Raw genomic sequence first — 115,343 nt, forward strand, 5'->3', positions numbered from 1 at the left:
AAGTACAAACTGCACGCAGGCGCGGCCACTCAATATGATGGCCGAACGCAGTCTTTGCATGCCAGACAGCATCGCCAGTTCGGTACGGATAAATAATTGCCCGGTACGATAAGAGCGCTGTAGCAACCACTTCGCCGTTGCCCGGTCTGGCGGAATATATTCACTGGCCGGTGCTTCATCACACCACACCATGACTGCCCCCATTGCATCGAGCCGCCGGAACAGCATGGTATCTTCACCACCGGTGGTACCAAAAGCAGGATCAAACGGGCCGACACCTCCCTGCTGGCTTGCTGTCAATCGTTGCAGCAAGACATGCCTTATCAGCACATTGCCGCTACGCGCATCACGATGGTCAATGCGGGTGCCGGTAGGCAAGCGCCGGCGGTCAAAATAGCCACCCCGGCGTATCCAGTCTGGCGTGGTTTCGGCATAGTCTGGCAATACCGGTGCAAACACCACATCGGCATTGTGTGCGAGCTGTGCGGCCAGTAATTGCTGCAACCAGGTGGATACCGGTACTTCATCATCATCGATCATGACAATCCAGTCCCCCTTTGCAGCGGCAATGGCCGCATTGCGTGCCAGAGAAATATTGGGATTGGCGAGATTGACTGTGGTCAGGCTGCCAGCAAACAGTTGGCCCATTTCTGCCAACACGGCAGAGGCAGATTGCGCGGGGTCATTGTCGACGACGATAACTTCGACACTGTGCTCTGTCGCCTGATCCCAGACGGCCTGCAATAAACGACGCAGCAGGACTGGCCGCTTGTAGGTGCAGATGCAAATACTCAGATCAGTCATGAGACTTAATGTTTACGCCGGAACATGCGGGACAACAGACGATACATCCATGAAAACGGAGCCAAACCAGATGCGCCGTCATCCTCGTGCTGATTGTAGATCGTGCCCAATACCTCAACGCCAGCAGCCAGCATATCAGCCTTGGTCTGGCGCAGTTCGTCAATATAGGTATGATCTGTGCGAGCCAGCAGCAACACACTGCCCGTCTGATGCGCGACCATCTGTGCATCAGACGCTTTCGACGCCGCATGAGTATCAATCACAAAGGCATCAAACTGATCACTGCAAGATTCCAGCAATTCACGGATGCGTGGTGCACGTAAAATTTCCAGCGGATTCGGTGGTTGCGGCCCGGCAGGCAGCAAATGCAGGTTGGGCATGAGTTGAATCAAAGCATCGGGCAGGCTGATGCGCCCCGCCAGCACAGACGAAAGACCATCTGGCTTGCCGAGTGAAAAATACTCATGCAGGCTGCCACCGCGTAAATCTGCGTCGATCAATAAGGTGCGTTTACCCACCTGCGACAAGGCGATGGCCAGGCTGGCAGCCATATAGCTTTTACCATCACCGCTGGCGGCGCTGACCATGGCGAGTTTAATTTTTTCCTGAGCACTGAATTTCAACAGTAGTTCACTGCGCAGGCGCCGGATTTCTTCCGCTTCTTTGCTAAAGGGGAAATAAAAGAATTTCAGCGAAGGGTCGGCACTGCCATTGATCAGGCTTTTGGTCGAATAACCAAATTGTTCGCCCAGGGCCTGATCCAGTTGCGCCTGGGTCAGGTAACCCAGCGCCAAGGCGGAATCGCCAAAGCGCAGTTTTTTTTCTTTTTGTAGTTGGGCAACCTGATCGATTTGCTCAGGTGTGAGTAAGCCTTTTTGCAAAAACAGTTCGCCCAGTCGCCCTATCTTGGAGACATTCTGCACTTGAGTTTCAGCTTCACGCATGCATACCTCGCTCAAGCTGTTGTGGGGCATCGCTACCACTCAATTTCTCGTCAAATCCTATTTTTGCCATCACAGGCTCATCAAATTCACGTTCCAGATCTTCCAGGCAGCGCACCCGTCGGTTCATCAATTCCAGCAAAAATGCCAGACCAAAGCCGAATACCACGCCCGCCAGCAAACCAAACACCAGATTGTTGCGCAGTAAAGGTTTGGAGTGTTTTTCCGGAAGCTCGGCCCATTGCATCACCGATGCATTGGAAATAGATACATTACTGGTCATCAGCAATTCGTCAAATTTTTGTATCGCGGCATTGTAAATTTTTTGTACGCTATCAAGCTGTCGTTGATATGAACTGATGACATCCCTGTGTTTTTTATTCTCAAAGGTCTTTTTCTGGTAGTTGGCGATATCTGCTTCGATGACTTTTTCTTGCTGCAACAGACGCCCTTCTGCGGCACCGAGCATCTCGAATGCGGTTGCAGATTCTCTTTGCAGCTTATCCATCAGCGCCTGACGCTCATCCTGGATGGCGATATATTTCGGATGACGCACACCCAGCGTGATCTTGGCATTTGCCATTTGCGTATCCAGAGAAATCAGCGCCGCCTTGAGGCCGGAAATATGTCCTATACCGGCAATTTCAGGGATATCTGACTCAGGATTACCCTGCTTCACCAGTTTTTCCAGTGATTGTCGCTTGGCCTGCGCCTCGACCCGCTGCAACTGCACGTCAACCAGACGCACGCTGAGGGCATTCATCTGTTTCGATTCAAGGTCGGCTCTTTCGTCGACATCCACGATCTGATATTGCTGCTGATACGCTGTAAGTTTCGTTTGCAACTCATCAATCTGCCGGCTCATGGATTCCAGTTGCGCATTGTACTGATCACGCCTGGCCCTGGCGGGTGCGTTCATCATTTCCAGCGACAAATCGATGTAGGCCTTGACCACTGCATTGGCAACGTCTTTGGCATGTCTGGGGTCGCTGGATGAATACTGGATTTCGATCACACGGCTATTCTTATGCGGGGCAACATCGGTATTCCTGACGATGGATTCCGCCAATGCCCGCAGGCCGCGCTGTTCACCATAGCGCAGGATAAATTTCTTGCCTTCGGGCGTTGCCTGCAAACCCAGTACCTGTATCACTCTTTCAGCAACCTGCACGCTTTTGATGACATCGAACTGGGTCTGCAAATAACTTTCGTCCTGCATGGGATGAAACTGGCGACCACTGATCGGGTCATTCATACGGTAATCGATGAAGATTTCTGCGCTCGCCACATAGGTCTTGGGTAGCAACAGGCTGGCAACAACCGCACCAGCTACTGCCACCACCATCACAAACGCAATCAATAACTGACGCGCACGCAGCATTGCCCCGATCTGGGCAAAGGACAATACCAACTCACTGGGGGATGTTCTCATTTTACGCTTCAGAATATCCGTTCGTTGATAAACACGACATCGCCTGGCAACACGCCATCCATAATGCTGGCCGCCACCTCGCGCACTTCACCACCGGGCATTTTTCGATAAATGATGATGCGGCGCACTGAGCCCCTGTCGGTCACACCGCCACCGATAGACAGTACACGCATGACGTTCAAGTCTTCTTCCATCGGGTACATACCGGGCTTGCGCACTTCGCCATACACGTAAAAGTTTTTGATCTGCGGCACGAAGAGCACATCATTCGGCTGGATTTTTTGTGCCAGCTCAGGCGCAAGCCTCACTGCATCCAGTTCCAGCTTGATGGATGAGTATTCACGCAATTCCGACGCTGGCTTGCCAGGTTCACGACGCAATATACGCAGGTTTTTTTCGGCTTTTTGCGAGACGCCACCAGCCAGGCTCAATGCCTCAAGTATGCTGATTTGTCCCTGCAAAGGGTAACGACCGGGACGCAAGACTTCGCCCAACACAGAAAAAGTTCTGCTGAGCTGCTGTATCACTTTGATGGAAACCTTGGGATTTTTGATGTACTGTCCCTGTTCCAGCTTTTTCGAAAACACGGCAGCAATTTCCGTTGCTGTACGTCCTTTCACCTCTACCGTTCCCACCAGGGGCAAGGTAATCACACCACTTTCGCCCACCGTCACATCGGCAGTCAGGTCGGGCTGACCAAATACGGTGATCAATAACTGGTCGCCCTCGCCGATGACGTCACTGGCGGCTTCTGGTGGCAAGTCTGCGGCAGAAATAACCACTGAAGGTTTTGGGTCTGCCTGCGGCACTTGCAATAAACGATTTTCCAGCTTCAAACCTGTTGCTGATTCAGGAACATTTTCCTGCGCCATTGCCGGTGCCGCAATGGCAACTGCCAATACAGCTACGGCTGTGGCAACTCGACAGACTGTTATTTGCCGAAAATCAGAAAAAATGGACCAGATTGGCATCATGCATTCAAGCTTTTACATAAAGAACTTCATTTTATATTGCAATAGTAAGAATAGATGCAAATTTTTGTCAGGACAACAAAACTCAAACCAGGACTGGCATATCGGCTATATTGATATTGTCATTTAATAACAAAAATTAACCTTTATTGAATTGTGAGCAACTCAAAGCTAAGTTAACATTCGACAATAGCCCGAAAGATATCTATGCACACACCAAGTCCTCCATCATCAAGCAATGCCGACAGGGTGGTCCCTCTGGTCATCATTGCGCCCGTTCGTGATGAGGCAGACCTGATCAGACTGACGCTGGATTCCATGGTAGCGCAGACCGTCAAGCCGGTGGAGTGGATCATTGTAGACGATGGCTCGCAGGACGGCACCGCAGACATCGTGCGTGAATATGCAGAAAAATACAGCTTTATCCGCCTGGTGCAACGTCCTGACCGGGGTTTTCGCAAGGTGGGCGGTGGTGTCGTAGCCGCCTTTAAATTTGGTATCACGCAAATCCAGCATCAGGACTATGAATATATCGCCAAACTGGATGGCGACATGTCATTTGGCCCACGCTACCTGGAACTGATGTTCCGGCAATTTGCACAAGACCCCAAACTGGCGGCTGTATCCGGCAAAGTCTTCCGCGAAGAAAACGGGCAAAAAATCGAAGAGCACATCATAGACGAGCATGTGGCCGGGCAATTCAAACTCTACCGCCGGGTCGCTTTTGAAGAAATCGGTGGTTTTGTCGAAGAAGTGCTGTGGGATGGCATTGATGTCCACACGGCACGCATGAAGGGCTGGACAACCCTGAGCTTTTTCGACAGCGATGCCATACTCATGCATCACCGCCTGATGGGTTCATCAGACAAGAATGTGTATCGTGGTCGCCTGCGCTGGGGGCGCGGTATCTGGTTCATGGGTTACCACCCCCTGTATGCATTGGCATCCGGCATATTTCGCATGCGTGAAAAACCCTTTGTGATCGGCGGCCTGCTGATCATCGCCGGTTACATAGGCGCTGCCATCAAGGGCGCACCGCGCTACGACAACATGGAATTCCGACAGCATCTGCACAGGTGGCAGCTTGGGCAGATCAAGAATCTGTTTGTCAGGCGTAAGAGTTGATCCGATATTTATCTGTACCATCCGTACTATCCGCAATTTTAACCGGCCCCTGATATTGTGACTTCATCTGCGTCGGCTTCAAAGCATCGGATAAATGGCTAAATTATGGCTCGATTAAATACTACCGATAACACTGGCATCCATGGTTAATGCGTCATCAGCTTCAAATCCCTCACAGCCCGCGCAAGTTCTGACTGCGCTGACCGGCGTCGCCTTCGCCGCGACCATTTATCTGACGCTGTTTGGCATCATCATCTATTCCGAGCATGCCGATCCAGACATCTTTGGCGTACGCATGCTGATCGCGACACTGGCCAGTATCATCTTGTTTTCCAGTCATCAGATGCTCAATACCCTGCAAGAAAAACGTCTGCTGACGGTTTTCCCCAGTATTGCCGCACGCTGGTTCGTGGTGTTCATGATCGTCGTGCTGAGTGCCTATGTCGACAAGACGTCGGAACAACTGTCACGTGCGGTAATGCTGACCTGGCTGTTGGTTACCCCTTTCAGCCTCACCTGCACCGCCCTGTTCATGCGCAGCATCGCGGTGATTTACTACTCCAACCCGTCCAGGCGCCGCAAGGCGGTCCTGATCTGGTCTAATTCCGCCTGCGCAGACCTGGTTGAATCGCTACGCAGGACTCCTTTGGCAGCGATTGATGTGGTCGGTTTTTTTGATAACCGGAATGAATCCCGCCCTCCCAGTAATTTGAGACGCCTGGGAGATTTGAGTGAAGCCACGGACTGGATCGTCGACCAGGAAACCGGCCATGCGAATGTGGACGTCGTTTTCATAGGCATGAATACCAAAGAACCACCGGAGCTGGCGGAAATTATCGCGGTTCTGGAAGACAGCACGGTATCCACTTATTTTGTGCCGGAATCGCTGATCTTTGGCATGCCCGGCATACAATTGCGTGAGCTGGCAGGTCGGCCAGTACTGGCATCAACCGAAACTCCCTTCATCGGACTGGCTGCACTTCCGAAACGCCTGCTGGATTTATTTGGCTCTTTGTTTGGACTGATCGTGCTTTCACCGGTATTGCTGATGATCGCCATAGGGGTAAAACTGGGGTCCCCTGGTCCGGCGCTGTTCAAACAAAAACGCTATGGCATAGCCGGACGCCCCATCAATGTATATAAATTCCGCAGTATGCGCCAAACATCGCCCGATGCGCCGGTGATACAGGCGAAAGCAGGCGATCCGCGTGTCACGCCATTTGGACGTTTCTTGCGCCGCACATCACTGGATGAACTGCCGCAGTTATTCAATGTCTTGCGTGGTGAAATGAGTCTGGTAGGGCCGCGCCCGCACGCCATTGAACACAATGAACTGTACCGCAAACTGGTGAGTGGCTATATGTTCCGTCACAAAATCAAACCCGGCATCACCGGCTGGGCGCAGGTTAACGGCTTGCGTGGCGAAACAGAAACGCTGGAAAAAATGGAAGAACGCATAGACTATGACCTGTACTATATACAGCACTGGTCAATCTGGCTGGATATCGTAATTATCTGGCGCACAATGAAAGTCGTACTTGGCGATAAAAACGCATATTGAAAACGGCATCAGGCTTTGGTCTGACGCCATTTGCGTAATTGCTGCCCCAGGCTGGATTGTTTCAAAAACTGCTTGCTGCGATACACACCGGCCTGCGCCATGGCTATCACGGCTGGCGAGCTGATCGCCCCTTCACACAAGGCATTTGCCCCGGTGGCAAAACGCAATTTATACGCCTGATCACCTCTACCCAGGTCAATCGACGTCAAGCCCAGTTGCGCCGCATGTTTTGCGCATTGCGCCAGGATGACAAGGCCAGGTGAAAATTCTGCGTAGGTCGTGTCATACCAGGGGAACCAGTAATGCAGTACTTTCTCTGAACGCATGCCGAAATGTGCGGCAATCAGTTTGTCCCCAGCATGAAGGGTAGATAGCATACCGGCAAACCCAGGTTCATTGGCGAGCCGGATTTCTTCCAGCACTTGGCATACCCAATCCACCCGGAAGATGTCATGCGCCGCACCGACAGTACGCTCAAACTGCTGGCTTTTACCCTTTAGCAAAGTCTGGTAATCACCCAGATCGCTGCTTTGCATTTCAAAGCGCAATTCACCATATTTTTTAGTCAGTTTTCGTTCATTGGTCGCTACCTTCTTCATCAGCGACGCATCTCTTTTTTCTGACAGGCGCTGCACATAGGCATCATAGCCACCCGTCAAATCCAGGGTATGAGACTGGCTTTCTATCCACGCATGGTGTTTAAAATCGGTAAATTCAACCGGCATGTGGTTAAAACCAAAGTGCCTGCACTGCATGGCCTTCAATACATCCGTCATTTTCCAGTTTTGCGAGAGCAGGCGCACCGGCCCCTGATAATCGGATAAAAAGTCACCTATGGATACTGCACGCGATGCAGTTACTGCATGAAAAGGCCAGATGCCGGTAAGGCGATGATCTTCTTCACACAACAAAACCCTGGCATCTGCGCGGGCATGGCCGGCGATAGCGGCAAAGGCGGGGTGATAATACGGGCTGTCGTACATCTGACTACTGTGGCGCAGCGCCATCCATTGCCGCAGCACTTCCGGATCCAGTTCGCTGGTCTGAATCAGGCTGAATTTCATTGCGCAGACTCCGCCACTGCAAAGTAGTCGTGCAGCGTCGTGCGCAAACCGTTTTCTATACTCTGATCTACCAGGCTGGACAAGCTGCTGCGCCGCGCCGCATCAAACACGAACAGGCGGTATACGTCAGACAGATGCAGGCTGGCAGGATTGAGCAGCAAGATCCACAACTCGGCACCGGCTTCATTCTTGCGCAACCAGAAACGACTTCTTGATGTCGTGGTATTTGCATTCACCCGTGCCACCCAACCGGCTTCAGACATGCGTTCCAGCAAGCCTTCAATTTCATCGATACCAAGGCGGGTTTCGGTACGAATGGCATTCACATTGACGGCGGCACCCGCATCTGCCGTGCGTGCGTCAACCAGCACTTTCAAGATGCAGACAGCATCTTCAAATGCGCTACCCGGCGTAGGCACATGCCACCAGCGTTCAAACTTCACGACAGGCAAGGCAGCGGCAATCACCGCACCGATCAGAATAATCAGCCAGGACACATAAATCCAGACCAGAAAGATAGGTACGGCAGCCAACGCCCCATACACGACGGTATAGGTGGGAAATTGAATCACAAAACTGGCAAAGATGCGCTTGGCAATTTCGAAGGCGATACCGGCAAACAGGCCTCCCCAGACCGCATCACGCCATTCTACCGAGCGATTTGGCACGATCAGGTATAACAGGGCAAAAGCACCAGTGGTAAATGAAATCGACGTAATGGTATACAAGACACCGCCGATAAAAGGCACGGAGCCCACTACCCCTGTGGTTGCGGTGAAGATGTAAGACGTGGATGTCAGTGAAACGCCAACCAGCAAAGGCCCCAGCGTTACAATGGCCCAATACACCAGCAATCTTTGCAAAAATGGTCGCGAACGCTTGACCTGCCAGATCTGGTTAAAGGACTTGTCTATCATTGCCATGGTGGTAAGGGCAGTCACCATCAGGGCCACGCCACTGATGGCAGAAACACGGGTTGCCTTGGTGGCAAATTGTGTCAGATAACCAAGAATGGTGTTGGAAATCCCCTTAGGCATCAGACTTTGAATAAAATACGCTTCCAGCGATGTACGGAAAGTATTAAACAAGGGAAAAGCAGTAAAAATAGCAAGTGCGACGGTCAGAATCGGTACCAGTGCAAGCACGGTGGTAAAGGTCAGACTACCGGCAACTTGCGGCAAGCGCCCTTCTTGCAGGCGTTGCAGGGCGAATTTGAACAGATTGAGTATTTGTTTCCACGACAGACCACGCATAGTTTTTGCTGCTTGAAATAAAAGTGCCCTCTATTTTATTGAGGGTCAAAGAATAAAGACTCATATAATACAAGCATGACTACACAAGAACTCACGATTTTGGTTTTATTTTATTCCCGGCACGGCAATACCAGGAAAATGGCCGAGCTGATAGCCCAGGGTATAGAAAGCGTACCTGGCTGCAATGCCCGCCTGCGCACCGTGCCTGCGGTCTCCACGGTTGCTGAAGCCACAGCACCTGATGTGCCGGCAGAAGGCGCACCCTATGTCGAATTGTCAGACTTAAAAGAATGTGTAGGCCTGGCACTTGGCTCGCCTACCCGCTTCGGCAACATGGCCGCTGCCATGAAATACTTTCTTGACGGCACTGCCGCCGACTGGTTGTCTGGGACACTCAGCGGCAAACCGGCCTGCGTATTCACCTCTACCGGCAGTCTGCATGGCGGCCAGGAATCTACCCTGCTCAGCATGATGCTGCCATTGATGCACCATGGCATGCTACTGCTTGGCCTGCCTTACAGCCATCCGGAGTTAATGACCACCTCGACTGGCGGCAGCCCTTACGGCGCAACGCACTGGTCCGGCAAGGATGGCACACTGCCGCTGTCGGAAGATAGCCGCAAGCTGGCCATTGCATTGGGTAAGCGTCTGGCCGAAACCAGCCGCAAATTGCAGGCCGCGACATGAGCACGACACGCGCCGCACCTTACTACCTGCTAGCATCTGCAAGCCTGATTGCCCTGTTCATACTCTGCCTGCTATGGGAATGGATCATTGCACCCTTGCGTCCCGGTGGCTCGTGGATGGTGATGAAGGCATTTTTTCTGCTGATCCCACTACGCGGCGTACTGAAAAAAGACAACTACACCATGCAATGGTCATCCATGCTGATATGGTTGTATTTTACTGAAGGTATCGTCAGGGCCACCAGTGACAAGCTTGCACTGTCTGCCATGCTGGCCTGGGGTGAAGTGGCACTGTCGTTGATTTTCTTCTTTAGCACGATTTTTTATTTGCGCCCTCTGAAAAAAGCGGCGAAAGCACTGGCAAAAACCAAGGCCGCCGAACAGTGATGCAATCTGATATACATCTACAACCCGCTACCTGCGATGACGGACAGCCATGAACTCCGGATTTCTTGCTTCCTGCGCACAGATCATAGGTCAGAACCATGTGCTGACCAGCGCATCTGATCAGCAAGCCTACCTGACCGACTGGCGCCACCGTTATACCGGCAAGGCGATGGCGGTCTTGCTACCCGCAACTACGGAAGAAGTGGCAGCACTGATGGCCTTGTGCGCGCAACACCGCATTCCCTGTGTGCCTCAAGGCGGCAATACCGGCCTGGTGTTGGGCAGCGTGCCAGACCAGACCGGTCAGTCGGTTATTCTTTCACTCAAACGCATGAACCGTGTGCTGGCAGTGGATGTCAACAACAATACCATGACAGTGCAAGCAGGCTGCCTGTTGGCAGATGTGCAGGCAGCAGCAGAAGCGCATCAGCGCTTATTTCCCTTATCACTCGCGTCCGAAGGCAGTTGCACCATAGGCGGCAACCTGGCAACCAATGCCGGCGGCACCGCAGTGCTACGCTACGGTAATAGCAGGGAATTATGCCTGGGGCTGGAAGTCGTCACGGCAAAAGGCGAAGTCTGGAATGGCTTGCGCAGTCTGCGCAAAGACAATACCGGCTATGACTTGCGGGACTTGTACATTGGCGCCGAAGGCACCCTTGGCATCATCACCGCCGCAGTATTGAAACTTTTTCCGCAACCACGTGCCAGCCTGACAGCACTGGCTGCAGTACCCTCGGCTGACGCTGCATTGCAATTGCTGAATCTGGCACGCAGTGACCTGGGGCCGACACTGACAGGTTTCGAATTAATTTCCGATTTCAGTTTGCAACTGGTGCTGAAACATTTTCCACTGCTGAAAAAACCGCTGGACAGTAACAGCCCGTATTACACTCTGCTTGAAATTTCTGATCATGAATCGGAAGAACATGCAAATGGCCTGCTGGAGAGCGTGCTGGCAAAAGCACTGGAACAGTGTCATGCAAGCGATGCCGTCTGTGCCACTTCCATCAGTCAGTCAAAAACCTTGTGGCAATTGCGTGAAAACATCTCTGCTGCACAGGCGATGGAAGGCAAGAATATCAAGCACGATATTTCGCTCCCCATTTCAGATATACCCGCCTTTATCGGTATGACCGATGCCGCCCTGCACGCGGCCTTCCCCGGATGTCAGATAGTTTGCTTTGGCCATCTGGGCGACGGTAATCTGCATTACAACGTATCAGCACCCGCAGCCATGCGCGATGTGGACTTCATTCAACAGCAACAGGCGATCAACCGTATTGTGCATGACAGAGTGCATGGCCTGAACGGTTCAATTTCAGCCGAACACGGCCTGGGTATGCTTAAACGGGAAGAAATTACCCTGTATAAATCGGCACTGGAATTATCTTTGATGCGCAACATCAAAGCAGCATTGGACCCGGATAATTTAATGAATCCGGGCAAACTGATTTAAGCAGATTTAGCATCAGCAAATCAAATTGCAGCCAATAAAAAACGGGGCTAATGCCCCGCTACGAAACGCTTACTGATGCCCCAGTCGCCGCATGTTTTGTGAACGCAGACCATTGCCTGGCAAGGAAGCCGCACTTTCTATTTTTAGCTCTCGTGGCAACTGAAAGACGCTGACTGCTTTTGTCAATTCTCCTGCCTGCTCTTCCATGCTTTCTGCCGCCGCTGCAGCCTGTTCTACCAGGGCCGCATTCTGTTGCGTCATTTCATCCATTTGCGTAATCGCCAGGTTCACCTGTTCTATACCTGAACTCTGTTCCTGGCTCGCCGCCGTGATCTCGCTCATGATGTCTGCCACATGCTGAACGCTGGTGACAATTTCATCCATGGTCTTGCCTGCTTCATCCACCAGCTTGCTACCCTGGTCTACCTTATCCACCGAATCACTGATGAGCGACTTGATTTCTTTGGCGGCACTGGCACTGCGTTGCGCCAGGTTGCGTACTTCGGCCGCTACCACGGCAAAACCACGGCCCTGCTCACCTGCCCTGGCGGCCTCTACCGCTGCATTCAGGGCCAGAATATTGGTCTGGAAGGCAATCCCGTCAATGACGCCAATGATGTCTACGATCTTGCGTGAACTTTCCTTGATGGAACCCATGGTACTGACCACCTGCCCCACCACCGCACCACCTTTAACCGCCACACCTGATGCCGATACCACCAGTTGATTGGCCTGCCGCGCATTATCGGCATTTTGCCGGACGGTGCTGGTCAGTTCTTCCATGGAACTGGCAGTTTCTTCCAGCGAGCTGGCTTGCGACTCGGTACGGCTGGACAGGTCTGCATTACCCGATGCAATTTCTTGCGAGGCAACGGTAATGGTTTCAGTGCCAACCTTGATTTTAGAGATGGTCGTGAGCAGGTTTTCCTGCATTTTGCTCAGTGACCGCAGCAAATCACCTATTTCATCCGTGCCTGTTATGGTCACTACATTAGTCAAATCGCCATGCGCAATCTGATCGGCAATCACGACTGATGATTTGATAGGACCGGAAATAGTTCTGGCAATCAACCAGGCAGCGATAGAACCTATCACAATAATTAAAATACCGATAATTAACATACCAGCTCTGGCGCTTTTGTAATTATCTACAGACTCATCATAGGCGGATTTCATGGCCTTATGCTGTTGCAGGGCCAAATCTCCCAGTGACACCATCCATTTTTCGTTAGGAGCATTGAATTCTGTCTGCAAGACCGACGCTGCATCAAAATAATTACCTTCACCAACCAGACCTTTGATCTTGTTGGCAATGGCCATCACCTGGCGCTTTTGCTCAACCGAATTTTGCAGCGTACTTTTGCCTTCGTTGTCATCTATCAGTTTTCTGGCAGCATTTTCCAACAGATCATAATCTTGCAGTATCTTCGTCAGTCGTTTGGTTTCCCGTTCTGCTTCGGCCAAGTCGCTCGGAGAGGTCATTTTTCGCAACACCAATGCCAGTGCCCTGCCCTGTTCACGCATATCGGTTGCAGCATCCAGGCTGGCGACCTTGGTATTAAAAATATAGTTGGTTGAGCCTTGCAATTGACTCATGCGGAACAAGCCCAGCACCAGCAAGCCTGAAGCAAAAAAAATCACCAGACCAAAACCCAGGGCAAGACGACCACTAATTTTTAAGCGTAATAATTGATTCATACATTTCCCTGAATATCCAACACTGGAACGGAGGTTGAAAATCAGTACACCATGAACAAGCCATGTCAACTGACCCGGCCTTAACAGAGGCTACATGTGCACTAATTCCTAGCCTGCCCTGATAACGACAAGAACAAAATATTGCAGAAAAAATATCTTCAAAAAGCCATGAGTAACAGCATTTGACCGAGCCAACAAAGGGAGGAAGGCATGACAGAAAAGCGACACGCAGTTTGATAGGCCGGGCCTGCTGTTCAATGCAAGGTGGCAGGAAAACTGGTTCTGCGTACCCATAAAATCAAACGGCCCCGCACGGACCAATCTATGCCGACATGAATCATGTCCCCTGAAATTATTATGTAATTCCCTGCGCAGCAAGCAACAGCGCTTTCATAAAGTATAGCTGAAACCTTACAGACGCAAATGAAGAGAACATGACGAATTGCAACATGAGGGACATAAACAACAGCCGGAATAAAATGTCGCTGCACCTCAGATCAAAAACATGCAAACAGAACAAACAGATCAGACATCCGATGACCACCTGTTACTGATGTATTGAAGCCGATAGAAGACGTACACTATGTCCCTGAATGGACTGTGCGTCTGCACCATAAACTACTTACCATGCACCTATTTATGAAATGAATTCTAAATAATCGAGACCCGGCCAGCTCAAGCCAGGCAAGTGAAGGTGTCCAAGCGCAAGCAGAAACTGGAACAAAGCATGTTCCAGCGGTTAACTCAGATTGATCTTTGATTGACACGCCGGGACAATTCTTCCGCAGTCTCCTTGCGCTCGCTGTAGCGATCAACAAGATAAGGGGCAATATCTCGCGTCAGAAGTGTGAATTTCATCAATTCTTCCATCACATCAACCACACGGTCATAATAGGCGGATGGCTTCATGCGGCCTGCATCATCAAATTCCATGAAGGCTTTTGCGACAGACGACTGGTTGGGGATGGTGATCATACGCATCCAGCGACCCAGTATACGCAACTGATTGACCGCATTGAAAGATTGCGAGCCGCCAGACACTTCCATTACCGCCAGCGTCTTGCCCTGAGTTGGCCGCACAGCCCCGACTGAAAGAGGAATCCAGTCTATCTGTGCCTTCATGATACCCGTCATCGCACCGTGGCGCTCGGGTGAAGTCCAGACCATACCTTCAGCCCATTGCGCCAGTTCACGCAATTCGACAACCTTGGGATGGCTATCTGGCGCGCCATCCGGTAGTGGCAAACCATGTGGATCAAATACCCTTACCTCACCGCCCATGGCTTCCAGCAGGCGTGCCGCTTCCAGCGTCAACAACTTGCTGTAGGAGCGTTCACGCAAAGAGCCGTACAGCAGCAGAAAACGTGGTGCATGCGTCGATGCGTCAGTTGCTCTGAGTTTTTCTGGTTTTGGCAACTTAAACAGTTCAGCATTCAGTGCAGGCAAATCAGGCAGGCTTGTGGACACGTTGGCCCTCCTTATCTATGACTTTCTCACCATCTTCCTTGGTAAATTCACCCAATTGCGGCAGCGGCAGGATATCCAGTACCTCCTCCGATGGACGGCAGAGTCGCGTTCCCATGGAAGTCGCAACAATAGGACGATTGATCAGGATGGGATGCGCCATCATGAAATCAATCAACTCATCATCGGTCCATTTGATGTCATCAAGATTAAGCTCTTCGTAAGGCGTGCCTTTTTTGCGCAATAGCGCCCGTACTGGCGTACCCATGGCGGCGATCAGCTCCACCAGTTTGTCTCTGCTGGGTGGATTGATCAGGTATTCGATGACTTCAGGCTCTGTACCAGTATTGCGTATCAGTGCCAGGGTATTGCGCGAGGTGCCACATTTGGGGTTGTGGTAAATGGTAATGGTCATAGGTGTCTGTCAAAAATAATTATTTGCCTGCAAAATCGCCAGGAGCAACCGTACCGGCAACTTTGGCATCTTTGGTTGCTGCCGGATACAGCCAGCAAAATACCAGCGTTGCAGCAGCCGCACCTAGCAACTGGGCAATAATGAAACCCGGCGCATCTGCCGGGCGGATACCGGCAAAGGTGTTGGTCGCCGCCCTGGCCAGTGTAACTGCCGGGTTGGCAAATGAGGTCGAAGAAGTGAACCAGTAAGCCGCCGTGATATAGGCCGCCACCGCAAACGGCGTTGCCGCCGGACGACTACGAGAACAGCCTATGATCACAGCGATCAGGCCGAAGGTCGCAACAAACTCACTCCACCATTGCGACATGCCAGTGCGCGCGTGCTCAGATGCAAAGAACAGCGGGTTTTCAAACATGCCATGCGCGGCAGCCACACCGGCAAAGGCCCCCAGCACTTGTACCAGGATATAGGGCAGCACTTCCTTGCCAGGCATATTCTTCTGAAAAGCTTCTGATAGCGTAACAACAGGATTGAAATGTGCACCCGATACCGTACCGAACATCAAAATCAGGGCAATAAGGCCAGCACCAGTGGCAATCGCATTCGCCAGCAAGGCGATAGCGACATTGCCGCCCGCCAGGCGTTCAGCCATGATGCCAGAACCCACCACCACCGCCAGCAGAAATGCCGTACCCAGACCTTCAGCAACCAGACGTCGTGCAATAGTCATTTCAGGTCGCGCCTATGTGCTCAAGCGCCTGCTTGAACTGCTGCCTGTCGCCCATTAACAAGTACAGCGGCAGTGCCAGGAAAGCCTCAATACGGGCGCGCAACATGCGGTAAGCGGTCATGAAAACGGCATCAATTTTTTTGCCAAGGATGGAGCAGCAAGAGTTGCCAGTGCACAGAAATAAAACGTTCATAAGTCGTTTAAGTAATTTAAAAAAGGATGTGTACCAGGGCGTGTTGCCTATTCAGCAATGCCACATTTTTGCAACTGCAAAGGTGTGCATGGATTACCGCCACAGCAGTTTTCTGTCAAAAAGCCCAGCATCTGGTTCATCGTGGCAATATTCGCTGAATAGATCACAAAACGCCCCGCCTGACGCGACTCAACCAGATCGGCATGCGACAGTTCCTTCAGATGAAAAGAAAGCGACGATGGCGGTATGCCCAATTGCTCACTGATCTTGCTGGCAGCCATGCCTTCGGGGCCCACCTGCACCAGCAAACGAAAAAGTGCCAGACGTGATTCTTGCGCGAGGGCAGCCAATGCCAACAATACGTTTTTTGTTTCCATAGGTTCCAAGAAGATATTTTAATTCTACATTTCCATAATAATGGAAACATCAAACAAAAGTAAAGTAATTTGTGGTCATGGAAACGGCACCAACTGGTCACGCCCTGCTCTTGCCAGATGCAAGCGGCACCTATCAAAATTGAAGCACCTGATACATCAATCTGACTGAAAACAATGGCGTGCATTTAGCCGGGGTCAAAAACTCAGAGGCGAAAATAACACTCGACCAAGGTAAAACGGCTACTTATTGAACAGAGAATGAGCAGCGAAATAATAATGTTTTGCCAAATCGCCGATGCGATTTCATTTATACTTGCAATCCATTCACCAATGTATGTGAATCAGGCTATTTGTCAGTCGATATAGTTCCTAACCCACCAAAACGACGCAATAAGAAGTTACCATGTGCAATATGTAAAAATCTATATTGGCACGCAAAACGCCGTCTTCCAGACCTTAAAATTGTGAAAAAAATCGAATTTATATTAAGTAATTATTTCCAGCTATTTATTTTTGCGTGCAGTTGCTTTGGAATGGGTATTTGGGTGCTTCGTCGTGCGATTGATTTAGTAAAATTTGACGCACTATTTTCTACTGCTTTAACAATTTCGGTAGGAATTGGTGTTCATATTGTCGTGTTGCAGCTGCTCGGATTTTTGGGTTTTTTGACCAAAGCGAACCTGATTGGCCTTATTTCGATAGGCATATTCGGCCTGATATCTCACTACCTATTTTCGCCTGCAAAATTAGCTGCAACCGGTAAAAACTTTAGCGCTGAGCCCATTCAGCCAAAAACACATTGGTTTTTTTATTCGATACTAATCGTATTATTTTTTGAGCTTTTCCTCAGGCCACTTCATCCTCCCACCGCCTGGGACGAAGTGATGTATCACCTTCCCCACGCCAAAGAATGGGCATTAAACGAGAAAATAACGGTTAATCAATGGCTGAGATATCCCTTATTTCCTTTCAATTTCAATCTACTTTATGCCGAAAGCATACTGTTTGATAACGATGTCTTGCCGCATTTGCTTCATGCCTTTTCTGGGCTACTGATTACTATCGGAATACATAGAATCGGGAAAAAATATTTTGATGGCGTAATTGCGAATTTATCCGTTTTTCTGTTCGTAATTTTGGCTTTAGGGCAGTTCAGCAATGCTTACGTTGATCTTGGTCTGAGTTTATTTATTTTTTACGGATTTGTTTGCGTCTTCTTATGGTTTGAAGGAAAAGACGAACACTTAATTTTTATAGGCACTTTTCTTATTGGCGTTGCCGCCGGAATCAAATATCAAGGACTGATGTTTGCGCCATTATTGGCAATAATCGTTTTACTGAAAGAACGACGCCTCTCACGTTTGGCCTTGTTAACTGTTTTTTTCTTGATCCCGTGTTTTTTCTGGTATTTGCGGAGTTATCTGGTTTCAGGAAATCCTGTACATCCACTTGCCGGCCAACTATTCGGATATTGGCAGTGGAATGAACAGGATATGCAACTTCAACTTGCAGATATCAAGCGAGTTGCTGACTGGCCAAACTGGGCCATCTGGCCTTCTGTTGGCGCATTATTTTTTCGTTCAAAATTTTCTTACCCGCCATTTCGTGCGGCGATTCTGATTTCACTTTATACGTTTATTCTCTGGCTTGTCACATCACATTATTCAAGGTATCTGCTGCCAGTGTATCCATTCATGGCGCTACTGACTGCGGTAGTGATTCGTGAGCTCTTTCTTGGCCTTAGAAAACGTATCTACGGCGACAATGCAAAAAATCCATCCAAACGCTCAGAAATAGTAAAAAACAGTCTTTCCATATTTATATTGACAGTACTTTTCGTCGCACTTGTGCCATCTGTCAAAAAACATTGGGAAGAGATTCAGACAACAAATGAAGAGCGCGATAGTTTTTTAAGGAAAGAAATACCTTCTTACGAGATTGCCGAATTTCTTAAGCAACATCCAGAATATCGCTTAGTCCAATTTGGTCTGGAGTCCGATATGTATTACCTTCCAAGAGGGACAATAGGTGATGTTTTTGGGCCTGGCAGATATACAAATTTCAGAGGAATCTCAGGACAAGAGCTGGATAAAAGGATACGGCAATTTGGTGCAAATGCGCTGCTCTTGTCTGATAGCGATGATTCCAGGAAAATCAAAAATACGGATGGCTTTAATGACTATTTCATCCAGATTAAAAGCACACCCAAAGCAGAGTTATATTCACTAAAAAAATAAACTCTTCTAAGGTAGCCTCGTAATGAAGCCAATTACGAGTAAGCTAGAAAATTATGGCACAAGCATATTTATGACATCTCAAGAAAAACAAGTACCAAGTACTCCGCCAATGGCTGACTATTCACATTTGGTAGCAGTACTCATTCCGTGCAAAAACGAAGAATTGGCAATCTCTGAAGTGATCGTTCAGTTCAGGAAAGAGCTCCCAGATGCGGAAATAATTGTCTGTGACAATAACTCAACAGACCGCACAGCCGAAGTCGCCAGAACGGCCGGAGCAAAAGTTTTATTTGAGAGCAGAGCAGGAAAAGGCAATGCCATCCGTAAATTGTTTGGAGCAACAAACAGGGACATTTGCGTCATGGTCGATGGAGATGCAACTTACACCAGTGCAGACATTCATAAATTGATACAACCCGTGATATCCGGGGATGCCGATATGGTCGTAGGACGTCGCGTTACGCCAGAACAGAATCTCAACAAAGCCTATAGAATCGGGCACCAATTAGGTAACCTGTCTTTTAGCTGGGCGATGAGCACTATGTTCAAGTACCCACTGGTTGACGTGTTTTCAGGCTACCGGGTAATGTCAAAACGCTTCGTAAAGTCTTTCCCCTGCCTCTCCTCCGGCTTTGAAATAGAAACCGAACTCACTGTCCATGCTCTCGATTTAGGTTTATCACTTGTAGAAATTGACAGCATCTATGGCTCAAGAACAGATGGATCAGTTAGCAAGCTCAACACATTAAGGGATGGCTCAAGAATTGCCCTGATTCTTTTACATCTGTTTGCACAAGTCAAACCAATGCGGTTTTATGGTTTGATATCGATAGTGTTAGCAGTTGCCTCACTTATACTGGGAATTCCCGTCATACTCGATTTCGTAAAATCTGGACTGGTCCCAAGATTTCCGACGGCCATACTGGCTTCAGCGGTCATGCTACTTTCTGCGCTAACCCTGGGTGCTGGACTAATTCTTGATAGTGTAAGCAGGGGTCGAAAAGAAACAAAACGGCTATTTTATCTTTCATTGAATTAAGGTCTCTGAAGAATGCGACTTAAGACCTTCTTTTCATTCGCCTTGGTTGGCGGAGTGGGATTCATTGTAGATGCTGGTGTGCTATGGCTTCTTAATGCAAAATTTGGAATGAATCCGCTATTAGCGAGAGGCCCATCATTTTTATTAGCAGTCACCGCAACCTGGATACTGAATAGCGCCTTGACGTTTAAATCGCCAGTATATTCATTTTCACGCTGGCTAAATTACACCTTAGCGAATGGTTTGGGATTTTTCGTTAACTTCAGCGTATATGCCGTACTGACCGCAAGTTTCCTTATTCATCCATTGATTTCGTTGGCCATTTCATCCATTACAGCGCTTGCGATTAATTTTATTTTGTCATTGAAATGGGTGTTCCGACGGTAAATCCACAATGACTTCATACCCGTTTGCAATGAACGAATACTGTCTTGGCATATTACGCTAATCAAACGCAAGTCAAAAACAAAAAACCGGACCATCAAGTCCGGTTTTTTTAAGAATCTTTTGGCCTGTCCAGCACGAATCGAACGTGCGACCCCGAGCTTAGAAGGCTCGTGCTCTATCCAACTGAGCTATGGACAGTCTGTGAATTGACCTGTGCTTGCTACTGCACATAAGCGACATGACTACTGCCGTCTATGCTGATTTTACATCACCCAGCAGTTGCAACCAACTGGTCAAAAACTGAAGGCTGAATAGTACATGGTATCGCAGTCAGATTCAAGAATGAATACCTGTCGCGGCCTGTATTTCTCTGCATTTTGTACTGAATTCCTCAGATGGCGGCCGAAATACAATCAGCCAGGCGGCGGGCGGTGCTTGCGGCCACATCGCCATCAGCTGCCTCCACCATGACGCGCACTAGCGGCTCAGTACCGGAGGCACGTATCAGCACGCGGCCGGTGTTACCCAATTCGGCTTCGACTTTCTGTTTTTCGGCCATCAGTCTGTCATTCTTTTGCCAGTCAAAACCTGCGGGCACCTTGATGTTCAGTAATGTCTGCGGGAACAGGGTCAACTGGTCAAAACACTGGTCCAGGCTTTGACCATTGCGTCTTAATGCAGACAGCACTTGCAATGCCGAAACAATACCGTCACCGGTGGTATGTTTGTCCAGACACAGGAGATGGCCAGAACCTTCACCACCCAACAGCCAGCCACGTTCCTGCATTTGTTCCAGCACGTAACGGTCACCGACTTTGGCTCGTACAAATCCCACACCCATTTTCTGGAAGGCGACTTCTACTGCCATATTGGTCATCAGCGTGCCTACCACGCCTTGCACGCTGCCTATGGCCATGCGATCCAGCACCATCAGGTACAGCAACTGATCACCATTGTAGATTTTGCCATGGCGGTCCACCATCAACAGGCGGTCGGCATCGCCATCCAGCGCAATGCCCAGGTCTGCATGGTTGGCACGTACGGCCAGTGCCAGCGCATCTGGTGCCGTGGCGCCAACACCGTCGTTGATATTCAAACCATTGGGTTGATTGCCGATAGCTATCACTTCGGCTCCCAGTTCATGAAACACGTGCGGGGCGATGTCATAGGCCGCACCATGGGCGCAATCGACGACGATTTTCAGGCCGCGCAAATCCAGCTCATTCGGGAAAGTACTCTTGCAAAATTCAATATACCGGCCATTTGCATCGCTCAGGCGGCGCGCCTTGCCCAGTCGTTCTGAACTGACACATTGCATGGGACGTTCCAGCTCTTGTTCTATCGCCAGTTCCACCTCATCCGGCAACTTGTTGCCAGTACCAGAAAAAAACTTGATGCCATTGTCATCATACGGATTGTGCGAGGCAGAAATGACTACACCAGCAGATAAGCGCAAGGCACGCGTCAGATAGGCGACAGCCGGCGTCGGTGCCGGGCCGGACAGCATGACATCCACCCCGGCAGCCGCAAAACCAGCCTCCAGCGAAGCTTCCAGCAAATAGCCGGAAATGCGCGTGTCCTTGCCTATCAGTACGGTGGGGCGGGTATCACCGCTGGCATCTGCCTGGGCCAGCACCTTGCCGGCAGCAAAACCCAGGCGCATGACGAAGTCTGGCGTAATCGGTGCCTGCCCTACTTTGCCGCGTATGCCATCGGTACCAAAATATTTTCTGCTCATTGTATTTTTCTTTTTTAATTGGACAAAGCGTCCCAGACTTTGAACGCATCAACGGTTTCTGCCACGTCATGCACCCTTACTATACAAGCACCACGCTGCTTCGCAGCCAGGGCTGCGGCCAGGCTACCCGCCAGCCTGTTGGGCGCTTCGCGCCCGGTCAGCGCACCAAGCATGGACTTACGCGACACACCAACCAGCAAAGGCAAATCCATGGCTGTCTGCAAGGCCTGAATATGCGTGAACATGGATACATTATGATCCAAAGTTTTACCAAAACCAAAACCCTGGTCAAGGCAGATGCGTTGCCGTTGCACCTGAGCATTAAGCAGCGCCTCTACCCTGGCAGTCAGGAAATGCAGAACCTCCTGATTGACATCTTCATAGTCGGGCTTCAACTGCATGTCGGCCGGCTGATTCTGCATATGCATAACGCATAAACCGGCATCACTTTCAGCCACGGCGGCGACCGCTTCTGCGCTACGAAATCCCCGTATGTCGTTGATCATGTCCGCACCTGCCAGCAAGGCTTCGCGCATGACTTCCGGCTTATAGGTGTCAATGGACAAGGGCTTGCCACAATCACGCAGGGCATAAATGACAGGCATGACACGGCTTAGTTCTTCATCCAGTGATAATGGCACCGAGCCGGGACGGCTGGATTCTCCGCCGATATCGATGATATCTACACCGTCTTGTATCATCTGTTCGGCACGAATGATCGCGCTTTCCAGATTCATGTATTTACCACCGTCAGAAAATGAATCTGGCGTGATATTGAGGATGCCCATTACCAGGGTTCTGGATTGCGCACCTGCTAAAGGGAAGCGGTAACGCCCGCATTGGAAATATTTCATTTTTTAAAAAACTAAGGGTGAGGATTTACCCCACCCTTACTTAATTTATTGATTCAAAACCTGCTCTATTGATTCAAATCCATATAGCGCATGCTGATAACCGCGCAGGCTGACTTACGCCAGCCCGGCTTCATCAGGCTGGTGCGGTTGCATTTGGTGAAATGCCACCAGATGAGTTATCGGACGATGAACGTACATTCGTCTGCCCTTGTTTTGGAGGGCGTGGATCAACACCGTTCATGATGTCATTGACCTGGTCTGCATCGATGGTTTCCCAATCCAGCAAGGCCTTGGTCATGGCTTCGACTTTGTCACGATTTTCTTCCAGCATCTTGCGTGCCAGCGCATATTGCGTATCCAGAATATTACGGATTTCAGCATCCACTTTTTGCTGTGTTACTTCAGAAATCGTTTTGGATGGGCCGCCAAAATAACCTTCGCTCTGACTGTCCTCATACACCATCACGCCCATGCTGTCAGACATACCGAAGCGTGTCACCATGGACCGTGCCAGTTTGGTCGCACGGGAAAAGTCATTCGATGCACCAGTAGACATTTGGCCGACAAAGATTTCTTCCGCAATACGGCCACCGAACAGGATGGAAATTTCTTCCAGCATCTTGTCTTTATAGCCACTGATATTATCATGTTCCGGCAACTGCCAGGTCAGGCCCAGAGCAAAGCCACGTGGCATGATGGTGACTTTATGCACAGGGTCAGCCTTGGGCAACAACTTGGCCACTACCGCATGACCAGATTCATGGTAGGCCGTATTCCTGCGCTCTTCTTCACGCATGACCATGGATTTGCGTTCTGGGCCCATGTAGATTTTGTCTTTGGCATCTTCAAAATCGATCATTTCGACCAGACGCTTGTTGCGTCTTGCGGCAAACAAAGCTGACTCATTGACCAGATTGGCCAGATCGGCACCAGAGAAGCCAGGCGTACCGCGCGCCAGGATATCTGCCTTGACGTCAGCAGAAATAGGCACTTTGCGCATATGCACGTTCAAGATCTGTTCGCGACCACGGATATCCGGCAAGCCGACAGATACCTGACGATCAAAACGGCCTGGGCGCAACAGCGCTTTATCCAGCACGTCTGCACGGTTAGTTGCAGCGATGACGATGACACCTGAATTCGCTTCAAAACCATCCATCTCAACCAGCATCTGGTTCAGTGTCTGTTCACGTTCATCATTACCACCACCCATACCGGCACCGCGATGACGACCAACAGCGTCGATCTCATCAATGAAGATAATGCAAGGCGAATGTTTTTTGGCGTTTTCAAACATGTCGCGAACGCGGGAAGCACCCACACCGACAAACATTTCAACGAAATCAGAACCAGAAATAGTGAAAAACGGTACCTTGGCTTCACCGGCAATCGCACGTGCCAGCAAGGTTTTACCAGTACCTGGAGGACCAACCATCAATACACCACGCGGGATACGGCCACCCAGTTTCTGAAACTTGGTAGGATCGCGCAGAAAATCAACGATTTCTGAGACTTCTTCCTTGGCTTCATCGCAACCAGCAACATCACCGAAAGTGACATTGTTATTGGTATCGTCCAGCATTCTTGCCTTGGATTTGCCAAAAGAGAAAGCGCCGCCTTTGCCGCCGCCCTGCATCTGGCGCATGAAGAATATCCAGATACCGATCAACAACAGCATCGGGAACCAGGAAATGAAAATCTGTTGCAGGAAAGATTGCTCTTCCGGCGGTTTGATGTCAAATTTAATACCATTATTAATCAGATCACCAACCAGACCCCGATCAAACAAGGTCAGCTGTGACTTGATTTTCTTACCGTCATTGGTGGTTGCCACCACGGTACGGTTGGCATCATCAATCGTCGCTTCTTTAATGTGCTTGGATTTAACTTCGTCCAAGAACTCAGAATACGGTATCGAGGTCACACCGGCACCCATACTTTTTCCATCAAACTGCTTGAAAAGCGTGAAAAGCACCAGGGCAACCACAACCCATATAGCAGCTTTTGAAAACATATTATTCACGAGAACTCCTTGAACGCAGGTGCGCTATTTGACACTGTAAACAGTCATTCTACCCGCAATGGATAGAGCTTGCTAGCCAACATATGTTGGCGGTATTGAGGATTATCAAGAGGTAAATTCATTAATCCGGGTTCTTCAGACCCCGTCCGAGCAAAAATATCTCGGAAGATTTGTCTTTACTGGCTTTCGGTTTCTTGTTAACGACAGTTTTAAACTCATCTTTAAACATTGTGACGATGTTGTTATAGCTGGGTCCATGAAAGCATTTCACCAGCAAAGCCCCACCCGGCTTGAGGTGGGCCTTGGCAAAAGTGACTGCCAATTCGATAATATATTCGACACGCGCAGAATCCACGGTCGAGTTACCAGACAGATTTGGGGCCATATCTGACAATACCAAGTCCACTTTACGACCGATCAGCTTTGATTCCAGCAAATTTAACACTTCATCTTCACGAAAATCGCCTTGCATGAATTGCACGTCAGCGATAGGCTCCATGGGGAGCAGGTCCAGGGCAAAAATTTCACCGACGATGCCGCCACCCTCTTTGCCGGCCAGTTTGTTACGTGCATACTGTGACCAGCTGCCAGGTGTTGCGCCCAGATCGACAATAATCTGGCCTGGACGTATCAATTTTTCTGATTCATCTATTTCTTTTAGCTTATAAACTGCGCGCGCGCGGTAGCCTTCCTTCTGTGCAAGTTTCACATAAGGATCGTTAATATGGTCGTGAACCCAATTTTGATTGAATTTATTCTTTGCCATTCGCGTAAAATACTGCTTTTAAAGGAATTACTATGTTAAAACTTACGCCCGCCGAAAGAAGCGAACTCCGGTCTGAAGCACACGCACTGAAACCTATCGTTATCATAGGTGAAGCTGGACTGACCCCTGCAGTCATCAAAGAAATCGATTCCAGCCTGAATTCTCATGGCTTGATCAAGGTACGCGTGTTTGGCGATGATCGTGAAGCACGTATAGGTATGTACGATACCATCTGCACCGAGCTGAAAGCCGCTCCAGTACAGCATATCGGAAAACTTTTGGTGATTTACCGTCCAAAACTGGAAGGTACGAAAGAAACCAAATTAGTCAAAAAAGGCAAAGGCATGCGCGAAGTCACTATCGTCAAACCTAGCCCCAGCGGTACGAAAAAGCCTACCGTATCAAAAGTGATGGTCAAGGGTAACGAACGCGTCACCCAGGGCGGCAATGTCAAACGTGCAAAACCACGTCAATCCAGTGCCAAAAAAGCATCTCTTGGAAACAGCTAAATTTCCACTGGCTGCCGTATACATCATAGCCATGTAGAGGTTTTCAACCCGGCCATGTCAGCAGTCAGGCCGGGTGATGTCCGCAGTGCCATCAGTGCCATTAATAAGCTGCATCGACAGTCTGCACCACAATCCACTTCAAAAACCACATCAAAACAGCTGCACCAACTTTTCCGGCACAGCCATTCTGACTTGCATTATACGTACATTACATCCAGCACTTCATATTCACGCACACCAGCGGGCGCCTGCACGCCGACGACATCGCCAGCATATTTGCCGATCAGCGCGCGCGCTATCGGCGAAGTGATGGATACTTTGCTCAGTTTCAGATCGGCTTCATCTTCACCAACGATCTGGTAACTCACCTTTTGCGAGGTTTCCAGGTCTTCCAGATGTACGGTAGAGCCAAACACGACACGGCCTTCTGCATCCAGTGTGCTGGGGTCGATGACCTGGGCAGAACCCAGTTTGCCTTCGAGTTCAGCAATACGTCCTTCGATGAAAGCCTGGCGCTCTTTGGCAGCGTCGTATTCAGCATTTTCAGACAAATCGCCCTGGGCACGTGCTTCAGCAATCGCATTGATCACTTCCGGACGTTCTTTGGTTTTCAGATTATGCAATTCTTTCTTCAGCAATTCTGCGCCGAACTTGGTGATAGGTACTGTACTCATGGCATTCACACTCATAAAAGTAAAATACAGAGGCCACATCAGACACCAGCACTGCCGATGCCATTTGTGACCTCTGTATCGAAGTTCAAGCATTCCTGGCACCAGGCCAGGAACACTGTAGTTTCTATCAGTTTAAGGTTTTATGCAGGCCTTGTAAATCATAAACATGCAATTCATTGAGATGACGCATACCCTCAACCGCAGCTTCTGCACCAGCAATAGTCGTGAATGTTGTTGCACGGGCAATCAATGCCGAAGTACGAATCGCACGCGAATCCGTAATGGCATTGCGCTTTTCTTCCACAGTATTGATCACCAGGGCGATTTCATTGTTTTTGATCATGTCCACAACGTGGGGGCGACCTTCAACAACCTTGTTCACGATCGACACTGGAATGCCTTCAGCCGCAATCGCCGTAGCCGTGCCACGGGTAGCAACGATGGAGAAGCCCATTTCCACCAGATCACGGGCCACTTTCACACCACGTGGTTTGTCGCTGTTCTTGATACTCAGGAAAACCTTACCAGACGTCGGCAATTTGACGCCAGCACCCAGTTGCGATTTCACGAAAGCTTCACCAAAGGTTTTACCCACACCCATGACTTCGCCGGTCGACTTCATCTCTGGGCCAAGAATGGTATCAACGCCTGGGAACTTCACGAACGGGAATACAGCTTCCTTGACGCTGAAATAAGGTGGCACGACTTCTGCGCCTATACCTTGTGAATCCAGGGATTGACCGACCATGCAACGGGCAGCAATTTTCGCCAGTTGCAAGCCAGTGGCCTTCGATACATAAGGTACGGTACGCGATGCACGCGGGTTCACTTCCAGTACAAATACCACGTCCTTGCCATCTTGCTGCTGAATCGCAAACTGTACGTTCATCAGGCCAACGACATTCAAACCTTTTGCCATCAATGCAGTCTGGCGCTTGAGTTCAGCAATGGTTTCTTGCGACAAAGAATATGGTGGCAAAGAACATGCAGAGTCACCCGAGTGCACGCCAGCCTGTTCGATATGCTCCATGACGCCACCGATGAAGGTACGCTCGCCATCAGACAGGCAATCGACGTCAACTTCAATCGCGTCATTCAGGAAGCGATCCAGCAAGACTGGCGAATCATGCGACACCTTGACGGCTTCACGCATGTAACGCTCAAGATCACGTTGCTCATGCACGATTTCCATCGCACGGCCACCCAGAACATAAGATGGACGCACCACCAGTGGGTAACCAATCTCTTGCGCCAGTGCCAGCGCATCAGTTTCAGTACGCGCAGTGCGGTTAGGCGGCTGACGCAAGCCCAGGTCTTGCAGCATTTTCTGGAAGCGTTCGCGATCTTCCGCGGCATCAATCATGTCTGGCGAGGTACCAACGATAGGCACGCCATTGGCTTCCAGATCCAGCGCCAGTTTCAAAGGTGTCTGACCACCGTATTGCACGATGACGCCAACTGGTTTTTCTTTATCGACGATTTCCAGCACATCTTCCAGCGTCAGCGGTTCAAAGTACAGACGGTCGGATGTATCGTAGTCGGTAGAAACGGTTTCAGGGTTGCAGTTGACCATGATGGTTTCATAGCCATCTTCGCGCATCGCAAATGCCGCGTGTACGCAGCAATAATCAAACTCAATACCCTGGCCGATACGGTTAGGGCCACCACCCAATACCATGATTTTTTTCTTGTCAGTCGGATTCGATTCGCACTCTTCTTCGTACGTTGAATACATGTAAGCTGTATTCGTCGCGAATTCACCGGCGCAGGTATCCACTCGTTTGTAGACCGGGCGCACGTTCAAAGCTTTACGCTTTTCACGAATCGCTGTGTCTGTAGTCTTCAACAGTTTTGCCAGGCGGCGATCAGAGAAACCTTTTTGCTTCAGTTGTAGCATCAGGGCTTTATCGACGCTGTCGAGTGACTGTTCATCCAGCCACAATTCGATATCCACGATGTCCTTGATCTGCACCAGGAACCATGGGTCGATATGCGTCAGTTGATGCACTTCTTCCAGCGTAAAGCCTTGGGCAAAAGCATCGCCGACATACCAGATACGGTCTGGGCCAGGCTCACCGAGTTCTTTTTCCAGAGTCTCGCGGTCCTGGGTTTTTTCATTCATGCCATCGACGCCAACTTCGAGGCCACGCAGGGCTTTCTGGAAAGATTCCTGGAAGGTACGGCCTATCGCCATCACTTCACCAACAGATTTCATCTGTGTCGTCAGACGGTTATCTGCCTGCGGGAATTTTTCGAATGCAAAACGCGGGATCTTGGTGACGACGTAATCGATAGAAGGCTCGAAAGAAGCAGGTGTAGCACCGCCTGTAATTTCATTACGCAATTCATCCAGCGTGAAACCAACTGCCAGCTTGGCAGCGATCTTGGCGATAGGGAAACCAGTTGCCTTGGATGCCAGCGCAGATGAACGTGACACACGCGGATTCATCTCGATGACGATCATGCGGCCATCAGCAGGATTGATGGAAAACTGCACGTTGGAACCGCCGGTATCCACACCAATTTCACGCAGCACTGCCAGCGAGGCATTACGCATGATCTGGTATTCTTTATCGGTCAAGGTCTGCGCTGGTGCAACCGTGATGGAGTCGCCGGTATGCACACCCATAGGATCCAGATTTTCGATAGAGCAGACGATGATGCAGTTGTCGGCCTTGTCGCGCACGACTTCCATCTCATATTCTTTCCAGCCTATCAGCGATTCTTCGATCAGCAATTCATTGGTAGGCGATGCTTCCAGACCGCGTTTGCAAATCGTCTCGAATTCTTCCGGGTTGTAGGCAATACCACCACCTGTACCACCCATAGTGAACGATGGGCGAATGATGACTGGGAAGCCGACATCCTTTTGCACTACCCAGGCTTCGTCCATGGAATGTGCAACGCCGGAACGTGCAGAACCCAGGCCGATCTTGGTCATGGCATTCTTGAATTTCAGGCGGTCTTCCGCCTTGTCGATGGCTTCTGGTGAAGCGCCGATCAGTTCGCAATTGTATTTGGTCAGCACGCCATTGCGATGCAGATCCAATGCGCAGTTCAGTGCAGTCTGGCCACCCATGGTAGGCAGGATCGCATCCGGTTTTTCTTTATCGATGATGCGCTCTACGACCTGCCAGGTGATAGGTTCGATGTAAGTCACATCGGCCATTTCTGGATCAGTCATGATGGTTGCCGGATTGCTGTTGACCAGAATCACGCGGTAACCTTCTTCACGCAAGGCCTTGCAAGCCTGTGCGCCGGAATAATCGAATTCGCAAGCCTGGCCGATGATGATGGGGCCAGCGCCGATAATTAAAATACTTTTTATGTCGTTACGTTTTGGCATTCTCTTATTCTCCTGTCTTTGCCTTGGCCATCATCGCAGTGAAGCGATCAAACAGGTAGGCAATATCATGCGGACCTGGTGAGGCTTCAGGGTGACCCTGGAAGCAGAAAGCTGGTTTATCAGTACGGGCAAAGCCTTGCAGCGAGCCATCAAACAAAGACACGTGGGTCACACGGCAGTTGGCTGGCAAAGTTGCCGCATCCACTGCGAAACCGTGGTTTTGGGATGTAATCAATACCTGTTTGGTATCCAGATCCTGCACCGGATGATTGGCACCGTGGTGACCAAATTTCATCTTCAATGTTTTTGCACCGGATGCCAGCGCCATGATTTGATGGCCAAGGCAGATACCAAAGGTAGGAACACCCTTCTCTATCAATTCCTTCGCAGCAGCAATCGCGTAATCGCAAGGCTCAGGATCGCCAGGACCATTCGACAAAAACACGCCATCAGGGTTCAGCGCCAGTACATCAGCAGCGCTGGATTGCGCAGGCAATACCGTCACCTTGCAGCCACGCTCTGCCAGCATGCGCAGAATATTGCGCTTAACGCCAAAGTCGAACGCAACGACATGGAATTTTGGATTTTGCAACTGACCATAACCCTGGCCCAGCACCCATTCAGCTTCGGTCCAGTCATATGCCTGTTTCACAGACACGACCTTGGCCAGATCCATGCCAGACAGGCCGGGGAAAGACTTGGCCAGCGCAATGGCTTTTTCAGCATCAGCACCTACCAGTATGGCACCGCCCTGCGCACCTTTTTCACGCAAGATACGTGTCAGCTTGCGGGTATCAATACCGGCAATAGCAACGATGTTTTGGGATTTGAGGTAATCAGAAAGGCTTTGTTCAGAGCGGAAATTCGATACCAGCAAAGGCAGGTCTTTAATAATCAAACCGGCTGCATGGATTTTGTCAGACTCTACGTCTTCGGCATTAATGCCGGTATTACCAATATGCGGATACGTCAGGGTAACGATCTGGGAACTATAACTGGGGTCAGTCAGAATTTCCTGATAACCGGTCATTGAGGTATTGAAAACGACTTCACCTATGGTCTGACCGGCAGCGCCAATCGAATATCCAGTGAAAATGCTTCCATCGGCGAGGGCAAGTATAGCGGTGTCCTGGCCGGAACGAAGAAGGGACTGCGGAATGGGCAGCAAGGGCAACTCCTGTATTGTTACCGCCGCTGCGACGCACCAAGCTGTCGTTTCCCTGACCGCGCAAGAATTACCGTGCGGCCTGGAAAGATGATGGAGCGATGTGAATTTGGGTAGGCGCTACGGCGAGATTTCGGATTAGTTAAACCCTCGAATTATAGCGCGAAACGGCCCATCAGGCAAATGCGATATGCCTGATGGGCCGTTAAGTTATCTGCAAACTCAATAGTGTACGGGCGTTCGCTAATTAATTTCTTGAAGCCGTCCTGCTGACATTCCGCAAAAAGAATGCGTCAGTTGATATAAATTACAGACCCAGCGCAGCAATACCAGCCTTGGCAATTTGCGCATCTTCCGCCGATTTCACACCAGAAACACCGACTGCACCTATGCAATGTCCATCAGCAAAAATAGGCACGCCACCTTCCAGCATGCCATCCAGATTCGGTGCGCGCATGAAAGAAAAACGTCCATTGTTGATAATATCTTCATAAATTTTAGATTCACGCTTGCCCAGGGCTGCAGTAGTCGCCTTGGCTGGTGCAATGTGTGAAGAGATAGGTGCCACGCCATCCAGACGTTGCAACCACATCAAGTGGCCGCCATCATCCACAATTGCAATGACCACTGCCCAGTTATTCGCCTTGGCTTCCGCTTCTGCTGCTGCCGCGATTTTTTTAACATCATCCAATGTCAACACAGGTTTTGTTTGCATAATTGCCTCTCGAATAAAGTCAGCGGATTGTACGCCAAGCAATTGCGCTTAGGTATACAAACAGTTTTAACCAATTTCCAGATATCAAATCAACAAATAAATCAGCAGTAATTACATTTGGTAATGATTGCGGACCAGAAATCTTCCCGAATAGTTTACATTTTTTAAGAGTTCGCTTAAAGTTGAGCGATTTTTCCAACCAGGTGCAAAGATGCTAATAAACGTTTCCAGTCAAAAAAGGAAAGCCAAATTAGTGCTTATCTCGACATTGCTGCTCACAGCAGCGGTCACCCCTGCCTGGAGCGCCGACAATCCCTTCCCTGAATCTTCAACCGCTTATCTGAAACTGCAAGAAATCAAGCAACGCGCTTCTGATCTGACTGTCAAAGCGATGGATTTGATGGGCATACGCTATAAACGCGGTGGCAACACCCCGGAAAACGGTCTGGATTGCAGTGGCTTTGTACGCTACGTTTTCAAGGATGTACTGGGTGCCAATCTACCCCGCACCTCAGCAGAAATCAGCCGTGTTGGTGAACAGATAGAGCAAAAAGATTTACAGCCGGGTGATCTGGTTTTTTATAACACACTCAAACGCGGCTTTTCACATGTAGGCATTTATCTGGGTGACAACAAGTTCATCCACTCCCCTTCCGCTGGTGGCCAGGTTCGCGTAGAAAGCATGGACATAGCCTACTGGAAAAAACGTTTCAACGGTGCCCGTCGCATCAACGAAAACGAAACGAAGTAATTCACAGCCCCTCCCACAATTCCCAGCCATATTTATCGCGCGTCATCAAGCGTGCTATAGCCACGCTCAAAAACGCACGACATAAATAATAAGGGCAGAGCATTCGCTCCGCCCTATCAGCAAGAATCATAAAAATCGCAAACCCTAGCCTGCAATCAACGTTCCTGCATCGCTTTAATTTTTTGCTTAATTTCCGGCATCATCGCCATGGCGGCTTTTTCACCTGCCAGTATCGCCAAGTTCCTGCCGGCAAAATCATTTCCCTTCATACCTGGCAACTCTGGCCGGATGACAATTTCTGCCTGCTTCAATTCAAACTGATTGATGCTTTGGCCCATGATGGCTACGGTTTGCAGCAGCACATCCAGCGTGCCGTTGGATACCAGCGCTTCTGGTTGCGCAGAAATATTCACGGCAATCACGATATCTGCCCCCATTTCACGGGCAAAACGCACCGGCACCGGCGATACCAGGCCTCCATCCACATACAGGCGATCATTGATTTTTACCGGCTGAAAGACGCCAGGTACAGCCGACGACGCGCGCACCGCAGCACCGGTATTACCACGCTGGAATAGCACTGCATGGCCCGTCGCCAGGTCGGTTGCCACAGCACCAAACGGCTTGCGCAACTTTTCTATCGGCGCCTGCACGACGAGACGATTAACGTAGGTCTGCAAGGCATCCCCCTTCAAGACCCCACTGGATTTGGAAAACAGAGGCAAAGACCAGTCAGAAATCGTCGCCTCATCCATATCCAGTGCCATTTTTTGCAGAGTAAAGCCGTTATTGCCAGCCGCATACATGGCACCAACCACGCTGCCTGCACTGGTACCGACGATCACGTCAGCAAAGATACCCTGCGATTCCAGCGCTTTGATCACGCCAATATGGGCAAAACCACGTGCCGCACCACCGCCCAGCGCCAGGCCTATACGTATAGGTTTAAGCGTCTTGGCAACGGGAATCGCCGGTGCCACCACAGCAGGCTGTTGTGGCGTCGTGTTACAGGCACTGATGCCTGCCACCAGCAGCAGGGGCAAAAACAAACGCCTCCATACGGACGTACTTGCAGGTTTGACAAGCGTGGTTGCAGATAGCAAAGTAAAGGGTGAAGAAAAAAATGAAAGCGACATGAGTTTGCTTAGTAAATGAAATCCGGAAACACGGAATTGAAAATGCATGACAGGTGCGAGATTATATTTGTAAAAGGCGTATGCCCACATGCAAGTTTCGGCAGAAATTGGTAAGGAAATAATTCAGTAATCACCTTCCCTCCAATTCAGCTACTTACCAGATACATTTTCATACTTACTTTCAGTGCATATAGACAAAAGAAAAACGAATTCATTCTCACTGAATATCACTATTTCATCACCATTTTATGATACTCAGTATTACGTTAACAGTATGTCATGCCATAGACATAATTTGTCATGATAATCGCGCAGTTGTCGTGCATGGCTTGCCTGCCTTGCTTTTACCAAATTAAGCCAGCAGCTTCAGCGACGCCCTTATTGCTCATTCAATGCAATGCCTATTCAATGCGATGCTTATTCAGAAAGAATGTATGAAAAAATTTGCCTGGCTGCCACCCGTTGCAGCAATAGCACTGGCCGGTTGCAGCAGCAGCAATCCTGTGGTTGACCCGAATGCCGTACCGGAAGGAACCATACTCAAGGTCGCCCTGCTGGAAACCACCGATATCCACCAGAACATACTCAGCTACGACTACTATGGCCTGAAGGCAGATACCAGCCTTGGCCTGGAAAGAACCGCAACACTGATCAGTGGCGCACGGGCCGAAAACCCGAATAACGTCTTGCTGGACGATGGCGATGTCATTCAGGGTACTTTGCTGGGCGACTACCAGGCATTGGCAGCACCGGTGACCTGTAGCGGCACGCTGGCCGTGTACAAGGTTATGAATGCACTGAAATATGATGGCGCCAGCATGGGTAATCATGAATTCAATTATGGCTTGAATTTCCTGAGCCAGATTACCAATACGGATTTCGGCCTGCCCGATGTCAGCAAAGCCGGCACCTGCGGCTCACCCAGCTTTCCATTGGTATTGTCCAATGTAGTTGGTGCCGTCAACCAGAAACCCATCTTCAATCCCTACTCCATCGTCGGCAAGCAATTCACCGCCACCAAACCGGATGGCAGCAGCATGAGCGTCAAGCTCAATGTCGGCATCATCGGCTTTGCCCCGCCACAAATCATGGATTGGGATCAGAAATACCTGGCAGGCAAGGTCATGGTGAATGGCTTGCAGGAATCTGCCAACAAGTACATACCTGAAATGCGCAGCAAAGGGGCTGACCTGGTCGTTGCGCTGTCACATGGCGGCCTGGATGCTTCGCCGTATAGCCCAAAAATGGAAAACGGCAGCCTGTACCTGACATCTACCGGCATCGATGCCCTGATGCTGGGTCACTCCCATTTGATTTTCCCCAAAGGCAAGGAAGTTGGCGCACCCGCTATTGACGCTTCGCTGGCTGCATTGCCAACCGCGCAGGTTGATTCCGTCAAGGGTCTGGTCAACGGCGTGCCGGCAGTCATGGCACAAAGCTGGGGCCGTCGCCTGGGTATCATACAACTGGTACTCAAATACCAGGGCGGCAAATGGGTCGTGCAAAAAGACCTGACCAATGTCGAAGCACGCGGCTTTAAATACAAGGATGGCACCACCCTCGTTGATGCAGATGCGTCGATTGCACCACTGGTGGATACTGAACACAAAGCCACCATCAACTATGCCACCCAGCCACTGGGCACGACGACCGACTTCCAGATGTCTGCCTATTTCTCTCTGGTTGGTGATGTAACAGCCATCCAGATCGTCAACCAGGCACAAATCGATTATGTGAAAAACTTTATCGCCAATTCGACCGATGCCACGATAGCCAGCTACAAATCCATCCCTGTCATTTCTTGCAGCGCGCCGTTCAAAGCGGGCCGCAATGGCCCTACCGACTTCACGGATGTCGCCCCCAATGCCACACCAGCTGCACCATTTGGTCTGCAAGTACGCAATCCGGGCGACCTTTACCTGTACGGCAACAACAACTTGCAGGCAGTCAAAATCAAGGGGCTGGATTTGAAAAACTGGCTGGAAACAGCTGCAAAACAATTTGCCCAGATTGACCCGACGCTGACCACCGAGCAAGACCTGGTGCCATCGTATTCAACCATCTTCAACTACGATGTCTTCTACGCTGACAACAATGCACTGAAGTATCAGATCGATGTGACACAAGCAGGTGGCAAGCGCATCGTCAACCTGACGTATGCAGGCAAGGCAGTGGCTGATACTGACGACTTCATCGTCGCAACGAATGATTATCGTGCTGGCGGTGGCGGTAATTTCCCTGGTATCGATGGCAGCAAAACCATCATCAAATCGCCGGATGCCAATCAGGCTGTGGTCAGCGATTTCCTGAAAAAACAGGGCAAAGTCACCAGCACCGGCAATGGCCTGGGCCAAAGCTGGAGCTTTGTCAAAGTCGATACCAAAGGTCCGGTGATCTTGCGTTCTGCCCCTGGTAAACTGACAGTTGCACAAAACCTGGGCCTGAGCCGCGTCAAGGCAGAAGGTGGACTGGATGCCAGCGGCTTTGCCAAATACGCGATAGATTTGAGTAAATAAAATAGGCTTTTTATTTTTTACGCTTAGTTCGCTCTACGTACCTCCCTCACGGGAGGTACTGTTTTCATCAAGCACTACCTTTTTTGCAATCGATAATGCACTCCACCATGCACAAGCTGAATAAAACCGGATATGTAAAAGTCGCGCTGACAGCCTCAGTTCTGGTTCTTTTAAATGCCTGCACGCCAACTGCCACCATCCCAAGCAATGCAGAAATCGAATCTGCCGGCATACAGGCGCTGCATGCGCAATCTCCATCGGCGCTGCAAGCCCTGAACCAATGGGCGCAAGCGGGCAACCCGGTCGCCCAGCGTGAACTGGGCCTGGCCTATTCCATCGCACCAGCACATTACGCCGATGCCCTGCTGTGGCTGGAAAAAGCGGCGCAAGGCGGCGATGACCATGCGCAGTTTCAGCTGGCAGAAGCCCACTACAAAGAACGCCTGGGTTTGAAACAGAATTATGCGCAGGCATGGAAATGGTATGAAGCCGCAGCAAAAAACAAAAATGGCAAAGCCAGCTTCATGCTGGCACGCATGGCCAAATACGGGCAAGGTGTAAGACAAGATGTCGCCAGTTCGGTCCAGTGGTTAACAATAGCCAGCCAGCAAGGTAATGCCCAGGCCATGTTTTTGCTGTCGAATGCCTATGCTGCCGGTGAAGGCGTGCAACAGGACATGCTACAGGCCAGAAAGTGGCTGGAAGAATCTGCCGAGCTGGAATACCCGGTCGCCATCCAGGCACTGGCCATGGAACTGGAAACCGGTAGCCAGCATGTGGAAAAAGACAGCCTGAAGGCCAGACACCTGATCAAAGAAGCATCTGACGAACGCCTGATGCGCTGGAACAGGTATCAGTAGACCAGTGCCAACTCAGTCGCTGACACCAAGCCTATAAAGTAGCAAACATGGCGATCACTGCAATCGCCATCATCATAGTGGCGAGCCAGCCCAATATCTTCAACCTGTGGGAAATCACAAACTGGCCCATGATGTCGGACCTTGCCGCCATCAGCATCATCACTACCATGATAGGGACAGAGATAACGCCATTGATGACTGCACTCCAGTACAAGGCCTTGATAGGGTCGATGGCGGTAAAGCCCAGTGCAATACCAATCACCGTTGACAAGGCAATGATGGCGTAAAACTGTTTCGCATTCATGGGCGAACGTTCGAGACTATTCTTCCATTTGAACGCCCCCGCCATCGCATATGCCGATGATCCTGCCAGCACCGGTATGGCCAGCAAGCCTGTACCTATAATGCCTGCGCTGAACAGCATGAAGGCAAATTCGCCTGCGATAGGACGTAAGGCCATGGCAGCCTGGGCAGAGGTCTGTATGTCGCTGATGCCGTGCATGTTGAGTGTCACTGCCGTCGTCAGAATAATAAAGAAAGCCACCAGATTGGAAAATGCCATGCCGATATAGGTATCGATTTTGATGCGTTTCATATTCGCGGCTGCTTGTTCCGGTGCTTCTAATAATGGTCGCGCTGCGGGATCACCTTCCATCTCTTCCACTTCCTGCGAGGCTTGCCAGAAAAAAAGATAGGGACTAATGGTGGTACCAAACAGGGCCACCACGGTGGTTACATATTCCGGCTTCCACGACAATTGTGGAAAAAGTGCTTTCTGTATGACCTGGGACCAATGTATCTGCACCACAAACACCGTGGCCACATAGGCCAGCAAAGCCAGGGTCAGCCATTTCAACAACCGCACATAGCGCTGGTAAGGCACAAACACCTGTAGCAGCAAAGAGATGACGCCAAAACCCACCGCATACCAGTGCGCCCGGCCACCAATCAAGAGCTTCAACGCTTCACCCATGGCAGAAACATCCGCTGCGATATTAATGGTGTTGGCAACCAGCAGCAAACTGACAATGGCGTATAACAGCCAGGCAGGATAATGGCGACGGATATTGGTTGCCAGCCCATGGCCGCTGACCCGGCCAATACGGGCACTGACTACCTGTATGCCCACCATCAATGGGTAGGTAAACAGCACAGTCCACAACATATTGAAGCCAAACTGCGCGCCAGCCTGGGAGTACGTGGCGATACCGCTTGGGTCATCGTCTGCGGCGCCGGTAATCAGGCCTGGTCCCAGTTTTTTCAGCCAGGATGGTTCTGCTACCTGCGCTGCCTTGATAGGAGTTGAGTCAGTCATGAACAGAAATGGGGATAACGACAGAAAAATGAAATGAGAAAAATTACAACAGCAAATCGCTGGCAAAATTATTTCCGGACATAGCCTGACACACCTGATAGTGCAATATGCTCAACTGCCCTGGCTTAACCCATATCAACGCTGTTTCAGCGTAATATCAACGCCGATTCCACGGTAGCCATTAAAACGGCTGGCCGAATCGAATATGGGCTCACCACTGACCTGTAGGTATTGCATGCTGCCGTCTTCCCTTTTGCGGCTGTAAATGAAATCCAGAAAAGGGCGGCGATTTTTGATGTTGGCATCCAGTTGTGCATGTTCTTCCACATTCCAGCCTGGCAAGCCGGCGGGCGATATACCCTGCATCTGGTCGTCTACAATGCCCAGCATCTCAAATACGGGGCCTGACACACTGGTGAAATTACCCTGAGCATCCTGCTCCCAATAACAGTCGGTAGACAATTGGGTAAAGCTTTTGAACCTGGCTTCGCTTGCGCGCAATTCTGCAGTGCGCTCCAGCACCAATTCTTCCAGACGCAGATTATGGGCTTCCAATTTTTGATACAGCAATCTGACTTCCAGCATATTGCGTATGCGCGTCTGCACCACAATCAAATCAAAAGGCACGCTGACAAAATCCCTGACACCAGCGAGCAAGGCCTGCATTTGCTGGCTGGTATCAGCAGTGACCACCAATACAGGCAAATAGGGTTCCTGTTCCAGCTCTCTTAGCAAATCAATGACTTCAAAACCATCCATGGATGGCATTTGCAGATTCAGTAAAATCAGATCATACCGGTGTGCCGCATGCAAAACGGCGACACCCTGCGGGTCCAGGGTCGAACTGACGTCGGTATATCCGGCCTTGAGCAGCATCTGCTCCAGTAGCACCACGTTAGCGTCCTGGTCATCTACAATCAGGATCTTTGCACTCAGTATTTCAACCGCATCCAGCATACATTCTTTCGAAAAATTTCATTTATAAGACTTGACTCATTCATAGCCATGAGATGCGTCCCATGATTCTTCTGAAAGAAAACAGCAGCGTCGCTATTATGGATTCCGGTAAAAATCAAAACACCATCTCATAAACCTATACGGTTCACCAATACACCCAACTTGCGTACCTGCGGCAAAGACAGTGCCGTATCCAGCGCGGATGGCTCGCCCTGACGTTGCCTGACATCGCATAAAAGGCGGGCAAATTCTTTCTTCACCACGTCATAACATTCACAAACATTTTCTTCCAGGCCACCCCGGTCCACTACCGTAATATGACCCCGACGGTAGCGGATGTAGCCATAACTCTGCAACTTGCCGGCAGCTTCAGTTACACCCTCGCGCCTTACACCAAGCATATTGGCAATCAATTCTTGCGTGATTGTCAGTTCATTGGTGGGTACACGATCCAGTGTCAGCAATAGCCAGCGACACAACTGCTGCACTACTGAATGATGGCGGTTGCACACCGCCGTCTGCGACATTTGCGTAATTAATGCCTGCGTATAACGCAGCAACAAGCGCAATACGGGGCCGGCACGATTAAATTCTTCCATCAATATCTGTGACTTGAGGCGATACCCATATCCTCCGGTCTGTACCACCGCCCGGCTGGGCGTGGAATCCCCGCCCATAAAAAGCGAAATACCCACCACGCCTTCATTGCCGACACCGGCAATTTCAGATGAACCGCCGTTTTCCAGCAAATAATGCAGGGAAACAATGGACGTCGTTGGGAAATACACATACTGCAACTTGCCCCCCGATTCATACAAGACATCCCCCAAGGGCATGGGGATCAGCTCAAGGTAAGGCGACAAGCGGTTAAATTCAGCATCCAGCAAGGCTGCCAACAGGTAATTCTGGTTCGGATCATTGGTGACGACCATATCAAGCTCCTGCTTTTCGTGATGAATAAGAGGAGGAACAAGCACACGTTCAAACTGCGCACAATATTCCGCTTGATTAACTGTAAAACAATTACAATTTCCGTGTCTGTTCGATATCACACATATAGAAAAATAAATACACAAACGTTGCCCTGCACCATCAGCGCAAGGCAAAGAGCAATACATGATTGGCAGCATTACTACAATGCCGTCATTAATTCGCTTCGAAACAAACTATCGCAGCTTTAAAAGAATTTCTTTGTGTGCTAGCGCACAGACCAAGCTGATTTAATGTCAAAGCCGTTTGAACCTGACCTTAAATCAACCTTAAATCAAGCTTAAACTGATCTTATTTAGTTACCAGTATGATTAAGTATCCACATGGCCATTGGCTGAAGAGTGAGCTACAGCAGGTGTATCTGATGATCCGAGCACACGTAAAGGATCGCCAGGTGGAATGTCCGACAGCAAACGATCAAACTCATGTTTGACGACGGCATAACACTCACAAACCACTTTCTCAAGTCCGGGGCGATCAATCACATCTATCCTGCCACGACTATAATTAATCAGGCCCATTCTTTGTATGTTACCGGCAGCAGCAGTAACACCTTCACGTCTCACGCCCAGCATATTGGCGATCAGTTCCTGTGTCATGGAGACTGAATCTGTCGGCAAACGGTCCAGACTCAACAATAACCAGCGACACAGTTGTTGTTCTATCGAGTGATGGCGGTTGCAGACGGCAGTCTGGGTCATCTGCGCGATCAGGGCCTGGGTATAGCGCAACAGCAAACGCAGGAAAGGACCGGCACGATTGAATTCCTCTTTGAGATGCTGAGACTTCAAACGATAACCATATCCACCGGACTGCACCACTGCACGGCTAGGCGTCGTCTCACCGCCCATGAACAGCGAAATGCCGAGTATGCCCTCGTTACCGACAATGGCAATTTCAGCTGAGGCACCATTTTCAAGCACATATAACAGTGAAACGATGGAAGTCGTCGGAAAATACACATAACTCAGCGTGGCACCGGCCTCATACAAGGCCTCTCCCAATGGCATGATTACCAGTTCAAGATGGACAGCAATACGCTCGAATTCTGCCTGCGGCAAAGCTGCCAGCAAATGATTTTGCAAAGGGTTGTGTGGGATGATCATGGAATGGGCTTGTAGCTGCCATCCCGATTTGGAACGACATAGATTAGACTGAGGAATAAGTTCTAATCACAGAGTAGCAGGATTAACGCCTGTGTATGTGCGTTATCGCTCACAGCGCACTTCTTATATGTGAGCGTTGCCACCCTGTTGACATTGCCTGGCCTGGGCAAATACACAATCAGCAAAAAATTACTGAAAAGGAATGTCTGAAAGCAGGCGATCAAACTCTTTCCTGATCACCAGATAACATTCACAGGCTACTTCTTCCAGCCCGGGCCGGTTCAGCACAACGATAGCGCCACGACTGTAGCTAATCAAACCTGCACGTTGCAGGCGCCCGGCAGCTTCGGCCACCCTTTCACGCCTCACCCCCAGGGAATTAGCGATGCGTTGCTGGGTAATATGAACGCTATCAGATGACAAATGGTCGAGACTTAACAAAAGCCAGCGACACAATTGTTGCTCCACCGTATGGTGCAGATTGCAAATGGCGGTCTGCGTCATTTGCGTAATCAGGGCCTGGGTATAACGCAGTAACACTCGCAAGAGCGGGCCAGCACGGTCAAATTCGATTTTCAGGATGGGGCCTCGCAAGCGATAGGCATGACCTTCCCTTTGAACCACGGCACGGCTAGGTGTGGTATCGCCCCCCATGAACAGGGAAATACCTACCACACCCTCTTTACCGACAGCGGCAATGTCGGCTGACACACCCTCTTCCAGCACGTACAACAAAGATACGATGGCCGTCGTCGGAAAATAAACAAATTGCTGCTTCACCCCGGATTCATACAGCACATCGCCAGCGGCCATCAATACCAATTCCAACCCGGCTGCCAGGGCACTAAACTCGGCAGCAGGTAAAGCAGCAAGCAGATGATTTTGCAAAGGGCTGTGAGATTGAAGCATTCGCGTTTTTAAGCCCTTGGTTCCATTGACATTTTTACCTTGCCTTAGTGCAAGCAGTTTCTGCATAGAGGCTATCACGTCATGTAATTTTTCTGTGCGCGCTTGCGCACACAAGTCACCCCATAAACCTAATTTAATTGAAATAAATCGCAGCAACATGCAACGAGCTTTGGAACTGGCTTTGGAACTGGATTTAAGAACAGCTTGGATAAACGTGTGATTCACTGCCCTACCCCAAAAGCTGGACTGAAAGGTAAAAATCCCCGCGCAGGTTACAATAGCGGATTGTGAATCGCTGTTTCGTTTTATCGTGAATAAACCTGTCATACCTTCGCGCCGCGTCTCTGTTGCCCCCATGCTGGACTGGACAGACAGACATTGCCGCCAGTTCCATCGTCATATCACCCGCCATACCTGGCTCTACACCGAGATGGTCACCACCGGAGCCCTGCTGCGCGGTGATGCACAACGCCATCTGGAGTTCAATCCGGACGAACATCCTGTTGCCTTGCAACTGGGCGGCAGTGAAACTGCTGACCTGGCACAATGCGCCAAAATGGCTGAGGAATGGGGCTACGACGAAGTTAATCTGAATTGCGGCTGCCCTTCTGAACACGTGCAAAAAGGCGCCTTTGGTGCCTGCCTGATGTCTGAACCACAGTTGGTGGCAGATTGCGTCAAGGCCATGAAAGATGCCGTATCCATCGATGTAACCGTGAAACACAGGATAGGCGTCAATGATGTCGATTCCTACGAATTCATGCGTGACTTCGTCGGCACGGTGGCAGAAGCTGGCTGCCATACATTTATCGTACATGCCAGAAATGCCATCCTCAAGGGCCTGAGCCCCAAAGAAAATCGCGAAATTCCGCCGCTGAAATACGATTACGCCTATCGCCTGAAACAGGAATTTCCGCAGTTGGAAATCATCCTCAACGGCGGCATCAAAACGACCGCAGACATGGACCTGCATCTGCAACATGTGGATGGCGTCATGATAGGCCGCGAGGCTTATCAAAACCCGTATTTCATGGCCAATTTTGACGCCCGCTTTTATGGCGACAACAGTCCGGTAAAAAGCCGTGAAGAAATCCTCGCCTGCATGGTGCCCTACATACAGCGCCAGCTGGAACTGTATGGCAACGACGGCAAAGGTCTGCGCCTGAACACCGTCGTGCGCCACATGCTGGGCCTGATGACAGGTCTGACAGGCGCACGCAGCTTCAGGCAAATTCTGTCTGACAGCAAAAAACTGGCGCTCGGCAATCCAGAATTATTGCTGGAAGCAGCCGCACGCATGCAGCAAGTTGCCTTGCAGGAAAAAACCCGCGAAGAGCAGTTCTCCGAATAAAAACATTCCCCGCTGTCCATCTTCAATCCTGATCCAAAAGATTCAGTATGGACGCGCATTTTGTCTGTATCAAACTGTAGAGAAACGTATAGATTGTAAAGATTCATGTAACGCTAATGATCTGTTTTATGTCCTTATCAGTACATACGTAAGAATTTGTAATAGCTTGTCGGCACCGGCAAACGCAGGCATATATTGACCCTGTTTTCTCGCACGATCCTTCAACTCACTGCGACAGTGAGGTTGCCTACGCAATCACTTGCGTAGGCTTTTTTATTTCAACATGTCGATACACAGGAATCTACATATGCTGCACAAAGCCTCCATTAAATTTGTTTTTGCTTTGGGTATGGTTTGTTCACCTTTACTGGCTCAACTCGCACATGCCAACCCCGTCATGGACTTGCGCTTTGATGGCTTGCTGGCAAAAGCCAATGAACTGAAGAAAGAACTGAACCTGAACGCCAATCAGCAAGTGCTGTGGCAACAGACAGAAAACAAACTCCAAGCCATGCGTCGCCAGCGCGATATACGCCGTGAACGCATGCAGGTAGAGCTGGAACAACGTCTGGAACAGAACAACGTTGAACTGCGTGAACTGACACCGCAAATCGAACAGGAAGAACAAACCACAGAGCAAGAAAATAAACAGATGCGTGAGCTGGTGCTGACCATCAATGACGCCCTGGACGACAAACAGCGACAAATGCTGCAAATGTTCCTGTTATCGTCGTTAAGAGCGACACAGGATCCAGACAAAATGAAACGCCCTGAATCCGGCGGCGACAGCAAACAAAAAGGCGGCATGGGACGCCAGCGTGGCGGTAGCATGGGTGGCGGAATGGGTGGTGGTGGCATGGGCGGCGGTATGGGCGGTGGCGGCTAAAGCAAGTCCCTGGCAGACTGCCAATAAAGAAAGTATTGCCAGAAAGCCCGTTTCCTCGTATAATGCGTAGCTCTCTTGCGCTACAAATGCAAGGGCGTAACACAGTGGTGGTCGTAGCTCAGTTGGTAGAGTCCAGGATTGTGATTCCTGTTGTCGTGGGTTCGAACCCCATCGATCACCCCAAGAATTTGCTAATGAAATCAATTAGTTAGCGCAAAAAGCCCAGTTTAAAAACTGGGCTTTTTTGTTTTTCTGGAATTTGATGTTCCATTTTTTGGAATTTGATTTGCGCGATGTTTTCTATTCTGTTGAATGTGACTTCCTGATTCCATGTCGATAACACCTCAAAGTCACCACTGATACTCCTACAGCGCGACCACTGGGCAGCAAGCCAACCCTTAACAAACCCAGGAACCGTAGAGCATGACTAGTGCAGTCATGGATGCAAAACTTCTCGACAATAGATTCTCTGCATTGAATGCAAAAAGAACTTTGCTCGTCGATTGTGCTCGACCAACTCCGGTAGCCGCATAAAATGCTAGGTACTTAAGTGTTTTACATGAAGGAAAAAATAAGTGTATTCACTCACCAATCTTCACGAGCGCCACGCTAGCCTCCTCTTTCCCAAAATTTATATGCCACGCCGGAAAGTAGGATATAAGAAATTCCTGAAGCAAGTAATATTAAAAAAATGCCTTCCTTGCGAGATGAAAAGTACGTAATACGGGCCAAAAAATGCCATATAGCATGTAACGCGCCATTAGCTCGTTGATTCATCAGTGCAAGATAATAAACAGAACGCAATGTTGCCGCCATTCCAGCCACAATACCAAGAAAGACACCAATAATTTGAAATAACAACCACATTCGATGTTCATTTTTTAGTGCATTAAGATAAAAATCTAGAAAACTATGCTTCTGAGCAACCTCCCGGGCATTTGGAATAATTCCCAATTGAGCAAGATGAAGGAGATAGAATCCAAAGCCAACTGCAATGACCGGCACAAAAATATACCAAACCCATTCAGGGTTGCTGTACTGGTGACGTATTGCAGAAGCAATGCCAGCCGAAAGAATGAACGTCGTACAGGAAAACAAACCACTCAACCAATAACCAAGTATTTCATCAAAATACCGACTGTAGCCCCAAGTGACTCCAACGACGATCAAAGCAAATCCAAAGAAATAAGCCCAAACATCATTTGATGAACTGGAGGACTGCCCATTTTGGTGTACGACGATGGTTTGCTTAAAAACGATGATTGTTTGCTGCACCGTTACCGGTGCATTGGATGGTGGAACATTATTTAGTCCTGCGAACAAAATACCAAGAACAGCCCCAACAAAAGGTGATATGACGACACTTTGAACAAGTGGATCGTTAAACCAGGTTATCAATGCTTGCAAAATGATGATGACTCCTTAAAGTTGGCTAGATGCCATTGAATAGTATCAACGTTATTTATGGGTAGGTAATCGCGTCAAATATTTAACGTTGTCTCATGCGGCTTTCGGGATTCCCTTGCCTTAATCAGCATCTTGCCATCCGGAAAAGCATAAATTCGCCTGCTGGTCATAATTAGAATCGAGTCAAACGCAGTACGATAAAAGCATTTTTCAAATGAATTACACTCACTTCTGCTCCCCCTTAGTGTCCAGCAAAACTTCCGGCCTCACATCCCCGGCAGGTACAGCCTTCGGCACAGCAGTGCTTTGACTCCCCGTTCCGGTCGACATGCGCTCATCCTTCAAATTAAATTCGCCTTTAAAATACAGCGAAGCGATGATAATGAGGGAGCCGAAAACAATGGCGATCACCCCGGGTGAATTGGTTTTTAGGTCGGCCAGGTTTTTCTCGTTAGCGGTGGCAGCGACGCCGATGGTTTGATTGATCGTCAGAAAAGATACCAGCAAGCCGCCCGCGGCCAGGGCAATGCCTGTCAGTGCGGCAATGTCGCGCAAAATGCTGTTATAAATCAAGCCTATCGATGTGACGATGAACATATTTCCAAGGTCTTTGGTATCGCGCAACCAGGCCAGCGTTTGCCAGACGCTCAGTCCGATGATGAACAAAATCCCCAGGATGGAAGCCATCAAGAGTATGGCGGCGGTTGTCCAGGCCTTATTGATGATTGCCGGGGACAAGGGCGTACCCGGAGTATGCTCAGTCGGTGGTGGCGTGGCAGCCTGCACCTCCAGTGGTACTGACGTCCGTGTTGCCAATGATGTTGGCGCAAGCTGAAGCGTAGATAAGCTAGCTTCTGCTTTTTTCTCGATTTGTTCGTTATCGCTAGTCATACTGAACCTTGCAATGAGTTGGTTTCAATAATCTGTTTTTGGCGATCAGAATACCGGCATATGGTCAGTCCCCTAGGTTGGATCTATTTGCATAGCCACTCTCTGAAGATTCTATGACGCATACCGAGCATTCAAATGCATTTATATCAATAATACAGTAACAGTTTATGATATGACAATAACGGCAATGAGTAGCACCAGATTAAGGATGATCGTGGCAAAAAAGGCACGTCGGAAAGAGGTCTTCTGTGTCTTATGGCGGAAAATACTTTGTGCCACGACGGCACCCGGCCAGCCGCCTGCCAGGCCGCATAGAAGCAAGGTCCGCTCGGAAATTCTTGGCCCGCGCTTGCCCGCGGCAGATTTGTCGATGGCATACATGCATAGTGTGACCAGGCTCATGATGGCATACACCATGAGCAGCAAGCCGGGTATAAGTAAACGGGGATCAATAGCGGACATAAGGAATCTACATTGCAGCAATTCGCCACATCAAAATGCGGCGTGGAAACTGTAGATTATTGCATGCCAAACATGTCAGCCATCACAACATTCTGGCCAGCAGTGCTTTTTCATATTTGGCATCCAGCGGAATACGTACCTTATGCCCCGCCCCACCGATGATGCTCAGGGATTGATTGTCGGTATTACGCATTTCTGCCAGTTTAACGATTTCATTGCCATTTGGAGAAATGATTTCTATCTCATCACCGATGGCAAAGCGGTTTTTGACTTCGACTTCAGCCCAGCCATCTGCCACCCGCAAAACCTGGCCCACATACTGGCTGCGGTGCGCCTGCGATACGCCTTCCATATAGTTTTGATGTTCTTGCGTATGGTGACGCTGATAAAAACCATCGGTATAACCACGATTGGCAAGACCATTCAACTGCCCCAGCAGGTCGGTATTAAATGGACGACCGGCCACCGCATCATCAATCGCACGTCTATAGGTTTGAGCAGTACGGGCGACATAGTACAAAGACTTGGTGCGACCTTCGACCTTCAGTGAATCGATGCCGATTTTAGCCAGTCGCTCCACATGCTCAACGGCACGCAAATCTTTAGAATTCATGATGTAGGTGCCATGTTCATCTTCAAGTATGGGCATGAACTGACCTGGCTTACCACCCTCTTCTATCAGGTAAGGCCTATCTGCCAATGGATGGCGCGGCATGTCGCCCATGGCAGAAAAAGATTGATTGGCTTCTTCCAGCGCTTGCTGGTAATTGAATTTGATACTTTCAACCGGGATGCGTGCCAGATCACCGGTTTCATTCTCGGTAGCGTTTTCCACCTTGTAATCCCAGCGGCAGGAATTGGTGCAGGTGCCCTGATTGGGGTCGCGATGATTGAAATAACCGGACAATAAACAACGGCCAGAATAGGCGATGCACAAGGCACCGTGGACAAACACTTCCAGTTCCATATCGGGGCATTGCTGGCGGATTTCTTCTATTTCATCAAGCGACAATTCACGCGAGAGGATCACGCGGGTCAGGCCTATCTTTTTCCAGAATTTCACATCGGCCCAGTTGACGGCATTGGCCTGCACGGACAGATGCACCGGCACTTCTGGCCACTTTTCCCGCACCATCATGATCAGGCCAGGGTCAGCCATGATGAGGGCATCTGGCTTCATGTTGATGACGGGTTCCATATCGCGCAGATAGGTTTTCAGCTTGCTATTGTGCGGGAAGATATTGCTGGCGACGAAAAAGAGTTTGCCGCGCGCATGGGCATCGTCTATGCCCTGCTGCAATACATCAAGAGTAGAAAATTCATTATTGCGGGCGCGCAGGCTATAACGTGGCTGGCCTGCATAGACTGCATCGGCACCAAAGTCGAAAGCGGCGTGCATTTTTTCCAGCGAACCGGCGGGCAAAAGAAGTTCTGGGGCTTTGAGCATGGCAAAAAAATCCGAAAAGAAAAATGTTCGCGATTTTAGTGCCATTCCGCCAGTAAGACAAAATTTACCCTGCCATTAGTTGATCTGCATCAACCTGGCCTATTCAGGCATGTTCAGGCATAGTCAAGCATCATTGGTACGCATGGCAGTCAACTCATTGAACACCAGCGCAACCAGCACAACGATACCGCCATAGATACTGGCTGTAGCTGGCACCTCACCCGCACCAAGCCAGGCCCAGATCGGTGCCAGCAAGACCTCAAGCAGGGACAATAAAGCGATTTCCGGTGCAGTCAGACTATTCGACGCCCTGACCATCAGCATGCAGGGCAAACCCAATTGAAAGAAACCGAGTATCGCGAGTATGCCAATATCATGCAGCGAGGCTTGAAAAGGCCAGGCAAATGGCAGCATCATCAGCGCAGAGATAGTGCCACCCAAAAACACTGCGGGCACCAGATCAACCGCATGACCACCTTTTTTAAGAATGATGACATTTGTCGACGCCGCCAGAGGTATGCCAAAGGCGATCAACATACCAATCAGGCCGCGCTCATCTACTTCAGAAATGCTGCCAACAAACATCCAGCCCATGCCTATGCAAGCTGCTGCAATCGCCCACCAGGTACGCGCCGGTATGCGCTGCTGCAATATCAGCCACGCCAGAAATGCAGTGAACAAAGGTGTCAGGCTTTCCATGATGGAGGTATTGGCAACCGTGGTCATGGTCAGTGCGATCATGAAGCAGCTATACATGGTGGCCCACATGCAGCCAGACAGAAATCCTATCTTGCCCAGCAATTTAAGGCGCGGGATGAAGGCCCATTTATATTGTCGCAGCATGACGCCGGCAATAAACACGGCGGCAAAAAAACTGCGCCAGAAAGTCACTTCAAAATTACGTGCCACTTCAAGATGACGGGTAAATACACCGGCAATACTCCACAGGGTAGCAGCGCAAATCATCAGCATCACCGCTTTGCGGTGAGTCATTTTATTTTGCATGTTGATCCAAATAAAAAACCCGTTTGACTCTGGCCAAACTGGCTAGAGCAAAACGGGTTGATCTAGATGCGGCAGAATTGCCAGCCGCATCAGTCAAAAGAAATCAGCTTATTCGCGTGATGCCTTTTTACGTTCGTGCTCTTTCAGGAAGCGCTTGCGCAGACGGATGCTCTTAGGTGTGACTTCAACCAGTTCATCGTCGTCAATAAACTCAACCGCGTATTCCAGGTTCATCTGGATAGGTGGAACCAGGCGTACCGCCTCATCTGTACCGGAAGAACGAACGTTGGTCAATTGCTTGCCTTTGATCGGGTTCACCACCAGGTCATTGTCACGGGAATGGATACCGATGATCATGCCTTCATACACTGGGTCATTGTGGCTGACGAACATACGACCGCGGTCTTGCAATTTCCAGATAGCGTAGGCAACTGCTGCGCCATCATCTTGCGAGATCAGTACGCCATTGCGACGGCCACCGAGTTCGCCTTTGGAATTGTCGACTGGTGCGTATTCATCAAACACGTGGCTCATCAAGCCTGTACCGCGTGTCAGTGTCATGAATTCACCTTGGAAGCCGATCAGGCCACGTGCAGGAATACGGTATTCCAGACGAACACGACCTTTACCGTCCGGTTCCATGTTTTGCAGGTCGCCACGACGACGACCCAGCTCTTCCATGACGCCACCCTGGTTGGCTTCTTCTACGTCTACGGTCAGGTTTTCATATGGTTCGTGACGTTCGCCATCCACCATTTTGAAGACCACGCGTGGACGGGATACAGCCAGCTCAAAGCCTTCACGACGCATGTTTTCGATCAGGATGGTCAGATGCAACTCACCGCGACCAGAAACTTCGTATGTGGAATCGTCACCTTCAGCCTGCACAACACGCAAAGCCATGTTGGATTTCAATTCACGTTCCAGACGGTCACGGATTTGACGTGTCGTTACGAATTTACCTTCACGACCAGCCAGTGGGGAACTGTTCACCATGAAGTTCATGGTCAGTGTAGGTTCATCAATCTTCAACATCGGCAAGCCTTCAGGCGTGTCCGGTGCGCAGATGGTGGAGCCGATACCGATTTCTTCGATACCGTTGATCAGAACGATGTCACCAGCCAGTGCTTCATCAACCAGAACACGGTCCAGGCCTTTGAATGTCAATACCTGGTTGATACGTGCCTTGGTTGGCTTGTCTTCAGGACCATTCATCCAGACGACATCTTGCAATGCCTTGACGCGACCACGCAGGATACGGCCAACGCCGATTTTACCAACGTAGGAAGAGTATTCCAGGGAAGTGATTTGCAATTGCAGAGGACCGTCCGGGTCATCTTCACGCGCAGGAACGTGTTCCAGGATAGCGTCGAACAAAGGTTCCATATTGCCTTCGCGCACGGAATCTTCCAGGCCTGCATAGCCTTTGAAACCGGATGCGTAGACGATAGGAAAATCAAGTTGCTCGTCAGTTGCGCCGAGTTTGTCGAACAGTTCAAAAGTCGCGTTGACGGCTTTTTGTGGATCAGCGTTTTCACGGTCGATCTTGTTGACGACAACGATAGGTTTCAAACCCAGAGCCAGTGCTTTACGCGTAACGAAACGCGTTTGTGGCATTGGGCCTTCTTGTGCATCTACCAGCAACAAAACGCTGTCCACCATGGACAGAACACGTTCTACTTCACCACCAAAGTCAGCATGGCCAGGGGTATCAACGATGTTGATGTGTGTGCCTTTGTATTCAACAGCACAGTTCTTGGACAAAATGGTGATACCGCGCTCTTTTTCGATATCATTCGAATCCATAACACGGGCATCAACCTGCTGGTTGTCGCGGAAAGTACCGGACTGACGCAATAACTGGTCAACCAGAGTGGTTTTGCCGTGATCGACGTGAGCGATAATGGCGATGTTACGGATAGCGCGTTTTGAAGTAGACATGATAGCGTTCTTATTGGGTAAATCTATTGGGTAAATCGGATAACCTGCGATTATAACATGTTGCAGCGCAAAAGTAGAAAAACTCCTATTATTTCAAGGAGTTGCTACCGTGCGATGACACAATTAATGTTCAGTGGCAATCAGGCGCTCTGGCGCGAGTATGCCGTATTCCTGCAACTGGGCCGAACCCAGCAACTGTCCATCCGATTCACGATAGACGCGAACGCGGCCAGTTTCAATGGGTAATGTAACTTCTTCTTTATTTAATGCCAGGCGCTGGCCGTGCAGAAAGCGGCGGGACAGCTCATCTGTGAGGTAAACAGGGGCAAAGCTGGACAACAAGGCATCAACCGTGTCCAGCAATGCCAGACGCTCAGGCTCTGACAAACTTTCAAGATACTCCAGGGTAATGGATTTTTCCAATACCAGATGACCCACACCGATACGACGCAATTCCTTCAGATGCGCGCCACAACCCAGCGTTGCACCTATGTCTTCACCCAGCACCCGCACATAAGTGCCCTTGCTGCATTTGACTTTAAGACTAAGGAAAGGCGCTTCATAAGCCAGTAATTCCAGCTCATGAATGATAACGCTGCGCGCTTCACGTTCCAGCGTAATGCCGGCACGTGCATATTCATACAGGGGCTTGCCGTCACGCTTGAGCGCAGAATACATGGGCGGCACTTGCTGTATAGGGCCGGTGAATTGCTGCAATGCTTGCTGGATTTGCTCCAGACTGACATCAACCGGCTTTTCTTCCAGCACCTCACCTTCAGTATCCCCCGTTGTCGTGGTGATACCAAGGTGCACGACCGTGGTATAGGTTTTATCTGCTTCCAGCAGGTCCTGGGAAAACTTGGTGGCTTCCCCAAAGCACAGCGGCAGCAAACCAGTAGCGAATGGATCAAGCGTGCCAGTATGCCCGGCTTTGGCGGCATTCAAAAAGCGCTTGGCCTTGATCAGGGCATCATTGCTGGAAAAACCAACTGGCTTATCCAATAGCAATACACCGTGCACAGGCACACGCTTTCTTTTTATCTGCGGAGTCGTCATGTTGTCAGCAGCCTGTTGCCAGGCTGCGCATTCACTGTGTATCAATCAGTCTGGAATCAGTTTTCGCCGTCGTCTTTGGCGCGTGTGGCATTGGCTTCGTCTATCAGTTTTGACATGGCCATGCCACGGATGGTGGATGTGTCATGCACAAAATGCAGTTGCGGCAAAGTGTGGATATGCAGACGCAGACCCAGTTGATTGCGCAGGAAACCGGATGCTTTTGCCAGGGCTTCAATCGTGTTCTTGACCGCGACAGGATCATCCACCAGCGTGGTGAAATACACTTTTGCATGGGCGTAATCGGGGGTAAGTTGCACTTCTGTCAGCGTGATCATGCCTACACGCGGGTCTTTCAGTTCAGACCAGATGATTTCTGCCAGGTCACGTTGAATCTGGTCCGCTACACGCAGGCCACGACCGGGAATATTTTTGCTATGTTTTGCCATAATTTTCTTACATCTCCATAAACCACAACCCCGGAACTGGTCCGGGGTTATCTTGAGTTACAGAGTACGTGCTATCTCTTGTACTTCAAATATTTCAAGCTGATCGCCAACCTGAATCTCGTTGTAGCCTTTCAGTGAAAGACCGCATTCCAGACCGGCTTTGACTTCTTTGGCATCGTCTTTGTAACGCTTGAGCGAATCCAGCTCGCCTGTCCAGGTAACCACGTTGTTGCGCAGCAAACGGACAGACGAAGTACGCCTGACCACGCCATCGGTAACCAGGCAGCCGGCAATCGCGCCAACCTTGCTGACGACGAAGACCTGACGAATCTCGACCATACCAATGATCTGTTCGCGTTTTTCTGGTGCCAGCATGCCGGACAAAGCTGCTTTGACTTCATCTACCGCATCGTAAATGATGTTGTAGTAGCGGATGTCAACGCCGTTAGACTCTGCCAATTTACGGGCAGATGCATCAGCACGGGTGTTAAAGCCGATGATGACCGCTTTGGAAGCCACAGCCAGATTGACGTCGGATTCGGAAATACCACCAACTGCTGCATGTACAACCTGTACACGCACTTCGCTGGTTGACAGTTTGACCAAAGATTGCACCAGTGCTTCTTGTGAACCCTGTACGTCGGTCTTGACGATGATAGGCAGGTTTTTGACTTCGCCTTCGCCCATGTTTTCGAACATGTTTTCGAGCTTGGCTGCCTGCTGTTTCGCCAGTTTGACGTCACGGAATTTACCTTGACGGAACAAGGCGATTTCACGCGCTTTGCGTTCATCGGCCATGACCATGACTTCTTCACCAGCGGACGGCACTTCTGTCAGACCTTGAATCTCTACCGGGATGGACGGGCCAGCCTCGGAGATATTCGCGCCATTTTCATCCAGCATCGCACGGACACGACCATAAGCAGAACCGGCCAATACCACGTCACCACGTTTCAAGGTGCCGGACTGTACCAGGATAGTGGCAACAGTACCGCGACCTTTATCCAGACGCGCTTCGACGACCAGACCTTTGGCAGGTGCATCTTTAGGTGCTTTCAGTTCCAGCACTTCAGCTTGCAGCAAGACGTTTTCCAGCAGGGAATCAATACCCAGACCAGTTTTTGCCGATACCTGTACGAATGGTGAATCACCACCGTATTCTTCAGGCACGACGCTTTCGGCGATCAACTCTTGTGTCACGCGGTCTGCATTGGCACCTGGCTTATCAATTTTATTGATGGCAACCACCAGCGGCACGCCAGCTGCTTTCGCATGGGCAATCGCTTCTTTGGTTTGCGGCATGACGCCGTCATCCGCAGCCACCACCAGAATCACAATATCCGTCGCCTTGGCACCACGGGCACGCATCGCGGTAAACGCTTCATGGCCTGGTGTATCAAGGAAGGTAATCATGCCACGCGGTGTTTCTACGTGATAAGCACCGATATGCTGCGTAATGCCACCAGCTTCACCAGACGCGACTTTGGCGCGACGGATGTAATCCAGCAGGGATGTTTTACCATGGTCAACGTGACCCATGACAGTCACGACAGGTGCACGTGGGAAGGATTCATATTCGCCGTGCTCTGTGGTATCCGTCAGCATGGCTTCAGGATCATCCAGTTTTGCAGCAAAGGCTTTATGGCCCATCTCTTCCACCAGGATCATTGCTGTTTCCTGATCAAGTACCTGGTTGATGGTGCACATCTGGCCCAGTTTCATCAAATGCTTGATGACTTCGGATGCCTTGACTGCCATTTTGTGTGCCAGCTCAGCCACTGTCAGGGTTTCAGGTACAAACACATCTTTGACGATGGCTTCTACCGGTACCTGGAAGTTGGATTCGCGGTCATCATGATGATTGTTGCGACGGCCTTTAGGGCCACCTTTCCAGCCATCACGGCCACCAGATGTATCACCACGGGTTTTCAGGCCACCGCCGCGTTTTTTCGCTGCGTCGTCCTGCCATGTGGAAGACACGTTGGCGGATTTGATCGCCTTCTTGTCTGCAACGGCTGGTTTCTTTTCGTCTTTTTTCTCTGCTGGTGCGCCTGGCTTTTTCTCTGCGACTTTTTTGTCAGCAGGCTTGTGCAAGGTACCTTCAGCCACTTTAGGTGCAGCAGCGACCGGTTCCGGTGCTTTCGCCGGACGGCGTGCTGCATTCATCATTTCTTTAATCTGCGCAACTTCATCCGCCACGGCTTTGCGGGCTTTTTCAGTCGCAGCAGCGCGCTCAACCGCTTCTTTGGCGTCGGTCGCTGCTTTTTTCTTCGCGTCTTCTGCGTCCAGACGTTTTTTATCTTCGTCCACCGCAACCTGTGCAGGCTTTACTTCTACAGGCTTGGCATCCGGCGATTTAACGTCTGCTGCCTTGACAGCCGCAGCAGCCTGTTCAGCTTTCAGTTTTTCTGCCTCTGCCTTGGCGGCTTCTGCCAGTTCAGCTTCACGCATGGCCTGAGCCTGGGCTTCTTTTTCAGCCTCCAGCTTGGCCAGACGTTCTTGCTTCTCAAGCAATTCCGCTTCCTGACGTGCAATCAGCTCTGCTTCTTGACGCGCTTCTTCTTCGTTGCGTGCCTGTTCAGCAGGATCAACAACCACGGCTGCGCCCTGAGCTTCATCAGCAGGAGCATCATCACGTTTGACGAAAGTACGTTTTTTACGAACTTCAACCTGAATGGTACGAGATTTCCCAGTAGCATCCGCCTGCTTGATCTCGGTCGTTTCCTTACGAGTCAAGGTGATTTTTTTCTTTTCTGTGTCCGCAGATACGCCGTGGGAACGACGAAGATGCTCAAGGAGCTTATCTTTGTCTTCCTTTGTCAGCGAATCTGAGGTCGAGCTCTTACTGACGCCCGCCGCACGCAATTGCGTGAGCAGCAAATCTGCTGACATCTTCAGCTCGGTGGCAAATTGGGCTACATTGTTACTCGCCATTCAGTCCTCTTTTTCTATGTGCGCGTTATGAGATTCAAACCCGTGAATTACTTAGCTTCTACGAGTTTCCAGGCTTTGGCTAACAACGCCTTGGCCTGATCATCATATTTAGCGTCGATGAGTTTCATCTCATCATCAGTCACATCTTCAAATGCTTCTTTAATCAATTGACGGGCGCGGTCGGCTGACAATGCCAGGATCGCGCCAAATTCGTCATATGCCAAACCGGCAAAAGCTGCCAGCGTCTTGATACCAACCAGGCCCAGTTTACCTGCGGTGACACGGGTCATGCCTTCGAGGTTGACCAGTTCATCATCCATGCCTTCCAGACCTTCTTCGGAAGCGATGGCTTCTGTCAGCAGGGCATCGCGGGCACGGTTACGCAACTCATTGACGGTATCTTCGTCAAAGGCTTCGATTTCCAGCATTTCGCTGATCGGTACGTAAGCAATTTCTTCCAGACTGGAGAAACCTTCGTCCACCAGGATGTCGGCGACTTCCTGATCCACATCAAGTTTTTCCATGAACAGGCTGCGGATGCCTGCAGTTTCCTGCTCGGCTTTATTGGCAGACTCTTCAGCGGTCATGATATTGATTTGCCAGCCTGTCAATTCAGCTGCCAGACGAACGTTTTGTCCGCTGCGGCCAATTGCAATTGCCAGGTTTTCTTCATCAACGACCACGTCCATACCGTGTTTTTCTTCATCCACCATGATGGAGGATACATTCGCCGGAGCCAGTGCACCGATAACGAATTGCGCCGGATCTTCAGACCACAAGACGATATCAACACGTTCACCACCCAGCTCGCCAGTTACAGCCTGTACGCGTGAACCACGCATACCGACGCAAGTGCCGATAGGATCAATACGCTTGTCGGCAGTAAACACCGCGATTTTTGCACGCACACCAGGGTCACGCGCAGCAGACTTGATAATCAATGAACCCTGTTCGATTTCTGGCACTTCCAGTTCGAACAGTTTCATGATGAATTCTGGCGCAGTACGGGACAAGATAACTTGCGGGCCACGTGCATTGCGATCTATACGCAGGATGTAGGCGCGGACACGGTCGCCAACACGCAGATTTTCTTTAGGGATCATCTGGTCACGTGGCAAACGGGCTTCGATCTTGCCGGATTCAACCACGGCTTCGCCACGTTCCATACGCTTGATGGTGCCAGTTACCAGCGAATCACCTCGCTCAAGGAAGTCAGCCAGGATCTGTTCACGTTCCGCATCGCGGATACGCTGCAAGACAACCTGTTTGGTATCCTGAGCAAAGCGGCGACCAAAGTCTACCGATTCAATTTCTTCTTCAATGTAGTCATCAACCTGGATTTCAGGATCATCTTCTACTGCTTCAAAATGCAGGATTTCCTGATCAGGCAATTGCAGGCCTGCTTCATCAGGCACTACATGCCAGCGACGGAAAGAGCGGAATTCACCAGTATCACGGTCGATTTCTACGCGAATATCAACTTCACCGGGAAAACGTTTTTTTGTCGCTTGCGCCAAAGCATGCTCCAGCGATCCGAAAACAACCTCTTCATCGACGTTCTTTTCACGCGCCAGCACATCCACCAATAACAACAAATCACGACTCATGCTTTGCGACTCCTAAAATCCACTTGCGGCACGAGGCGTGCCTTATCCACATCGGCGAGCGTAAACTCCAGCATGGCCGACCCATCTTTTACTTCAAATTCCAGCTTCAGATTTTCACCTTCAGGCTCGTGCAACACGCCTTCGAAAGTTTTGCGATTGGGCGTGCCCGGCATGGGCATGCGCAATTTCACATTGGCTTTCTCACCAGCGAAACGCACATAGTCTGCAACTTTTTTGAGCGGCCTGTCGAGACCAGGAGAAGAAGTCTCCAGGCGACTGTAATTGACGTTTTCAACCGTCAGCACATGCGATAACTGGTGACTGACTTTTTCGCAGTCTTCCACCGTGATATTGCCGCGCTCAAGGTCTTCCGGTAAAAAATCAATATAAACCCGGAACAGACCGCGCTCGGCCTGCTCAAAGTCCACCAGATCATATCCGGTACCATTGACGGTTTTTTCTATCAAATCCAACAAAGCCAAACTTATTCTCCGAAAAACACTGCTTCACATTTCACAAACCAGGCCACTAGGCGCCACGAACATACGCCCCCAAACACCGGCAAAATTTACACAATGGGCGTCGCTCCGCAACTGCCACATCAAGCCGATAATCGGGAAAACCAAAAAAAAATGGGCTACTGCCCATCTTTTTTGTAGCGCCAAGATTTGAAATCAATAAAGGCAAATTCTGCTAACTACAAGATTATAAACGATAAATTACCTCGTCGCAATGGAAAACGAGGTAATTTCAACACGTTCATTTGCCATAAAACGGGGCAAAAGCAGGTGCTCAGGCACCGCGAGAACGTCTGCGCGCCGCGATCCCCTGTCCTATGGCCTGACCGCTACCACGCGAGGTAGGCCCACGACGTTGCTGTCCGGCATCAGGGAAGCCCAGCGCAGTCTGCAAAGGATCTGGCTGGCGGCTGCGTTTTTTGCCGTTAGCGTTGTTGGCGTTGTTGCCAGCACCGTTGCCCGCTCCATTACGCGGATTGCCTGCATTGCCGCCAGTTTTGTTGCCGTATGCATTATTACCATTGGCATTACCGCCACGCCCCGCACCATATTCAGCACGCTCACTACGACCACTGGACATAGGGAAACCGACTTGCTTCTGGCTAATTGGGCCAGTACCAAAACCAGGCGCCTTATTGCCAAATGGCTTGCCACCCCTGGTTGGCGCAACAGGTTTATCACCACCAGCCTTTTCCAGACCGCTCAGTTTTAACAAGGCGCGCACTGCATCTTCTTCCAGCTCTTCCCAGCGGCCACGTTTCAGATTGGCTGGCAAGGTCATGGCACCATAACGGGTACGTATCAGACGTGACACTGTCAGTCCGACCGCTTCAAACATGCGGCGCACTTCGCGGTTACGGCCTTCACCAATGATGACGCGGTACCATTTATTGACACCCTCACCACCACCATCGGTAATTTTGGAGAATTGCGCCAGGCCGTCTTCCAGCTCGACACCTGCCAGCAAACGCTGACGCATGCCTTCCTCCAACTCACCCAGGGTACGCACGGCGTATTCACGCTCGATACCATAACGTGGATGCATCAGACGGTTAGCCAGATCACCGGATGTGGTGAACAGCAGCAAACCTTCAGTGTTGTAATCCAGACGCCCTACTGCCAGCCACTTACCTACCTTCATGGTCGGCAGACTTTCAAATACCGAGGCACGACCTTCAGGGTCACTGTTACTGACAATCTCACCAGCCGGCTTGTGATAAATCAGCACGCGTGGCGGTTTTTTACTGACTTTACGCATGATGGGCTTGCCATTGATACGCACCTGGTCAGTCGGCAGAATTCTTTGGCCAATATGGGCTGGCTCACCATTCACAGATACACGACCGGCAACGATCAGCTCTTCCATGTCGCGACGGGAACCCAGGCCAGCTTCGGCCAATACCTTATGCAATTTCGGTGCATCATCATCTGCAGTCAGGTCACGGCGCACCGGCTTGGCGCGGCCCTTACCTTTGGCATCATCCAGAGACGAGACATCAAATGCTTCGGACGTTACAAAAGAAAACACATCATCGGCATTATTACCTGCCGGACGACCACCGCGCGCCTGCTGTTGCGGGCGCTTGGACTTGCCACCAGCACCACCGGCAGCATTCTGACGCGGGCCGCGTTCGGTCGGGCCGCGCTCGTCCCTGTCACCACGCTCAACTCTGTCGCCACGGGCCGGACGTTCGCCACGCTCTGCGCGATCACCACGCGGTGGACGCTCCGTGCGCTCGGCACGCTCACTACGCTCTGCTGGCTGGGCCGCAGACTGGACGTCCGCCACAGATGCTACCTGCTCAGTCACCGGCTGCCTGCTTTCACCTGCTTCTGCGCTGACGGCCTTTGGTGTACGCGGTGCACGAGGTGCACGTGGCGCAGATGGTGCAAGTGATGCTTTGGGCGCGCGCGGGGCACGGGCTTTCTTTACCGGCGCTTCTTCTGAAGCTGCTTCCGCAGTTACAACCACATCACCAGCGACTTCTGCTGCCGCCTCTGCACCATCGGTCTTCGGTCGGGAACGACGCATATTGCGTGGACCACGCACACCGCGCTTGGCGGGCTTTGCTTCATCAGCGCCAGCCGTGCCTTGATCATTTGCGCCCGCACCACTATCTGCTTGGTCAGCATTCACATCTTCAGGATTCATTGGATTCATTCTTTAGTTCTAATGGAGGCAACTGGCTGTCTGCCGCGCCTGGTAAACTATCTGGCGCTGCTACATCAGCCACCTGATCACGCAATTCCGTGACGTTTTGAGCTTCACCCCCAACATCACTCAATTCTTCGCCGGGCGTCACGATAGGCGCCCCGGCCACTACTTCAGCCATCCCTTGTTCAGAGGCGGCTTGCACTACTACCTGTTCTTCCGTGACAGGAACCGACTCTGCTGCCTGTGCCTGCACAGCTTCTGTCGCTGCATCTGCGACAGCATGGGCAGCGGTATCATGCACCTGATCAGCGACATCTTCCTGCTCAACTTCCACAGGCATGTCTGGCGCTACATCGGCATCCTCAACGGAAATCAGTTCAGCATCCACCCGGCTGACCTCAACTTCATTTTGTGCAAGTTCAGTTGATACCATCTCAGTTGATGCATCGTCATTGGTGCCCACACCATCGCCCGCTGCGACCGTAGCGGCTTCTGCAACCGCTGCGTTGCCGGCAGCGTTTTCAGCATCGATCTCATTCACAGCGGCAAACATGCCTTCATCCAGCGCAGTCAGTTCAGGTACCGCTTCTTCCGCCGCATCCTTGGTCACTTGCTGCAAAGGCGGCAACTGATCCAGCGATGACAGGCCCAGATCATCCAGAAACTGCTTGGTCGTGGCAAACAGCGACGGTCGTCCCGGCACATCACGATGGCCTATGGTTTCTATCCAGCCACGGTCTTCCAGCGTCTTGATCATTTGCGAAGCCACAGTCACGCCACGTATTTCCTCAATATCGCCACGGGTAACTGGTTGCCTGTAGGCAATAATAGCCAGGGTTTCCAGAGTGGCTCTTGAATACTTGGGTGGTTTTTCCGGGTTCAGCCTGTCGATATAGGCACGCATTTCCGGCTTGCTTTGAAAGCGCCAGCCGGTAGACAGTGCTACCAGTTCTATACCCTTGTCCGACCAGTCGTTACGCAAACCTTCCAGCATCAGTTTGATGGTATCTGCGCCGACCACATCACCTTGATCGTCCGCATCCTGGAACAGCTTTTTCATGGTATTGACCGTTAGCGGCTCAGGCGCGCATAACAAGGCTGTTTCGAGGACTCGCTTTGCCTCAGCAGTATTCATGCAAATAATTACACGGGTTTAGTTGATGTTATGCAGCAAAGCAACTGAAGAAACAGCTGCTTCGACCCACACCAGTTTTGTATTAAATAAATTATGTTGCTACCAACCTGGCAGCAACGCCCTTCATGCGGGCGAGTAGGGACTGATCGGTCACGCACAGAATCAAACGGCGCGCAATCCCTAAAATTAGTAGACACTGGATTGTAGTCCAGAAATTCACTGATGATCAAAAATATCGTCATCAAATAATAAAAAAGCCACGACATGACGTGGCTTTTTAATGAATTTCAGATCAGCAGCGGTAAATTTTCGGTCCCAGGCACTAACGCGATAAACCTTACGTCTGCCTTTCCGAACACGATCCACCACCGAAGAGCCAACCACAAGCCCTCTTGCAACCCCCACGCCAAAACGTGAGGCGCGAGATTAACACGCATTGGAAAAATTTGCACGACAGGATTTAGATATTTGCTTCACTAATGACTAAGGCAATTTGCAAAAAAATATCTCTATTGCAACACTTATCCCATCGGCGTGGACAATCCCCTCATCTGGCCTGACGCGCATAACTGACCGTCAGCATCTCCCATTGATGCCCGTCCGGCTCGTTCCAGTAAATCATGTTGCCACCATAGTCCGTATTGATTTGCCCATCCATAGGCCCACGGACTGAACTCCGGTAGGCAATACCGGCTGCCTGTATGCGCCCCAATATCTCGTCAAAGTCTTGCTGGCTGACGCGAAAGCAAAAATGATAGATGGGGAAGTCTTCTTCGGTATCCATAAAATCCAGGGTCAGGCCATCACTGACAAACACGGGGGCAAACGGCCCCAGAGAAGTCGGTGCCCATGGCACACCCAACAACTCCGCCAACTGCCTAGCAGAAGCCAGCTTGTTGCGTGTGGGGACGATCGCATGATCAAGCTCTATAGACATGGCATGACTCCTTGAGAAGCTGAGGATAAAAGCAAGACAATGATTATATTTTACTAATTTCCAACTGATCGAGAGCAATATATGCCCGCGCACAAAAACGGCAATAAGCCAAAAACAGCAGCGACTATTCGTTTTCATACGGTGATTTACGAGCATCCCGCCGGAAGCGATCATCTTTAACCGATAACGCGCAGCGCCCTTTATCCATCGCCGACAAAGTCACCATATCCTGCTCAAAACGCAAACTACGCGAGCAACCGGCGTCTTCAAAACGCAGCTCACCATTGGGGTTTACTTTGCCAGCCGTTTGCAATAGCACGTTGCCAGCAGAATTAGGGCAGATATACAACAAGACCTCTACCCCGTCAGCGGGGTAACTAGGTGTCACGTCGAGATAGGTGCCATTACCAGGACATGTCCCGGCGACATAGCGCCCCATGTATTTCAAATGCGGGTGCCGCAAAAATGCCAGCCGGCGCTCATAATCCATTTTGAGGCAAGCCACATCAGACTTGCATTCGGCGTCACGGGTCTTCAGCCATTCGCGCTGCTCAGCACGTAAAAAATCCTTCCAATTTCCCGCAGGCCACAGCGCCTGTGACGTCTTGAATGCCTGCCCCACATCAGCATCAAGACCGGAGATCGTCGTGTCGGCACAGATAGTCTTTTCTGTAGGTGTTCTGGCCTTGGCACAATCAAAACTGGCCGCGTGGGCAGATGACATGCCCGTAGCGCTTATCTGTACCAACAGACTCATGCAAAAAACAAGGCTGACGCGGAATTGACTGATCTGGCGAAAATTCATGAAATGCCTCACAAAATATTGCCTGGAAAACTGCCAGCATATTCAAAAATACGGTAATTACAAGTGACAAACCTGATCAAATTCCTGCATACGCTGGCGTTATAACATGTCTCAGGAAGTAGTTCGCGCATGCCCCCTATAACAAACACCTTCTGCCAAGATAAAAAACCGGCAGTTTTGCACGTACCAATCTTCGCTTCCTGCAAGCAAAATAATTAACCAGGGGTATCTTTTTCACACAAAACGAATCTTTCACATGGACTTTATCATTCGTCGATGTGTAAAATACATTTAAATTGCAAATAACACAATCAACATTCAATATAATCCACGTTACCAGCCTCATTACTGCCTGCAATAAGAAAAATGAAGGAATTTGAGCGCATCTCTTGCTCAACACAATAAACATTCAGCGAGTATCAGTTTTTGAAAGTCGTCATAGCCGGTGAATCATGTTCGCTGTATTCAGTTTTTTAACAAACTCCGCTCACCAAGCCAGTCTTCAAGAGGTTATTAAAAATGAATATCGTAAATCTTAAAATTAGTCAGCGGCTGTATTTAGGCTTTTTTGCCGTTATCTTTCTACTGGTTATTGTGGTCGTCATCGCGATTTCACGCCTCAGCTTGTTGAACAGCGAAATAGATCTTACCGTCAACGATCGCTACCAAAAAATTTACATCTTGAATGACGCAATCAAGAACGTGAACCTACAGGCACGCAATCTGCGCAATATACTGCTGATGAGTGATGATGCTGAAATAAAAAAAGAGATAGACAGCATCCACAAATCTTCACTGGAAATCACTGCTGAAATCGACAAACTATCGGCCGCCATAAAAAATCCCCAGGCCAAAGAATTGCTCAGACTAGCCGTGGAGCAACGGGCACAATACACGCCCGGTCGGGAAAAAATGATACAACTGGTCACTGAAGGCAAAAGAGACGAGGCCAAGGATTTACTCTTCAAGGAAGTACGCCCCAAACAGCTCGCCTATCTGAGTGCAATGGAAAACCTGATCCGATTCCAGGAAGAGTTAATGGCAGAATCTGCCAAAGAAACCAAGACAACTGCAGAATCAGCCAATCAACTGATCATGGCAGTCGGCATTCTGGCAACCTTGCTCAGCATGGCCATTGCCTGGTCCATCACACGCCGTATTGTTACCCCGATTAACGCCGCGGTGCACATCGCAAAAACCGTTGCCGACGGCGATTTGACCAGTACCATTGACGTTAGCGGCAAAGATGAAATCGGCTCCCTGTTCCGTGCGCTCGAACACATGAATGAGAATTTGATCGGCATCGTCAGCCAGGTCCGTGGTGGTACAGAAATGATTGCCACTGCATCGACACAAATCGCCACCGGAAATCAAGACCTGTCTGCCCGCACCGAGCAACAAGCCAGCGCACTGGAAGAGACCGCCTCTTCCATGGAAGAACTGACCAGTACTGTCAAACAGAATTCTGACAATGCACGCGAGGCAAACCTGCTGGCACAAAATGCATCGGATGTCGCCATCAAAGGCGGCAAAGTCGTTTCCCGCGTAGTAGAAACCATGTCATCAATCACCGAATCATCCAAAAAGGTAGTGGATATAATCAGCGTCATTGATGGCATCGCCTTCCAGACCAATATCCTGGCATTAAATGCCGCCGTAGAAGCCGCACGCGCTGGCGAACAGGGACGCGGTTTTGCAGTCGTCGCATCGGAAGTCCGCAATCTGGCGCAACGATCAGCAACCGCTGCAAAAGAAATCAAAATCCTGATTGACACTTCCGTAGAAAAAGTCGGCATCGGCAGCCAGCTTGTAGATGAAGCTGGTGTGACGATGGATGAAGTGGTTTCCAGTGTCAAAAAAGTGACCGACATCATGGCCCAGATCAGCTCTGCCAGTGCCGAACAAACCGCAGGCATAGAACAAATCAACCAGGCCATCGTCGAAATGGACAACGCCACACAACAAAATTCAGCCCTGGTAGAACAGGTTGCCGCAGCAGCAGAATCCATGCAGGGTCAGGCAAAGAAACAATCCGATGTCGTCAGCATTTTCAAAACAGGGATATCAGACCAGCCAGACCAAAGCACATTATCCAACATCGCTTCACGTGCCAAAGCGGCGACGCAAGTATTCCGCGCACGAGGCCGCACCTTGCAGGTTACGGCTGCGATGAAGGATGTGTAGGGTGGGTTAATTACGCGACCACGACATTTTGTTCAGACTATTTTGATTGCGCATGTCAGCCTTATTCTATTATCCACAGAGTTACAACAACACAAAATATAGACATGCTTGCAACCGAATTAGAAAAATCTCTACGTCGCTTTTTACGCACAAAAGATAAACAACTCAAATCGCTGAATGCAAGAGACCTTCTACTTCTAGCATCAGAACATTGGACAGTTGAATCAGTTGATGATGTAAGGCCATCCCAGGGTGACGGCTTGGTAGCTTATTTTGAATTGGTGAATAGAGATCGGGGAATGCTCTATGAGTTTGGTATCAATCGCATACTTCGCTTCCCCACCGACGAAGCCTCGTATATTGGCGCCTGGGAGCTCTGCTATAAATTGCGTATGTCTATTGGGTACAATGCGGGTCCGGAAATATTTCAACTCAAATCACCCGTCACCACATTTGACTGCTGGGATAAGCAAGAAATGTCGTCATTCATGAACGCCGTAGAAACATCATCTTGTTTTCAAATAGTACTTCCCCTTACTCAACGAGCATCAGCAATCAATTTTAGTGAAATTAGCGGGCCGCGTGGGAATCCACAAACAAGGAGCAACGGACTTATGTGGGCAACCACGTAAGGCACAGCAAAACGGGGTTGTAATCTATTTATGATAGATCCAGCGCGTAGCGATAATACAAGGGGCGATTAGCGGCGCGTAATCGCCCGCCGGGTTGGAAATCTACGAATGTCAGACCTGACCACGCACCCCCCCCCATGCAACGATGAGACTGGCACGCAACCAGTCTCCTGCTCACTATTAAATGCTATGTGTAAAAATCACTCATGCCGCTCCAATTTAGTAGCCAGCGTATCGACGTTTAACGAAAGGAAATCGTGCGCAAGGATAAAAATGTATGAATATCAGCGTCGTAATCGGCTCGCTGCCGAAAATCGCGCCGAAGCAAACACTAGAATTCACTCTTTTAAATCAATGACTTAGAATATTTGCTTAAGAGACCTGACATCACAGCCCCTAAACGGAAAAAATGAAAGAATCTACTTTACTTGAAAAAAATTGGCAGAATTAAAAGCCAGAATTCAGCGGGCAGAAAATGACACTTTTCTTGCGGACTTTTTTGACGTTGAAAAGGATAGTTTCACTTGGGTAGTGAATAATGATATTCGAAAACTATCGCCCACGGCATCGCCAAAGAATCTAATATTTATATCAAAAGCTTACGATTACGTCTTGGTAAAGCACTCCTTTGAACTCGCGGAAAAATTTATACAATTCTCTAAGTTTGAAGAGGTTTCTGTTTCTTTCCCGCTTCCAAATGGTGACTTTCCCGATTGGATTCACTTAGATATGAAGCAATTTTATGACTTTATATTTAAAATTTACAAACTGCCTCGCGCTTTTGACCTAAGACTCAAAAACGGCAATGATATCTACGTTCTTATGATCCCAGAGGATGATTTATTAATTTTTCAGTCGCGGAGCAATTAACTAGCTCCCTACATGACCCCGCTCCCTTCAAAAAAAGTAAGATATAACGACCAAGAATGACATGACCAACGAATATGATCTCTTTGAGATTTGGTTGATGGATATGAGTGCGATTACATTGCAGCAATCGCACATCGACTATAGCGCTCACTGCGCAACACAATTTAAGATCGCAAACGAATTGATGTTGGAGAGAACACGTCTAGACGAATAATAGACATCTCATCAGTATTGGAAATAAACCAGTCCCTTACAGCTGCGCCCCCCATAATTCGTGGAGTATTATTTAAATTTGCTTTGCGGTTAATACTACCGAGTACAGGTAACAAGCTATCGCCAAGGAAAATTTCAATCACTTCGCCATCACCACCAAATTGCTGTTGAACAGCAATACGCACATTAAAAAATCCCGTTTTATAGTAAGTCGGCTGAAGAACAAAATCAAAGCTTCCAATGATGTTTTGAGAAATATCCTGTAATGCTGAGTTGATGATTTCACTTTCGCCATCTTTACTTGGCTGGGGAGTATCAATCTCACTTTCAGTTGCGCCGCCATTCCATTCCGGATCAATAACCTTAATCAAATCATCCTCCAAAGCTGCGGCAAGATTTAAGTGAAATTGACCGTAATGAAGAAGTCCGTTATCGGGAAGCACAAATATCTCAACGGCAACACCATTAATTAGAAGATCTTTAATGCGCCGATTGTTTCTGATGTTGGTAGACTGGGTCTTGCCCGGAGTCTTATAACCATTCATTCTTGCAAATAGAGGCTGCACTGTCTTGCCAACATACTTCACCAATCCATCACAAACAAAGGCGTAAAGTATGTTTTTTTGTCTGGAATGACGTAGTAGTTCACAGTTAATTTTGTCGCCATCCAACTCCCAATGGCCGGACATTTGAAAACCAATTTCAAGCAATCTATTCATATGCAACGCCCTCAAGTATCTCGATCATAATCACAACGACAAGGCCGCGTTCATTTTATCAATAGTTCTTTTATCTTAATCTCGATAAATAATTGTAAAAGTAGACTCAAATTAATCGAGAAGACGTATGGGCAAAGATTTACATTGCAACAGTAATTACATATAGCACAATGATGCCATAAAATGCTCTTTAACCAGCAAAGCAAAAAGCCCTTGATCATTTCTGATCAAGGGCTTAAAACTTGGTTGCGGGGGCAGGATTTGAACCTACGACCTTCGGGTTATGAGCCCGACGAGCTGCCAGACTGCTCCACCCCGCGTCTGAAGAATGAAACTATACATTGTTTTGCTGCTCTGCGCAATCCTTTTATGGGATTCGGACTATTGCAGCAGTTGGGCGGACAGGTGTTACACTCTGAGGATTCGCCAATTTTCACTCTTTTTCTCATGAAATTCTGTTCTGAATGTGCGTCCCCAGTCGTCTTGCAAATTCCTGCAGATGACACCCGTGAACGTTTTGTCTGCCCGGCTTGCGGCACTATCCATTATCAAAACCCGAAGATGGTGGTTGGGTCTATTCCCGTATGGGAAGAAGATGGCGTGACCAAGGTCTTGCTGTGCAAGCGTGCAATTGAGCCGCGTCTGGGCTACTGGACGCTGCCTGCCGGCTTTATGGAAAACAATGAGACTACTTCACAGGCGGCGCAGCGTGAAACTGAAGAAGAGGCCGGCGCCAATATCAAGTTACATGAACTGTTTTCGATTCTGAACGTGCCACATGTACATCAGGTCCATCTGTTTTATCGCGCCACGCTGCTTGACCTGAATTATGCGGCCGGCGTAGAGAGTCTGGAAGTAGCGCTATTCTCTGAAGAACAGATCCCATGGGAGGACATCGCCTTCCCTACCACGACACATACGTTGAAGTTTTTCTTTGCCAATCTGGCGCAGGTACAACAGGGCGGCCAATATGAATTGCATGCGCATGATATTTTCAAGCCCATGCGGCATGGCTGATAAGCAAACCTGAGATTGGCAGGCAGAAATAAGAAATGGGCGAATTGATCGCCCATTTTTTTCGTCATTTCTTACCAACTGGTTTCGCGTTCAGCAGTGGATGAGATTTTGTGGATGGACAAATCAGCACCTTCGAACTCTTCTTCCGGGTCCAGGCGTATGCCTATGAGTTTCTTCAAGCTGGCATAGATGACATAGCCGCCAGCAAAAGCAATCGCCATACCCATCAATGTGCCCAGCAGTTGCGACATGAAGCTGACGCCACCCAGACCGCCCAAAGACTTCATGCCAAAAATACCGGCGGCGATACCACCCCAGGCACCGCACAGACCATGCAGGGGCCAGACACCCAAAACGTCGTCCACCTTCCATTTATTCTGGGTCCAGGTAAACATCCAGACAAAGATGGCACCAGCGATGCCACCGGTGACCAGTGCACCCAGCGGATGCATAAGGTCAGAACCGGCGCAGACCGCCACCAGGCCAGCCAGCGGGCCGTTATAGACGAAGCCGGGGTCATTCTTGCCCATCAAGAACGCTACCAGCGTACCGCCGACCATGGCCATGAGGGAATTAATGGCAACCAGTCCATTCATTTTGTCCAGCGTTTGTGCACTCATGACGTTGAAGCCGAACCAGCCTACCGTCAGTATCCACGCACCCAAGGCCAGGAAAGGAATGCTGGAAGGCGGATGGGCGGCAATCGCACCATTTTTCATATACCGGCCTCGGCGTGCGCCCAATAACAGGACGGCGGGCAAGGCAACCCAGCCACCAAAGGCATGCACGACGACAGAACCGGCAAAGTCATGAAATTCTTGAGAAAATGCAGCTTTCAGCCAGGCCTGTATGCCAAAACGCTGGTTCCAGGCGATGCCTTCAAAGAAGGGATACAAAATACCTACCAGCAAGGCGGTAGCAATCAGTTGCGGATGGAATTTTGCCCGTTCGGCAATACCACCTGAGATAATGGCAGGTATGGCAGCGGCAAAGGTCAGCAGGAAAAAGAATTTGACCAGTTCAAAGCCGTTTTTGGCAACCAGCACCTCGGCCCCAGAATAAAACTGTACGCCATAAGCGACGGTATAGCCGACAAAGAAGTAGGCAATGGTGGATACGGCAAAATCAACAAGTATCTTGACCAGGGCATTGACCTGGTTTTTCTTGCGTACCGTGCCTAATTCTAAAAACGCAAAGCCGGCATGCATTGCTAGAATCATGATGGCGCCCAGCAAGATAAACAATGCATCGGCGCTACTATTTTGTGCAGTCATGCAAAAAGTCTCCCAATAAAAGTGCAGATTTATGGATGTGGCGCACTGATAAAGCAAAATACATTCCAATTTGGTGCAAATTGATAAGTGATTGATTTAATGAAGAATTTAATTTTGAGCGGTTTTCTCTTGCACTTCTGCGCACCGAAAGATGGCGTTTTTTTGGTGCATCCCCATGGGATGGCAGCGTGATCCCCTGGCTGGAAACGGATAGCCCCTTCCCTCACCCCAGCACGGCGCTGACAGAGAAAGACGGTGCCGCAGGTTTGCTGGCAGCGGGCGCCGATTTATCGGCCAGCCGCCTGCTGTATGCCTACCGAAATGGTATTTTCCCGTGGTTTTCTGAAGGGCAGCCAATACTCTGGTGGTCTACCGACCCGCGTATGGTGTTACAAGTGCAAGATTTCAAGGTATCCGCCAGCCTGAAAAAACGCCTGCGCCAGGTCAGCAAGGATGACCGCTGGCAGCTACGCTTTGATACCGCCTTTGAACAGGTCATGCGTGCCTGTGCCGCGCCACGCAAAGACAGGGAAGGCACCTGGATTTCTGAAGACATCGTGGCGGGTTATTGTGATTTGCACAAACAGGGGTATGCCCATTCGGCAGAGGTGTGGCTGGATGGTGAACTGGTGGGCGGGGCGTATGGTGTTTGCATAGGACGCATGTTCTATGGTGAATCCATGTTTGCCAGGGTTACCGACGCATCCAAAATAGCGCTGACCCATCTGGTATTTTTCTTGCGTGAACATGACGTGAAAATGATAGACTGCCAGCAAGAGACAGGGCATCTGGCATCTCTGGGCGCAAAACCGATTGCACGCAGCGAGTTTTTGCGCAGACTGGAACATGCCACCGCCCTGCCAGCCATTAGCAATTGGACCATCACCAACAAGATCAGTCTGTGACCCAACTAAACGAGCTACCTTTCGCCAGCATACAGTTTTATGCGACAGCGCCCTACCCTTGCAGTTATCTGGAAGGCTTGCAGGCGCGCTCGCAGGTAGCAACGCCTGCCCATCTGATCAATGCGGATGCGTATTCAGAACTGGTGAAAAGTGGTTTCCGGCGCAGTGGCATTTTCATCTACAGGCCGCATTGCGATAACTGTCAGGCGTGCACGCCGGTACGCATACGTGTGCAGGAATTTGAAACCAACCGCAGCCAGCGTCGCGCCTGGAAAAAACATGCCGGGCTGACTGCGCGTGTCACCAGCCTCAGCTACGCGCAAGAACATTACGAACTATACCAGCGCTATCAGGGCGAACGCCATGCCGGTGGTGGCATGGATCATGACAGCCGTGACCAGTATGCGCAGTTCCTGCTGCAAAGCCGGGTGAATACCCGTCTGGTCGAGTTCAGGGATGAGCAGCAGGTCTTGCGCATGGTCAGCATTATCGACGTGCTGACTGATGGCCTGTCTTCGGTCTACACCTTTTATGACCCGGACGATATGTCGGCATCTTACGGTACCTACAATGTACTGTGGCAGATAGAGCAAACCCGGCTATTAAAGCTGCCGTATGTGTATCTGGGTTACTGGATTGCGGCCAGCCCCAAGATGGCTTACAAAACCAATTTCCGGCCACTGGATGCCTTAATGCAGGGACGCTGGCAGACATTGCGCGAGGTGTAGTCAGGACTTACGCAAAACCGCCCCAGTTGCGTTGCAGCTCCCGCATTTACTAAGACCTTGTACTAAAGTACTGTCTTCGTCGCTGACGGTGTAGTCGGGGTTTCAGGCAACATGTTGCCTGCCGACGAAACGAACCTCCCCTGCAAGGGAGGTTTCCTAAAAGCGATAGCCTTGCTGGGACAATTTTGCGTAAGTCCTAAATATGCTATGTACACGCACAATATATGATTGATAAAGGCCATCTCATGCATTTTTCAACATACCATAATTAGCATCACCATTATTTTTTCACCTTTTCTTCCTTCATAATTTCATGTCCGCGAAACTTCTTTATTCTCTGGTCCGCCCTGCCCTGTTTGCCATGGACCCGGAAAATGCACATCACCTCACCTTACCCGCACTGCAACGCGCCAGCAAACTGGGCCTGAGTGGCATGCTGGGCAGCAAACCCGCCGATGATGCACGCACGGTCATGGGCGTACGTTTCCCCAACCCGGTCGGCCTGGCTGCTGGTCTGGATAAGGATGGCGCTTACATTGACGGCTTGGCAGCGCTGGGTTTTGGTTCCATTGAAATCGGCACAGTGACGCCACGGGCGCAGGCGGGCAATCCCAAGCCGCGCATGTTTCGCCTGCCGCAGGCTGAAGCCATCATCAACCGCATGGGTTTCAATAACGGTGGTGTGGATGCCTTTGTCAGCAACGTACAGGCATCACGCTTTTATCAAGACAAGCAAGGCGTATTGGGTTTAAACATAGGCAAAAATGCTGACACGCCGATAGAACGCGCAGCCGATGATTATCTGCATTGTCTGTCCAGGGTTTATCCCTATGCCAGTTATGTGACGGTGAACATCTCTTCACCCAACACCAAGAACCTGCGGCAGTTGCAGGGTGCCAGCGAGCTGGATGCCTTGCTGTCACAATTAAAGGAAGCCCAATTGCGTCTGGCGGACGAGCACAAGCGCTATGTGCCGGTTGCGCTTAAAATTGCACCGGATATTGATGCAGAACAGATCAAGACCATTGCCGAAGCCCTGCTGCGCCACAAGCTCGATGGGGTCATCGCCACCAACACCACGATTACCCGTGACGCGGTGCAAGGCTTGCCGCATGCAGAAGAAACTGGTGGCCTGTCAGGCAAACCGGTGTTTGACGCATCCAATCGTGTCATACGTGCCTTGAAGGCAGAACTGGGAAATGAATTGCCCATCATTGGTGTGGGCGGAATTTTCTCTGGCGCTGATGCGGTGACGAAAATGCAGGCGGGTGCGGCACTGGTTCAATTGTATTCTGGCCTGATTTATCAAGGGCCGGCATTGGTTAAGGAATGCGCCGACGCTATACGGCTAAACAAATAAATTGAGATAAAAAGCAACTATGAAAAAAGTACTTTTAGGCGACAGCCAGTTAAATGTAAGCACAATCTGCCTGGGCACCATGACCTTTGGCGAACAGAATACCGAAGCACAGGCACATGAACAGCTGGACTATGCGCTGGAGCGCGGTATCAATTTTATCGATACGGCTGAAATGTATCCCGTCATGCCACGCACCGAAACCCAGGGCAGGACAGAACAATACATAGGCAGTTGGCTGAAAAAATCCGGCAAACGCAGCGATATCATACTGGCGACCAAGGCAGCCGGCCCGTCGCGCGGCATGAACTGGATGCGTAATGGTGAGACAGACCTGAACGAAAAAAACCTGCGCGCAGCAGTAGAAACCAGCCTGCAACGCTTGCAGACTGACTATATCGATCTGTATCAATTGCACTGGCCCAGCCGCAATGTTCCCATCTTTGGTCAAAAACAGTTCAACCCTGAACTGGAACGCCCCTGCACAGCCATTGCCGATACCGTGGCTGTCTTGCATGCGCTGGTGAAGGAAGGCAAGATTCGTGCTTTTGGCGTATCAAACGAGAGTGCCTGGGGTGTCAGCGAATTTGTCAAACAGGCCGACCTGCAAGGCGCACCACGCATCGCCAGCATACAGAATGCCTACAACCTGGTGAACCGTTCTTTTGAACAGGGCCTGGATGAAACCTGTTACCGTGAAAAAGTAGGCTTGCTGGCCTATAGCCCGCTGGCCTTTGGTCAACTCAGTGCCAAATATACGGATAATGCCCAGGCTCCTGGTCGCCTGACCCTGTTCCCACCCAGCTGGAGCCCGCGCTACCTGCGTGCAAGCGTGTTTGCTGCCAGCAAGCGCTATGCAGAACTGGCACGTGCCAACGGCCTGACACCCAGCCAGTTGGCATTGGCCTGGTGCTATTCACGCTGGTTCGTCGCCAGCACCATCATCGGCGCGACCAATCTGGCCCAGTTGAAAGAAAACATTGATGCTCTCGAAATCAGTCTCAATGATGAACTGATAACGGGAATCAACCAGATCCATGAAGAACTCCAAAATCCCGGCCAATAAATAATGCCAGGGTAAAGCAGCTTTCTGCCGGGCAGTAGGAGCGTTGTTGCCAATTGTCCGGCAGATTCGGCAAATTCGACACATCCGGTAAATATGGCGTAGAATGAAATTGCAATTGCAACAAACGCCTATTGATCCTTTTACCGGAGAACCGAGATGTCCCAATTGCGTAGCACCATCATCAAACTTGCCGTCTGCATCCTGGCCATTATGGGATTGTTGATGACATTTGCATATAGCGCCTTTCCTGGCGCATCGCTGTTCAAAATGGCGTATTTTTCTGCCATCGTCATGCTTGCTGTTCTTGCGCTGGGCATTGTCAGTGTGTATATCACTGGCGAATTCAAGCAATGGAGCCTCAACAATGGCGCCACCGATCTCGGCTGGCTTTGGTTTAATGCCGAACCACCAGGACTGGAAGCAATGAGAAACGGCATTGACGTCACTACCCTGTCTACCAAAGCAAAACAGGCAGGCACGCCTGACCAGACTGCCTGATCAAGTCATAGTAGCAAAGTAAAAATGCAGGCCAGAAATTTTTCTGTGCCTGCATTCTCGTTTACTTCTTTAACCTGCCAAACTCACCGCAAACAACTTATTTCTGTGCGCGTACCGGTACTGGTACATTACACAGATCGATATAGCCTGCCGGTACTTTATACCAGTCGCCGCCACGATTTCTTTGTGCTTCAACGATGGATTTGAAGGTCGCAGTATCCGTACGTATGATTTCCAGCTTGCTGCGTTCTGCTTCGGGTACATCAGCCGCAATCTTGATGGATTTGATAGGCGTACGCTCTTCCGCTTTTTCATAAAAACCCAGATTACCTTTGCCACGCGGTAGCGTCGTCAATAATTCCATGCCCTGCATGACACGACCGACCACAGTGATGTTTCTGTCCAGTTGCCTTGGCGCATGGCCGGTGACAACATACAGGGAAGTACCATCACCACTATTCGATTCCGTACCACGTGCGACACCAACGCTGGCATAACAATGGGTCAGCCACGCAGTACCTGCTTTAGGATCACGCCCGGCCGGAAAACCATTAGCATGTCCGACTTGCGGAGCAAAACCATCGACATCAGGCAAACGTGTAAAAGGCAGGCTGGATGCATATTTGACCGTAAATTCACCATCCAATTTGCGTTTGGCCGTTTTTATTTCCCGCTTTTCATCTGGATCTGCCCATTGCGCGACATAATTTTCTTGTGAGCGCACGATGGCCAGGCCATCAAAATACCCCTCCCGCACCAGTGCCTTGATGTTTTGTGCATGATTGGGCGCAAAATCCGGCGCCAGTTCAATCACGACACGGCCTTTTTCCAGTTCCATATACAAGGTATTGTCCGGATTCAAAGGGCGCCAGTCAGTCGCACTGGAAGTCTTGATTAAATCCGCCATCGTCTGTTTTGATTTAAGCGGTGCAGCCTTGGCAGCGACAGGTGCAGCCTGGGCAAGACCCGCCGCCGTGAGGCTGGCAAGCAGATGGGCAATCAGTAATTTTCGGGCATGTGGAACAGCAAAACGTAAAGACATTGTTTGACTCCAGGTAAGATGCGGAAAATAAGGGATAAGCGCAAGCTTAAGGATTTGAGACCATACGCGAAGGAAATAGTTTTGTCCATATACCAAAAATATATCGGACAACCTAAAATCACCGTGCAAAAAGATATATTGCTGCTGTTTTTTTCATCGTTACGCATCTTATTTTGCACTAGCCTGACTTGTCATATTGCAAAAATCTGGCGAATCCGGTACAAGCTTGTTGACGAATTTCATTCACCATGAAGGAGCCCTACTTGAAACCTCAGCCTCAACAACCAACCGGTGCCTTTGTCGGCGCATCATGGGCAGCCTTGTTTATCGGTGGCATCACGTATCTGGCTGGCGTCTGGAATGCAGCCATGCAATTGAACGAAAAAGGCTATTATTTCACGCTACTGATGTATGGCTTGTTTTCTGCCGTGTCGCTGCAAAAATCAGTGCGCGACAAGCTGGAAGGGATACCGGTCACAGGCATTTATTTTGGTTTGTGCTGGCTGTCTCTGGGCCTGTCGATTTTATTGCTGAGCGTGGGATTATGGAATGCAACGCTGAACTGGAGCGAAAAAGGCTTCTTTGCCATGGCATTTTTGCTGAGCCTGTTTGCTGCCGTCGCAGTACAGAAAAACGTGCGTGACATGGGCCTGATCAGGTCTGGCGCAGATACCATGCCCATGCATGATGGACATGAATCATGAAACTGATGCGCTCACCTGTTGATGCACTGATCCGGACTACCAAACGACGCTAAAGATGATGAATAATGATGCTCCAGACAATGGCGATTTTGCTGCTTATCTAAAAAATTTAGATAAGTCCGGCAAAACAAGCGCAGCATCAGACGCGCTAACGAATCCCATTCTGCCTGTCTTTCAGAATTCGCATAGCGAGGAATTAGCAGATCAGGAACTTGCTGAACTTCCCCCTATATCCGACGATGATTTATTGCAGCAAGCCCTGGCATGTGAAGGCGTCAGCAATGAATATGATCTGGATGACCGTGTAGAACACCAGACGAATGACGACGCAGGTCTGCATGATGCGGAAGATGCGCCAGAAGCTGAGCAAGCTCCCCTGGCATTTCTTGGTGAACACGCACTGCAGTTAGCGGATCAGCCGACGCCAGAAGAACTTGATGAAATACCTGAGCTTAGTGACGAAGAACTGATACAACAGGCTTTGGCAGATCCTGGAGACAATGAAGATATTTCTCCGGAATAAATACGCATACACCAGGATCATCCTCAAAAAAAGAGCCTGCCTTTGTTCAAGTAAAAATGAACACATGCAGGCTCTTTTACATCTGTGAAATCAGGGCATGTCGATCTGCTCAACCATACGCCAATGACAAATGCCGGGCGCGTGCCGATGCAGTCGATTTAACTTCTACACGCATGGAATTCTGCAAAGATGCAATAGAACCACCTGCGCGATACTGGAAGCTGACTTGCAGAATATCACCCTCTTTGACCGCCACCGGCTGCGCTACCGGCAAGGCCATGTAATTATTCAGCCAGTCTATGGTGGATGAGGTTTCCATCAACACTGCCAGGATGTTCTTGGTGACAAAACGCAAGGCGCTGACGGTGCCGGCGCGTTCTATGGTGAAATTGCCTTCCCAGCGAATTTGCAGCTCATTGTCCTGATTAAAATCGATAATGCTGTACAAGGCCGGCTGTGCCAGTTCCACGGTATCGGCTGAAAATACACCTGCCTGCTGAAATTGAATGATCGGTGCCTGATAGCCTGAAAAGTCATAGGTCTGCTGCAAGGGCTGCACCGCCATGACTATCGCTTCTGGAATAAACACTGGCAGTGGGCCACCAAATTTGGCCGCATAACGCTTTTTAAAATTCTCGATGACTTCCACCTGTTTTTCACGCAGCATAGCCACGTGTATCATCTCGCAGATGACAACATCAACAGGTTCTGGCGGCAGGTATTCAAAGGCATCAGCATGGATGACTTCAACCTTTTCGCCATCGCGGTTCATGGCCAGCAAACGACGTGCTTCATCTACCATGTCCGGGTTAAATTCGACGCAATAGACCTTGGATGCAGTCTGCGCAGCAAACCAGGACAGTACGCCAGTGCCGCCGCCCAGTTCCAGCACTTTGGCACCTTCAAAAACCTGGCGTCGTATGGCCGCCTTGAAGCTGTCCATACGGTTCAAATCCATCAGCATGTTGTGATGGTATTGCAGGGGAATAAACTGACCGAGGTAGCAGCTCTCTGCCTCACGTTCGTTCAACATGGTGACTCCTTCGTTTCCTGGTTTCATGATGTGGCTGCCGTCTGAAAAGTGCTGTAGGACAGTCAATTTCTTCGCCAGCAACATGCAATTCTGAATAGCATTTTGCGTGCGGCCCGAGTGACTGATTATCCTTGGCTTATGAAGAAGCGAATCGCGGAGTTGAACGAAGAATCGGCGTCAATTCTTGCTTATGGTAAAGATATAGGCATGCCATTTACCGATGAATTAACTTTATGCAAAGAAGTAGTGATGTGCAAGAGGAACTACAGAAGAATTTACCAGATGAACTGCAAAGCTGAGCCCTCAATCTTTCTTTGGCTTTTCGCAGCGTGCATCACGGTAAGCGGTGCTTAACTGTTCCCAGCCCTCGCCAGGCGAGTTTTGGGAACAGACTACATGCGCAGTTAGTTTGCTGCGCCATTTATACCAGGCTGCCGGTTCGGCACGCATCGCGGCAGGCACCAACGTGACGGTCAACAAAGTGGCCAGCAACCACATTTTCCTGCGTCTATGCATGACCGTCACTCCTGACATGAACTACGATTTATGTTTCCCTGATTTTACACCCCGGTTTGTTCCCGATAGCGTGCCAGTTCATCGATTGTCAGCACCACCATGTCATGGGTGACAGCATATTCGATGATCTGTTCACCCTTGGCCATGCTGCCATCGGGATTCATCAATTCGCACAAGACGGCAGCCGGAGACAAGCCAGCCATCTGCGCCAGATCTACCGAGCCTTCGGTATGACCACGCCGACTGAGAACGCCACCGGGTGCCGCCCGCAAAGGGAAAACATGGCCAGGCCGGGCCAGATGTTCAGGCCTGGCATCCGGCGCGATGGCAGTCAGTATGGTGGTGACGCGGTCAGCAGCAGAAACGCCCGTGGTCACACCCTGTCTGGCTTCTATCGACACGGTAAAAGCGGTGCCATAGCGACTTTCATTATTGCTGACCATGGGGGGCAGATCGAGTTGCTGCAACTTGTCGTCAGTCAGGCATAAACAGACAATGCCGCTGCAATCACGTATCAGCCTGGCCATGGATTCAAGCGTGATCTTTTCGGCAGCGACGATAAGGTCCGCCTCGTTTTCACGGTCAAAATCATCCATGAGTAACACTGGGCGACCGTTGCGCAGGTCTTCCAGCGCCCTGGGCAGACGTTGTTCAAATGGACTAAGGGAAAGCATTTCCGGTTCAGCAGAACTGGAAGAAGGATGGGTAGTGGTGGTATTGATGGTATTCAACATAATGAAACGCTCCGGCAAAAGTAAATGTGCAAAAGACGTTTCAGGGAGCAAAAAACGAATAGCCAGACGCGAGCGCCCATGGTGATAACCATAGGTGCTTTGCATAAGGCGCATCTTCTCTCATCCGGACTATGACCGTCGGCCCTGGAATCACACCAGATCTGCTGACCTTGCAAACAGATTCTTTATTTCCTGAACCTGTCTTTGATGCAAGCGCTCGCGGGCTTATTCACAGTTATACCTGTGATTTTACCGCCGGTGGGGAATTGCACCCCGCCCTGAAGACGTACAACCTGCCGAATTATTCGGCATGCAGATTATACGTAAAAATTCCCGGGCTTACTGAAGGCAGGGCAAACGCCGCATCTTGGCGCATTAAATCAATGACATTGCTTGTAGTGCTTGAATAACTTAAGCGCTTTGAACAAGCAGTCATCCACCCGTAGCAGGCACATTCATCTGTGCCATATATCAAATTAAGCGCACCGATAAATACAATTGTTAAAAATGTTGTCTTATGTTGTCCTATTTAGCTCGCATTTCCACATGGCAACAACTATGCTAATTCCTGAAGGTGTTTCTGCCTTCCCATACCTGCGAGCGGTAAGTCGGGGCCAATTGCAGACTTCAATACCATTCAGGCAAAAAAACACATCAAAAGACCAGGCGTTCCTGCTTAAACTGGTTTTTAAATCATTTATTCCTGGCTCATGAATTAAACTAAAGACAATATCAGGCCAACGATTTTATATATATCAAATACGTATATAAGCAAATGAATACTAAGTAGTTTGGAATAAAGCCTGAATTCATTACGATTCACCTACTTTGCGCGAGGCGATATGACTTTAACCTATATATTTTCGGGATTTGCTGTTGGCACCCTGGTCGGCTTGACCGGCGTGGGTGGCGGCTCGCTCATGACGCCCCTGCTGACCCTGCTGTTTGGCGTCTCGCCGACAGTCGCCGTAGGCACAGATCTCGCCTTTGCTTCGATCACCAAGGCCACCGGCACCTTTACCCATCGTCTGCGTGGTACGGTAGACTGGAATGTGGTACGTCTGTTGTGCTACGGTGCCCTGCCTGCGGCGGTCGTAGCCACCTTGTTCCTCAAGCATTTTGGTGCATTGGACAAGGAAATTGGTCAGCTCATACGCTATTCCATCGCTGTTTCCGTGCTGCTGACCGTGGTTGCCCTGCTGTTCAAAGGCAAGATGCTGAACTGGCTGAATAATCATCCTGAAAAGCAATTACAAGGCAAAAATCTGGCCATTGCGACTATTGTCTCAGGTGCAGTGCTAGGAACACTGGTCACCATTTCTTCCATCGGTGCCGGCGCCATAGGCGCAACCTTGCTGGTCATGCTGTATCCGCGCATGTCCGCTGCGCACATCGCCGGCACTGATATTGCCTATGCCGTACCATTGACCGCCATTGCCGCCTTTGGACACTGGTGGCTGGGCTCGATAGACTGGGTCTTGCTGGGCAGCCTGCTGATCGGCTCTCTGCCGGGCATCACACTGGGCTCCCTGGCAGCCCGTGCCGTACCTGAAAAATTTTTACGTGGCCTGCTGGCAACCACTCTGACTCTGGTTGCTGCCAAGCTTGTCCTTTGAATCTGTTTGCAATCGCGTACTTACACACGCATTTTATGGGTAATTAAAGATGTATCGTTACGACCAGCACGATCACCAAATCATCAAGGAACGTATTGCACAATTCCGCGACCAGGTTAGCCGCCGGCTTTCGAATGAATTGAGCGAAGATGAATTCCGTATTTTGCGTCTGCAAAACGGTCTGTACATGCAGCGCCACGCCTATATGTTACGGGTGGCTGTGCCTTATGGCATGCTGTCGTCGAATCAGGTACGCAAGTTTGCCCACATTGCCCGCAAATATGATCGTGGCTATGGTCACTTTACGACACGTCAGAATATCCAGTACAACTGGATCAACCTGGAAGATACACCAGACATACTGGAAGAACTGGCATCGGTAGAAATGCATGCCATCCAGACTTCTGGTAACTGCATGCGCAATATTACGTCTGATGAATTTGCCGGTGTGGCTGCGGATGAAGTGATTGATCCGCGCGCCTATGCAGAAATCCTGCGTCAATGGACTACCTTCCATCCGGAATTTGCATATCTGCCGCGTAAATTCAAGATCGCCATCAATGGTGCCAAAGAAGACCGCGCCGCAATTGCCGTGCATGATATTGGCCTGACCGTGGTGCACAACGAAGCTGGCGAAGTCGGCTTCAAGGTAATGGTTGGTGGCGGCATGGGTCGTACCCCTATTCTGGGCAGCGTGATACGTGATTTCCTGCCGTGGAAGCATGTCATGACCTACCTGGAAGCGATATTGCGTATCTATAATCAGTACGGTCGTCGCGACAATATCTACAAGGCACGTATCAAGATACTGGTGAAAGCGATCGGTGCTGAAGAATTTGCTCGCCAGGTAGAAGAAGAATGGCAAGACATCAAGGATGGCCCGGCTACTTTGACAGAAGCTGAATTGAAACGCGTGGCCAGCTATTTCACGACGCCAGACTATGAAACCCTGCCTGCGCAAGATGCCACTTATGAGCAGCATTTGCAAGACAATAAATCCTTCGCCAACTGGGTCAAACGCAATGTCAAACCACATAAGGTAGCTGGCTATGCGGCTGTGGTCCTGTCACTGAAGAAGCCAGGCGTACCGCCGGGCGATGCCAGTTCGGAACAAATGGATTTCATTGCCGATCTGGCTGATCAATACAGTTTTGGTGAATTGCGCGTCACGCATGAGCAAAACCTGGTGCTGGCAGATGTCAAAGTTGCTGACTTGTTCACCGTCTGGCAAGAAGCCAAGGCACATGGCCTGGCGACACCAAATATTGGCTTGCTGACCGACATGATCTGCTGCCCTGGCGGTGATTTCTGTGCGCTGGCGAATGCCAAATCCATTCCTATCGCGCTGGATATCACGGATCGCTTCAACGACCTTGATTATCTGCATGATATCGGCGACATCGAATTGAATATGTCTGGCTGTATCAATGCCTGCGGCCACCACCATGTCGGCAATATCGGCATTCTGGGTGTGGACAAAGACGGTAGCGAGTTTTATCAGGTGTCCATCGGTGGTGCGCAAGGCAATAGCTCGGCCATAGGCAAGATTATTGGCCCGTCTTTCGCTGCCGGACAAATGCCGGAAGTGATAGACCGCATCATTCAGGTATATGTGCGTGATCGCCTCGAGAATGAGCGCTTCATCGATACGGCCCAGCGCCTGGGTATCGCGCCATTCAAGGAATTTGTGTATGCAACACCGATACGTACCAATGAACATCATGGTGAAGACGCCGGTACGGCTGTCAGCTACTGAAATTAAGAAAGTGCATCATGCGAGAAATTATTAAAGATAAAACCATCGTCAGCGACGACTGGACAGTACTGCGCCTGACAGAGAATGAAACTCCGGATGCCGTCAGCGTACCCGCAGGCAAAGTCATCATCCCGCTGAAAGTATGGTTGCTGCAACGCGAAAGCCTGCTGAACCGTACTGATATTGCCGTGTGGTTCAGCAGCGATGAGCAGGCAAAAGAATTGAAAGAAGACATCAGCCGCTTTAGCCTGCTGGCTGTGGACTTCCCAAAATTTGCAGATGGTCGTGGTTATTCCATCGCCTATAACCTGCGCTCACGCTTCAATTTCACTGGCGAATTGCGCGCCATCGGCGATGTCTTGCGTGACCAGTTGTTTTACATGCAGCGTGTGGGCTTCAATGCTTTTGCCACTCGTGAAGACAAGAATATCCATGACGCCATCAAGGGCCTGACCGATTTTTCTGAGAAATACCAGACTTCGTGGGATGAAAAAAATCCCTTGTTCCGCCGTGCTGAACGCAGTGGAGCATCGGTATGAGTGATTTTCAGGAACGTCTTGCCGCCACCCAGGCGATACTGGACAAGATTGCTGCTGACTACGCTCCAGCCGTGTTTGCTTCCAGCTTGGCAGCCGAAGATATGGTGTTGACTGACCTGATTTTACGCAATAAGCTGGACATTAGCATTTTTTCGCTGGAAACCGGACGCCTGCATGCAGAAACGCTGGGCATGCTGGATAAAGTCAAAGAAAGCTATGGCACAGAAATCAAGCTGTTCAAGCCGGATGCCGCCGATGTGGAAAATTATGTCAGCCAGCATGGACTGAACGCCTTTTACGACAGTGTGGAAATGCGCAAGGAATGCTGCCGCATACGCAAGGTAGAACCGCTGAAACGTGCCCTGGCAGGCAACAAGGCCTGGGTCACCGGCCAGCGCCGTGCGCAGTCAGCGACCCGTACCGAACTGGCCGTGCAAGAAGATGATGCAAGCCATGGCCTGCAAAAGTTTAATCCTTTGGCAGATTGGTCAGAAGATGATGTCTGGCACTATCTCAGGAGCAACAATGTGCCTTACAATCCTTTGCATGACAAAGGATATCCATCGATAGGCTGCGAACCATGCACCCGCGCGATACAGCCAGGTGAAGATGTCAGGGCTGGTCGCTGGTGGTGGGAAAACCCCGATTCCAAGGAATGTGGCCTGCATGTCGTTGATGGCAAGCTGATCCGAATTAAACAAGCTGTCTGAAGAAGAAAAATCATGAATACTGTCGTGGAAAACCATTTTATTGATGCTGCGAGCAATCGCCACCTGGATTGGCTGGAATCCGAAGCCATCCATATCATGCGCGAAGTCGCGGCCGAATGCAGCAACCCTGCCCTGCTGTTTTCCGGCGGCAAAGACTCTATCGTCTTGCTGCGTCTGGCAGAAAAGGCTTTCCGCCCGGGTAAGTTCCCTTTCCCGCTGGTGCATATTGATACCGGCCACAACTTCCCTGAAGTCATTGCCTTTCGCGACAAGCGCGTGGCCGAACTGGGTGAACGCCTGATCGTTGGTTCGGTAGAAGAATCAATACGCCGTGGCACGGTACGTCTGCGCAACCCGGCAACGGATTCACGCAATGCGGCGCAAGCCGTGACCTTGCTGGAAACAATTGCTGAACACAAATTCGACGCCTGCATAGGTGGTGCCCGTCGCGATGAAGAAAAAGCGCGCGCCAAGGAAAGGATATTCTCTTTCCGTGATGAATTTGGCCAATGGAACCCTAAAGCACAACGTCCGGAATTGTGGGACCTGTATAACACCCGCGTGCACGCTGGTGAAAACATGCGCGTCTTCCCTATCTCGAACTGGACCGAGCTCGACGTATGGCAATACATCGCCCGTGAAAAACTGGAATTGCCACAGATTTATTTTGCCCATGAACGCCAGGTAATCCCGCGCAATGGCTTGCTGGTACCATTAACGGACCTGACACCACCACGTGCCGGTGAAACGGTAGAAACCCAGATCGTGCGCTTCCGCACGGTGGGTGATATTTCCTGCACCTGCCCGGTATCGTCTGATGCGGCCACTGTAGAAGCCATCATCGCCGAAACCGCGATCACCCAGATTACCGAGCGTGGCGCTACCCGCATGGATGACCAGACATCAGAAGCATCGATGGAAAAACGTAAAAAAGAAGGATATTTCTAATGAACGCCGTAGAACAATTGACTGCCGCCGTTGGTAGAGAACGTGGCCTCTTGCGCTTCATCACGGCGGGTTCAGTGGATGATGGCAAAAGCACTTTGATTGGTCGCCTGCTGTTTGACAGCAAGGGTATTTTTGCTGACCAGCTGGATGCCATTTCGCGCGCCAAACACAAGCGCACCGTCGGCGACACCATAGACCTGTCCCTGCTGACTGATGGCCTTGAAGCTGAACGCGAACAAGGTATCACCATCGACGTGGCCTATCGCTATTTCGCCACACCAAAACGCAAGTTCATCATTGCCGATACGCCTGGCCATGAACAGTACACGCGCAATATGGTGACCGGTGCGTCAACGGCAGATGCGGTGATCATTCTGATCGACGTTTCCAAGGTCAAGCTGAATGATGATGGTACTGTGGATTTACTGACGCAAACCAAACGTCACTCCACCATTGCCCATCTGCTGCAAATAGAACACGTGATTGTTGCCGTCAACAAGATGGATCTGATCGACTATGACCAGACCGTGTATGACCGCATTATCGCTGCCTATCAGGCATTTGCAGATCAATTGGGTTTGAAAAACATCCGCCCTATTCCCTTGTCTGCCCTCGCGGGTGACAATGTGGTGACGGCCAGCGAAAAACTGGCTTGGTACAAGGGACCAACCCTGATTGAACTGCTGGAATCCTTAAGCGTATACGACGCCTGCCACGACGAACCATTCCGCTTCCCGGTACAACTGGTAGCACGTCACAATGGCCATGAAGCGAATGACTTCCGTGGTTATATGGGGCGTATCGAAGCAGGCAAAGTCAGCAAGGGCGACAAATTATTGGTGCAGCCTGGTGGCCAGACTGCCACAGTCAAGGACATTCTGACACTGGATACATCACTGGATACTGCTGTCGTCGGTCAGTCAGTCACGATCTTGCTGGATGAGTATGTAGATATTTCACGCGGTGACATGCTGGTGGGTGCTGATCGTCCGGCGACCCTGCTGAAAACCGTGAATGCCGATTTGTGCTGGCTGTCAGAAGATGTGCTGGATATCCGTCGCAAATACTGGCTGAAACATACCACCAGACAAATCGCTGCCAGGGTAACGGCCATTGACACGCTGCTGGATATCAATACCCAGGAACGTCGCTCTGCAGACAGCCTCAAACTGAATGATATTGCGACTGTAACACTGAACGTTGCCCAGGCACTGGCTGCCGATGATTATCGGGACCTGCGCTCCACCGGTGCCTTCATCCTCATTGATGAAGTAACCCATCAGACCGTCGCGGCAGGTATGATACGTATTGGCTGAAGTGTAAATACAGTGGTAAATACGTTGATCAATACAGTGACGAGTACAGCAGTGCATACAGCAACAGGCAAGGTCTATCTGATCGGGGCCGGCCCCGGTGCGGCAGATCTGATTACCGTACGGGGTGCCCGTCTGCTGGCAGCAGCAGACGTGGTGCTGTACGATGCACTGGTCACATCTGAAATGCTGGAACTGTGTCCGCAGGCTGTCAAAATCCCGGTAGGCAAACGCAGCGGACAACGCTCTGCGGCGCAAGAGCATATCAATCAGCAGATGCTGGAATCTGCCGCTAAATATCAGTTGGTAGTGCGCCTCAAGGGCGGTGACCCCATGCTGTTCGGGCGTGCCGACGAAGAACTGACGGCACTGGAATCTGCTGGCGTTAACTATGAAATCGTGCCCGGCATTACCACCGCCCTGGCGGCGGCGGCCAGCGTGCGCCAGCCACTGACCAAGCGCGGCATCGCCCGCAGTGTCGCCCTGTTCACATCAAGTACCGCCCCTGGCGAAACGGCAGATACCCGCATACCCGAATGTGACACCCTGGTGCAGTATATGGGTGGCAGGGAAGCCATGTTGACTGCGCAACGCATGCTGACCGCCAATTTCCCTGGCAATCTACCCGTCATCATCATCGAGAACTGCAGTCGCCCGGATGAATGCAGTCAGGCCATGAGCCTGAATGATCTGGCCAATGGACTGCCCGGCAGTACCGGACCTGTGCTTGTCATGATGGGTGAAGCGATGCGGGCGCGCAAATCATCCTGACACCCTGATATCTTGACTACTGCTCAAGAATCTTCAGGGCGGCAATCTGACGCCCTGCCTGCGCGCCATCAGTTGCAGGACACCACCTGTTCTTAGTTGTTCGTATAGTTCATCGTAACGGCTACGCAGTTGCTCGCAACTGGCATTCTTGCAGTAAGCCAGATAGCCATCCTGGATATCCATAAGCGGTTCTATCATCTGCAGTTCATTACTGATGCCCATGGCTTTCATGGCGGCTTCGGTATTGCGTATATTGGTGGCCAGAAAATCCACCCTTTTTGCCAGTAACATGTTCAGACCGTTGGTAAGCGTATTTGCCAGCACCGGCTTGATACCAGAGCGCATGCTTTCAAATTGCGCGCCATATATCCAGCCATTGATGACACCCAGCCTGGGGCCGTGCAAGCTGGCGTAATTGCCATCCCAACTCAGGTCTGATCCCTTGCGAACGTAGAGCACGATCAGGTCACGATAAAAGGCTCTTTTGGCAAAGGCAAATTTGCCTTCTCTTTCTGTCGTCCTGTACGGGCCTATCAGTATCTGTGCCTGTTCATTTTCAACCATCCACTGTGCCCTGGCCCAGGGATAGATTTCAAACCGGATGTCATCACCATTCTGCTTCGCCAGCGCGCGCAGGATGTCTGCCCCTAGCCCGGTATATTCACCAGCGACATTGCGTTCAAATACGTTGGCGAATTCTGTACCTACAGCCAGTACCTGCGCTGCATGGCTGGCCGGCACCGCAAGATGGAGTGATGCAAACAAGAGGAAAGTCAATACCAGTTTCAGCGCTGCCCTTGCCCTATACATAGATAGTGCCGCTGAGGTCTGCGTATTATGGCCAAAAATCGGAATCATTCGCGCCTCAGATCAGGGTGTGAGAAACGAGGCTTTACAAAGATTTTATACAATAGTCCCTGATAGCCGACAAAACGCTGTCATCTTCACCAGCAGCACTGACAAGTTTTACCTCAAGCGCCGGATGGCTGGTGCGCAGTTCATCCACCAATATAGGCAAATCACGCAACACATGACCACCCTGCCCCAGAAATATCGGCACCAGCGTGACTTGCTGACACCCTTCTGTCACCAGGCTGGCAACCAGTTCTGGCAGTGATGGCTGCATGAACTCCAGAAACGCCAATGCCACCGTAGTATCTGGCAAACTTTCCTGTGTCATTTTTTGCAGGCGCTGAAAAGGCTGCGCCCACCTGGGGTCACGCGCGCCATGGGCGAACAGGATCATTGCAGGTTTTTCAGTCATCAATTTCTTTCCACGTAACGCAAACCCATGGCGGCTATCACCAGGAACAACACACTGGGTACCAACGCCGTCACAGGTGCTGGCCAGGTATTAAGCAAACCCACATGTGAAAACAGCGAATTGATCAGGTAAAACACCATGCCTATCATGATGCCGCTGAATATCTTCAAACTGACGCCACCGCTTCTGACGTGCAGGTAGGCAAAGGGCAATGCCAGTGCCATCATCACCAGTACCGCAAATGGGTAGGTGATTTTTTTCCAGAAAGCGATTTCATAGCGTTCGCCATCCTGTTTATTGTCCGCCAGATGCTTGGTAAATGCAGCCAGGTCGGTCGCGGACATGCGGTCAGGGTCAGCAAACAGGACAGATAAAATATCTGGTGTGACTTCGGACACAATGTCGCGGCTGTCAAGCTTCTGGCTTTTCACTGCGGCGATATCTTCACTGGTCAGCGTTTTAGGGAAGGATGTTTCGGACACATCAAACAGACGCCAGGTATTCTTGCCCAGGTATTCGGCATCGGTCGCAGTCACTTCACGGGACAGGTGAAAATTTTTGTCGAATTCAAATATCCGTACGCCTTTCAAATGACGGTTTGGCAGTATCTCTTTCACGTTCAGGAACAGCGAACCGACCACTTCACCGGTAAGGCCGTTTTCACGCACCAAATCCTTGGTCCACAAACCGGTACGAAATTCCTGTGCCATTGCTTCACCGATGGCATTGAGCTTGATTTTTTCAGCGAATTTGCTTGATACCGGGGAAATCACTTCTCCAAACAGAAAAGTCAGCGCAACAAACAGCATGCCTATTTTCAGCAAGATACTACCTGCCATCACGGTCGACATGCTGGATGCGCGCATGATGGTAAATTCGGAATTGGAAGCAAACTGCGCCAGCACATAAATGGTGCCGATCAAAACCGCAATCGGCATGAACTCATAGATATAGCCCGGCCATCCCAACAAGACATACAAGACCGCATGCTTGAGCTGGTACCCACCCTTGTTGACAGAAGATTGCAACTCATTAACAAGATCAAAAAACGAAAACAGCGCCAGCAATGCCAGCATGACGAATAACACGGCACGCAGGATTTCCGTGCCAAAATATCTTTGTAAAATTTTCATGCTGGACACTTCTCTTTGCCACGGAAACTCGATTTGCAGCGGGACCACAATACCAGCGGATGCCAGCGACTATTGACCTTCAAACGCCATAAGAACAAAGCGATAACAAGCAGACTGACAACCAGATGGTGTGGCCACCACGCCATGGCAAAACTGCTGCGCTCCTGCACCACCAGCGCTTGCAAAATATTAGTAACGGACAGGTAAATCACCACCAGCAACAAAGCCACGATCAGATTGGCTGAACGTCCGACACGAGGATTGACGTAACCCAGGGGAATAGCCAGCAACAGCAATACTGCGCACATCACCGGCAGGGAAATACGCCATAGCAGCTCACCCAATTTGGTACTGTCGAGATTTTCCAGCAAAGCCGCCAATGGCATGGATTTCGCCGATTTGTCACCGGCCACGCTGGCATTCTGACTGGATACCAGTACACCGTATTTTTCAAACTGCATCATCTGAAAATCAGGCGCGGTCGGTGCGCCGTCGTAACGACGCCCCTGACTCATGACCAGGAACTTGTCGCCCAGTTTGTCGATTTCTATCATGCCTTCCTTGGCAACGACGATGCTGGAGCGACCATCTTTATAAGTATTGATGAAGATATTCTGCACCTTGCTGAGATCACCAGCCACTTCTTCGACAAAGAAAATCCGGTCAGATGAAGCAGATTCCTGAAACTTGCCGGGAGCCACCTTGGCTATATCCGAACGTTTTTCAAAGCGTTCGCGAAATTCCACGCTTTGCTGGTTGGCCCAGGGGGTGACGATAAAACTCAGCAAGCCGGTCAGGATGATGAGAGGCGCGCCAAAGCGTACCACCGGCGCTATCCACTGCGTCAGGCTCAGGCCAGAAGCAAACCAGACCACCATTTCCGAATCCTGGTAGCTGCGGGTCACTACCAGCAATACGGAAATAAAGCCGGTCAGCAACAGCAGAATATGCATGTTCATGAGGGCGGTGAAGGCGATCAGGGCCACCACATCGGACGACGCAACTTTACCTCCTGCCGCCTGTCCAAGGATTTTAATGAGCATCACGGAGATCGTGATGGTGAACAATGTAGTGAAGACTGCGCCTGCGGCACTGTTTAATTCACGTCGAAGCGCGCGCTGAAAAATCATGAGTAGGATTATAATGTCTGTTTTACGAGACTTACAAAGAGGAGTAATACGTGGACTTTAGCATAAAAACAATCGACGCAAAAAGTGCCTCGACTGCCCATAAAGCAATTAAAACTGGCTGTATCGTGGTCGGTGTGTTCGAAAACAAGAAACTTTCCGCCGTTGCAGCAAGCCTGGACAAGGCTGGCGACATCGCCGCAGCCCTGAAATCCGGTGATATTACAGGAAAAGCGGGTACTTCCCTGTTGTTGCGTAACATCGCTGATGTGGCTGCCGAACGCGTATTGCTGGTAGGTCTGGGTGAAGAAGCGTCCACTGTCAGCGACAAAGCCTACAATCAGGCTGTGCAGGCTGCCGCCCGTACACTGGCTGCGCTTGGTGCCAATGATGCGGTTCTGGCCTTGCCAGCGGTCAAGGACCGTGACCTGGGCTGGTCTATCCGTAGTGCAGTTCTGGCCTTCCGCGAAAGCATTTTCCGTGCTGATGCACTGAAAAGCAAGAAAGACACATCCACTGCGGGTGTCAAGAAAGTCGCATTTGCTGTCTCTGCCGCAGAAGCAACTGCTGCCAAAAATGCATTATCGCAAAGCGAAGCCCTCGCGAACGGCATGGATCTGACCAAGGAACTGGGCAACCTGCCACCGAATATCTGCACACCTACTCACCTGGCCAACACCGCCCGGAAAATCGCAACTGACTACAAAATGGTTGCCGAAGTGCTGGACCGCAAACAGATCCAGGCCCTGAAAATGGGTAGTTTCCTGTCTGTGACCAATGGCACGGTAGAACCACCGAAATTCATCGTGCTCAAGCACAATGGTGGCAAAGCCAAGGATGCGCCAGTCGTTCTGGTTGGCAAGGGCATCACTTTTGACTCTGGCGGTATCTCGCTGAAAGCTGGCGCCGGCATGGATGAAATGAAATACGACATGGGTGGTGCGGCTTCCGTACTGGGTACCATGCGTGCCATCGGTGAAATGAAGCTGAAGCTGAACGTCATCGCCGTCATCCCGACTTGCGAAAACATGCCGTCCGGCAGTGCAACCCGCCCTGGTGATATCGTCACTTCCATGTCTGGCCAAACCATCGAAATCCTGAATACGGATGCCGAAGGCCGCCTGATCCTGTGCGACGCCCTGACTTATGCAGAACGCTTCAAGCCAGCAGCCGTAGTTGACGTGGCTACACTGACTGGTGCCTGCGTGACTTCTTTGGGTCACCATAATTCCGGCCTGTTCACCCGCCATGACGAAGCACACGACAAACTGGCAGCAGAATTGCTGGCAGCAGGCAAGCAAACTGGCGACACCGCATGGCGCATGCCTATCGAAGAAGCGTATAACGAGCAACTGAAATCCAATTTTGCCGACATGGCAAATATTGGCGGTCCGGCCGGTGGCAGCATTACCGCAGCCTGCTTCCTTGAGCGCTACACCAGGAAATACACCTGGGCGCATCTGGATATCGCTGGCACAGCCTGGAAATCTGGCGCAGCCAAAGGCTCCACTGGTCGCCCAGTACCTTTGCTGACTACTTTCCTGATCAACCGCGCAGGCTGATACAGCCTCCCAAGTTAGCGCAAAGCTGAACTGAAAGGCCCCGGTCTGGAATATCCAGACCGGGGCCTTCTTGTTTTATTAGCTTGTCTGCTTCTTGCCTGTTCCGCAGCAGTGATTATGGTTTAAACCATAATTCGCTACGGCTGAGCGGCATATTGGCCGGATTCAGAAAAGGATTTCGCAATTCCAGTACGGTCCTCTGTTTCAAACCGGCTTTCTGTATGGACGTTTGATGGTATTTCAGGAAAATCTTTTCGAATTGCCCGTTCCTGATCATCATTTCCAGGCCATTGTTCAAATCATCGGCAAATTGGCGTTTGTTCGGGGCAACAAAGAAATAATAGGCCGCAGGATAATGCAGCGCGATATCCGGACTGACTGACAGTTTTTTACCGGTATGCAGTTCTTGTTCCTTCCAGATTTCCAGGATGGAGCGAGGGAAATAATCAAAACGCCCTGCTTCCAGCATGCTGAACAATGCCTCATACGAATTGGCGGTCGCCACTGTCAGTCCATTGCTTTCCAGGACTTTGACGTCCGGCCAATCTAGTTCCTGCCCAGCCGAATAGGCATGCATGTCATGAAGCGTTTTTACATCCTTGAACAGGTTTTTCTGTTCGCTCCGCACCAGAGGAATGCGCCAACCCAGCAAGCCTTTGTCGATGGGTATCTTGATCGCAATCAACGATTTTTCCCTTTCATCGGTGGACATGCTCCACAGCAGATCGACTTCCCTCGTACCGTTTTTCATTTCATGCACGGCCCGCCCTTGCTGCATCTGCGCATGGCTGGGTAATAACTGGTATTTATTGGCCGAAAAAGAAAGCGCCTCGGTCAATAATTCATTGATATAGTCGAAATGGCTGTCTGTCTTGGCCGAGGGGCGCGGGTAGCGAATGATATTCGGATCCGCCACAGCAAGTTGCACACCCAGGATAGACAGGCAAAAAAACAGGACTGCGGAGTACTTGTTCATAATTGGAATAATAAGTGCAGTAGACTGGATTTTAGTCTCATTCCAGTATGATGCCATCGAGAAACTCCAGCGCAAAAGTCAAGAATTGAAAACAAAAACTAAGCAATTTATTCACTTTTAACTACACCTTGCGTATTGACTGGCGGTACGGCGTTGCAGGCATCAGTGAACCGCTTCATTTTCAGCAGACGCCGTATAATATCGAACAGACAAGCTGTGACCGTACAGCCACATTAATCCAGATGCGTAATAAAAACACATCAATCAAATCGATAAAAACATGAAATTAGTTACGTGGAATGTTAACTCCCTGAAGGTCAGGCTGCCGCAAGTCTTGCAGTGGCTGGAAACCAATCCTGTCGATGTCCTGTGCATACAGGAAACCAAACTGACGGATGACAAATTCCCTCAGGCAGAGATAGAAGCAGCTGGTTACCATGTGGTCTTTACCGGGCAAAAAACCTATAACGGCGTGGCAATTGTATCGAAGCATCCGATCACAGATGTGCAGAAAAACAATCCGCAATTTGAAGATGAACAGCAACGCATCATTGCTGCCACCATAGAAGGCATACGCATCATTTGCGCCTATGTACCAAATGGTCAGGCACTGGATTCCGACAAGTTTCAATACAAATTGAAATGGCTGGCGGCGCTGGAAAACTGGGTCAGGGATGAAATGACACGCCACCCAAAACTGGCCGTGCTGGGTGATTACAATATCGCCCCGGAAGACCGCGATGTGCATGACCCTGCCGCCTGGGAAGGCATGAACCTGGTGTCACCGCAGGAAAGAACTGCTCTGAAAAACCTGATCGCCCTGGGTCTGACAGATAGCTTCCGGCAGTTTGAACAGGCAGAAAAATCATTCAGCTGGTGGGATTATCGCGCACTGGGTTTCCGCCTGAATAAAGGTGTACGCATAGACCACATACTGCTATCAGAAGAGCTGGCAAAACAGTGCACGTCCTGCATCATCGACCGCGTACCACGCAAGTGGGAGCAACCATCGGACCATGCACCGGTGATTGCAACGTTGGGCTAAGCGGGCGTTTCTTCCTGGAGGCAACCTGTCTGCAAGCGACAGGTACGTCGTTGGACTCTGTTGATGACTGTGCGAATTGTCCTTCTTGCGTATTGGCCTATTTTTCAGAGATAAAATGCAGATACTCAGCACCGAAAGATTGAATTTAAGAGTCATCACCACTGACGACGCGGCCTTTTATCTGGCGCTGATCAATGATCCGTCCTTCATTGCGAATATTCACGACAAGGGTATACGGACGCTGGAAGCGGCGACTGAATCCATCATCAATGGCCCGCTGATCAGTCAGGCAAAAAATGGTTTCAGCCTGTATGTGGTTGAACGCAAGGACGATGCGCAGCCCATGGGGCTATGCGGCCTCGTGAAACGCGAGACTCTGAAAAATATAGACATCGGCTATGCTTTCCTGCCGCAGTATCTGGGTCAGGGTTATGCCAGGGAAGCCGCCAGGGCAACTGTCGAGTATGCGCGCAGCCATTTGCAGTTACCCAAGCTGGCGGCCATCACCTCACCCGCGAATCACAGTTCCAATAAATTGCTGCAAAGTCTGGGTTTTATACTGGAAGCGGTGGTGGTACTGGATGGTGAAACCAGAGACACCAACCTGTATGGGTATGAATTTGCTGGCAAGAACTGATTCCCTGGGCAGGAATCAGTTACAGGCGGCCAAGCTGCATTAAAGAAACCGGTCCAGAATTTTGCGACTATGCCTGTCTATTTCAAACATGTCGCGTATCAAAAACTGTATGCCGTGATTATCGGTAATCAGTAAAGATGCCCTGCCGATACGACGGATGTCTTCATCGCCTTTCAGGACAAATTCTGTCTCACCCCTGTCGGTGCTGACTTTCCAGGTACAGGGCAAGGCAAAGCTGGTGACGCTGTCGATTCGGCTGATTTCGGGCATGAATTCGCGCCCTTCCAGCTCTTCCAGTACCAGCATCCTTGATTCTTCCGACAAGTCATCCAGTTGATCTATCCAGGCGACCTCGCGGCCATCGGTCAGTACCATGGAGATGCTGATCAATGGTGACTGGATAGGAAATGCCCTGACCGGGCTGACGCCTTCAAAGACTTCACCGGCTTCATTGGTCAGAATGAGTTTGCCAAACGCATTGCGGCTGAGTTCAAATTTTGTGGTGCTCATGTGTTCAATCCTCCGCCAGCTCTGCCACGTTTTCTGCGGCATTCCGGGCCTGTGCCTGATACAGATTGTAGTAAGCCCCTTCTTTCGCCATCAATTCATCATGGCTGCCCACTTCCACTACCTGGCCACGGTCCAGTACGACCAGACGGTCTGCCTTGTGCAGTGTTGATAAGCGGTGGGCGATGGCGATGGTGGTACGGCCTTGCACCAGATTGTCCAGCGCTTTCTGGATTTCTTTTTCTGTCTGTGAATCGACGGAAGACGTGGCTTCATCCATGATCAAAATACGCGGGTCGATCAACAGGGCACGGGCGATGGAAATGCGCTGGCGCTCGCCACCCGACAAACCCTGACCACGCTCGCCCACCATGGAATCATAACCCTGTGGCAAACGCAGTATGAATTCATGGGCATGGGCAGCACGCGCTGCGGCGATGATTTCGTCGCGGGTCGCATCTGGCTTGCCGTAGGCGATATTTTCGGCGATGGTGCCAAAGAACAGGAAGGGTTCCTGCAATACCAGGCCAATGTTGCTACGGTAGTCGGATACGGCAAACGAGCGTATATCGACGCCATCCAGTAAAATCGCGCCTTCGGACACATCATAGAAACGGCAGATCAGATTCACCAGCGTACTTTTGCCTGAACCGCTATGTCCTACCAGACCAATCATTTCACCCGGTCTGATGTTCAGATTGATGCCACGATTCACCGCCCGGTTACCGTAACGGAAACCGACTTCACGCAATTCTATCTGGCCCTTGACTTCTTTTACCTTCACCGGATTTTGCGGATCTGGCACGCTGGATACATGGTCAAGAATATCGAAAATACGCTTGGCTGCCGATGCCGATTTCTGGGTAACAGAAACGATGCGGCTCATGGAATCGATACGACCATAGAAATTGCTGATGAAAGCAACCGCAGCCACCAGAGAACCGACAGTAATATCACCTTTTGAAATCTGCCAGATACCAAAACCCCAGACCACCAGAATGCCAAGATCAGTCAGAAACGACACGGTAGGTGAAAACAGCGACCAGACCTTGTTAAGCTTGTCGTTGACCGCCAGATTATGTTTGTTGGCTTCACGGAAACGACCTGCTTCACGCTTCTCCTGTGCAAAGGCCTTGACCACACGTATACCCGGAATGGTGTCGGCCAGGACATTCGTCACCTCGCCCCATACCCGGTCTATCTTTTCAAAGCCGGTACGCAATTTGTCTCGCACCAGATGGATCATCCAGGCAATAAATGGCAACGGCAGCAAAGTCACCAGAGCCAGCTTGGTATTAATCTGCAACAGAAAAGCCGCAGTCATGATGAACATCAGCACGTCAGTCGCAAAGTCAAGCAAGTGCAGCGACAGGTAAACGCAGATGCGGTCACTTTCACTACCTATGCGTGACATCAGGTCACCAGTGCGTTTACCACCAAAATATTCCAGCGACAATTTCAGCAGATGTTCATAGGTGGCGGTACGCAAATCTGCACCTATGCGCTCTGACACCAGTGCCAGGATATAAGTCTTGCCCCAGCTCAGCAGCCATGCAATAACCGCAGAACCAAGCAAACCACCGATGTAAAACACCACCAGTTTAGGATCAACATGCGCACCGTTTTGATAAGGAATCAGCACCTCATCCGTTAACGGCTTGGTCAGGTAACGCGGGATCATGTGCGCCGCCGTACCCAGCAACATCAGCGTAAAGCCGATGAACAGTTGCAGGCGGTAAGGATGAGCGAAGCGCCAAAGACGCAACAGCGTCCAGGTGGATGGTGGTGTATAGATCACCTTGGTGCAGACCGGGCATTCTTCCTGATCCGGTTCCAGCACGGCCTTGCAGCTAGGGCAGATATTTTGCTCTGCGCGGACTACCGGCATACCCGTGATATGGCTTTGCAACTGTTCTCTGAATTGATCCAGCAGGCGTATTGCATGCAGGTTCTGGCCCAGGGTAAAACGCCAGTTGGCCAGCAAACCCTGCTCATCGGTCAATTCCAGATGACCGACACCGGCATGGTCATGATGACTTAATTGCAAGCCTTGGCGAAATTCCCATGACTGCCAGTCATTGGAGCCGGATAATTTTGTCAGCAAACGGCGATCGGTCAGGACAAGCATGCCCTTGCGAAAGCGAAGTTTGCTGTCGAGGTCAACCTCAAGGGTAGTTAAAACGTTTTCGCCTTGTGCGATCTGCTTGCTCAATTCGGCTTGCCAACTCGCAGGTAGCGACAGAACAGGCTGCCCGGGATTGAATTGTGTTGTGGTCATCGTGAAACGAACTCCGGCTCAAGAGCTGGTCCTGAACAAAATCAGGACATATTTTTTAGCAAAAGGGATAACTTGGTTTCCGTTTCAGGCATAAGCCATGTCACGGAAGCAGCAATTTACGGTATTCTATCGAAAGAAAAATAATCAGATCAATCTGATCAAGAGGATGAACTGCTTTTGCGCTGGCGCGCAAGTATATCAGCAAGCGTGCCTTTCCAATTCGCTTTCACTACGATATACAACGCGTCATTATGACTTTGGCAAGACTTTCTTCTACAGGGAAAAGCAGTTCATTCAGGGAAACGAAGAAAAGCTCTAAAATTGGACTCAGACAACATGTTCCGGCAAGCTGTGGCAAGTTACAGCAAGGCATAGTGGCAGTTTTATGCAAGTCCTGCAAAAAATGACAAGATCTGGTCTGTATAACCAGGCTTATAAAAGTTTACATACATGACAACAAACAAGAAAGACATCCGCATTCTTAGCGCAACGCACTTGCGTGGCCCGAATATCTGGACTTACCGCCCTGTGATAGAAGCAGTGCTGGATATTGGTGCGCTGGAAGAGTTTCCATCGAATAAGATCCCCGGCCTCTACGAACGCCTGACTGCCTGGTTGCCAGGCATCATAGAACATCGCTGCGGTGTCGGTGAGCGTGGCGGATTTCTTGAGCGCCTGCGTGAAGGCACCTGGTCGGGTCATATCCTTGAACACGTCGTGCTGGAATTGCAAAACCTGGCAGGCATGCGTACCGGTTTTGGCCAGACCCGTTCTACCAATGTGGCCGGTGTCTACAAAATGGCATTCCGCACCCGTGAAGAACAGGTTGGCCGTGCCGCACTGGAAACAGGACGTGATCTGCTGATGGCTGCGATAGAAGACCGGCCCTTTGATGTACAAACCAAAGTAAGCGAGTTGCGTGAACTGGTCGATGACCGTTGCCTGGGCCCGAGTACTGCCAGCATCGTTGATGCAGCGACTGAACGCCGCATTCCATCCATACGCCTGACCGACGGCAACCTGGTGCAACTGGGCCATGGTGCTGCCCAGCGCCGCATATGGACAGCAGAAACAGATCGTACAGGTGCAATTGCCGAAAGCATCGCCAGCGACAAGGACCTGACCAAGACCCTGCTGCAATCCTGCGGCGTGCCGGTGCCTGAAGGTTCACTGGTACGCAGTGCCGAAGAAGCATGGGAAGAAGCACAGGATATTGGCCTGCCGGTCGTCATCAAACCCTATGACGGCAACCATGGCCGTGGTGTTTCATTAAACCTGATGAGCAAGGAAGACGTGTTTGCTGCCTATGAACTGGCAGCCCGCAAGGGTGAAAGCAAGAGCGTCATCGTCGAACGTTTTGTCACTGGTGATGAACATCGCGTGCTGGTCGTTGGCAACCAGGTGGTCGCCGTTGGCAAAGGTGAATCGCTGTGGGTGACTGGCGATGGTACATCGAATATCACTGCCCTGGTCGACAGCCAGATCAACACTGACCCGCGCCGTGGCACTACCGAAGATTGTCCGCTGAATGCGCTGGACCCTGCTGCTGGTGCAGAAATCATACTGGAATTAAAACGTCAGGGCATGGATGCCAATTCCATCCCGCTGGCCGGACAAAAAGTCCTGATACAGCCCAACGGTAATGTCGCACTTGATGTCACCGACCAGATACATCCCGATATTGCCTACGCAGCGACACTCGCAGCCCGCATCATCGGCCTGGATATTGCCGGCGTTGATCTGGTTGCGGAAGATATCTCGCGCCCCATGTCAGAGCAAGGTGCAGCGATTATCGAAGTCAATGCCAGCCCCGGCCTGCTGGCCCACATCAAACCGGCGAATGGCGAAGGCCGCCCGGTTGGCAAGGCCATCATCAATCATTTGTTTGCCCCGGATGAAACTGGTCGCATCAGCATTGTCGGTGTCGCCGGTACCAAAGGCTGCAGCCTGATCGCCCGCCTGATCGGTGCACTAATCCATATCAGCGGCAAGGAAACCGGTGTTGCCTGCGCCCAGGGCCTGTACCTGAACAAGCGCCTGGTCACCGACGGCAACTGCGCCAACTGGGAAGCTGGCCAACGTTTGCTGATCAACCGCTCGGTGCAAGCCGCCGTGTTTGAAACCAATGCCAAAACCATACTGACGGATGGTCTTGCCTATGACAAATGCGCCGTTGGTGTCGTCACCGACCTCGAAGGTTATGCCGATCTGGCAGCCCACTACATAGACAGCCCCGACCAGATGCGCAAGATCATCCGCACTCAGGTTGACGTTATTCTTCCAGATGGTGTCGCGGTATTGAATGCGGCTGACCCGGCAGTGGTGGATCTGGCAGAACTATGTGACGGCAAGGTGATTTATTATGGCCTGGACCCGGAACTGGAAGCCATCGTCAACCATCGTGCGCTGAATGAGCGCGTGGTATTTTTGCGTGATCAACACATCGTCCTGGCTAGTGGTGAAAACGAATCTGCACTGCTGCCGTTAAGCTCTTTGAAACCCGCCAAGGTAGCGCAACTGGACAGCGTACTGGCAGCAGTTGCCGCCGCCTGGGCTTTGAACATCACGCCAGAATTGATAGGTGCAGGACTGAGGACGTTTGACTCCAATCAGAAATCTGCTTACTGAGTGTCTGATTGTACTGAGTGACGTGTCAGTGAATGCCGCACCTGATGGGCATTAAAAACACTGACACAACACTGACGCAACACTGACACAAATAATTATTTACGTAATTTTTTAGAATTTGCTGCTTATTTGCTATTCCTCTGACGCTGTGACCTCCGGCTTATAAAAAGCCGGCATGCAGAAATGCAGCGCACTGTCATTTAAAGCCTTTTTCAACAGGACTAAGTTTTATGGAAGTATCACGCATCCGTGCCCTGCGCGGTCCCAATCTCTGGAGCCACCACACGGCCGTAGAAGCGATTGTTACCTGCACCCAGGAAGAGCTGTCAATTGCTGGCCTGAACGGATTTGAAGACCGTTTGCGTGCCTTGTTCCCTGAATTGAGCATCTTGCAGCCGACTGGTCATGATGACGCCATCCCCATGGCCCATGTATTTGAACTGACCGCCCTTGGCCTACAGGCAGAAGCCGGTTGCCCTGTCACATTCAGCCGTACCACGCAAACGCTGGAAGCAGGCGTATTTCAGGTAGTGGTTGAATACAGCGAAGAAGCAGTAGGCCGCCTGGCAGTCGAACTGGCAGACAAACTCATACAGGCCGCACTGAAGCACGAAGCCTTTGACCTGACCGCTGCGCTGGACCAGTTGCGTGAACTGGATGAAGATGTGCGTCTGGGCCCATCAACCGGCTCCATCGTGAATGCCGCCGTGGCCCGCAACATACCGTATCGTCGACTGACCGATGGCAGCCTTGTTGCCTTTGGCTGGGGCAGCCGCCAGCGCAAGATACAGGCCGCCGAAATGGATGGCACCAGCGCGATTGCCGAAGCCATTGCCCAGGACAAGGAACTGACCAAGAAATTGCTGCATGCAGCCGGTGTACCCGTGCCGCTGGGGCGTTCGGTATCCGACCCCGATGATGCCTGGGCAGCAGCTTTGGAAATTGGCCTGCCAGTAGTCGTCAAACCCAAGGATGGTAATCAGGGCAAAGGTGTAACCGTCAACGTCACCACCCGTGAACAACTGGATGCCGGTTTTCATGCCGCCAGCGAATTCCGTGATGACATCCTGGTTGAACGCTTTTTGCCCGGCAACGATTTCCGCCTGCTGGTGGTCGGCAACAAGCTGGTTGCCGCCGCCCGCCGTGACCCGCCACAAGTGGTGGGGGATGGCAAGAAAACCGTCCGGGAACTGGTGGATCAGGTCAACAAAGACCCACGTCGCGGCAGTGGCCATTCCACTTCCCTGACCAAAATCCGTTTCGATGATATTGCCCTTGCCAGCCTGGCTAAACAAGGCTTTGAGGCCGATTCCATCCCACCCAAAGGCCAGCGCGTTGTCTTGCGCAACAATGCCAACCTGTCGACAGGTGGCGCCGCTACCGATGTCACCGATGATGTGCATCCCGAAGTTGCTGCACGTGCCGTGGCCGCGGCACACATGGTTGGCCTTGATATTTGCGGTGTTGATCTGGTCTGCGACAGCGTATTGAAACCCATAGAATTGCAAAATGGCGGCATCGTCGAAGTCAATGCCGCACCTGGCCTGCGCATGCATCTGTCCCCCTCCTTTGGCAAGGGCCGCCAGGTTGGCGAAGCCATTATTGCCTCCATGTTTGATGACAATGATGACGGACGCATTCCGATTATTGCAGTCACCGGCACCAACGGCAAAACCACCACCGTACGCCTGATCGCCCACCTGCTGACCGCCAGCGGTTTGCGCACCGGCATGACGAATACCGATGGCGTCTACGTGGCAGGCCGCCAGATAGACAGTGGTGATTGCAGCGGCCCGCGCAGCGCCCGCAATGTATTGTCGCATCCTGATGTTGATGCTGCCGTCTTTGAAACCGCCCGTGGCGGTGTCCTGCGCGAAGGTCTGGCGTATGACCGTTGTCAGGTGGCGGTGGTCACCAATATCGGTTCTGGCGACCATCTGGGCCTGAACTACATCACTACTGTCGAAGATCTGGCTGTGCTGAAGCGCGTCATCGTGCAAAACGTGGCTGACAATGGTTATGCGGTGTTGAATGCGGCGGACCCGATTGTCGCCAACATGGCATCCAACTGCCCGTCTCCCGTTATCTTCTTTGCGGCCGATCACCAGCATCCCGTGATGTCTGCCCATCGTGCTCAGGGCAGGCGTGCCGTGTATGTTGAAAACGGCCACCTGGTGGCGGCAGAAGGCAAAATGCGCCACAACATTCCCCTGTCCGATATTCCCATCACCCGCAATGGCAGCATAGGCTTCCAGGTGGAAAACGTGATGGCATCGGTGGCCGCCGCCTGGGCCATCAATATCAGTTGGGACAGCATACGCGCCGGCCTGAAAACATTTGCGAATGAAGCCGACAATGCACCGGGTCGTTTTAATGTATTCAATTTCCGCGGTGCGACCCTGATTGCCGATTATGGCCATAATCCGGACGCGATTCTGGCCCTGGTACGTGCGGTAGAAACCATGCCCGCCAAGCGTCGTTCTGTCGTCATCAGCGGTGCCGGTGACCGCCGTGACCAGGACATCCGGCAACAGACCGAAATCCTCGGTGAGTCATTCGATGATGTGGTTCTGTACCAGGATCAATGTCAGCGCGGCCGTGCCGATGGTGAAGTCATCGCCCTCTTGCGTGAAGGCCTGGGCAATGCCAGCAAAACCTCACGCGTTGATGAAATCACCGGTGAATTCATCGCCATTGATCTGGCCATGGATAGACTGGAAGCTGGCGACCTCTGCCTGATCCTCATCGATCAGGTAGAAGAAGCCCTGGCGCATATTGCCAAACGTGTTGCGGCTGGATAAATCTCGTTAATGCACCAATAAAAAATGCCGGGCTTGATAAAAAGCCCGGCATTTTTTATTGGTGAAACCCAAAATCAACACGCCATGAATCAACACCTAAATCAACACCTAAATCAACACCTAAATCAACACCTAAATCAACACCCAAATAAGCGCCCTAAATCAGGAAACCGCTGCTGCCGTTCTTACTATTGCGCAAACCGGCCAGCGGCAGGTGCTTGTCATTGACAATCTCGCCATCCAGCATCAGTGACGTGTAGCGCAGGCAGCAAACCCGCAGGAAAGATGAAAAATTGTCGATCTGCCCGCGATAAGCCATCAACTCATCATACAGCTTGGTAATGAGTTGATTGATATTCATGCCATCGCGCTCCGCGATTTCCTGCAAGACTTGCCAGAACAGTTTTTCAAGCCGTATCGAAGTAACGACACCATGCAAGCGTATCGAACGTGCCTTGGATTCGTACAGGGCCGGATCGGCTTTTACAAAGATTTCACACATCATCCCTCCCGCATAACATCAAGTAGGTCTATCTGATGATTATACGTCAATGCCTGATTTACAATTTGATTTCCGTGCCCAGCAATTGCAGGAACTGCCCTATCCATGCAGGGTGTGCTGGCCAGGCTGGTGCAGTGACAAAATTCTTGTCAGTCACGGCATCAGTCACGGCAATATTGGCGTAATGACCGCCGGCTGCTTCAACTTCTGGCTGGCACGCCGGGTAGGCTGAACACTTGATACCTTCCAGCACTTTGGCGGCGGCCAGAATCTGCGCGCCGTGACATACCGCTGCAATGGGTTTGTTTGCCTGCGCAAAATGCTGGACGATGGCGATCACTTGCGGATTCAGGCGCAGGTATTCAGGTGCACGCCCACCCGGTATCAGCAGGGCATCGTACTCTTGCGCCTGGACACTGGCAAAGTCATGCGTAATGGTGAAGCGGTGGCCTGGCTTTTCTGTATAAGTCTGCTGGCCTTCAAAATCATGAATGGCAGTGGCAACATAATCCCCCGGCTTTTTATCCGGGCACACCGCGTGTACCGCATGCCCAACGGCCAGCAGGCTTTGAAAAGGCACCATGGCCTCGTAATCTTCCACAAAATCACCCACCAGCATAAGAATTTTTTTGGCAGCCATGATGTCTCCTGATTTATGTATAAATGGAAACTGATTGTTGAGCAAATTCTGCGCAAGGTGGTAATGACTGGTTACTACATTGGACAAAAATATTGCCGTTCAACATCAGGGCAATCTGCCTCTTTACCAGCAAGCAAAGCCAGAACGGTTTTGCAGTGGATCAATTTGTTGCTTCAGACACACTTAAGGATGAATTAAGCTGCGAATGCGCAGATAACGTTACATAATTGTCTTATCTGACATAATTGTTCTGGCTATCTACAGGAGATGGCAAGAACTCGTATAAAATTCATGATGTATTAAGAGCAAGCGCCTCAAAATGAAGTTCAGCACAGCACCACTCGTATGGAGACAAAATGGCGGAAGCGGGATTATTGTATAAGAATCAGGTAATGCTGCTCACACAGACCTTTTTCATCAAGGACAATAAAAACGAATTATTACTGGGCGCGCACAAATACGATTTCGACATCCTGTTTTTTGACCAGATGAGTGATTTCGTCATGGCAGTGCAAAGTTCCGAGAGTAATAATCTGTTTGTGATTGACCTCGATGTGCTTTACAACATGCAGGACGACATGCAGCATAACCGCCGGCAAACCATGTTCCTGAGTGATTTGCTGCAACGCCTGCCTGCCGACAAAAATTACATCTATCTGCAAACGGTACGCCAGGGTGAACGCTTTCTGCTGCAACAAAAACTGGTCGACAGCAACTGCCAGGCCTATGCAGAAAAGCCGATCACCAACGATGTGCTGGTCGACAAACTGTTCAATATTTTTGCCCAGAATAAGCGCGGTGAATCGAATACCGTTGTCTATCTTGGCGACAAGCCCATGCTGGATGTCGATTTACTGGCCGCCAACCAGATAGAGCTATTGCACTATCAGGATGGTCGTTCACTGCATGTGCGCGTCAAGGAAGTACAACCGGATGTGGTGCTCATAGAAGAAGCCCAGTACCTGCAGACCGAAGCACTGGTGCGCGTGCTGAAGAAAAACATAGAATTTGATCCTGGCCGCGAAATCATCCTGCTTCAAAACAGCCTGAACCCTGCCCTCGCCCGCCGTGCCCTGGACAGCGGTTTCGATGAAATCCTGACACCCAATGATGCCGATGTCCTGACCCGTCAGTTACTGAACCGCATCAATAAAATCCGCGCCAGCAAAGACCTGATCAGCCGTGACCGTGCCACCGGCCTGCTGAACAAGGTGGGCCTGCAAAAGAAAGCCCAGGAATGGATACGCCGCGCCACCCGGGAAGACAAACCTATGGCCTATGGCATCATCGATATCGACAAATTCAAAACCATCAATGACACCTGGGGCCATTATTTTGGCGACATCGTCATTAAACGCCTGTCTTTGGTTCTGTCGGCACAACTGGGCGAGCGCGACCTGTTAAGCCGCTTTGGTGGCGAAGAATTTGTCGTTGTGTTCTGGGACAGTACGCTGGAACAGGGCAAGCAAAAGCTGGATGCCATGCGCGAGGCCTTTGGCAAAATTGCTTTTGAAGTCAAACCCCGTGAACATAAAAACTTCAGCTTCAGTGGTGGTGTCGCTGACTTCCCCGCCTGCAAGACCGAGAATGAAATGTTCCTGCGGGCAGATGCAATGCTGTATCTGGCCAAGCAAGGCGGGCGGAATCAGGTCTGTATTTCGGGTAAATGAATTTCGGGTAAATGATATTGGAACTCAGTCCTATTGATAAACTGAGTTCTGCTTACCGGCTCCGCGACGCCTCTATCTTGCCAAGCAACCATTGCAATCCCGCCAGGTGCTGCTGATCATGGCTGCATAAATAATGAATCAGGCTGCGCAAGGTCAACGGCCCATAGCCTTCAAATTCGGCAGTACGGTTCAACTGCGCATCATGCAAATCACGGATGATGCCCATTGTTTTTAGTCTGGCAGCCCGGAATGAAACAAATACTTCCGTCACGTCCTGGCCGGCATAATCACGTTCTTTGGCCAGGGGTTCGCTATCGATGGATGCCAGCAAGGGATGGTGTTCATTCAGCGTACGTTCAAAACGCAGGTGATAGCCTTCTATCTCAATATCCCTGATATGACAGACTTGTTCAATGGCGGTAAACGGCTCGCTGGGCACACCATCCCAGGATGCAGGTGCCCAATGCTGGAAACCTTGCGGGATAAGTGAATAATGTGCTTCCAACTGCTGCGGGAAGCTTGCAAGTGTGTCCAGGGTAAGAGCATTCATAGTCATCATTTATTTAACGCTAACAGATTCAAGTGAGTCATGCCCACCTGCCCCAAACAACTGCTGTTTGACATGGGCAAGCTGATCCCTTACCTGCGCGGCTTTTTCAAATTCCAGATTCTTCGCATGATCCAGCATGAGTTTTTCCAGGCGCTTGATTTCGCGGCTGATCTGTTTCTCACTCATGACTTCATAACGCGCCTGCTCTTGCGCCACAGCCAGTTCTTCCCGCGCTTCTTGCGGATTGTAGACGCCGTCGATGATGTCCTTGATCTGCTTGCGTATGCCAACCGGGGTAATATTATTGGCCAGGTTGAAGGCTAGCTGCTTGTTGCGACGGCGTTCAGTTTCACCTATGGCGCGTCGCATGGAATCTGTCATCTTGTCGGCATACAGGATAGCCTTGCCGTGCAAATTACGCGCTGCGCGGCCTATGGTCTGGATCAGGCTGCGTTCAGAACGCAGGAAGCCTTCCTTGTCCGCATCCAGTATCGCCACCAGAGACACTTCAGGAATATCCAGCCCCTCGCGCAACAGGTTGATACCGACCAGCACATCAAACGTACCCAGACGCAGATCACGGATAATCTCTACCCGTTCAACCGTATCAATATCGCTATGCAGGTAACGCACCTTGATACCGTTTTCCCCCAGAAATTCGGTCAACTGTTCTGACATGCGTTTGGTCAGGGTCGTGACCAGTACACGTTCCTCTTTTTTTACACGTTCGATAATCTGGTTCATCAGGTCATCGACTTGGGTCAGGGCCGGACGTACTTCAATTTCCGGGTCCACCAGGCCGGTAGGCCTGACCACCTGCTCTACTGTCTGATCAGAATGCTTGTCTTCATAATCACCCGGCGTGGCCGAGACAAATACGGTCTGGCGCAATTTGCTTTCGAATTCGGCAAACTTCAGCGGACGGTTATCCAGCGCCGACGGCAGGCGGAAGCCATAATCCACCAGATTGGTCTTGCGCGCCCTGTCGCCGTTGTACATGCCGTTCAACTGGCCTGTCAGTACATGTGACTCATCCAGGAACATCAAAGCATCTGCCGGCAGGTAATCCACCAGGGTTGGTGGTGGCTCACCGGCCTTGGCACCGCTCAGATGGCGCGAATAATTTTCAATACCCTTGGTAAAGCCGATCTCGGCCATCATTTCCAGGTCAAAACGGGTACGCTGTTCTATGCGCTGCTCTTCTATGAGTTTGTTTTCACGCCGGAAGAAATCCAGGCGCTCACGCAATTCTTCCTTGATGGTGTCAATGGCACGCAAGACGGTTTCGCGCGGGGTCACATAATGCGAGCTAGGGTAGACCGTGAAACGAGGTATCTTTTGCTTGATGCGCCCGGTAAGCGGGTCAAACAATTGCAGGTTTTCGATTTCATCATCGAACATTTCCACGCGCACGGCCATTTCGGCATGTTCTGCCGGGAAAATGTCGATCGTATCACCACGCACACGGAAAGTACCGCGCCCAAAATCGACTTCATTGCGCTTGTACTGCATTTGTATCAGGCGGGCGATGACATCGCGCTGGCTGACCTTGTCCTTGGCGCGCAGGGTCAGAATCATCTTGTGGTATTCGCTGGGGTTACCGATACCATAGATGGCCGACACAGTTGCCACGATGATTACATCACGTCTTTCCATCAGCGATTTGGTACAGGACAGACGCATCTGTTCTATATGTTCATTGATGGCAGAATCTTTCTCAATAAACAAGTCGCGCTGCGGAACATACGCTTCTGGTTGATAGTAATCGTAATAACTGACAAAATACTCTACCGCATTGCGTGGAAAGAATTCCCTGAACTCACTGTACAACTGTGCCGCCAGGGTTTTATTAGGTGCAAAAATAATCGCCGGCCTGCCGGTTCTGGCGATGACATTCGCCATCGTATAGGTCTTACCCGACCCCGTCACCCCCAGCAGTGTCTGAAAAAACAAACCGTCACTGATTCCCTCTACCAGTTGCGCAATCGCCGCTGGCTGATCCCCGGCTGGCTGAAACATTTGGTACAGCTGATAGGGTGAATCTGGAAAACTGATAAATTTTGCTTCGTCCAGCTGTTCTGACAAAGCGACTGAATTGACTGGTGCTACCGCCATGATGCTATTACCTTTGCTAAAATAGGTGGCTGTACTATGCAATCTGCCTGATTCCAACCTTTACTGTCGGCAACGACAACTCTTTCAATATTATCACGATGACCGCTCCTGCTTCTTCCCCCCTGTTTTCTGCCATAGAAATGGCCCCCCGCGACCCTATCCTGGGCATCACCGAAGCCTTCAATGCTGACCAGAACGCCGCCAAGGTCAACCTGGGCGTAGGTGTATATTATGACGACAATGGCAAAGTGCCATTGCTGGAATGCGTCAAAAAAGCGGAAGCTATTTTGATGGAAAAATTCTCTCCACGCACTTACCTGCCTATCGAAGGCCTGGCTGCCTATGACAAGGCAGTGCAGGAACTGGTATTTGGTGCTGACAGCGACGTCGTCAAGGAAAAACGGGCGATTACCGCACAAGCCATAGGCGGCACAGGTGCCCTGAAGCTAGGCGCTGACTTCCTGCAACGTTTCAGCCCGACTTCTGAAGTCTGGATCAGCGATCCAAGCTGGGAAAACCACCGTGCCCTGTTTGAATCGGCTGGTTTCAAGGTCAATTCTTACCCGTATTACGACGCAAACACCCGTGGCGTCAATTTCGCCGGCATGCTGGATGCATTGAAATCCATGCCTGAAGGCTCTATCGTCCTGTTGCACGCCTGCTGCCACAACCCTACCGGTGCCGACCTGACTGATGATCAATGGACACAAGTGATTGAAGTTGTCAGCACACGCAATCTGGTTCCTTTCCTCGATATGGCTTATCAAGGCTTTGGTGACGGCATCGAAGCCGATGGCAAGGTCGTACGCCGCTTTGCAGAGGCTGGTGGTGCACTGTTCGTATCCAATTCCTTCTCCAAGTCTTTTTCGCTGTATGGCGAACGTGTAGGCGCCCTGAGCATTGCCGCATCCAGCGCCGAAGAAGCTGCACGCATCATGTCACAATTAAAACGCGTGATCCGTACCAACTACTCCAACCCGCCTACCCATGGTGGCCAGGTCGTGGCAACAGTGCTGGCTACACCAGAACTGCGTCAGTTGTGGGAAGAGGAACTGGCAGGCATGCGTGTACGCATACGCGAAATGCGCACTGCCTTCGTCAGCAAGCTCAAGGACAAGGCACCGGGCCACAACTTTGACTTTGTCATCCAGCAACGCGGCATGTTCTCGTATTCTGGCCTGACAAAAGAACAGGTTGGCCAGCTGCGCGATAAGAACTCCATCTACGCCGTTGATACCGGACGCATCTGCGTTGCTGCCCTCAACAGCAAAAATATAGACAATGTCATAGCAGCGATTACTCGGGTTTTGTAATTCGATTTGGCCAGAGTGTTGACAAACACGGGTCCGAAGCATATAATCTTTGTCTCTGTTCCCTGATAGCTCAGTTGGTAGAGCGACGGACTGTTAATCCGCAGGTCCCTGGTTCGAGTCCAGGTCGGGGAGCCACAGAATTTGAAGTAAGTAGTGAACTTAATAAAAAATCACTGCAAAAAGTTTAACGAAGATGATCAAATCTTCTATTCCCTGATAGCTCAGTTGGTAGAGCGACGGACTGTTAATCCGCAGGTCCCTGGTTCGAGTCCAGGTCGGGGAGCCAAATTTAGGAAAGAGTTACTTGCCCAGGCCAGTAACTCTTTTTTTTCCGCCCTTTTTTCGTTCTTTTTCCGCCATGCTCCATGGCACAGCCAGTCTGTCAGAATTCAAAGCTTTGTTTTTTATGTACGCGGCGTAAAATCAAACAGGCAATTCAGATATGGCGGCTGCTACAAATTTACCGGTTAATGTACATCTCCGGCCCCCAAAAATTGTACAAGCCTCCCCTCTCTTCCAGTCAGCATTCAAAAGCAAGCTCGCAAAACCCCCTCTGCTTCAACAGATACTCTTTAGTTTAGTCATAATCATTTTCTGAGTAGCCCCACTGTTCATTTTCTAGCTAAATTGACCCTATAAGTTTGATCCACCTTCCATTTCCTGGCGAAGCCCGCTGCTTGGTCATACGACCCATTAAATCCCTGCTCTGTCAGATCCAAGTGAATCCGTTTTAAGCTAGGTTGTTGCTTGCGATTTTTGTATGACCAGATGGCCAGGAAGTGTTTCAATTTGGCCGCTGCAATTCGAGCGCGAGGTTCCAGCGGCTTCAGTGTTGAGATCAGGGTGTGACGTGAGTATGATAAATTTTGCTGACTATCGTCCATTTACCTTCGACCTTCAGAAGCTGGAAGAAATCGCTGAAGGAAAAGCCCGAGACGTCGTTGGAGTCGATGCGCGCACTGGCGGCGGTGCCCACGATGTCCACTTTGACGATCACGCTCTGAGCTTCGGGTGATGGGCGAAATGGCGGGTTGTCGATGCCATCAAACAGCTCTTGAATCGGGCCGCCAGTCAGCTTGCCCTTGGCGTCGACGCTGAAAATGGTGGCCTTTTCGCTGAAGGCTGGCTTCATGATGCTGCTTTTGGCCTGTTTGCAGCCATCGATGTACATGTTCAGCACTTGGACGATGGCTTGATAATCTTTAACGTAAGTAGGTTTGCGAATGGTCTTGCTACTGGCAGCCTGTTGGCCACCCTGCAAGTCTGCGGCTTGAGCAGCCGCGCCGAAGCCAGAAATGATTGCCGCGAACAACAAGGTCTTGAAAAAGGTCATTTTCATTTAGTCACTCTTGATAAGTGTTGCAATTGCTGATGGAGGCGGCAGACCTGGCCAGAGGCGTGATCTGCCGCGCGTGTTCAATCCGGACTGGACAATACAGACTTAAGATCAAGGCGCTACGTGGGTATGGAAGATCTTGCTGACTATCGTCCATTTACCTTCGACCTTCAGCAGGTGGAAGAAATCGCTGAAGGAAAAACCCGAGACATCGTTAGAGTCGATACGAGCACTGGCGGCGGTGCCTACGATATCGACTTTAACGACCACACTCTGCGCCTCAGGCGACGGGTGGAACGCGCTGTCGATGCCGTCGAACAGTCCCTGGATCGGGCCGCCAGTCAGATTGCTGTCGCCATTGACACTAAACATCGTTGCCTGCTCACTGAAAGCTGGTTTCATGACGCTACTTTTAGCCTGTTTGCAGCCATCGATGTACTTGTTCAGTACCACAACGATAGCTTGATAGTCCTGCACGTAGGTAGGTTTGCTCATTTTTTACTCCTGATTGGTCATTCGAGTCGTTGTAAAAGCCGGTCGCTTTGACCGGCACGGGGTTCAAGCCTGGTGGCTACATGCGGCGGTATCCGCCGCCGGGGTCCATGCTCCGAGCTGGGCAAGCTTACTTGCGCGGTGGTCAAGCCACCAGCCGGCCTGCACATGCCAGTTGGCATAGGCTGCGTCAGGGTTGACTGCTCCAAGAGTCTGCTGTGCATGCAATGGAAAGTGCGGATCGCGCAGCGCCGCATGCCCAAGCGCGACCAGGTCGGCCTGGCCGGACGCGATGACAGATTCGGCCTGCCGCGGATCGACGATGATTCCTACTGCCATGGTGCCAATGTTTGCTTCACGACGGATCTGCGCAGCGAACGGCACTTGAAAGCCATAGCCATTGGGGTATTCGAAGACGCCGAAGCCACCGGACGAGCAATCGATGACGTCGACGCCGACCGCCTTCAGGGCCGCGGCAAAAGCAACGCTGTCGGCGATGGTCCAGCCGCTGCTACTGCCATCGACCGCAGACAAGCGCACGAACAGCGGCTTGTTCTGCGGCCAGACCTCACGCACCTCGCGGGCGATCTCGAGCGGCAGCCGGATGCGGTTCTCGAAGCTGCCGCCGTATTCATCGTTGCGATCGTTGGTCAGCGGTGACAGAAACGCGTTGAGCAGGAAGCCATGCGCATAGTGCAGTTCGAGCACATCGAAGCCCGCTTGCAAGGCGCGGCGTGCCGCAGCGACAAAGTCCGCACGTACCTCGGCGATACCTTGGGCATCAAGAGCTGTGGGCACCAGCCAGCCGTCAGCGACCGGGCGCGCGCTTGGTGACACTACCTGCCACGCGTGTTCACCGCGTGCCGCGTCAACCTCGTTCAGTGGACCGTTACCTTCAAAGGCTCTCTGTATGCTGGCTTTGGGTCCTGCATGGCCAATCTGGATACCCGGGGTCGCGCCATAGGCTTTGGCAAACTCGGTAATGCGTGCGAGGCCCGGTATATGGGCGTCATCCCACAGGCCCAGGTCGCCATGTGTGATCCGTCCTTCAGGCGAGACGGCCGTCGCCTCGACCATTAATAGGCCAAAGCCGCCAAGAGCGAAACGTCCGTAGTGGATGGCGTGGTAATCGCTGACGTAACCATCTTTCGCCGTGTACTGGCACATAGGGCTGAGGGCGTAGCGGTTGCGCAGGGTGACACTGCGCAATGTCAGGGGTTCAAAGATTCTGCTCATGGTTCTTTTCTCGAAAAATAGCTTGCATAGCCGGATTGATTTGTTAGATGTGGTCAGTATGCAGATCGGCGATAATGACGTAAATAGTCATAGGTGGAGATACAGTATGAACAAAAAAGTCATAATTGAACCTTCAAGCCGCGTGGAAGGTTTGGAAGGCGCAATCTCTACGCCTCCTCTGCATCTCCCAGGTCTGCTGACCTTTGAGGCCGCGGCCAGACATTTGAACTTCGCTCGCGCCGCCGCAGAAATAGGCGTCACGCCAACGGCGGTGTCACGCACGATCAAAAACGTCGAAGCTCAACTTAACGTGCGGTTGTTCAATCGCACCACACGCAGTGTCAGTCTGACCGAGGCTGGCGCGTCATTGAACACGGCATTGGCACCGGCACTTGCCTTGATCAAAAACTCCTTGTCACAAGCATTGCTCGCGACCGATCAACCTTCGGGTATGTTGCGCGTCAGTTCATCCTACGTTGCCTACCGTATCTTGATCAAGCCGCACATACAGTCGTTCCTGGAATATTTCCCGCTGATTAATGTCGAAATATCACTCGATAATCAACTGCGCGATATCGTCAACACCGGTTTTGATATCGGCATACGCATGGGGAGGAAACTGCAAAATGACATGATTTCCGTGCAGCTGGGAGCAGTTCAAAAAAGAATTGTGGTAGCGGCACCGGATTACTTCCGCGAGCGCAGTGAACCGCAAACGATGGCTGAACTGCTTAAGCACAACTGCATACGCCAGCGCTATTGCGTTGGGGGAAGATTATATGACTGGAAGTTCGAAGATCGCGGCCAGATGGTTCAAATCGATGTTCAAGGGCGCTTTATTTTTGACGAAATGCGATCCGTGGTAGATGCTGCAATACAAGGCCACGGCATCGCTTTCATATTAAAGGATTTTGCGAAGCAAGAGCTAGCAGACGGCAAGCTGCGGCAAATACTGAAGCAACACTGGGCACTGGACGACGCTTTTCATCTCTACTATCCTCATCGCGAGCACATGCCCGGGAAGCTGCGTGCATTCGTCGATTTCATGCGTACTGCTAATCCAAGCAAACCGTCTTTATTTTAAGTTTAGCAAACTCAATGCAGCAGCGCTGGATTTGACCAATTGGACCGACAGCGCGGAACAAGAATCAATCGTCCGTTACCCCTACATGTGCCGTGAAAACAGCTTCATCTGGATCTGAAAAAACTGGGATTTGAAGGGCCCTATGACCGGGTGGCAGCCTTCACCAGGAAGTGGAAGGTGGATCAAACTGACAGGGTCAATTCAGCTAGCAACCGCACAGCAAGCTCGCAAAAGCCCTCCCCCCCCCTCTGCTTCAACAGATACTCTTTAGTTTAGTCATCATCATTTTCTGAGCAGATACGTCCCCTGCATGGATTGCAGTCCATTCGCTTACCTGCTGCATTGCTCAGGCCCATTTCCGCGCTCTGATGGCTAAAGCAAAACGCGAAGCAGGCCCATCTTTCTCCATAAAGAAAAACGGCCCGGTTAACAATCTGACCGGGCCGTTCTTTTTTCCAAACACACTCTTTCCAAGGCTATTCTGTTCGTATCATCAGATACGCTTGACCGGATATAACCGGATAAACAAGGCCAGCAGCAATGGGACTGGCAATGCGCCCTGGCTACCCGGTAACAATGCCCTCTTACGCAATCAGATTGCCAATACTGATCGTACCAATCGTACCCGTCAATTGTACAAAGAAGTCAGTATCATCAAAATGGGTGACATCTGTACCGGTGTTCTGGACCAGATAAGTACCCGCTGCTGTACCTGTTTGTATCGTGATCAGGTAAGCCTGGTTTGTCTGGGTAAAAACGACAGCAAGGCCTGCAGCAATCGTGGTCAGGTAATTGCCCGTATCGGCATTACCGATGATGTAGGAACCCACACTCACCGCATTGACACCCGTCTTGAAGTAATCAGTACCTGTAGAGTTGAAATTGCCCACGATGTCGACCTGTGTCCTGTTCGACATATTGGCACCACTTTCTATCAGTGTTTCAGAACCGGCACCTGAGAACTGCAGGTTGATGGTATCCACACCCGTACCACCTGTAATGGTTGTCGAAGAAGAGCTGGAACCCAGCAGGTTCAGGGTCTGGCCGCCAGTACCCATGATAATGGTGTTGTCGCCCGTGCTCTTCGTATAGTTCAATGTCACGCCCGCACCATCCTGGTTGGTGATGCTGGTTGTACCTGTACTGCCCGCCACGCTAATGATTTCGACGTTGGCGATCTTGGTGCTGAAGTCCAGGTTCTGGACGCTGGTGGTGCCAACATTGAGAACGTCAATACCATTGC

102 protein-coding genes, 5 tRNA genes and 1 riboswitch (2 of these 108 cut by a window edge) are annotated in these 115,343 nt (G+C 50.6%); of the genes, 43 read left to right on the top strand and 64 right to left on the bottom strand.

Going from position 1 to position 115,343, the window contains the following annotated elements; all coding sequences use genetic code 11:
- The 4 genes in view from ACO0LK_RS19225 to ACO0LK_RS19240 are tightly spaced (at most 8 nt apart) and all read right to left on the bottom strand, a layout consistent with a single transcriptional unit that may run on beyond the window.
- Positions 1 to 804 carry the 5' portion of a glycosyltransferase family 2 protein gene (locus ACO0LK_RS19225; protein WP_422977861.1) on the bottom strand. The gene continues 153 nt to the left of window position 1, outside the view, so only the first 804 of its 957 coding nucleotides appear in the window; its start codon is at positions 802 to 804; its stop codon lies off the left edge, out of view.
- Positions 805 to 809: 5 nt separating this feature from the next.
- Positions 810 to 1,748 carry a polysaccharide biosynthesis tyrosine autokinase gene (locus tag ACO0LK_RS19230; RefSeq protein ID WP_422977862.1) on the bottom strand — a complete coding sequence of 313 codons (939 nt, stop codon included), beginning with the start codon at positions 1,746 to 1,748 and terminating at the stop codon, positions 810 to 812.
- Positions 1,741 to 3,177 (bottom strand): Wzz/FepE/Etk N-terminal domain-containing protein, encoded by a 1,437-nt coding sequence (locus tag ACO0LK_RS19235; protein WP_422977863.1) that lies wholly within the window; start codon positions 3,175 to 3,177, stop codon positions 1,741 to 1,743. The genes ACO0LK_RS19230 and ACO0LK_RS19235 overlap by 8 nt, the downstream gene beginning before the upstream one ends.
- 8 nt (positions 3,178 to 3,185) lie before the next feature.
- Positions 3,186 to 4,076 (bottom strand): polysaccharide biosynthesis/export family protein, encoded by an 891-nt coding sequence (locus ACO0LK_RS19240; protein ID WP_422977865.1) that lies wholly within the window; start codon positions 4,074 to 4,076, stop codon positions 3,186 to 3,188.
- A 279-nt stretch (positions 4,077 to 4,355) separates the two neighbouring features.
- Here ACO0LK_RS19240 and ACO0LK_RS19245 point away from each other — a divergent pair, with 279 nt between their 5' ends.
- Positions 4,356 to 5,273, top strand: a complete 918-nt coding sequence (locus tag ACO0LK_RS19245; protein ID WP_422977867.1) for a glycosyltransferase — start codon at positions 4,356 to 4,358, stop codon at positions 5,271 to 5,273.
- A gap of 142 nt (positions 5,274 to 5,415) precedes the next feature.
- Complete coding sequence (locus ACO0LK_RS19250; protein WP_422977869.1) at positions 5,416 to 6,834, top strand: undecaprenyl-phosphate glucose phosphotransferase; 1,419 nt, start codon at positions 5,416 to 5,418, stop codon at positions 6,832 to 6,834.
- Positions 6,835 to 6,842: 8 nt separating this feature from the next.
- Here ACO0LK_RS19250 and ACO0LK_RS19255 read toward each other — a convergent pair whose 3' ends face one another.
- The gene (locus ACO0LK_RS19255; RefSeq protein ID WP_422977871.1) at positions 6,843 to 7,898 is read right to left on the bottom strand and encodes a GNAT family N-acetyltransferase; all 1,056 of its coding nucleotides are present in this window, start codon (positions 7,896 to 7,898) and stop codon (positions 6,843 to 6,845) included.
- Positions 7,895 to 9,151 carry a YihY family inner membrane protein gene (locus ACO0LK_RS19260; protein ID WP_422977873.1) on the bottom strand — a complete coding sequence of 419 codons (1,257 nt, stop codon included), beginning with the start codon at positions 9,149 to 9,151 and terminating at the stop codon, positions 7,895 to 7,897. Before ACO0LK_RS19260 ends, ACO0LK_RS19255 begins: the two co-directional genes overlap by 4 nt.
- Positions 9,152 to 9,226: 75 nt before the next feature.
- Here ACO0LK_RS19260 and wrbA point away from each other — a divergent pair, with 75 nt between their 5' ends.
- From wrbA to ACO0LK_RS19275, 3 genes are read left to right on the top strand one after another with little or no spacing between them, the layout of a single operon-like run.
- Positions 9,227 to 9,838 carry an NAD(P)H:quinone oxidoreductase gene (gene wrbA, locus ACO0LK_RS19265; protein ID WP_422977875.1) on the top strand — a complete coding sequence of 204 codons (612 nt, stop codon included), beginning with the start codon at positions 9,227 to 9,229 and terminating at the stop codon, positions 9,836 to 9,838.
- On the top strand, positions 9,835 to 10,224 hold the full coding sequence (locus ACO0LK_RS19270) for a DUF2069 domain-containing protein (protein WP_422977877.1): 390 nt from the start codon (positions 9,835 to 9,837) through the stop codon (positions 10,222 to 10,224). The genes wrbA and ACO0LK_RS19270 overlap by 4 nt, the downstream gene beginning before the upstream one ends.
- A gap of 49 nt (positions 10,225 to 10,273) precedes the next feature.
- Positions 10,274 to 11,683, top strand: coding sequence for an FAD-binding oxidoreductase (locus tag ACO0LK_RS19275; RefSeq protein ID WP_422977879.1), 1,410 nt, complete (start codon positions 10,274 to 10,276; stop codon positions 11,681 to 11,683).
- A gap of 69 nt (positions 11,684 to 11,752) precedes the next feature.
- Here ACO0LK_RS19275 and ACO0LK_RS19280 read toward each other — a convergent pair whose 3' ends face one another.
- The 6 genes from ACO0LK_RS19280 to ACO0LK_RS19305 form a co-directional block, all read right to left on the bottom strand.
- Positions 11,753 to 13,381, bottom strand: a complete 1,629-nt coding sequence (locus tag ACO0LK_RS19280; RefSeq protein ID WP_422977881.1) for a methyl-accepting chemotaxis protein — start codon at positions 13,379 to 13,381, stop codon at positions 11,753 to 11,755.
- Positions 13,382 to 14,125: 744 nt separating this feature from the next.
- A complete protein-coding gene (gene arsH / locus ACO0LK_RS19285) occupies positions 14,126 to 14,863 on the bottom strand; it encodes an arsenical resistance protein ArsH (RefSeq protein ID WP_422978043.1) in 738 nt (245 codons plus the stop codon).
- The gene (gene arsC / locus ACO0LK_RS19290; RefSeq protein ID WP_422977883.1) at positions 14,829 to 15,260 is read right to left on the bottom strand and encodes an arsenate reductase (glutaredoxin); all 432 of its coding nucleotides are present in this window, start codon (positions 15,258 to 15,260) and stop codon (positions 14,829 to 14,831) included. Before arsC ends, arsH begins: the two co-directional genes overlap by 35 nt.
- Positions 15,261 to 15,279: 19 nt before the next feature.
- Positions 15,280 to 15,990 carry an aquaporin gene (locus tag ACO0LK_RS19295; protein WP_422977885.1) on the bottom strand — a complete coding sequence of 237 codons (711 nt, stop codon included), beginning with the start codon at positions 15,988 to 15,990 and terminating at the stop codon, positions 15,280 to 15,282.
- Between the two features lies 1 nt (position 15,991).
- Positions 15,992 to 16,183: a hypothetical protein gene (locus ACO0LK_RS19300; protein WP_422977887.1), complete on the bottom strand. Its 192-nt coding sequence runs from the start codon at positions 16,181 to 16,183 to the stop codon at positions 15,992 to 15,994.
- A gap of 47 nt (positions 16,184 to 16,230) precedes the next feature.
- The gene (locus tag ACO0LK_RS19305; RefSeq protein ID WP_422977889.1) at positions 16,231 to 16,560 is read right to left on the bottom strand and encodes an ArsR/SmtB family transcription factor; all 330 of its coding nucleotides are present in this window, start codon (positions 16,558 to 16,560) and stop codon (positions 16,231 to 16,233) included.
- Positions 16,561 to 17,024: 464 nt separating this feature from the next.
- On the opposite strand from ACO0LK_RS19305, the gene ACO0LK_RS19310 reads away from it, so the two are divergent.
- From ACO0LK_RS19310 to ACO0LK_RS19320, 3 genes are all read left to right on the top strand, one after another.
- The gene (locus ACO0LK_RS19310; RefSeq protein WP_422977891.1) at positions 17,025 to 18,797 is read left to right on the top strand and encodes an ArnT family glycosyltransferase; all 1,773 of its coding nucleotides are present in this window, start codon (positions 17,025 to 17,027) and stop codon (positions 18,795 to 18,797) included.
- Positions 18,798 to 18,867: 70 nt separating this feature from the next.
- A complete protein-coding gene (locus ACO0LK_RS19315) occupies positions 18,868 to 19,836 on the top strand; it encodes a glycosyltransferase family 2 protein (RefSeq protein ID WP_422977893.1) in 969 nt (322 codons plus the stop codon).
- Positions 19,837 to 19,848: 12 nt separating this feature from the next.
- The gene (locus tag ACO0LK_RS19320; protein WP_422977895.1) at positions 19,849 to 20,223 is read left to right on the top strand and encodes a GtrA family protein; all 375 of its coding nucleotides are present in this window, start codon (positions 19,849 to 19,851) and stop codon (positions 20,221 to 20,223) included.
- 121 nt (positions 20,224 to 20,344) lie between these two features.
- Here ACO0LK_RS19320 and ACO0LK_RS19325 read toward each other — a convergent pair.
- The 5 genes from ACO0LK_RS19325 to ACO0LK_RS19345 all read right to left on the bottom strand — a co-directional run bounded on the left by ACO0LK_RS19325 (position 20,345) and on the right by ACO0LK_RS19345 (position 25,604).
- Positions 20,345 to 20,421, bottom strand: a tRNA-Arg gene (locus ACO0LK_RS19325).
- A 193-nt stretch (positions 20,422 to 20,614) separates the two neighbouring features.
- Positions 20,615 to 21,961, bottom strand: a complete 1,347-nt coding sequence (glmM, locus tag ACO0LK_RS19330) for a phosphoglucosamine mutase (protein ID WP_186949382.1) — start codon at positions 21,959 to 21,961, stop codon at positions 20,615 to 20,617.
- A 14-nt stretch (positions 21,962 to 21,975) separates the two neighbouring features.
- Positions 21,976 to 22,815, bottom strand: a complete 840-nt coding sequence (gene folP / locus ACO0LK_RS19335; RefSeq protein WP_422977897.1) for a dihydropteroate synthase — start codon at positions 22,813 to 22,815, stop codon at positions 21,976 to 21,978.
- A 133-nt stretch (positions 22,816 to 22,948) separates the two neighbouring features.
- Complete coding sequence (gene ftsH / locus ACO0LK_RS19340) at positions 22,949 to 24,838, bottom strand: ATP-dependent zinc metalloprotease FtsH (RefSeq protein WP_422977899.1); 1,890 nt, start codon at positions 24,836 to 24,838, stop codon at positions 22,949 to 22,951.
- 121 nt (positions 24,839 to 24,959) lie between these two features.
- A complete protein-coding gene (locus ACO0LK_RS19345) occupies positions 24,960 to 25,604 on the bottom strand; it encodes an RlmE family RNA methyltransferase (RefSeq protein WP_422977901.1) in 645 nt (214 codons plus the stop codon).
- 32 nt (positions 25,605 to 25,636) lie between these two features.
- Here ACO0LK_RS19345 and ACO0LK_RS19350 point away from each other — a divergent pair, with 32 nt between their 5' ends.
- Entirely contained in the window at positions 25,637 to 26,113 is a 477-nt protein-coding gene (locus ACO0LK_RS19350; protein WP_422977903.1) for a YhbY family RNA-binding protein, read from the top strand.
- Positions 26,114 to 26,310: 197 nt separating this feature from the next.
- Here the strand turns inward: ACO0LK_RS19350 and greA are convergent, their stop codons facing one another.
- From greA to ACO0LK_RS19370, 4 genes are all read right to left on the bottom strand, one after another.
- Positions 26,311 to 26,787 carry a transcription elongation factor GreA gene (gene greA, locus ACO0LK_RS19355; protein ID WP_186949377.1) on the bottom strand — a complete coding sequence of 159 codons (477 nt, stop codon included), beginning with the start codon at positions 26,785 to 26,787 and terminating at the stop codon, positions 26,311 to 26,313.
- Between the two features lie 127 nt (positions 26,788 to 26,914).
- Complete coding sequence (gene carB / locus ACO0LK_RS19360; RefSeq protein ID WP_422977906.1) at positions 26,915 to 30,133, bottom strand: carbamoyl-phosphate synthase large subunit; 3,219 nt, start codon at positions 30,131 to 30,133, stop codon at positions 26,915 to 26,917.
- A 4-nt stretch (positions 30,134 to 30,137) separates the two neighbouring features.
- Positions 30,138 to 31,292 (bottom strand): glutamine-hydrolyzing carbamoyl-phosphate synthase small subunit, encoded by a 1,155-nt coding sequence (gene carA, locus ACO0LK_RS19365; RefSeq protein WP_422978045.1) that lies wholly within the window; start codon positions 31,290 to 31,292, stop codon positions 30,138 to 30,140.
- Between the two features lie 313 nt (positions 31,293 to 31,605).
- On the bottom strand, positions 31,606 to 32,013 hold the full coding sequence (locus ACO0LK_RS19370) for a GlcG/HbpS family heme-binding protein (RefSeq protein ID WP_186949375.1): 408 nt from the start codon (positions 32,011 to 32,013) through the stop codon (positions 31,606 to 31,608).
- Between the two features lie 211 nt (positions 32,014 to 32,224).
- Here ACO0LK_RS19370 and ACO0LK_RS19375 point away from each other — a divergent pair, with 211 nt between their 5' ends.
- Positions 32,225 to 32,764 carry a C40 family peptidase gene (locus ACO0LK_RS19375; protein ID WP_422977908.1) on the top strand — a complete coding sequence of 180 codons (540 nt, stop codon included), beginning with the start codon at positions 32,225 to 32,227 and terminating at the stop codon, positions 32,762 to 32,764.
- Positions 32,765 to 32,919: 155 nt separating this feature from the next.
- Here the strand turns inward: ACO0LK_RS19375 and ACO0LK_RS19380 are convergent, their stop codons facing one another.
- On the bottom strand, positions 32,920 to 33,900 hold the full coding sequence (locus ACO0LK_RS19380; protein WP_422977910.1) for a patatin-like phospholipase family protein: 981 nt from the start codon (positions 33,898 to 33,900) through the stop codon (positions 32,920 to 32,922).
- Positions 33,901 to 34,334: 434 nt separating this feature from the next.
- Between ACO0LK_RS19380 and ACO0LK_RS19385 the strand changes: the two genes are divergently transcribed.
- Both ACO0LK_RS19385 and ACO0LK_RS19390 read left to right on the top strand, forming a co-directional pair.
- Positions 34,335 to 36,416, top strand: coding sequence for a bifunctional 2',3'-cyclic-nucleotide 2'-phosphodiesterase/3'-nucleotidase (locus ACO0LK_RS19385; RefSeq protein ID WP_422977912.1), 2,082 nt, complete (start codon positions 34,335 to 34,337; stop codon positions 36,414 to 36,416).
- A 95-nt stretch (positions 36,417 to 36,511) separates the two neighbouring features.
- Positions 36,512 to 37,276, top strand: a complete 765-nt coding sequence (locus tag ACO0LK_RS19390) for a tetratricopeptide repeat protein (protein ID WP_422977914.1) — start codon at positions 36,512 to 36,514, stop codon at positions 37,274 to 37,276.
- Between the two features lie 31 nt (positions 37,277 to 37,307).
- Here the strand turns inward: ACO0LK_RS19390 and ACO0LK_RS19395 are convergent, their stop codons facing one another.
- The 5 genes from ACO0LK_RS19395 to ACO0LK_RS19415 form a co-directional block, all read right to left on the bottom strand.
- Complete coding sequence (locus ACO0LK_RS19395) at positions 37,308 to 38,591, bottom strand: NRAMP family divalent metal transporter (RefSeq protein WP_422977916.1); 1,284 nt, start codon at positions 38,589 to 38,591, stop codon at positions 37,308 to 37,310.
- Positions 38,592 to 38,726: 135 nt separating this feature from the next.
- On the bottom strand, positions 38,727 to 39,548 hold the full coding sequence (locus ACO0LK_RS19400; RefSeq protein WP_422977918.1) for a response regulator: 822 nt from the start codon (positions 39,546 to 39,548) through the stop codon (positions 38,727 to 38,729).
- 128 nt (positions 39,549 to 39,676) lie between these two features.
- A complete protein-coding gene (locus ACO0LK_RS19405; protein WP_422977920.1) occupies positions 39,677 to 40,480 on the bottom strand; it encodes a Crp/Fnr family transcriptional regulator in 804 nt (267 codons plus the stop codon).
- Between the two features lie 369 nt (positions 40,481 to 40,849).
- A complete protein-coding gene (locus tag ACO0LK_RS19410; RefSeq protein ID WP_422977923.1) occupies positions 40,850 to 41,644 on the bottom strand; it encodes a Crp/Fnr family transcriptional regulator in 795 nt (264 codons plus the stop codon).
- A 189-nt stretch (positions 41,645 to 41,833) separates the two neighbouring features.
- Positions 41,834 to 42,553, bottom strand: coding sequence for a Crp/Fnr family transcriptional regulator (locus ACO0LK_RS19415; protein ID WP_422977925.1), 720 nt, complete (start codon positions 42,551 to 42,553; stop codon positions 41,834 to 41,836).
- Between the two features lie 310 nt (positions 42,554 to 42,863).
- On the opposite strand from ACO0LK_RS19415, the gene dusA reads away from it, so the two are divergent.
- The 3 genes from dusA (at position 42,864) to ACO0LK_RS19430 (ending at position 44,973) form a co-directional block, all read left to right on the top strand.
- Positions 42,864 to 43,904 carry a tRNA dihydrouridine(20/20a) synthase DusA gene (gene dusA / locus ACO0LK_RS19420; protein ID WP_422977927.1) on the top strand — a complete coding sequence of 347 codons (1,041 nt, stop codon included), beginning with the start codon at positions 42,864 to 42,866 and terminating at the stop codon, positions 43,902 to 43,904.
- A gap of 307 nt (positions 43,905 to 44,211) precedes the next feature.
- Complete coding sequence (locus tag ACO0LK_RS19425; protein WP_422977929.1) at positions 44,212 to 44,790, top strand: hypothetical protein; 579 nt, start codon at positions 44,212 to 44,214, stop codon at positions 44,788 to 44,790.
- A gap of 107 nt (positions 44,791 to 44,897) precedes the next feature.
- Positions 44,898 to 44,973: transfer RNA gene (locus tag ACO0LK_RS19430), tRNA-His, on the top strand.
- Between the two features lie 426 nt (positions 44,974 to 45,399).
- Here the strand turns inward: ACO0LK_RS19430 and ACO0LK_RS19435 are convergent.
- The 15 genes from ACO0LK_RS19435 to ACO0LK_RS19505 all read right to left on the bottom strand — a co-directional run bounded on the left by ACO0LK_RS19435 (position 45,400) and on the right by ACO0LK_RS19505 (position 63,536).
- Entirely contained in the window at positions 45,400 to 46,197 is a 798-nt protein-coding gene (locus ACO0LK_RS19435) for a hypothetical protein (protein ID WP_422977931.1), read from the bottom strand.
- A 225-nt stretch (positions 46,198 to 46,422) separates the two neighbouring features.
- Positions 46,423 to 47,088: a hypothetical protein gene (locus ACO0LK_RS19440; protein WP_422977933.1), complete on the bottom strand. Its 666-nt coding sequence runs from the start codon at positions 47,086 to 47,088 to the stop codon at positions 46,423 to 46,425.
- A gap of 165 nt (positions 47,089 to 47,253) precedes the next feature.
- Positions 47,254 to 47,550, bottom strand: a complete 297-nt coding sequence (locus tag ACO0LK_RS19445; protein WP_422977935.1) for a DUF1294 domain-containing protein — start codon at positions 47,548 to 47,550, stop codon at positions 47,254 to 47,256.
- A gap of 82 nt (positions 47,551 to 47,632) precedes the next feature.
- The gene (yegQ, locus tag ACO0LK_RS19450) at positions 47,633 to 48,997 is read right to left on the bottom strand and encodes a tRNA 5-hydroxyuridine modification protein YegQ (RefSeq protein WP_422977937.1); all 1,365 of its coding nucleotides are present in this window, start codon (positions 48,995 to 48,997) and stop codon (positions 47,633 to 47,635) included.
- Between the two features lie 123 nt (positions 48,998 to 49,120).
- Positions 49,121 to 49,990 (bottom strand): DMT family transporter, encoded by an 870-nt coding sequence (locus tag ACO0LK_RS19455; protein ID WP_422977939.1) that lies wholly within the window; start codon positions 49,988 to 49,990, stop codon positions 49,121 to 49,123.
- A 120-nt stretch (positions 49,991 to 50,110) separates the two neighbouring features.
- The gene (gene typA / locus ACO0LK_RS19460; RefSeq protein ID WP_186949354.1) at positions 50,111 to 51,943 is read right to left on the bottom strand and encodes a translational GTPase TypA; all 1,833 of its coding nucleotides are present in this window, start codon (positions 51,941 to 51,943) and stop codon (positions 50,111 to 50,113) included.
- A gap of 123 nt (positions 51,944 to 52,066) precedes the next feature.
- Positions 52,067 to 52,999, bottom strand: a complete 933-nt coding sequence (gene truB, locus ACO0LK_RS19465) for a tRNA pseudouridine(55) synthase TruB (RefSeq protein WP_422977942.1) — start codon at positions 52,997 to 52,999, stop codon at positions 52,067 to 52,069.
- Between the two features lie 56 nt (positions 53,000 to 53,055).
- Positions 53,056 to 53,445 carry a 30S ribosome-binding factor RbfA gene (gene rbfA, locus ACO0LK_RS19470; RefSeq protein ID WP_186949352.1) on the bottom strand — a complete coding sequence of 130 codons (390 nt, stop codon included), beginning with the start codon at positions 53,443 to 53,445 and terminating at the stop codon, positions 53,056 to 53,058.
- A 57-nt stretch (positions 53,446 to 53,502) separates the two neighbouring features.
- Positions 53,503 to 56,379: a translation initiation factor IF-2 gene (gene infB, locus ACO0LK_RS19475; RefSeq protein ID WP_422977944.1), complete on the bottom strand. Its 2,877-nt coding sequence runs from the start codon at positions 56,377 to 56,379 to the stop codon at positions 53,503 to 53,505.
- Positions 56,380 to 56,426: 47 nt separating this feature from the next.
- Positions 56,427 to 57,986 carry a transcription termination factor NusA gene (gene nusA, locus ACO0LK_RS19480; protein ID WP_186949350.1) on the bottom strand — a complete coding sequence of 520 codons (1,560 nt, stop codon included), beginning with the start codon at positions 57,984 to 57,986 and terminating at the stop codon, positions 56,427 to 56,429.
- Positions 57,983 to 58,468 carry a ribosome maturation factor RimP gene (gene rimP / locus ACO0LK_RS19485; RefSeq protein WP_186949349.1) on the bottom strand — a complete coding sequence of 162 codons (486 nt, stop codon included), beginning with the start codon at positions 58,466 to 58,468 and terminating at the stop codon, positions 57,983 to 57,985. Before rimP ends, nusA begins: the two co-directional genes overlap by 4 nt.
- A gap of 310 nt (positions 58,469 to 58,778) precedes the next feature.
- Positions 58,779 to 60,656 carry a pseudouridine synthase gene (locus ACO0LK_RS19490; protein WP_422977947.1) on the bottom strand — a complete coding sequence of 626 codons (1,878 nt, stop codon included), beginning with the start codon at positions 60,654 to 60,656 and terminating at the stop codon, positions 58,779 to 58,781.
- The gene (gene scpB / locus ACO0LK_RS19495) at positions 60,646 to 61,794 is read right to left on the bottom strand and encodes an SMC-Scp complex subunit ScpB (RefSeq protein WP_422977949.1); all 1,149 of its coding nucleotides are present in this window, start codon (positions 61,792 to 61,794) and stop codon (positions 60,646 to 60,648) included. The genes ACO0LK_RS19490 and scpB overlap by 11 nt, the downstream gene beginning before the upstream one ends.
- 547 nt (positions 61,795 to 62,341) lie before the next feature.
- Positions 62,342 to 62,731, bottom strand: a complete 390-nt coding sequence (locus ACO0LK_RS19500) for a VOC family protein (RefSeq protein ID WP_422977951.1) — start codon at positions 62,729 to 62,731, stop codon at positions 62,342 to 62,344.
- Positions 62,732 to 62,855: 124 nt separating this feature from the next.
- Entirely contained in the window at positions 62,856 to 63,536 is a 681-nt protein-coding gene (locus ACO0LK_RS19505) for a lysozyme inhibitor LprI family protein (RefSeq protein WP_422977953.1), read from the bottom strand.
- A 519-nt stretch (positions 63,537 to 64,055) separates the two neighbouring features.
- Here ACO0LK_RS19505 and ACO0LK_RS19510 point away from each other — a divergent pair.
- From ACO0LK_RS19510 to ACO0LK_RS19520, 3 genes are all read left to right on the top strand, one after another.
- A complete protein-coding gene (locus tag ACO0LK_RS19510; protein WP_422977955.1) occupies positions 64,056 to 65,720 on the top strand; it encodes a methyl-accepting chemotaxis protein in 1,665 nt (554 codons plus the stop codon).
- A 104-nt stretch (positions 65,721 to 65,824) separates the two neighbouring features.
- Entirely contained in the window at positions 65,825 to 66,352 is a 528-nt protein-coding gene (locus tag ACO0LK_RS19515; protein ID WP_422977957.1) for a hypothetical protein, read from the top strand.
- 438 nt (positions 66,353 to 66,790) lie between these two features.
- Positions 66,791 to 67,222, top strand: coding sequence for a hypothetical protein (locus ACO0LK_RS19520; protein WP_422977959.1), 432 nt, complete (start codon positions 66,791 to 66,793; stop codon positions 67,220 to 67,222).
- A gap of 164 nt (positions 67,223 to 67,386) precedes the next feature.
- On the opposite strand, the gene ACO0LK_RS19525 is transcribed toward ACO0LK_RS19520, so the two are convergent.
- Both ACO0LK_RS19525 and ACO0LK_RS19530 read right to left on the bottom strand, forming a co-directional pair.
- A complete protein-coding gene (locus ACO0LK_RS19525; protein ID WP_422977961.1) occupies positions 67,387 to 68,154 on the bottom strand; it encodes a GIY-YIG nuclease family protein in 768 nt (255 codons plus the stop codon).
- A gap of 243 nt (positions 68,155 to 68,397) precedes the next feature.
- A tRNA-Met gene (locus ACO0LK_RS19530) sits at positions 68,398 to 68,474 on the bottom strand.
- A 127-nt stretch (positions 68,475 to 68,601) separates the two neighbouring features.
- On the opposite strand from ACO0LK_RS19530, the gene ACO0LK_RS19535 reads away from it, so the two are divergent.
- Positions 68,602 to 69,171, top strand: coding sequence for an NUDIX hydrolase (locus ACO0LK_RS19535; protein WP_422977963.1), 570 nt, complete (start codon positions 68,602 to 68,604; stop codon positions 69,169 to 69,171).
- A 71-nt stretch (positions 69,172 to 69,242) separates the two neighbouring features.
- Here the strand turns inward: ACO0LK_RS19535 and ACO0LK_RS19540 are convergent, their stop codons facing one another.
- A complete protein-coding gene (locus ACO0LK_RS19540) occupies positions 69,243 to 70,445 on the bottom strand; it encodes an ammonium transporter (RefSeq protein WP_422977965.1) in 1,203 nt (400 codons plus the stop codon).
- Positions 70,446 to 70,633: 188 nt separating this feature from the next.
- Between ACO0LK_RS19540 and aat the strand changes: the two genes are divergently transcribed.
- From aat to ACO0LK_RS19565, 5 genes are all read left to right on the top strand, one after another.
- On the top strand, positions 70,634 to 71,350 hold the full coding sequence (gene aat, locus ACO0LK_RS19545; protein WP_422977967.1) for a leucyl/phenylalanyl-tRNA--protein transferase: 717 nt from the start codon (positions 70,634 to 70,636) through the stop codon (positions 71,348 to 71,350).
- Positions 71,347 to 72,078, top strand: a complete 732-nt coding sequence (locus ACO0LK_RS19550; protein WP_422977969.1) for an arginyltransferase — start codon at positions 71,347 to 71,349, stop codon at positions 72,076 to 72,078. The genes aat and ACO0LK_RS19550 overlap by 4 nt, the downstream gene beginning before the upstream one ends.
- A gap of 313 nt (positions 72,079 to 72,391) precedes the next feature.
- Positions 72,392 to 73,438, top strand: coding sequence for a quinone-dependent dihydroorotate dehydrogenase (locus tag ACO0LK_RS19555; protein WP_422977971.1), 1,047 nt, complete (start codon positions 72,392 to 72,394; stop codon positions 73,436 to 73,438).
- Between the two features lie 19 nt (positions 73,439 to 73,457).
- A complete protein-coding gene (locus ACO0LK_RS19560; RefSeq protein WP_422977973.1) occupies positions 73,458 to 74,501 on the top strand; it encodes an aldo/keto reductase in 1,044 nt (347 codons plus the stop codon).
- Positions 74,502 to 74,657: 156 nt separating this feature from the next.
- A complete protein-coding gene (locus ACO0LK_RS19565; protein WP_422977975.1) occupies positions 74,658 to 74,999 on the top strand; it encodes a hypothetical protein in 342 nt (113 codons plus the stop codon).
- Positions 75,000 to 75,096: 97 nt separating this feature from the next.
- Here ACO0LK_RS19565 and ACO0LK_RS19570 read toward each other — a convergent pair whose 3' ends face one another.
- Positions 75,097 to 76,041: a peptidylprolyl isomerase gene (locus tag ACO0LK_RS19570; RefSeq protein ID WP_422977977.1), complete on the bottom strand. Its 945-nt coding sequence runs from the start codon at positions 76,039 to 76,041 to the stop codon at positions 75,097 to 75,099.
- A gap of 263 nt (positions 76,042 to 76,304) precedes the next feature.
- Here ACO0LK_RS19570 and yiaA point away from each other — a divergent pair, with 263 nt between their 5' ends.
- Together yiaA and ACO0LK_RS19580 are read left to right on the top strand one after the other, a co-directional pair.
- The gene (yiaA, locus tag ACO0LK_RS19575) at positions 76,305 to 76,745 is read left to right on the top strand and encodes an inner membrane protein YiaA (protein WP_186949299.1); all 441 of its coding nucleotides are present in this window, start codon (positions 76,305 to 76,307) and stop codon (positions 76,743 to 76,745) included.
- Between the two features lie 55 nt (positions 76,746 to 76,800).
- Positions 76,801 to 77,268: a hypothetical protein gene (locus ACO0LK_RS19580; protein ID WP_422977979.1), complete on the top strand. Its 468-nt coding sequence runs from the start codon at positions 76,801 to 76,803 to the stop codon at positions 77,266 to 77,268.
- A 109-nt stretch (positions 77,269 to 77,377) separates the two neighbouring features.
- Here ACO0LK_RS19580 and ACO0LK_RS19585 read toward each other — a convergent pair whose 3' ends face one another.
- From ACO0LK_RS19585 to ribB, 3 genes are all read right to left on the bottom strand, one after another.
- On the bottom strand, positions 77,378 to 78,301 hold the full coding sequence (locus ACO0LK_RS19585; RefSeq protein ID WP_422977981.1) for a methyltransferase domain-containing protein: 924 nt from the start codon (positions 78,299 to 78,301) through the stop codon (positions 77,378 to 77,380).
- A gap of 303 nt (positions 78,302 to 78,604) precedes the next feature.
- Entirely contained in the window at positions 78,605 to 78,817 is a 213-nt protein-coding gene (locus ACO0LK_RS19590) for a hypothetical protein (RefSeq protein ID WP_422977983.1), read from the bottom strand.
- Positions 78,818 to 78,861: 44 nt separating this feature from the next.
- Positions 78,862 to 79,491: a 3,4-dihydroxy-2-butanone-4-phosphate synthase gene (gene ribB, locus ACO0LK_RS19595; RefSeq protein ID WP_422978047.1), complete on the bottom strand. Its 630-nt coding sequence runs from the start codon at positions 79,489 to 79,491 to the stop codon at positions 78,862 to 78,864.
- Positions 79,492 to 79,659: 168 nt separating this feature from the next.
- Positions 79,660 to 79,841: riboswitch (FMN riboswitch) on the bottom strand.
- 552 nt (positions 79,842 to 80,393) lie between these two features.
- Here ribB and ACO0LK_RS19600 point away from each other — a divergent pair.
- The 7 genes from ACO0LK_RS19600 to cobA are packed head-to-tail and all read left to right on the top strand — an operon-like array spanning position 80,394 to position 87,204.
- Positions 80,394 to 81,167, top strand: a complete 774-nt coding sequence (locus ACO0LK_RS19600; RefSeq protein WP_186949294.1) for a sulfite exporter TauE/SafE family protein — start codon at positions 80,394 to 80,396, stop codon at positions 81,165 to 81,167.
- Between the two features lie 49 nt (positions 81,168 to 81,216).
- The gene (locus ACO0LK_RS19605; RefSeq protein ID WP_422977986.1) at positions 81,217 to 82,923 is read left to right on the top strand and encodes a nitrite/sulfite reductase; all 1,707 of its coding nucleotides are present in this window, start codon (positions 81,217 to 81,219) and stop codon (positions 82,921 to 82,923) included.
- A gap of 17 nt (positions 82,924 to 82,940) precedes the next feature.
- Positions 82,941 to 83,462: a DUF934 domain-containing protein gene (locus ACO0LK_RS19610; RefSeq protein ID WP_422977988.1), complete on the top strand. Its 522-nt coding sequence runs from the start codon at positions 82,941 to 82,943 to the stop codon at positions 83,460 to 83,462.
- The gene (locus tag ACO0LK_RS19615; protein WP_422977990.1) at positions 83,459 to 84,172 is read left to right on the top strand and encodes a phosphoadenylyl-sulfate reductase; all 714 of its coding nucleotides are present in this window, start codon (positions 83,459 to 83,461) and stop codon (positions 84,170 to 84,172) included. The genes ACO0LK_RS19610 and ACO0LK_RS19615 overlap by 4 nt, the downstream gene beginning before the upstream one ends.
- 12 nt (positions 84,173 to 84,184) lie before the next feature.
- Positions 84,185 to 85,120 carry a sulfate adenylyltransferase subunit CysD gene (gene cysD / locus ACO0LK_RS19620; RefSeq protein WP_186949290.1) on the top strand — a complete coding sequence of 312 codons (936 nt, stop codon included), beginning with the start codon at positions 84,185 to 84,187 and terminating at the stop codon, positions 85,118 to 85,120.
- Positions 85,120 to 86,436 (top strand): sulfate adenylyltransferase subunit 1, encoded by a 1,317-nt coding sequence (locus ACO0LK_RS19625; protein ID WP_422977992.1) that lies wholly within the window; start codon positions 85,120 to 85,122, stop codon positions 86,434 to 86,436. Before cysD ends, ACO0LK_RS19625 begins: the two co-directional genes overlap by 1 nt.
- 51 nt (positions 86,437 to 86,487) lie before the next feature.
- On the top strand, positions 86,488 to 87,204 hold the full coding sequence (gene cobA, locus ACO0LK_RS19630) for a uroporphyrinogen-III C-methyltransferase (protein WP_422977994.1): 717 nt from the start codon (positions 86,488 to 86,490) through the stop codon (positions 87,202 to 87,204).
- A gap of 33 nt (positions 87,205 to 87,237) precedes the next feature.
- Here cobA and ACO0LK_RS19635 read toward each other — a convergent pair whose 3' ends face one another.
- The 4 genes from ACO0LK_RS19635 to lptF all read right to left on the bottom strand — a co-directional run bounded on the left by ACO0LK_RS19635 (position 87,238) and on the right by lptF (position 90,731).
- Positions 87,238 to 88,014 (bottom strand): substrate-binding periplasmic protein, encoded by a 777-nt coding sequence (locus tag ACO0LK_RS19635; protein WP_422977996.1) that lies wholly within the window; start codon positions 88,012 to 88,014, stop codon positions 87,238 to 87,240.
- Positions 88,015 to 88,096: 82 nt separating this feature from the next.
- Positions 88,097 to 88,468 (bottom strand): sirohydrochlorin chelatase, encoded by a 372-nt coding sequence (locus tag ACO0LK_RS19640; RefSeq protein ID WP_422977998.1) that lies wholly within the window; start codon positions 88,466 to 88,468, stop codon positions 88,097 to 88,099.
- On the bottom strand, positions 88,468 to 89,601 hold the full coding sequence (gene lptG, locus ACO0LK_RS19645; RefSeq protein ID WP_422978000.1) for an LPS export ABC transporter permease LptG: 1,134 nt from the start codon (positions 89,599 to 89,601) through the stop codon (positions 88,468 to 88,470). Before lptG ends, ACO0LK_RS19640 begins: the two co-directional genes overlap by 1 nt.
- Positions 89,598 to 90,731: an LPS export ABC transporter permease LptF gene (gene lptF, locus ACO0LK_RS19650; RefSeq protein ID WP_422978002.1), complete on the bottom strand. Its 1,134-nt coding sequence runs from the start codon at positions 90,729 to 90,731 to the stop codon at positions 89,598 to 89,600. Before lptF ends, lptG begins: the two co-directional genes overlap by 4 nt.
- 50 nt (positions 90,732 to 90,781) lie before the next feature.
- On the opposite strand from lptF, the gene ACO0LK_RS19655 reads away from it, so the two are divergent.
- Positions 90,782 to 92,290, top strand: a complete 1,509-nt coding sequence (locus ACO0LK_RS19655; protein WP_422978004.1) for a leucyl aminopeptidase — start codon at positions 90,782 to 90,784, stop codon at positions 92,288 to 92,290.
- 115 nt (positions 92,291 to 92,405) lie between these two features.
- Here ACO0LK_RS19655 and ACO0LK_RS19660 read toward each other — a convergent pair whose 3' ends face one another.
- A complete protein-coding gene (locus tag ACO0LK_RS19660; RefSeq protein ID WP_422978006.1) occupies positions 92,406 to 93,266 on the bottom strand; it encodes a substrate-binding periplasmic protein in 861 nt (286 codons plus the stop codon).
- 280 nt (positions 93,267 to 93,546) lie between these two features.
- Here ACO0LK_RS19660 and xth point away from each other — a divergent pair, with 280 nt between their 5' ends.
- Both xth and ACO0LK_RS19670 read left to right on the top strand, forming a co-directional pair.
- Positions 93,547 to 94,311, top strand: coding sequence for an exodeoxyribonuclease III (gene xth, locus ACO0LK_RS19665; RefSeq protein ID WP_422978008.1), 765 nt, complete (start codon positions 93,547 to 93,549; stop codon positions 94,309 to 94,311).
- 115 nt (positions 94,312 to 94,426) lie between these two features.
- On the top strand, positions 94,427 to 94,948 hold the full coding sequence (locus ACO0LK_RS19670) for a GNAT family N-acetyltransferase (protein WP_422978010.1): 522 nt from the start codon (positions 94,427 to 94,429) through the stop codon (positions 94,946 to 94,948).
- 39 nt (positions 94,949 to 94,987) lie between these two features.
- Here the strand turns inward: ACO0LK_RS19670 and ACO0LK_RS19675 are convergent, their stop codons facing one another.
- Positions 94,988 to 95,458 carry a DUF1854 domain-containing protein gene (locus ACO0LK_RS19675; protein WP_422978012.1) on the bottom strand — a complete coding sequence of 157 codons (471 nt, stop codon included), beginning with the start codon at positions 95,456 to 95,458 and terminating at the stop codon, positions 94,988 to 94,990.
- 4 nt (positions 95,459 to 95,462) lie between these two features.
- Positions 95,463 to 97,583 (bottom strand): ABC transporter ATP-binding protein, encoded by a 2,121-nt coding sequence (locus ACO0LK_RS19680; protein ID WP_422978049.1) that lies wholly within the window; start codon positions 97,581 to 97,583, stop codon positions 95,463 to 95,465.
- 600 nt (positions 97,584 to 98,183) lie between these two features.
- On the opposite strand from ACO0LK_RS19680, the gene cphA (ACO0LK_RS19685) reads away from it, so the two are divergent.
- Complete coding sequence (gene cphA, locus ACO0LK_RS19685) at positions 98,184 to 100,361, top strand: cyanophycin synthetase (protein WP_422978014.1); 2,178 nt, start codon at positions 98,184 to 98,186, stop codon at positions 100,359 to 100,361.
- Between the two features lie 230 nt (positions 100,362 to 100,591).
- Positions 100,592 to 103,162 carry a cyanophycin synthetase gene (gene cphA / locus ACO0LK_RS19690; RefSeq protein ID WP_186949276.1) on the top strand — a complete coding sequence of 857 codons (2,571 nt, stop codon included), beginning with the start codon at positions 100,592 to 100,594 and terminating at the stop codon, positions 103,160 to 103,162.
- Between the two features lie 157 nt (positions 103,163 to 103,319).
- Here cphA (ACO0LK_RS19690) and ACO0LK_RS19695 read toward each other — a convergent pair whose 3' ends face one another.
- Both ACO0LK_RS19695 and ACO0LK_RS19700 read right to left on the bottom strand, forming a co-directional pair.
- Positions 103,320 to 103,664, bottom strand: a complete 345-nt coding sequence (locus ACO0LK_RS19695; protein ID WP_422978016.1) for a ribbon-helix-helix domain-containing protein — start codon at positions 103,662 to 103,664, stop codon at positions 103,320 to 103,322.
- A 58-nt stretch (positions 103,665 to 103,722) separates the two neighbouring features.
- Positions 103,723 to 104,304: a DJ-1/PfpI family protein gene (locus tag ACO0LK_RS19700; RefSeq protein WP_422978018.1), complete on the bottom strand. Its 582-nt coding sequence runs from the start codon at positions 104,302 to 104,304 to the stop codon at positions 103,723 to 103,725.
- Positions 104,305 to 104,696: 392 nt separating this feature from the next.
- On the opposite strand from ACO0LK_RS19700, the gene ACO0LK_RS19705 reads away from it, so the two are divergent.
- A complete protein-coding gene (locus ACO0LK_RS19705; protein WP_422978020.1) occupies positions 104,697 to 105,974 on the top strand; it encodes a GGDEF domain-containing protein in 1,278 nt (425 codons plus the stop codon).
- 52 nt (positions 105,975 to 106,026) lie between these two features.
- On the opposite strand, the gene ACO0LK_RS19710 is transcribed toward ACO0LK_RS19705, so the two are convergent.
- The gene (locus tag ACO0LK_RS19710; protein WP_422978022.1) at positions 106,027 to 106,524 is read right to left on the bottom strand and encodes a DinB family protein; all 498 of its coding nucleotides are present in this window, start codon (positions 106,522 to 106,524) and stop codon (positions 106,027 to 106,029) included.
- 9 nt (positions 106,525 to 106,533) lie between these two features.
- On the bottom strand, positions 106,534 to 108,639 hold the full coding sequence (gene uvrB, locus ACO0LK_RS19715) for an excinuclease ABC subunit UvrB (RefSeq protein ID WP_422978024.1): 2,106 nt from the start codon (positions 108,637 to 108,639) through the stop codon (positions 106,534 to 106,536).
- 98 nt (positions 108,640 to 108,737) lie between these two features.
- Between uvrB and ACO0LK_RS19720 the strand changes: the two genes are divergently transcribed.
- The 3 genes from ACO0LK_RS19720 to ACO0LK_RS19730 all read left to right on the top strand — a co-directional run bounded on the left by ACO0LK_RS19720 (position 108,738) and on the right by ACO0LK_RS19730 (position 110,238).
- Complete coding sequence (locus tag ACO0LK_RS19720) at positions 108,738 to 109,952, top strand: aromatic amino acid transaminase (RefSeq protein WP_422978026.1); 1,215 nt, start codon at positions 108,738 to 108,740, stop codon at positions 109,950 to 109,952.
- 59 nt (positions 109,953 to 110,011) lie between these two features.
- Positions 110,012 to 110,087: transfer RNA gene (locus ACO0LK_RS19725), tRNA-Asn, on the top strand.
- A 75-nt stretch (positions 110,088 to 110,162) separates the two neighbouring features.
- A tRNA-Asn gene (locus tag ACO0LK_RS19730) sits at positions 110,163 to 110,238 on the top strand.
- 552 nt (positions 110,239 to 110,790) lie between these two features.
- Here ACO0LK_RS19730 and ACO0LK_RS19735 read toward each other — a convergent pair.
- The 3 genes from ACO0LK_RS19735 to ACO0LK_RS19745 all read right to left on the bottom strand — a co-directional run bounded on the left by ACO0LK_RS19735 (position 110,791) and on the right by ACO0LK_RS19745 (position 113,016).
- On the bottom strand, positions 110,791 to 111,291 hold the full coding sequence (locus ACO0LK_RS19735; protein ID WP_422978028.1) for a nuclear transport factor 2 family protein: 501 nt from the start codon (positions 111,289 to 111,291) through the stop codon (positions 110,791 to 110,793).
- Positions 111,292 to 111,399: 108 nt separating this feature from the next.
- Positions 111,400 to 111,783 (bottom strand): nuclear transport factor 2 family protein, encoded by a 384-nt coding sequence (locus ACO0LK_RS19740; RefSeq protein WP_422978030.1) that lies wholly within the window; start codon positions 111,781 to 111,783, stop codon positions 111,400 to 111,402.
- Between the two features lie 63 nt (positions 111,784 to 111,846).
- Entirely contained in the window at positions 111,847 to 113,016 is a 1,170-nt protein-coding gene (locus tag ACO0LK_RS19745; protein ID WP_422978032.1) for an NADH:flavin oxidoreductase/NADH oxidase, read from the bottom strand.
- Positions 113,017 to 113,122: 106 nt separating this feature from the next.
- On the opposite strand from ACO0LK_RS19745, the gene ACO0LK_RS19750 reads away from it, so the two are divergent.
- Positions 113,123 to 114,100: a LysR family transcriptional regulator gene (locus ACO0LK_RS19750; protein ID WP_422978034.1), complete on the top strand. Its 978-nt coding sequence runs from the start codon at positions 113,123 to 113,125 to the stop codon at positions 114,098 to 114,100.
- A 584-nt stretch (positions 114,101 to 114,684) separates the two neighbouring features.
- Here ACO0LK_RS19750 and ACO0LK_RS19755 read toward each other — a convergent pair.
- Positions 114,685 to 115,343 carry part of the coding region annotated (locus ACO0LK_RS19755) for a beta strand repeat-containing protein (protein WP_422978036.1) on the bottom strand (this coding region is incomplete at its 5' end). The annotated region continues 3,495 nt past the right edge of the window, so 659 of the 4,154 annotated nt are shown.

This window comes from Undibacterium sp. Ji49W (assembly GCF_049340205.1).
Classification (GTDB): Bacteria; Pseudomonadota; Gammaproteobacteria; order Burkholderiales; family Burkholderiaceae_D; genus Undibacterium.

Bases quoted from the DNA above. Each gene is read 5' to 3' on its own strand.
- ACO0LK_RS19740 (WP_422978030.1), bottom strand. From the start codon at position 111,783: ATGAGCAAACCTACCTACGTGCAGGACTATCAAGCTATCGTTGTGGTA.
- ACO0LK_RS19635 (WP_422977996.1), bottom strand. From the start codon at position 88,014: ATGTATAGGGCAAGGGCAGCGCTGAAACTGGTATTGACTTTCCTCTTG.
- ACO0LK_RS19535 (WP_422977963.1), top strand. From the start codon at position 68,602: ATGAAATTCTGTTCTGAATGTGCGTCCCCAGTCGTCTTGCAAATTCCT.
- ACO0LK_RS19315 (WP_422977893.1), top strand. From the start codon at position 18,868: ATGACATCTCAAGAAAAACAAGTACCAAGTACTCCGCCAATGGCTGAC.
- ACO0LK_RS19585 (WP_422977981.1), bottom strand. From the start codon at position 78,301: ATGTTGAACGAACGTGAGGCAGAGAGCTGCTACCTCGGTCAGTTTATT.
- ACO0LK_RS19275 (WP_422977879.1), top strand. From the start codon at position 10,274: ATGAACTCCGGATTTCTTGCTTCCTGCGCACAGATCATAGGTCAGAAC.
- ACO0LK_RS19385 (WP_422977912.1), top strand. From the start codon at position 34,335: ATGAAAAAATTTGCCTGGCTGCCACCCGTTGCAGCAATAGCACTGGCC.
- ACO0LK_RS19560 (WP_422977973.1), top strand. From the start codon at position 73,458: ATGAAAAAAGTACTTTTAGGCGACAGCCAGTTAAATGTAAGCACAATC.
- ACO0LK_RS19255 (WP_422977871.1), bottom strand. From the start codon at position 7,898: ATGAAATTCAGCCTGATTCAGACCAGCGAACTGGATCCGGAAGTGCTG.
- xth (WP_422978008.1), top strand. From the start codon at position 93,547: ATGAAATTAGTTACGTGGAATGTTAACTCCCTGAAGGTCAGGCTGCCG.
- cphA (WP_422978014.1), top strand. From the start codon at position 98,184: ATGACAACAAACAAGAAAGACATCCGCATTCTTAGCGCAACGCACTTG.
- ACO0LK_RS19400 (WP_422977918.1), bottom strand. From the start codon at position 39,548: ATGCTGGATGCGGTTGAAATACTGAGTGCAAAGATCCTGATTGTAGAT.
- scpB (WP_422977949.1), bottom strand. From the start codon at position 61,794: ATGAATACTGCTGAGGCAAAGCGAGTCCTCGAAACAGCCTTGTTATGC.
- ACO0LK_RS19720 (WP_422978026.1), top strand. From the start codon at position 108,738: ATGACCGCTCCTGCTTCTTCCCCCCTGTTTTCTGCCATAGAAATGGCC.
- ACO0LK_RS19695 (WP_422978016.1), bottom strand. From the start codon at position 103,664: ATGTGTGAAATCTTTGTAAAAGCCGATCCGGCCCTGTACGAATCCAAG.
- ACO0LK_RS19590 (WP_422977983.1), bottom strand. From the start codon at position 78,817: ATGCATAGACGCAGGAAAATGTGGTTGCTGGCCACTTTGTTGACCGTC.
- glmM (WP_186949382.1), bottom strand. From the start codon at position 21,961: ATGAGCAGAAAATATTTTGGTACCGATGGCATACGCGGCAAAGTAGGG.
- ACO0LK_RS19295 (WP_422977885.1), bottom strand. From the start codon at position 15,990: ATGACTATTGCACGACGTCTGGTTGCTGAAGGTCTGGGTACGGCATTT.
- ACO0LK_RS19320 (WP_422977895.1), top strand. From the start codon at position 19,849: ATGCGACTTAAGACCTTCTTTTCATTCGCCTTGGTTGGCGGAGTGGGA.
- nusA (WP_186949350.1), bottom strand. From the start codon at position 57,986: ATGAGTCGTGATTTGTTGTTATTGGTGGATGTGCTGGCGCGTGAAAAG.
- ACO0LK_RS19455 (WP_422977939.1), bottom strand. From the start codon at position 49,990: ATGACTCACCGCAAAGCGGTGATGCTGATGATTTGCGCTGCTACCCTG.
- ribB (WP_422978047.1), bottom strand. From the start codon at position 79,491: ATGCTTTCCCTTAGTCCATTTGAACAACGTCTGCCCAGGGCGCTGGAA.
- ACO0LK_RS19600 (WP_186949294.1), top strand. From the start codon at position 80,394: ATGACTTTAACCTATATATTTTCGGGATTTGCTGTTGGCACCCTGGTC.
- folP (WP_422977897.1), bottom strand. From the start codon at position 22,815: ATGAAATATTTCCAATGCGGGCGTTACCGCTTCCCTTTAGCAGGTGCG.
- ACO0LK_RS19345 (WP_422977901.1), bottom strand. From the start codon at position 25,604: ATGGCAAAGAATAAATTCAATCAAAATTGGGTTCACGACCATATTAAC.
- ACO0LK_RS19505 (WP_422977953.1), bottom strand. From the start codon at position 63,536: ATGAATTTTCGCCAGATCAGTCAATTCCGCGTCAGCCTTGTTTTTTGC.
- ACO0LK_RS19305 (WP_422977889.1), bottom strand. From the start codon at position 16,560: ATGGAAACAAAAAACGTATTGTTGGCATTGGCTGCCCTCGCGCAAGAA.
- ACO0LK_RS19280 (WP_422977881.1), bottom strand. From the start codon at position 13,381: ATGAATCAATTATTACGCTTAAAAATTAGTGGTCGTCTTGCCCTGGGT.
- ACO0LK_RS19230 (WP_422977862.1), bottom strand. From the start codon at position 1,748: ATGCGTGAAGCTGAAACTCAAGTGCAGAATGTCTCCAAGATAGGGCGA.
- ACO0LK_RS19410 (WP_422977923.1), bottom strand. From the start codon at position 41,644: ATGATCATCCCACACAACCCTTTGCAAAATCATTTGCTGGCAGCTTTG.
- ACO0LK_RS19445 (WP_422977935.1), bottom strand. From the start codon at position 47,550: ATGTCCGCTATTGATCCCCGTTTACTTATACCCGGCTTGCTGCTCATG.
- ACO0LK_RS19260 (WP_422977873.1), bottom strand. From the start codon at position 9,151: ATGCGTGGTCTGTCGTGGAAACAAATACTCAATCTGTTCAAATTCGCC.
- ACO0LK_RS19610 (WP_422977988.1), top strand. From the start codon at position 82,941: ATGCGAGAAATTATTAAAGATAAAACCATCGTCAGCGACGACTGGACA.
- ACO0LK_RS19700 (WP_422978018.1), bottom strand. From the start codon at position 104,304: ATGGCTGCCAAAAAAATTCTTATGCTGGTGGGTGATTTTGTGGAAGAT.
- ACO0LK_RS19405 (WP_422977920.1), bottom strand. From the start codon at position 40,480: ATGGTCGTCACCAATGATCCGAACCAGAATTACCTGTTGGCAGCCTTG.
- ACO0LK_RS19380 (WP_422977910.1), bottom strand. From the start codon at position 33,900: ATGTCGCTTTCATTTTTTTCTTCACCCTTTACTTTGCTATCTGCAACC.
- ACO0LK_RS19580 (WP_422977979.1), top strand. From the start codon at position 76,801: ATGATGAATAATGATGCTCCAGACAATGGCGATTTTGCTGCTTATCTA.
- ACO0LK_RS19390 (WP_422977914.1), top strand. From the start codon at position 36,512: ATGCACTCCACCATGCACAAGCTGAATAAAACCGGATATGTAAAAGTC.
- infB (WP_422977944.1), bottom strand. From the start codon at position 56,379: ATGGCGAGTAACAATGTAGCCCAATTTGCCACCGAGCTGAAGATGTCA.
- ACO0LK_RS19680 (WP_422978049.1), bottom strand. From the start codon at position 97,583: ATGCTTGTCCTGACCGATCGCCGTTTGCTGACAAAATTATCCGGCTCC.
- wrbA (WP_422977875.1), top strand. From the start codon at position 9,227: ATGACTACACAAGAACTCACGATTTTGGTTTTATTTTATTCCCGGCAC.
- ACO0LK_RS19660 (WP_422978006.1), bottom strand. From the start codon at position 93,266: ATGAACAAGTACTCCGCAGTCCTGTTTTTTTGCCTGTCTATCCTGGGT.
- truB (WP_422977942.1), bottom strand. From the start codon at position 52,999: ATGACGACTCCGCAGATAAAAAGAAAGCGTGTGCCTGTGCACGGTGTA.
- ACO0LK_RS19565 (WP_422977975.1), top strand. From the start codon at position 74,658: ATGTCCCAATTGCGTAGCACCATCATCAAACTTGCCGTCTGCATCCTG.
- ACO0LK_RS19375 (WP_422977908.1), top strand. From the start codon at position 32,225: ATGCTAATAAACGTTTCCAGTCAAAAAAGGAAAGCCAAATTAGTGCTT.
- ACO0LK_RS19300 (WP_422977887.1), bottom strand. From the start codon at position 16,183: ATGAACGTTTTATTTCTGTGCACTGGCAACTCTTGCTGCTCCATCCTT.
- lptF (WP_422978002.1), bottom strand. From the start codon at position 90,731: ATGATTTTTCAGCGCGCGCTTCGACGTGAATTAAACAGTGCCGCAGGC.
- ACO0LK_RS19540 (WP_422977965.1), bottom strand. From the start codon at position 70,445: ATGACTGCACAAAATAGTAGCGCCGATGCATTGTTTATCTTGCTGGGC.
- ACO0LK_RS19510 (WP_422977955.1), top strand. From the start codon at position 64,056: ATGAATATCGTAAATCTTAAAATTAGTCAGCGGCTGTATTTAGGCTTT.
- ACO0LK_RS19500 (WP_422977951.1), bottom strand. From the start codon at position 62,731: ATGTCTATAGAGCTTGATCATGCGATCGTCCCCACACGCAACAAGCTG.
- ACO0LK_RS19625 (WP_422977992.1), top strand. From the start codon at position 85,120: ATGAACGCCGTAGAACAATTGACTGCCGCCGTTGGTAGAGAACGTGGC.
- cysD (WP_186949290.1), top strand. From the start codon at position 84,185: ATGAATACTGTCGTGGAAAACCATTTTATTGATGCTGCGAGCAATCGC.
- ACO0LK_RS19415 (WP_422977925.1), bottom strand. From the start codon at position 42,553: ATGCTTCAATCTCACAGCCCTTTGCAAAATCATCTGCTTGCTGCTTTA.
- uvrB (WP_422978024.1), bottom strand. From the start codon at position 108,639: ATGGCGGTAGCACCAGTCAATTCAGTCGCTTTGTCAGAACAGCTGGAC.
- ACO0LK_RS19525 (WP_422977961.1), bottom strand. From the start codon at position 68,154: ATGAATAGATTGCTTGAAATTGGTTTTCAAATGTCCGGCCATTGGGAG.
- ACO0LK_RS19270 (WP_422977877.1), top strand. From the start codon at position 9,835: ATGAGCACGACACGCGCCGCACCTTACTACCTGCTAGCATCTGCAAGC.
- arsC (WP_422977883.1), bottom strand. From the start codon at position 15,260: ATGACCATTACCATTTACCACAACCCCAAATGTGGCACCTCGCGCAAT.
- ACO0LK_RS19615 (WP_422977990.1), top strand. From the start codon at position 83,459: ATGAGTGATTTTCAGGAACGTCTTGCCGCCACCCAGGCGATACTGGAC.
- ACO0LK_RS19705 (WP_422978020.1), top strand. From the start codon at position 104,697: ATGCTGCTCACACAGACCTTTTTCATCAAGGACAATAAAAACGAATTA.
- yegQ (WP_422977937.1), bottom strand. From the start codon at position 48,997: ATGCTCAAAGCCCCAGAACTTCTTTTGCCCGCCGGTTCGCTGGAAAAA.
- rbfA (WP_186949352.1), bottom strand. From the start codon at position 53,445: ATGGCAAAACATAGCAAAAATATTCCCGGTCGTGGCCTGCGTGTAGCG.
- ACO0LK_RS19350 (WP_422977903.1), top strand. From the start codon at position 25,637: ATGTTAAAACTTACGCCCGCCGAAAGAAGCGAACTCCGGTCTGAAGCA.
- ACO0LK_RS19750 (WP_422978034.1), top strand. From the start codon at position 113,123: ATGAACAAAAAAGTCATAATTGAACCTTCAAGCCGCGTGGAAGGTTTG.
- ACO0LK_RS19515 (WP_422977957.1), top strand. From the start codon at position 65,825: ATGCTTGCAACCGAATTAGAAAAATCTCTACGTCGCTTTTTACGCACA.
- ACO0LK_RS19395 (WP_422977916.1), bottom strand. From the start codon at position 38,591: ATGACTGACTCAACTCCTATCAAGGCAGCGCAGGTAGCAGAACCATCC.
- ACO0LK_RS19675 (WP_422978012.1), bottom strand. From the start codon at position 95,458: ATGAGCACCACAAAATTTGAACTCAGCCGCAATGCGTTTGGCAAACTC.
- ACO0LK_RS19555 (WP_422977971.1), top strand. From the start codon at position 72,392: ATGTCCGCGAAACTTCTTTATTCTCTGGTCCGCCCTGCCCTGTTTGCC.
- cphA (WP_186949276.1), top strand. From the start codon at position 100,592: ATGGAAGTATCACGCATCCGTGCCCTGCGCGGTCCCAATCTCTGGAGC.
- ACO0LK_RS19640 (WP_422977998.1), bottom strand. From the start codon at position 88,468: ATGACTGAAAAACCTGCAATGATCCTGTTCGCCCATGGCGCGCGTGAC.
- ACO0LK_RS19605 (WP_422977986.1), top strand. From the start codon at position 81,217: ATGTATCGTTACGACCAGCACGATCACCAAATCATCAAGGAACGTATT.
- ACO0LK_RS19440 (WP_422977933.1), bottom strand. From the start codon at position 47,088: ATGACTAGCGATAACGAACAAATCGAGAAAAAAGCAGAAGCTAGCTTA.
- ACO0LK_RS19670 (WP_422978010.1), top strand. From the start codon at position 94,427: ATGCAGATACTCAGCACCGAAAGATTGAATTTAAGAGTCATCACCACT.
- ACO0LK_RS19710 (WP_422978022.1), bottom strand. From the start codon at position 106,524: ATGAATGCTCTTACCCTGGACACACTTGCAAGCTTCCCGCAGCAGTTG.
- carB (WP_422977906.1), bottom strand. From the start codon at position 30,133: ATGCCAAAACGTAACGACATAAAAAGTATTTTAATTATCGGCGCTGGC.
- ACO0LK_RS19425 (WP_422977929.1), top strand. From the start codon at position 44,212: ATGCTGCACAAAGCCTCCATTAAATTTGTTTTTGCTTTGGGTATGGTT.
- ACO0LK_RS19735 (WP_422978028.1), bottom strand. From the start codon at position 111,291: ATGAAAATGACCTTTTTCAAGACCTTGTTGTTCGCGGCAATCATTTCT.
- ACO0LK_RS19570 (WP_422977977.1), bottom strand. From the start codon at position 76,041: ATGTCTTTACGTTTTGCTGTTCCACATGCCCGAAAATTACTGATTGCC.
- ACO0LK_RS19235 (WP_422977863.1), bottom strand. From the start codon at position 3,177: ATGAGAACATCCCCCAGTGAGTTGGTATTGTCCTTTGCCCAGATCGGG.
- lptG (WP_422978000.1), bottom strand. From the start codon at position 89,601: ATGAAAATTTTACAAAGATATTTTGGCACGGAAATCCTGCGTGCCGTG.
- ACO0LK_RS19490 (WP_422977947.1), bottom strand. From the start codon at position 60,656: ATGAATCCTGAAGATGTGAATGCTGACCAAGCAGATAGTGGTGCGGGC.
- ACO0LK_RS19250 (WP_422977869.1), top strand. From the start codon at position 5,416: ATGGTTAATGCGTCATCAGCTTCAAATCCCTCACAGCCCGCGCAAGTT.
- ACO0LK_RS19745 (WP_422978032.1), bottom strand. From the start codon at position 113,016: ATGAGCAGAATCTTTGAACCCCTGACATTGCGCAGTGTCACCCTGCGC.
- greA (WP_186949377.1), bottom strand. From the start codon at position 26,787: ATGAGTACAGTACCTATCACCAAGTTCGGCGCAGAATTGCTGAAGAAA.
- ACO0LK_RS19245 (WP_422977867.1), top strand. From the start codon at position 4,356: ATGCACACACCAAGTCCTCCATCATCAAGCAATGCCGACAGGGTGGTC.
- typA (WP_186949354.1), bottom strand. From the start codon at position 51,943: ATGTCTACTTCAAAACGCGCTATCCGTAACATCGCCATTATCGCTCAC.
- ACO0LK_RS19370 (WP_186949375.1), bottom strand. From the start codon at position 32,013: ATGCAAACAAAACCTGTGTTGACATTGGATGATGTTAAAAAAATCGCG.